Raw genomic sequence first — 115,343 nt, 5'->3', positions numbered from 1 at the left:
ACGAATCGTTTTTTACAAGCAGAGAAATTGAAAGAAAACCATAAAAAACAGGCAAGTTAATCTATGAAAAAAGGAATGACTCACACATGATGAGCGTTCCTTTTTTCATCCCCTCTTTTACTTAATTACTATCATTAAAAATATATTTATATCAATATTTACTCCTTTTTATTCCTCCAAAAGTTTTTCACATAAATGTCATAAATCGTATGGTCTAACTATATAGTTGAAAAGGAATGCGATATTAAAGTGTCGCTGAAAAACTCATCCAAGAAAAGGGAGGAAAAATCTTTTGAAAAACAAATTCATTGTTTTCCTATCTATTTTATCATTTATTATTGGTGGTTTCTTCTTTAACACGAATACTTCAAGTGCTGAAACATCATCTACTGATTACGTTCCTAACCAATTAATCGTTAAGTTCAAGCAAAATGCAGCTTTAAATAATGTGCAATCTTTTCATAAATCTGTCGGAGCTAATGTCTTATCTAAAGATGATAAGTTAGGTTTTGAAGTCGTTCAATTTTCAAAAGGTACTGTAAAAGAAAAAATAAAGAGTTATAAAAATAATCCAGATGTGGAATATGCAGAACCGAATTATTACGTTCATGCCTTTTTGACTCCAAACGACCCATATTTTAAAAATCAATATGGATTACAAAAGATTCAAGCTCCACAAGCTTGGGATAGCCAACGAAGTGATCCTGGTGTAAAAGTAGCTATTATTGATACAGGAGTTCAAGGCTCACACCCTGATTTAGCTTCTAAAGTAATTTACGGGCATGATTATGTTGATAACGACAATACATCTGATGATGGTAATGGTCATGGTACACATTGCGCTGGAATTACTGGAGCACTTACGAATAACAGCGTCGGAATTGCTGGTGTTGCCCCGCAGACTTCAATTTATGCTGTCCGCGTATTAGATAATCAAGGAAGTGGTACTCTTGATGCTGTAGCGCAAGGTATTCGAGAAGCTGCTGATTCGGGTGCAAAAGTAATTAGTTTAAGTTTAGGAGCTCCAAATGGTGGTACTGCATTACAACAAGCCGTTCAATATGCATGGAATAAAGGCTCTGTTATAGTTGCAGCTGCTGGAAATGCTGGAAATACAAAAGCTAATTACCCTGCTTATTACAGCGAAGTAATTGCAGTTGCTTCTACAGATCAATCAGATAGAAAATCTTCATTTTCTACTTATGGTAGCTGGGTAGATGTTGCAGCTCCAGGTTCAAATATATATTCAACATATAAAGGGAGCACGTATCAATCATTAAGTGGTACATCTATGGCAACACCTCATGTTGCAGGAGTCGCTGCTCTTTTAGCAAATCAAGGATATAGCAATACACAAATCCGCCAAATTATTGAGTCAACTTCTGATAAAATTAGTGGTACAGGTACGTACTGGAAAAACGGTAGAGTCAATGCATATAAGGCTGTACAATATGCTAAGCAATTACAAGAAAATAAAGCTTCATAAGAAATACAGTGAAACTTTAATTATTGGGGGCTTTGTACATCCCAAATGATTATTTTCCCACACTAATCGGTACTTTATAGGCAGTTCATGCAGGATAAAATAGAAGGAGAGACTTTTACAATTAAAGTCTCTCCTTCTTACAAACTATATTACTCTCCCTCTTTCTGAATCATATGTAAATATAGTACAAAATCCATCATTGTCGATGAATGACCAAGTTGACGGATCATTGCTGTTATATTTCCTCTATGATATGTACCATGATTTACGACGTGTTGCACTAATTCTAAAATTGAAGTATGTAGTGTCCCTGCATATGGATTCTTAATAACAAATTCAGCATGTACATCTTGTTGTGTACTTAGAAATTCTTTATACTGATTAGCCATATTTAAAAACATTTCTTCTAATTCATTTAGCGATTTTGTATCGATTTGTTTTTTTAACTTTTCACGATCTTGTATTGCTTCACTCATACTTCTGCCATGTAATATGTGTAACCACACTTGATCTGTAATATAAATATGCGCAAAAGTATCCTGAATTGACGGAAATACACTCTGTATCTGTTCATTAAAAATTGTCTCATAGTTTGGTAACTCTTTTAGTCGATTGAATAATCTTGTATTCGCCCAAACATGATAATCAAACTGTTTTAACATATAATCTTTCAATTTAAATCTCCTCCTTATTGTATAAAACGAATGTTTTGCTCCTTCATTTCTGATTCTCTATCAGCTTTTACAATCCCTTTTTCTTCAATTTCATGTTTATTTATAGTTTTATATTTTACATACGTATGAAATTCCGTTTTAAATGGATACGGTGTAATTCGAATCGTTTCTTCATCAACCCATTCAGCTTGAATAAGTTTCTCCTCCTTACTATTAAACATTTCTGTTCCTTCAAAACCATCTTTAAATAAATCAATTTCATCTTTCTTTTTGACACCAGGCTTATTCATACATACGTATAAAGAAAGTTCATCACAAAACTTTAATAATCTATAATGTTTATCGAACATCGCAAACTGTTCCTTTGTTAACGTTTTCAAAATTCTTTTTTGTCGTTCTAATTCATGTTTATAAAATGACATCATCTCTTCATCTTCCTCGTTTAGTGGAAATGATAAAAAATGTTTACTACAAAGCAATGCCCCGTATGGATTAGAATTTTCAATTTCATTCAAACCAATCGTATAAAAAACAAAACGTAATGGGCTTGGACAATCCATAAATGTATACGGAATATTTTTAGCATCATTCAAAATTGGTACTTTATCAAGTTCTATCCATCCTCTATCATGTTCATATATTGCATCAATTGTCTCTTTTAAGTATGTTGTATCTTCAAAAAAACATTCTTTTATATGCCTAGCAATCTCTCCAGCCAAAAAACCATGATCATGTTGACGAATTAATATACTCTCTTTCTCACTCTTTTCACGAAAAATCATACGTATATTCCCCCTCATCCTCATACTATTGCTTTTTGTATGCATCAATTCTTAATTAATCCCCAATTATTAGCAGGGATTCAGTCTCTTGCAACGAAATTAACATAACTATATAGTATTCTTTCCAACCATAAAACTAGCTTTATCTTTACTATCCATTATACTAAAACATTCATTCTAAAAAAATTTTTATGAGGTGAAAACATGAATAAAACAGAATTAATTAAAAATGTGGCACAAACAGCTGATATTTCTCAAAAGGATGCTTCTGCAGCTGTACAATCCGTATTTGACACAATTGCTAACGCATTACAATCTGGCGATAAAGTTCAATTAATCGGTTTTGGAACGTTTGAAGTGCGTGAAAGATCTGCTCGTACAGGGCGTAACCCGCAAACTGGGGAAGAAATTCAAATTGCGGCTGGTAAAGTTCCAGCATTTAAAGCAGGTAAAGAATTAAAAGAAGCTGTTAAATAAACAAGAAACCAGCCATTTTATAGGCTGGTTTCTTGTTTATTTCTTATTTAAGCAATTCCTTTATATTTTCTGCATGATACACTTCACAAATATAAAATAAACATTTGCAGTTACTTACAATTTGATATTTTCTAGTTGGATACACATTCGCCGCAACAGAGCATCCATCAAACAATTCGATAATATTTCCAGATGGCTGATATCCTTCATATAATACGTTTCTTCTTACTTCCATTTTTTCTATCAGGTTTTCAACAGGAATAGTTCCACTTTCTAATTCACTTTTTATTGTATCCGGTAAAAAAGAAGTATCCGCAAAAATTAGATTTTCAGATAACACCTTACCTTTATAACTAACATTAGATACACGATAAAGAAATGTTCCGTTTTTATCAAAGAAATTTTTTGCTTCTTTCGGAATGTACTGTCTATCTATTACCTCTTGTTCTAGAACATCAAATTGAACTGTATCATTCAAAAGCTTTTCTAAAGCAAGAATAGATGATGTATCTCCAGAAAATAAAATATTTTTAATTGCTTGTACATTATAAGTGAATTCATTTGTTCTACTTTCCGCCACTAACATGTGGAACACCTCTTCTATAAAATATTTTATTAAACTTATTTATAATTTAATAGCGCTACCGCGTCTAACTGCGTAATTTCAGTTACTTCTTTACTAAATATTGCAATGGAAGCCATATAATCTAAACTAGGCCTTACATCTTCCATCCTTGTATTTTCTGCTAACTCTTGTCTATCCTTAAAAACCAACAATTTAGGAGGATCATTTGGAGCTGATACAGTAATTTCAACTGGTGGAATCAATAGTCCTTCACCTGTCGCTTTCAGCACAGCTTCTTTTCGAGTCCAATACGTTAAAAATCCTTCTAATCGCTGTTCATTAGGTAATTTCATAACTTGTGCTATTTCAATATCTGTTAATACGCCCTCTGCCATTTTCATCACATCTACATTTGGATTCATTTGTTCAACATCAACACCGACAGATGCAGATTTTGTAAATGCAACGACAACCCACTCACCCGAATGTGAAACTGATAATTGTGGCATACCTTCTGGTAATTGCGGCCTACCATGTTGTAACTTACATACTGGGCACAATCGATCAATCGGCACTTGAACTGGCGACATAGAAAGTATCTTTCCAAGAACTAACCTACTAATTACGCAACCTATTATAAAACGTGCACGATCTGCCGAATGATGATATGAATTTGCTTTCTCTTGCTCTACATCATTTAGTAAATTGTAATGCCATGATTGTAAATCTGAAATTCTTGCCCACCATATTTGACAATCATTCTCATTCAAAGTTGGTATAGAATCTACAACTTTACTTTCTATCATGTAAAATCTCCTTTTTACTACTAATATCAATTTCAATTAAAGTAGCATACATATATTGCTATTCATTGACGAGTTCTTTCTCTTTTTGTGATACTGATAACATTTTTTCTTTCTTCTTTGACATTACCTCTTTATCAGAAATACGTAAAGAAAATAGTAATGCTATAAGTAAAAATAGTGCTGATCCAATTAATGCCGCTTGATATGGCAAGAAATCTGATTGTGCGTTATTCTGTACGTTATTACTTCCAAAACCAGACAGTATACTAGCTAAAACAGCAACTCCTATTCCAGATCCTAATCGGTTTTGCACATTGAATATAGTAGTTGCTCTACCCATAGAATGTGGTGTGATATTGTTAAAAGCAGAAAATTGAACTGCACCGACAGACTGCCCTAAGAAAATACCTATGCCAAACAATAATGCCCGTATTTGCCATGGATTCGTATCATGATTTACAAAACTTAATAATACAAATATAACCGCGGTACTTATTAGTCCAATAGAGATTACCTTTCGAGCACCTAATTTCTTATACGTCCATGGTACAACTTGCGAAGAAATCATTAATCCAATCGCCTCTGGGAATGTCGTAAGACCTGATTCCAGCGCAGAAACTCCGATTACATTTTGATACATAAGCGGAAAAACAAAGAGCATTCCAAGTAAACCAGCAGATGAAAACAAGGATATGAGACTCATTTTTCTAAAAACGGGTTCTTTTAATAAGCGTAAATCTAACATCGGTTGCTTTACTTTCAATTCTACTATTATAAACAGTGAAATGAATACAATCCCAGCTATCCCAGTACTTATTATTTCTGGAGAAATCCATCCTTTTGACGGCCCTTGACTGAGTGCATAGATGAGCATCGCAAAACCTGGTGCTGAAAGAACAAAACCGAGAGAATCAAAACGACCAGCTGATTTTTCAATATGCTCTGCTAAAAATAGAAGTCCAAATAGCATCGCAATAATACCAAACGGCAAATTAATATAAAATGCCCAGCGCCAGGACATTTGATCTACAAAGAAACCACCAATAATCGGTCCAATCGCTGGTGCAACAGCAATTGGCAGTACAATAAATCGAGAAATTTTTGGTCTTTCCTCTGGTGAAAATGTTCGGAATAACATCGCCATCCCGACCGGTGTTAAAAGCCCGCCACCAGCACCTTGAATGATACGAAAAATATTTAATGAAGTAATATCATTCGCAATTCCACATAATGCAGATGCAATTGTAAAAACGAAAAGGGCAGTTAAAAATACTCTTTTCGTACCAAAACGATCGCCTAACCAACCAGAAATCGGAAGAAAAACAGCTAAGCTAACTAAATACCCAACATTTACTGTCCCCATTGCAGATGGGGGTACTTGCAGTTCTTTGCTTATCGTTTGCAATGCTACATTCACAATTGTTGCATCCATCGCAGCCATAAACATCGCTGTTATATAAACGATGCTTACAACTACTTTTGGATTTATTTTTACTTTCATTATTGTTTTCCTACTAATATTTTTTCGCTAATTTGATTTTTTTTCGGCTCTAAATCATTCCAGTTTACTTCAACGTATTCTAAGCAAACTGGTCTGCTAGCTTCTTCATGTACGACATTCCATCCAATTGGTACATCGAGAAAGGCAGGCCAGAGAGAATACTGGCCCTCCTCATTCATTAATACTTTATATGTGTAATTATCATTTTCAAATGGATTCGTCATACTCTATTTACCCCTTTCTTATTCTGTAAATATTTCGCTAGCACTTGCCCAATTTCTGTAAGCGGCCCTGGCTGACATAAATCTTTATGTCTACAATCAATATCATGTTGCACGATATCTCCATCTAAATAATTTAGCCATGTATTTGGAGAAATAGGATCAAACCAGTCTGGTATAACAGTAGACCTAAAGAATAAAATATCCCCGTTATAAACTTTCGGTACATATTTCCCTAACAACCCTACTGAATTTACATATGTTTCTTTCAAGTTCAATATAGTCTCTTCTTCAAGACTTGCTAATGCACTTCCATCTTTACGAAGGATTTCAACTGCACTTTCCATTGTAAGTGGTTTACCATCCATGTTGTCTGGGTCATATCCGCCTAAAGCAAGTAATGCGATTAACGCTTCCTCTTCAGTAGGCGCTTCCGTATTCGGTAAGAAGTGTCCAGGATAAGAATCAAGCATAACGAGTAATTCTACTTCTTCTCCTTCATTTTGTAGTTGCGCCGCCATTGCATGCACAACATTTCCTCCAAGCGACCAACCTAATAAACGATATGGTCCATGAGGCTGTACTTCACGAACATGTTTCAAGTAATCCGCCGCCATCTCCTCTAAACTTTTTGGAAGTTCTTCATTTTCAGCGATACCACGTGCTTGTACACCATAGATTGGATAATCTGTTCCTAAAGATTTCATAAGTCCTGCATAGCACCAACTTAATCCACCTGCTGGATGTACACAAAATAGTGGTAATTGATCCCCGCTTGCTCGTAATGGAAGCAACACATCAAGTGCACTTTGACCATTCCCAATCTCAAGCCTTTCAGCAAGCCCCGCAACAGTAGGTGCTGCAAATAAAGTTCCAATATTCAGTTCAACGCCAAGTGCCTCTTTCATACGACTCATAAGCTGCACTGCAAGAAGTGAATGACCACCAAGATCAAAGAATCCATCATCAATTCCAATTTGAGACACACTTAAAACTTCTGTAAACAAGTCACATAACATTTCTTCTTGCGGTGTTCTCGGTCCGCGGCTAGATGATGATGCAATAAACTCTGGAGCTGGCAATGCCTTTCTATCTAATTTACCGTTTGGAGTTAAAGGTAACTCATTTACTACTACAAAAGCGTATGGAACCATATAATCTGGTAAACTACCACTAGCATGCTGACGCATTTCATTCGTATCAATCGTTTCATTATTTGATGCGACGATATAAGCAACTAATCGTTTATCCCCTGGTTGATCCTCCCGGACAATAACGGCCACTTGTTCAACTTTATCGTGTTTCATTATGACCGCTTCTATTTCCCCTAATTCAATTCGGAATCCACGAATTTTAATTTGATGATCTGCACGTCCTATATAATCTAACGTCCCATCTTGACGCCAGCGCGCTAAGTCTCCTGTGCGATACATTCTTGTACCTGGTTTACCAAATGGATCTGCGATAAAACGTTCAGCCGTTAATCCTGCTCTTCCTAAATATCCACGAGCTAGTCCAGCACCTGCAACATACATTTCTCCAACTACTCCTGGTGGCACTGGTTGTAAATAGTTATCTAATACGTATACTTTAAGATCTGGTATACTGCACCCGATTAAACTATTTGCTCGTAAAGAAACGATACTCTCATCTAACTCAATATAACTAACATGTACCGTCGTCTCCGTTATACCGTACATATTAATAAGTTTCGGTGCGTTATGAGGATGACGACTATACCAATCTTCTAATCGACTTAGTTCAAGTGCTTCTCCACCAAAAACAACATATCGTAAAGATAGTTTTTGACCAACCTCTTCATTTTCACGATCTGCTTGCATCAATTGATAGAACGCTGATGGAGTTTGGTTTAAAACAGTAACCTTTTCCTTAACAAGAAGCTGTAAAAATTCTTTCGGCGAGCGACTTACAGTATGTGGTACTACAACTAAACGCCCTCCATATAATAAAGGTCCCCAAATTTCCCAAACCGAGAAATCAAAAGCGTATGAATGGAACATCGTCCACACATCGTCTGCGTCAAATTGGAACCAATGATCGGTTGCTCCTAAAAGTCTTACTACATTTTGATGAGGTATCATAACTCCTTTCGGTCTACCTGTTGAGCCTGACGTATAAATAACGTAAGCAATATGTGAAGGAGATAACGGCTTCAGGCACTCCATTTCATCAATATTGTCTTCACTATATTTCTCAATTTCTTCCATTACGTTCACATCATCAACTAAAATCTTTAGTGACTCATCACATTCAATTTCTACACTTGAATTTGTTAATACACATGATGGTTTCGCATCGTGTAGCATAAATGAAATACGATCTGACGGATAATCTGGATCTAACGGAAGGTATCCGGCACCTGCTTTAAGAACAGCAAGTAAGCTTACAACCATGTTTAATGATCTTGGCATCGCTAAAGCAACGAGTTGATCAGGACCAACCCCTTTTGCTATTAGGAATCGAGCTATTTTATTTGCTTTTCTATTTAACTTTTCATAAGTTAATTTCTTATCTTCAAAGACAACAGCTATAGAATTTGGATTTATATGAGCCTGCTTTTCAAACAATTGTGGCAATGTCATTTCTGGTGCAATTTGAAAACCACCATTCCACTTTTCTAATACTGTATTTTTCTCTGCTACAGTTAATATTTCTAATCTGCCAATTGATTGATTCGGATTTGTAGCTGCATCATCTAATAACAAAATGAATCGTTCTATTAGTTTTTGAACCGTTTCACGTTTATATAAATCGGTACTAAACTCTAGTAATCCATGTAAACCGTTCGGAGTACCATCAACCTCGTTACTCTCACTAATTTCAAATGTTAAATCAAATTTTGCAGAACCAACGCTTTGAATTTCAAGGCTCGCTTCTAAATCTGGTGCATTAAACGTTGCTTCTGGTGTATTTTGAAAAGCCAACATAACTTGAAACAACGGGTGGCTGTTTCGAGTACGTACTGGATTTAACACTTCAACAAGCCTTTCAAATGGAACATCTTGATTTTCATAAGCTGCAAGATTTACCTGCTTCACTCTATTTAATAATTCTTTAAAACTTGGATCTCCTGACGTATTTGTACGTAACACTAATGTATTTACAAATAAACCAACAATATCTGAAAGTACATCATCATTTCTTCCAGCAATCGGACTTCCAATTGGTATATCAGTGCCTGCACCTAATCTTTTAAATAGTGCACTAAGCCCTGCTTGCAATACCATAAACAAACTAACCCCATTTTTACGACCAAGCTCTACTAACCTACTATGCATACCTTCATCTATATGAAAATGAATTGTTTCCCCGCGATAACTCGTTTCCACCGGACGCTGGTAATCTGTAGGCAACTCCATTTGGTCTGGTAAACCTTTAAGTTCTTCTTTCCAAAAATCTAATTGTGTTGAAATAAGACTTTCTGGTGTCGTTTCATCACCTAGCAATTGCTGTTGCCAAAGTGCATAATCTGCGTATTGAACTGGTAGTGTCTCCAGCTGAACTCTGTCACCTTGACATCGTGCTTTATACGCCGCTGTAAAATCTCTCGTTAACGGCTGTAATGACCAGCCATCACCTACAATATGATGTAATAGAATTAATAATACATGTTCGTTTTCACTCACTGTAAAAAGTTGCAAACGAACTGCCGGCTCAAAATCGAGGTTAAAGCTATATCTTACCGCCTCTGAAAGTACACTTTCTAATTCATCTTTACATGTATTAGTTATAACCATTTCTAGATTTAAGTTTTCCATATCTAAAATTTTCTGATAGGAACTACCTAATACGTTAGGGAAAATTGTTCTAAGTGTTTCATGTTTCTCAACTACATCATAAAAAGCACCTTGTAATGCTTGCCGATTCAATATTCCATTCATACGAATGACTAGCGGAATATTATAAGTAGGACTTGGACCTTCTAAACAATTTAAGAACCATAACCTGCGCTGTGCAAATGAAAGTGGAACTTCATTTGGCCTACTTGCTTTCTGAATAGCTGGTCTTGCACTTTTTGCATGGTTTAATTGTTTCGCCAGTTCGGCAACAGTTGGTGATTCAAATAGTTTACCGATTCCTAATTCCACACTTAACGTTTCACGAATTCTTGCCATTAAACGAGATGCGAGAAGTGAATGTCCACCCATTTCAAAGAAATTATCATCAATGTTAATTCGAGAAACACCAAGTACTTCTGCAAATAAATCACATAATATTTCTTCTTTCGGATTTCTAGCAACTCTCTCATTGTTCATTCCATTAAAATCAGGAGCAGGTAATTTCTTTCTGTCAACCTTACCATTTGGCGTTAATGGTAATTCTTCTAGCACAACAAATGCCGATGGTATCATATAATTCGCTAAACTTTCTGAAACATAAGAACGAATTTCTGAAAGATTAATCGGTTCCTTTTCTTCTGCAACGATATACGCAATGATGCGTTTATCATTTGGACGATCTTCTCGTACCATCACTACCGCTTGTTGAATATTTTCATGTCGTTGTAATACCGTTTCAATTTCAGCTAATTCAATTCGAAAACCACGAATTTTTATTTGATGATCTGCGCGACTCATGTACTCTAGCACACCGTCGTTACGCCATTTCACAAGATCACCTGTGCGGTACATAAGCTTCCCTGGTTCTCCATATGGATTTGCAACAAATCGTTCAGCCGTTAACGCAGGTTTTCCTAAATATCCGCTTGCGATTCCTTCTCCTGCAATATATAATTCACCGATAACTTCAGGTGGAACAGGTTGTAATCCTGCATCCAATACATACACTTCTGTATTGCAAATTGGCTTTCCAATAGGTGGTATACCCTTTTCACTTTCATCAATGTTCATGAAAGTAGACCAAATCGTCGTTTCAGTTGGTCCATATAAATTAGTTATTGAGCAACCTAATTCTTTTAATTTATTTGCTAAATACGCAGGAAGAGCTTCACCACCAACAAGCATGTTTAGCCCTTGTAGCTTCTCTGGGTAATCAGTTACTAACGCCTGCCAAAGCGTCGGTGTAGCCTGCATAACGGTCACTCTTTCTTCATGTAAAAGTGTCGTTAATGCAGAAGGCTCTTGTATGTCTTCTTTTTGGGCAATTGTTAAACTTGCACCACTAATAAGAGGTAAATAAATTTCTAGAGCAGAAATATCAAACGCAAACGTTGTAACTGCTAATAAATGATCATTTTCATTTAATGAAAACTTTTGTTGCATAGCCATTAAAAAGTTACTTAAACCTCTCATAGGAACAATTACACCTTTTGGGTTTCCTGTTGAGCCTGAAGTATATATTGTATAGGCTGGGTTTAAAAGTGATACATCATTCTTACATGCTATATTCATACGAGAATATGTATGTAACGCTAGTTTCGTTTCTTCTTCATCTAATACAACTTTTTTCATATCATTTTCTATAACTAACTTAGATGAAACAGATGAATGTGTTATGATACAAACTGGTTTTGCATCATTTACTATATAATTAACTCTTTCTGCTGGGTATTCTGGATCTATTGGTAAATATGCTGCACCAGCTTTTAAGACTGCTAGCATACTAACTACCATTTCTATTGATCTAGGGAATACTAAAGCTACAAACTGGTTTGGTCGTATGCCTTCTTCTACTAAATAATGTGCTAGTTCATTCGCTCGTTCATTTAGCTCTTTATACGTAAGGTTTACACCGTCACAAGTAATTGCTAGTTTATTTGGATTTTTTTGCACTTGTTTTTCAAATGATATAGGTAGACTGATTAACTCATCATCTTCCTTCGTTTCATTCCATTCCAATAAAACTTTATGGTTTTCTTCAGGCAGAGTAATGTTTATTTTTCCAATAGACTCGTTTTTCTCATAATTATTTATTACTAATTCAAATAGATTCATAAATCTTTCTTTATGCAATGCTAGCTCCGCGCCATTATATACTTCGGGATTCGCATCAAAATGAATCATTAACTCCTTTTGATCAAAACGTTTATATACATTTATCGATAAATCATCGACAGGTCCTGCTGATAAGTTATGCGTAATACCACGCTTCCCAGCAAAATTAAGCCCGTAATCAAATGGCATAACATTCACTAACGGTCCAAACAACCTTTGATTTTCACCTAGTAACTTTAAGTCTCTTCTTAATTCCTCATGACGGTATTTATGATGGCGACGTACATCTCGGATTTCTTTAGAAACTTGTTGCAATAATTCCGCAAGAGTTATATTGGGAGTTACTGTAATACGAAGTGGAACTAAATTCATTACCATACTAGGTGTATGAATAGATACAGAACCTAGACGTCCCATCATTGGTAAACCTAAAACAATATCATTTTCACCTGTTAATTTATGCATATAAATACTTGTTACAGCGACAATGAATTCCGGCCAACTTGTTAACGAAATATTGATTTCTTCTAGTAAAGTTTTCGTGCTAGAACTAGATAAATAAGCTGTTTCTCGTGAAAATCCATTTGATGTTCTCGGTGCTCGTTCTGCCAAACTTACAACTTCTGGTTCATCCGCAAATTTTTCTAACCAAAAAGTACGATCTTCCTGAAATTGTTTAGACTCACGATACTCAATATCTTCTTGCACAACTTTTGCAAGAGAACCAAATGGCTTTTCATTCTTGTTTGTTTCTTCTATAAGTGATGTATACTCATTCGCTACCTTTTGGCTAAGAAGTGAAAATCCATAGCCATCCATCACAATGTGATGGATGCGCTGATACCAAAAGAAACGATTATTTTCAACTTGAATAAGTGCTTCAGTAAATAAAGTATCTTTTTTCAAATCGACTGGCATAGATAAATCATTTTTCATCCATACTTTAGCAGCTTCTTCAGGATTTTCTTCTTTACGAACGTCAATAAAATGCATATGAAACTGGGATTTCTCAATAACTTGCCATGGGCCAATTTCATCCTCTTCGAAGCGAACATGAAGTGCTTCTGCTTCCATTACAACTTTACGTACAGCTAATTCAAAAATGTCTTGATGAATATTCCCGTTTATTTCTACATATTCCCCAGTATTATATATCGGATTAAGCGGATCTAATTGTTGCGCAAACCACATACCAGACTGCGCAGATGATAACGAATGACGAATCTTTTGACTGTTAGGCATTCTTTACTACCCCTTTATTATGTAGTCTATTTGTTACAGCACCTGTGCTGTTTGTGAAGATAGTAAGCTGTACCAACCTGCAACAGTTGGACGTTCTGCTAAATCTGCAAACGTGATTTCTTTCCCTTCACGACGCCACTTCTCTACTAAACTCATAATTCTGACCGAATCAAGCCCTCTATTTAATAAGTCCTCATCAATATCAATACTCTCTACTGGCTCACGAAGTAGTTGTGCAACTAGTTCATGTACTTCCTGTATAGTGATTCCTTCCCTCTCATCACCTTTTACACTTTGTAAATCTTTTAACAATAGGTTTGTTGATGTCGTTACTGCGCATCTATTAGATGCATACTCCAATGCTTGTTTATGATGCTCTAGTGAAAAATCAGCAACTGCATCTGCTACAAAGAACGGCTCTATACCATCCATAAATGCTTCACAAGCTGTTAAAAGGCATCCAATATGCGCATAAATACCGCAAATAATGAGTTGATTTCTTCCTTGTTCATTTAAAATTTCTAATAGATTTGTCTTTTTAAATGCACTATATCTCCATTTTGTTAGGAATATATCATCCTCATCAGGAGTAAGTTCATCAACAATTTTCTTTTTATCTGGTCCAGCAGGAATACCGTCACCCCAAAAGTCTTGTAATAAACCTCTTTGTTCTAACGTTTGTCCACCAGGTTGCGCTGTATAAACAACTGGTATACCAAGTTGTTTACATTTTTCTCTTATCATTTTAATATTTGAAATAAGTTCTACTTTTGGTGATTCTTTATCGCTATATGCATCAAGAAAATATTCTTGCATGTCATGAATTAAAAGTACTGCACGTTTCGGGTCTGGTGTCCAATTCACTTTATTTTTTGGTAGTTCTGATTCAATTGGCATTTTATATACTGAAATAGATGGAATAGCCATCTAATCACTTCCTTCCGGTTTTTATTATTGTTTTACTGTAATAAGTTTTTCAGCAATGACTTTACGTAGTTCTTTTTTGCTGACTTTTCCGACTCCTGTTTGCGGGAATGATTCAATAAATTCAATTCGATCTGGAATTTTATAAGCCGCTATACCACGTTCTCTTAAAAACATTTTTAATTCACTTACAGTTGGAACTTGTCCGCGAGCTATAACAAAAGCACAGGTGCGTTCACCTAAATAATCGTCAGGCATAGATACAATTGCTACATCATGTACTGCATCATGTGCTAATAGATGATTTTCAACCTCTTCCGCAGCAACTTTCTCACCACCACGATTAATTTGATCTTTATCTCTTCCTTCTACAATGATGTAACCTTGTTCATTTACTTTTACAAGATCACCTGTGCGATAAAATCCATCCTTTGTAAATGATCGTGCATTATGCTCTTCCGCTTTATAATAACCACGAATTGTATATGGACCTCGTGTTAATAAACTACCTACTTCACCCGGTTTTACATCGTTATCATTTTCATCAACAACCTTTACTTCATCGGATGTAGACATCGGTCTACCTTGTGTATGAATAATGATTTCTTCCGGATCATTTAATCTTGTGTAATTTACTAGCCCTTCTGCCATACCAAACACTTGCTGTAACGTACATCCAAATGTAGGACGAATACGCTTCGCAACTTCGGCACTAAATTTCGCACCACCTACTTGAATCACTTGCAAGCTCGATAAATCGTTATTACGGGAAGATGCAGCATCAAGCCAAATCATTGCTAATGGTGGAACGAGCGCTGTAATCGTCACTTTTTCTTTTTCTATAAGAGCAAATGCCTCATCTGGACTCCCTCCAGTTGCCAACACTACCTTTCCACCCGCATAGAAAGTTCCAAATGTCCCTGGAGAACTCATTGGGTAATTGTGTGCTACTGGAAGAACTGCCATATAGACGCTTTCTGCATTCAAATTACAAATTTCAGCGCTAACACGTAAACTATAAATATAGTCATCATGTGTTCTAGGAATTAATTTAGAAAGTCCTGTTGTCCCTCCTGATAATTGGAGAAACGCAACATCACTTGGCTGAACTTCTGGTAATGAGACGGGATCCATACACAGATCATTTATGTTCACAAACTCTTCTTCTTCTCCCACTACAATTACATGTTGTAAAGTTGGCACTTTCTCTTTCACTTCTCTTGCTAGTTTTCGATAATCAAAACCGAGAGCCTTATCTGAAATAACGTAAGCGCTCGCCTCACCAAACTCACAAAAATAACTAATTTCACTGCTTCGATGTGAAGGCAGTGCAAAAACAGGAAGCGCTCCAATTCGAAATAGTGCAAAACATACTTCGAAAAACTCGATAATGTTAGGTAACTGGATTACAACTCTGTCCTCTTTCTTTATTCCTAAATTCAGTAAACCTGCTGCTAAACGATCTACCTTTTTATCAAGTTCACTATACGTTATATGCGTCTTACCGCTTACAACCGCGATTTGATCTCCATATTTCTCAGCCCGCTCTCTTAACACTCCGCCAAATGTTTCACCAAGCCAACACCCTTCTTCTCGATAAAGATCGGCAAATTCTTTTGGCCATTCCGTATAACCTGTTAACATTCTTTCTTCCCCCTATTTTTCATTCAACGAATTATCCCTTAACCCTAAAGCCTTCAGCATTGTTTGGAACTTAGCTGATGTTTCTGCTAACTCATCTTCTGGTTTTGACTCAGCAACAACTCCAGCTCCTGCATATAAACGAAGTGTATTTTCTTGTACTTCAGCACAACGAATTGTAACAATCCATTCTCCATCTCCATTTAAATCGCTCCATCCTAGCATTCCTGTAAAGAACTCTCGGTCAAATGGCTCAATATGCTGTATAGCCTCTCTTGCCTTTTCCATCGGAGTTCCGCAAACTGCTGGCGTAGGATGAAGGGCAATTGCTAATTGTAAAGAAGAAGTATTTGGATCCTTAAGTTCACCTTTCACTTCTGTAGACAAATGCCACATCGCTTCACTATGAATAACTGATGGCTTTTCTGGAACATGTAATGTATGACAATACGGACGAAGTGCAGCGGCAACCGCTTCAACTACTACCGCATGTTCATGTAAATCTTTTGGAGAAGAAAGTAATTCCTCTGCTCTTCTTTTATCTTCTACTGGGTCCTCACTACGTGGCCTTGAACCAGCTAACGGGTTAGAAATAACTTGCATACCATTACGTGAAACAAGTAATTCAGGGCTTGCTCCAATTAGCGTCTTACTGTTCTCTTTTTCATCTTTCGGTAAATTCACAGCAAATGTATAACCATGCTTATTATGTTCTGCTAATTCTCGAAGAAGTTTTTGCTTATCAATCTTTTCGGAAGATTTAACATCTAACGATCTGGATAGAACGATTTTCTTTAAATCACCGTCCTGTATTTTTTCAATTCCTTGCTTCACACCATTCATATAAACTTCAGGGTCCGGAACCGGTGTCATTTCAAAAGTCAGTTTCTCATTTCGTTTTATCTCATTTGTTGTCTCCAACTGTAAACGCTCAGTAATTCTGCAATATTCCGGAACAATAAGTTGAACTTCTTTTCTACGATCAAAAGGCAAAGCACCAACAACGATAGGATTCGGATTTCCGGCTTGTTTTGCATTACTTAATACCGCTTGTACAAGTTCTGGAAAACTTTCAATATCATGATGTTTTACTTTAGTAAACTCCCCTTCTGTCAATATCGTTCGAGTTGGTGAAGCGAAAAAGAACGAAGATTCAGTCTTATAATCTTCTAATAATTTTTCTGACAGTTCCTTTACGGCTGTAAGTTCATTCATAGTATGAAAACCTCCTGAATTTTTTATTAAACTCCTAATGTAGCTCCGCCATCGACACATAAATTGTGCATTGTAATATGACTCGCTTTATCAGAAGCTAAAAACAATACTGCTTCAGCAATTTCTGAAGGTTGTGCAATTTTTTGTAATGGTATACCGAGTCTATATGTATTTTGAGAACCAGCAATTATATTTTTAGCTCCATTCTCATCAGCCCATAGTAACCTTTGCATTTCAGTTTCAGTAGAACCAGGAGAAACTAAGTTGCAGCGAATATTGTATGATGCAAGCTCTAATCCTAAACATTTCATGAACATGGTCGTTGCAGCTTTTGATGCAGCATACGCAGCCATTTCCATTCTCGGAGTATTTGCTGCATTTGAGCCAACTGTAACAATTGCCCCTGATTTTCTTACCATCATACGTTTACTTACCGATCGAGATATATAGAAAACTCCTGTAGTATTTACAGAGAATGTTTTATGCCAATCTTCATCACTTAAAGAGTGAATCGCTCCCATTCGTAAAACTCCTGCGACATTTACTAATATATCTATAGGTGCTATGTCATTTTCAATTCGGTTTACTACCTCTTCGACAGCATCGCTATCACTCACATCTAAATGAAATGTCTTCATACGTGTTTCATATGATGCATCATGATTTAATAACACATTTAGCCCTTCTTCATTTTGATCAACCGCAATAACTGTCGCTCCTCTTTCTAAAAACATTTTTGCTACAACACTACCTATACCTTGCGCTGCACCTGTTACGAAAACGGTTTTTCCATCAAATTCCCCTGCGTTCATTTCCTCTATCCTTTCATATAAAAATTAATCTAATGAAACAAATCAAATGATAACGATTTTCATTATCATTCGTGATGTAAAAAATAATACACTTACTAAACTAATTGGTCAAGTGTACTTTTCATCGAAATGAAATTAATTGATAATATTTTTCATTTACTGTTCTTACACCGAAATGATAATGTTTCTCAATAAACTTGTCAATCTTTTTTTATTTTTCAGATAAAATATTTTTTACGTTTCTATGTAATGCTACATCTATAATCATTAAAAAGTACTTTAAATACAGTGAAACTTTATTCATTGGGGGTTTTTACGGGCAGTAATAAGGTATACAAATTTAATCCATAATTCCTTATCATCTTTTTGACATTCAACAAGAGAACTTGTAGATTTCTTCGCCTACAATGCTTTACCAAAAATTCATTTTTTCTTTTCTCAACATTTTTCTGAAAATATTTTATTTTACATCTTTCATTTCTCAATAAATATTCTATGTATATTCTAAGATTTATTTAGATTTTCCTATATTATGCATCCCTTAATAAAATCCTAATATAATCCAAATTGATGTTTTACTCGCGCTTTTATTCGTATCATTACGTCGATTACAAGGACTTGGTAGGGAAAAATAATTTAAAAAAGTTCATATAGAAAAAAGCACCCTATTTCATAGAGTGCTTTTTCTTATCGTAGTGCCATAGAAGGTTTAAATCGTTACGCTACACTGCGATATTCTTCTTCTTTTTCTTTTTTCTTATTAGGTGCTTGAATTAAAATTGCGATAATAAATGACACGACACATAATACGCCGATCACCATGAAAGTTGGTTTAAATCCACCTAGAATTGCACCGATAAAGGAACCTGCAAGCGCTCCAAACCCGAATCCTTGATACACAATTCCGTAGTTTTTACTATGATTTTTCATGCCGAAGAAATCACCAACAATAGCTGGGAAAATAGTGATATTTCCGCCAAAGCAAAACGCTACACTTGCTACACAGACGAAGTAGATACCATAATTTAAATCTACGAAACTTAGGACCAAGACTGAAGTCGCCATAGCAACAAAAGTACCAGTAACGATTTTTAAACGGCCGATTTTATCTGATAACGGTCCTAGAATAATACGACCTAATGTATTGAAGATTGCAACCATAGCCACTGCATTAGCTGCTGTTGTTGCGCTAAGCCCTACAAGTTGAACACCGATGTCTTTTACCATGCCAATTAAGTATAAGCCACTCATGCATGATGTAAATAACATAATAAATAATAAGTATACTTGTTTTGTACCTAGCATTTCTTTCGTTGTATATTCCTGCGTTTTTGTTTCATGAACTGCCCCTTGATCAGCAGCTTGATGGATTAAACAAGCGCCAATCACAATCATAGCTGTAACAATTAAACCCCAGTATATAAACGCTTGTGATACACCAACTGATTCAATCAACTGTGCGTTTATGTATTTAAAGATTAGGCTACCTGAACCATATGCAGAGACAGATATACCAGCAATTAAACCTTTACGCTCTGGAAACCACTTAATTAAATTCGATAGTGAAGTGATATATGCTGTACCATCTGCATACCCTACGACAACTCCTGCTAATACATAAAGCAATATTAATGAGGAAGCTTGTGAACTAAGTATTAATCCTAGTCCTAATGCTAGTCCAGCTATCATAATGAGTTTACGAAGTCCCCATTTTTCTTGCAATTTACTCGCAAACAAAGTTGAAAACGCTAAAGAAAGGCTTGTAATCGAGAAAGTTATAGCAACAGCGTTCAGACTCCAACCAAATTTACTAACTAAAGGCTGATTGAACAAGCTCCAAGTATATATCGTTCCAAGCCCCATTTGTACTATGACTGTACCAAGGACAACAAGCCATGGATTAACAGTTGATTTTTTCATATCATCCCGCCTCCTCTTTCTATTTCAATGCTATTCGCTACATTTGCTTTTTTTATGTTCATTTTGTCCACCTCTTTGATTTGACAACTTCATTGTATAAGATGTTTCCGCTTATGTAAGCACTTACAATACAAAGCGTCAAAAATATGAAATCAGTTACAGAAAACGAAGGGTGAAATACAAAAAACTGCTTATTAAATACGTAGCGGCTGTTCGTATTGTGTTATATAAGTACGACTTACAAGTGTTTTTGAAATCTTTTTCATTTAGTGAAACTTTAATCTGTAGGATTTTATTCACCTCTCATTGATTATTAGGCCACACCAATCAGATGTTTACGGGCAGCCCGACTCCCACCTAATTTCTTTGCTCCAGTCAAATTTTGATTACCTTATGCAAACAAAAGGTTCCCTACTTAATTGGATACGAATATATATAACTTCTTTTCGAAGTTTCTGGTTGTTTGCATGAAAAAAACCATTACATTAAAAGTGTAATGGTCACAATCCTATAGTGTCCTCTTTAATCTCAGAATGACTTCTCATCTATACCTATCTTATTAAAAACTTTACTTTCAAAAATTCGGCCTATATGAATATCTGTTTGACAACCATCTTTGAATTGAACTTTAAATAGTAGAACACACATGAAATCATTGTCAGCCTTTGTTAATACACGTACTATTTGAAATGAGTTGTTGTATTTCGTAAATTAAACTGGGCTGTAATAAAACCTTCTCTTTACTAAATAGTAAAGAGAAGGTTTTATTAGGTCAATTCATAAGGCTGATTTTCTTTATACGTTTATAATTGTTTATTCAAATATAACTATTGGCTCTACAAATTCCATCATAACGAAGGCGTTTTTAATACGTCTTGTTAAAACTTCTTTTAATTCTGCACACTTTTCTTCTGTAAGTGATTTTACAAATACAAAATTGTAATAATAGACCACACTCTTCTCTTTACTTAAAGGATTTAAAAACATCCCCTCTTTTGTAACGAAAGCGTTAGAATGCCCCGATAGAGTTGAAAGAAACGTCTCTAAAATTTTTATTTCTCTATTTGAAAACTGTTCCTCACAAACTACTTTAATATTCATTTCTGTTATCATTTATATATTCCCCCAACCAATTTTTTCACAAGGGGATAACTATAATACTATTAAAATTTCACGAGACTCCCCTTGCCGTTCAAAAAATTCACCAGAAAACTAGTTTGCTTAACTTTCTTTTTCCCTTTACTCATATGAATCTCTCCTTTCATATATATGACTTCTCCATTTCTAATTGAATACCTTTTTATATTTGAGTTTTTCTATATTTTTAGTCAGATTTATACAGATCATAACTCCATTTCTTTTCATTCCTTATACTATATTCACCTGAATACTATTACTTTTGAGAAACGCTTATTTATACTTATTGAAGAAATTACTTCCTGTACTCCGAAAAACAATGCTGCCTTCCCTATAAAACTTTGCTTATCTACTTTACGTTTAGAGCTACATATTATCTCTCTTTTGATTAATTTGTTTAGCTACATAATTTACATAGAAATATTGGTTCGCCAATTCTGAAAAATTTTACTTTGCATATAATAACCTTAAACAAAATATAACTTTTACCATAGGAGCACTCTATACTTTTCTATTAAATAAAAAATTTTTCATTGATAAACAAAACTAAATATTCACTAATATAACTATCCGTGGTTTAATATATGTAATAAACAAATATTTCTGTCTTTTATAAGGAGGTACTATGAAAGCAAACGTAGGGGATACTATACTTTTTCAACGAAATAATTTAAAGATTACAGGGTCTGTACTAAAACTATATACTGAATCGGTCTTAGTTGAAATTACAGATGTAAGCGGTGGTACTTTTGAATTTGATCGAACGATAGTAAATCATAAAAACTATAAAATTTTAAATGCAAATACATAAAGTAAAACTTTAATCAACCCTCACCAATCGGGCATTTACGGGCAGTTTATCTCCCATCCAAATTTCTTTGCTCAAGCTAAATTTTGAGGTGGAAGTTTCATTGCCCGTTAATGCGGGATAAAACAACATAAAATAGCCTCTGCTCACCAGCAGAGGCTATTTTATATCATAATACTTCATTAGTTTATATATCCTAAAACATTAACAATCTTACTCGCTTTTAAATTATTAATGTGATAATAAATTTCTAAACCCTTTCGCTCAGCTCGTAACACTTTACCTTTCATTTTTGATAAATGTTGCGAAACAGTCGATTGTGGAATATTCAGCAATTCTGTTAATTGTGTTACATTACAAGTTTTTCTAGTACTTAATTCATTTACAATTTGTAATCGGATTGGATGCGCCATAATTTTTAAAATATCTACATCCTCTTCTGAAACTACACTTTTTTTCATTTCACTCGTATATGTTGTCATAAGACATTCCCCTTTTATATGAATTCCTTTTTATTAAGATCCATTTCTACAAAATTCAATACTCCCGCTCAAGACCTTTATATAGAAATAATAGGATCTCAAATTTTCAAAAATAGAACTTACAATTATTCACTTTTTTTATTTATTCATTTATTTATTTGGTACATATACATAATACAATGTTAATATGTGCTCTATGTGAAGTTAGCATAAATTTATGATGAAGATTTATTTAATGACTTGCATCCTACTACGTGCTGGATAGTTTTATGCATTTTGTATCTTCCGCATAAAACTATCCAGTAATCTTAACACATTTTAGGCGTTTGTATATACTATTTACAAAACAATTTGGCAAAGGAGGATTTCATATGCCTACAATGTTACAAGAAGAAATTGAAGAGGCACGTGAGACATATGTCAGTCGTATCATTTTAGTTGGTGGATCAACTCTATTTTTAGTAGGTGGTGTTATATCGGCAATCGTAGCTTTTAAAGCTTATAATCGTTTGGAAAATACACCGCCTTCTTCTGATAATTCATAGGTGAGTTATCAAATTTTGAATAACAAACATACAAAGGCCGCCTCTAAAAAAGAGACGGCCTTTGATTTTTCATAGGTTCTACATTTAATAACGATTAGAACCAGCTTACATACTTTTATTTAAATTCAAATGTAAATAAAACATTTTAAAATATAAACCATTACTTACATAATAAAATTATGAAACAATTCGAGAAAAGCGTGATTAAATCTTTTAGTATGAACTAAAATTGAACTTACTTCACCACAAACCGAGTCTGACTACATCCATCCTTCTGCTTCGTTACTTCTAATACAGCCGGCATTGCGTTTTTCAGCTCTTGAACGTGTGAAATGACACCGATAAATCGGCCTGATTTTTGTAAGTCAATTAAAGCGTCTACTGCTTTCGTTAATGATTCCTCATCTAATGAACCGAAACCTTCATCGATAAACATCGTTTCAATGGAAATACCACCTTCATACGCTTGAATGACGTCTGCCATTCCAAGCGCCAAGCAAAGCGATGCGTTAAACTTCTCACCGCCAGATAATGTTTTCACATCACGTGTTTGGCCGGTGTATGCATCGTACACGTCTAAACCTAATCCACTTTGACGGTTTCTTTTTTCAACTCGCTCACTTCTTTTTAAATAAAATTGCCCATTTGATAATTTTCGTAATCGTTCGTTTGCAATTTGAACAATTTGTTCTAAATACTCAATTAAGATGTAACGCTCGAATGATATGCGACTTTCGTTATCGCCTTTCATTACTTCATATAAATCAACTAGTTCTTGGAAAGCTTTTTCTTCCTCATGAATTTGTTCATCAATACGTCTAATATTTTCATGTAAATCAGAAATATATGTTACAGCGTTTTGCGCACGTTGTCGTTTTTCTTTACTTATATCGAGATTGATTTCTAATTCTTTTATATGCTCACCTAACGATGTAATATCCATAAACTTTTTATCTTTTAATTCAGCATGTAACTCTTCAATTTGTTTTGCAAGTACTTCAAGAGATGAATAGTAACTTTGAATTTCTTTTTGTAACATCTCCATCTCAGCATCATTTAACTTAGCTTCTTTATACGTTAGCTGATCTATAAATCCCCTCTGCTCTAGTTCTTTCATAAAGCGCGAGAGAGTCTCTTCTTTCTTCAATTTTGCACTTTCAAATTGATTAGATGCACCTTCATGTTCTGCTTGAATACGTATATTTTCATTTTGCCAATGTTGATATGCTTCTTGCACTTTCTCCCATTCGTCTTCCATTAACCTAAGTTGTTGCATTGCTTGGTCAAACTGTGCTTTCCAAGCTTGTACTGTTTGTAAGTTATCTGGAATATTTTGCTTATCATGTTCATATGACGTACGAAGTTGCATGCACTCCATTTCTGTACGGTGCTGCAATGTTTCTGCTTCACGCTTTTGTTTCTGAAGTTCATCTACTTTTTCTTCTACACTTTTTATATTCACAGCAATTTGCTTACGCGTTTCTTCGCTTTCTTTTAACGTATTAACTTCTGCCGCTAATTGTTTTCCTTTTTGAACGAGTGCACTGTACGTTTCAACTAATTCATCTGAGTGATACCCTCGTTTCATGACTTCTTCGATCACCTGTTCATATTGTAGTCGATAGAAATTCCATTTCTCCTCTACTTGAACATGTAATTTTTCAGCGACATTTTTCTTGTCTCTTAAATCATTTAACTCTTTTTCATCAATCGCATCACTTTGCTCTGTCGCTTTTTTCGGATGATTCGTACTACCACAAACTGGACAAGATTCACCATCATGTAAATGAAGTGCTAATATGCCTGCTTGTTCGCTTAGCCAGCGGCGTTCCATATTTTCATATGCACGAACTGCCTCTTGCATCTTAGTATATGCTGCTTCTTTTTCTTGCTCGAATTTTTGTTCCTCTTGCCAAACGTCATATGCTTGCTTTAAAACTTTTGCATCTTCTCGCATGTTCGTTAGTTCTTCTACTTTCGCTACATACTGCTCAAGTGCTTGTTCCAATTGCTGTAATTCACCAGACATTCTCTGTTTTTGATTTGTATGCTCTTCTAGTAGTTGATCGAGCTTTTGCATACTTTCTTTTAATCTTCCTAGTTGAATTTCAGCGTTTTGTAAATTCAACTTTTTTTCAGCTAATGATGCAATAATTGATTGTAATTCTTCTAATCTTTGAACAAGTTTTTTAGCATCTTCTCGTTCAAGTTCTTTATTTTTTTCTACTTCGTATTTCTGCTGTGCAAGTGTAAAACTGGTTATTATATTCTCTTTTTTTACGATAATCTGCTTTAATAAACTTTCAGCCTTCTGTTCATTTTGCATTACTTCCTCGTGCCACTGCTCAAATGGTAATAAATGCTTTGCTTGTTCCGCACGTCTAAAAGATGTTTCTTTCCTTTCAATGACTGCACGGTTTTCTTGTAAAGTGTTGTATCTCTCATTCTTTTGTTGTAAATCTGTAAATTTCTCATTTACAGATTTTGCTGCATGAAAACGTGTTTCAGCTTCTTTTAATTGCTTTGTTCGAGCATCTTGTTCTAGTTGTAATTGCGCAACCTCTGTCTTATATGCCGTTGTTTCTTGCTCTAACGCCTCTACTACTTGATGCGTATTTACATGTTCTTGTTCCACTAATGTCTCTAATAATGCCCCATCTCGAATTGGTAGTTTAAATACATTGCGGAAATGTAACTCTCGCTCTTTTTGTTTTTCTTGCAGAACGTCTTTCCATTGTTTTCGTTTTTGATCAAGTAATTCACGCATTAATTTATAACGATCTGTTTTAAAAATACGACGTAAAATCTCTTCTTTGTTTTCTGTCTCAGATGTTAATAGTTTTCGGAATTCTCCTTGTGGTAACATAACAATTTGACTAAATTGATGTTTACTTAACCCAATTAAATCTTCCACTTTTTTGTTTACATCTGTTACATGAAAACGATCAACAGCTGGAATTTTTTCTCCATCCATAACGTCATATAATTCTACTGCATGTCCTGTAATCGTCTTATTCCCTTGTTTTTTATGGCCAAGTTGCCGTTTTATTTCATAGCGCTTCCCTTTTAACTGAAAAGTTAGTTCTACACTTGTATAAACATTATCATCAGCAAACTGACTTCGAAGCATGCTCGTATCACTACGTTCTTCCCCACTAGCTTCACCATATAATACGTAACAAATCGCATCAAAAATCGTTGTTTTTCCAGCTCCCGTATTTCCAGAAATGGCGAAGATACGATGCTCTCCAAGATCATCAAAATTGATTACTTCTGTCTGTTTATATGGCCCAAATGCTGTCATAATTAGCTGAATCGGTCTCATCCTCGTTCACCTTCCCGTTCTTGCACTGTTTGTAATACTTCTACAAATAGACGTTCTTTCTCTTCTGATAAATCTAAGCCTTTCATTTCTTTATAAAAAGCTTTTAAAAGAGATACATCATCCGTTTTATGTCTTGAAACAGTTACTTCATTTGACTCTGTGAACTCTCGCCTTTGAATAGACCTTTCAACATGCATTGCATTTGGATATACAGAGCGTATTTTTTCCATTGGCTGCAAAACAGGATTTTCATCTAATAGTTTTACAAACACGTAATCTTCACTTACCGGATGTTGTAATAATTCATCTATTTTCGCTTCTACTGTTCGCATTTTACGACGTGGTGTAAGTAATCTTTTTTCAATTGTTGTTTCACCCTTTTCGTCCAGTTCCACGATATAATATCCTTTTTTATGTTTTTCTTCAGAAATAGAATATGCAAGTGGCGAACCTGAATATCGAATTGTCTCATTACGTACGAAATGCGCTTGATGTAAATGTCCAAGCGCTGTGTAATGAAATTTATCAAAATAATGACTATTTACGTATTCAGCACCACCAATTGAAAGCGGACGTTCTGCATCACTTGTATTCTCCTCCGCTTCTCCCGCAGAAGTTACAAATGCATGACCTACAAATACATGTCTTGCTTCTTTATCCATCGTTTCAGAAAGTTCATTCATAAAAATACGCATCGCATCATCATGAGATCGGACGTCTTCGTTTTTCAATACATGTCTAACTATGCTTGGATCCGCATAGGGAACTAGATGGAAGTGAACCTCGCCATATTCATCATTTAATACAATGGGTTCATATGGAAATTGAAATTGCCCCACAATAAATAATCCTTGTTTCTTCATTAAACTACTACCGAAATGTATACGATCTGGACTATCATGGTTTCCTGCAACTGAGATAACTGGTGTTTGTAAATCAATCACTATTTTTTGTAATACATCATTTAATAAGTCTACTGCTTCCGTAGGTGGAATTGCTCGGTCATATAAGTCCCCTGCAATAATTACGGCATCTGGTTTTTCTTCTTCAATAGCTTGTACAAACTGATCTAATACAATCTTTTGATCTTCAGTCATATACACGCCATGAACAAGCTTGCCTAAATGCCAATCCGCTGTATGAAATAACTTCATAATTTCCTTCTCCTTTTAATTTACTGAGTTTAGTGATACGAGTTGATAGTTTACTGTAGTTTTTCCGTTCTCCCACTCTAACTTTTGTATAATCGCACTACCAATTCTTTCTTCATTTGATTTATATAAAGGTAATATTTCTTGAACTGCAAATAAATGATAACCATTCAAGTTTAATTGAAATATGTTTTCTTCCATATGTAATCTTACTTCTTTTTCATTTGAAACTATTTTTGTGTGCATCTCAAATTTCATAATAGATACAACCCCTTCTTATAATCTCTACATTTTAATAGTATAGTGGCTATGCAAGATTGACAAGTACATACACGGCAAAGTACACACTTTTCTGTTGCTATATGTTTTATGTTTTTATTAAAATTACGGTATGTGAAATTTAATGCTATACAAAAATAAAAATGTCTATTTAGACATTTTTATTTTTGCATATAATCTTTCATTACATAATATAAAATCGTTATTAAAACGCTCGCTACGAAAAATGAAAAAACCACCACAATATACCCATCTTTATTTAATAGAAAACATAAGGAAATAGATACGATAAAAATCGGAAATACGAGACGAACTTTATCCTTTACTTCTTCTGTCGTATCTGTATGATGAAAAAACTGAGTAATCCCTATCATTAATGATGACAAGATAATAACCGACAATAATAAAGGTCCTGGCATTCCGATTTCTCCTTTCTCTATTTCTAATTCCATGTAAACATTCACTATCATTTAAACCATCTGTTTTCAAGAAATTTTTTACATTTTACACATTTATAATAGCGCTTTTGCCATAATAATTTCAAATAATATCACTTACACTAATAATGTATTATTCATCTTCAATATTCAAAATCCTGCAAAGATAACTCGGCAAAATATGCGTTGAATAAAGTGAAGCATGAATTAATAGGTATGAACAAAACTTCCACTGCCTATCGCTCGTACCTATCAAACTTTTAACAGCCATTCTCTTCTACCTAACTTTCTCGTATGCGTCGAATTTCAAGGTGTGGGCCTTCTTATCCACAAATAGCGGAATAAAATAACACTTACCGTCAACTTTAGACAAAATTTATACAGGACATTTCAATACGTATCAAGAATTAAGAATAAGAAGATATATAAGGGAGGATGAATCATGACTGAAAACGTTTTATTTTCTGTTAGTGAAAACGGCGTTGCATCAATTACTTTAAACCGCCCAAAAGCACTTAACTCTTTATCTTATGATATGTTACAACCAATTGGGCAAAAACTTAAAGAATGGGAGAACGATGAGCGCATTGCAATTATCGTATTAAAGGGAGCCGGAACGAAAGGTTTTTGCGCAGGCGGTGACATTAAAACTCTTTACGAAGCACGTTCAAACGAAGTTGCTTTACAGCATGCAGAACGTTTTTTTGAAGAAGAGTATGAAATTGATACATATATTTATCAATATAAAAAACCGATTATCGCTTGTTTAGATGGAATTGTAATGGGTGGTGGTGTCGGACTTACAAATGGTGCGAAGTATCGTATTGTGACGGAGCGCACAAAATGGGCGATGCCTGAGATGAACATCGGCTTCTTTCCAGACGTCGGCGCCGCATATTTCTTAAATAAAGCACCTGGATATACAGGATATTACGTTGCTTTAACAGCATCTATTTTAAAAGCTTCTGACGTATTATTTATTCATGCTGCTGATTACTTTATGACGTCTGATTCATTACCAGCTTTTCTAGCCGAACTTGACAACGTAAATTGGCATACTGAAGATGTACATACTCATTTAAAAGCAGTTCTTCAAACCTTTACATCTACTCCTGACTTAGAAAGCAAACTTGCTGCTTCATTAGAGGAAATTAATACACACTTTGCCTTAGAAACGATTGAAGAAATTATCGACTCATTAGAAAAAGGAGATAGCGAATTCGCTTTACAAACGAAACAAATATTATTATCAAAATCTCCAATTTCATTAAAAGTAACTTTAAAACAACTATTAGATGGCAAAGGAAAATCTGTTGAAGAATGTTTCGCTACAGATCTTATACTTGCTAAAAATTTCATGAGACATGAAGATTTCTTCGAGGGCGTACGCTCCGTTGTCGTTGATAAAGACCAAAATCCGAAATATAAATATAAACAGGTAAGCGATGTTTCAGAAGACGACGTAAATCGTTTCTTTAACTTACTTAATGCCTAACAGTGAGGCTATATTCGTAGTGTATTCACCACTACGAATATAGCCTCTTCTTATTTAATATTTTTTAACAAAATTTAATTTTATTAAATTAAATTTTGTGCTACACTAATTTTAATCAAATATTCTAAAAATAAAGAAGGAGGACGAATATGATAGAAAATTATCTTCTTTTCATCATTATGTCTATTTGTCTAATCATTTTACCTGGACCTGATACAGCGATGGCTACGAAGAACACATTAGTTGCTGGTAAAATGGGCGGTGTTAAAACAGTATTCGGTACATGTGTTGCACTTTTGATTCATACTTTAGCTGCTGTAATTGGTCTTTCCGCACTTATTGTAAAGTCAGCTCTTTTATTTTCTATTTTCAAATATGTTGGGGCCCTTTATTTAATCTATATTGGTATTAAAGCCCTATTAGCAGTGAAAAACAAAGAAGGTGTAAATACAAATGATGTATCTATAAATAATGATAAAGAACATACTTCTTGTTTTCGCCAAGGGTTTCTTACGAATTTATTAAACCCTAAAATTGCAGTCTTCTTTTTAACTTTTTTACCACAATTTTTAAATCCAAGTCATAATACATTTATTCAGCTTCTCGTAATGGGTCTTACTTATCTCGTTTTAACAATCATTTGGTTTGCCTTTTATATATTTTTAATTGATAAAATTAGTGCTTTTATGAAGAAACCGAAGACGCAACGTTATATTCAAGGGCTAACAGGAATCGTTTTAATTGGATTTGGTATTAAACTAGCATTAGAAAAAAATAATTAATAAAGTGAAACTTTAATCAATGGGGTTTTGTTCATCCCCCGCTAATTATTAGCCTTCACCAATCGGGCGTTTACGGACTGCACAGGGCTTCCACTTAACTTTTTTGCTCTAGCCGAATTTGGAGATGGGAGTTTTACTGCTCGCTAATAGCGGGATAAATGCGAAAAACACCACTATTAATAGTGGTGTTTTTCGCATTTAACAACTAATCTAGCAGTCTACTCTTTATTAAAACCAGCGCTCCGTTACAACCTTTTTACGTGTATAGAATTGAACGCCATCTGTACCATTTGTACCTAAATCACCAAAGAAGGAAGCTTTATTTCCTGCAAATGCGAAGAATGCCATTGGTGCAGGAACATTTACGTTTACACCGATCATACCAGCATCGATGTTATCACGGAATGTTTGTGCATGCTTCCCATTTGAAGTGTAAATAACAGCACCATTCGCAAATTTAGATTGATTTGTTAATTTAATACCTTCTTCTAAATCTTTCACTCTCACAATACTTAATACTGGAGCGAAAATTTCATCTTGCCAAATTTTCATTTCTTGGTTTACGCCATCAAAGATTGTTGCTCCAACGAAGTAACCTTCTCCAACTTCTTCATTAATTTTACGACCATCTACTAATAAAGTTGCTCCATCTGCTACACCGCTATTAATATAGCCTAAAACACGCTCTTTATGCGATTCACGGATTAATGGTCCAACGTAATTATCTTCGTTGAAACCGTCACCTACTTTTAGTTTTTTCGTCTCTGCTACTAGTACGTCGATAAATTCATCAGCAATTTCATCTACTACTGCTACTACTGAACATGCCATGCAGCGCTCTCCACTACTTGCAAACGCAGATCCAATTACACCTTGTACCGTTTTTTCAAGATTGCAATCTGGCATTACAATCGCATGATTTTTCGCACCTGCTAACGCTTGTACACGTTTTCCATGTTTCGTACCTGTTTCATATACGTAACGAGCTACCGGCTCAGAACCAACGAACGAAACAGCTTGAATATCTTTATTTTCTAAAATGCTATTTACAACATCTTTTCCGCCTTGTACTAAATTTAATACCCCTTTTGGAAAACCAGCTTCATAGAATAACTCTACAAGTCGCTCTGCTAAAAGTGGCGTTCTCTCAGATGTTTTTAATACGAACGTATTACCGCAAGCAATTGCAAGTGGGAACATCCATAATGGAATCATCATTGGGAAGTTAAACGGTGTAATACCCGCAACAACTCCAATTGGATAGCGCCAGATCGATCCATCAATTCCGCTTGCGATATTAGGAAGAGCTTGTCCCATCATTAAATTTGGAGCTGATGTTGCAAGTTCTACCGCTTCAATACCACGTTGTACTTCACCTGTTGCATCTGTTAGCGTTTTACCATTTTCTAGCGTAATGATTTTTGCAAGCTCATCTTTATTTTCTTGTAATAGCTGTAAATATTTATATAGATTTCTTGAACGATTCGGAACTGGTACTTTAGACCATGTTTCAAATGCCGCTTTTGCCGCTTCAACAGCCTTTTCAACGTCTTCTTTTGGAGAAAGTGGAACGTAAGCAATGATTTTTCCAGTCGCTGGATTCGGAACCGCTTCTACTTCTGTACCAGTAGATTCTACCCACTCGCCATTAATATGATTTTTTACTCGTTTAATTTCAGTTGTAATCATTGTATTCTCTCCTTTTTATGATTTATTTTTGATTAGAAATTAATTGTTCGCTAACTTTCTTATATAAAGCAGCCATATCGTTTTCACCATATCCTGCCTCACTCGCTTCTTCATATACATTTAATAACATTTCACTTACAGGTAAGTGAAGTTCACTTTCCTTAGCTAAATCAACTGCAAAGCCTAAATCTTTTTTTAATAGATTTACAGTAAATCCTGGCTCATAGTTTTCTGCTGCAATGAAACTTTTATAATTGCGCTCATAAATTCTACTTTGACCGTAACTTACATTTAAAATATTAAACATTTTATCTAAATCCATATTACTCTTTTTCGCTAATGTTAAAGCTTCACTCACACCAGCTGTATAGAAACCAATTAATAGATTGTTAATTAATTTAACAGTCGTACCACTATCAATTTGCTCGCTTACGTGGAAAATATTTGCTCCTAACACTTCCATGATAGATTCAGTTTTATCATATACGTCTTTTGATCCACCTACCATAAACGTTAATGTACGATTTTCTGCACCAATTACCCCACCGCTAACTGGTGCGGCTAAAAAGTCTACTTTCTTTTCTTTCGCCGACTCCTCTAACTGTTTGTTTAATTGTGGAGATACAGTACTTGTATCAATAAATACGACATTCGAGTGGCTATTTTCAAATAATCCTTCTTCCCCAAAATATACTGCTTCAACAGCACGAGGTGAAGGTAAACTTGTAAAAATCACATCGCATGTCTCTGCTAATTTTGAGATTGATAAGCCGATAATTCCTCCTTCTTTTTCAAAGGAAGCTTCAGCCTCTTTATTTAAGTCCACACCATATACTGTGTAACTTGATTTAACTAAATTTTTAGACATTGGAAGGCCCATGTTACCTAAACCGATAAAACCAATCTTTTTCATATTGCTTTCCTCCTATTTACACAATATATTTCCCACGATTTATAATAGCTTTCGCAATTTCTCTCTTTTTCGTAAATACGTTCGTGTATAAAGGCACTAATAATTGACGGATTTCAGCTAACATTACGTGTCTATCTTGTTCTTCTGTGACAGCCGCTGAAAGTATAGAAATCGCCGCTTCTTCTACTTTACGATAGCCTTCCTCACAAATAACATCCGTTATCATTTGTTTTGTACGCTCTTTTTCTTCACCATTTTTATTAATTGCTTTACTCGTACGTAAAAATGCTGATTCCATGACGTACACGTCCGTCAACATATTTGATACTACACGTGAATATTCTTGCTCTTGATCAATTTTTAATCCTGGAGTTTTAGAGAGCGTTTTCAAAGATTGTTTCAACAATTTTTTCGCTAATAAAATGTAACGATGGTTTCTTTCTACAGTTGCTATATCAATTTCTACTTCAGTATCTTCTATTTGTTCGATTTGCTTCATTAACATTTTGGCAACTGTTAATCTATTAATTTCATTTGTTCCTTCAAAAATACGACTAATTCTAGCATCACGATATAATCGTTCTACTTCGTATTCTTGCATATAACCGTAACCGCCATGAATTTGTACAGCTTCATCTACGATATAAGCAAGTGTTTCAGAAGCGTTCACTTTATTCAGTGCACATTCAATTGCAAATTGGGACATTTTTTTCATAAGGTCCTCATCACTCTCATGAATTGCGTCATCAATTACACCTGCTGTACGATAAGCTGCACTTTCTGCTCCATATGTTGTAATGATCATATTTGCAATTTTCTCTTGTATCATCGTAAAGTCTACTAATTCCGTTTGGAACTGTTTTCGCTCTTTTCCATATTGAACTGACAAACCAATTGCTTGTTTTGCTGTTCCAATATTTCCAAAAGCAAGTTTTAGTCTAGCGAAGTTAAGAATATTAAGGGCTACGTGATGCCCTTTCCCAACTTCCCCTAACACATTTTCAGCAGGGATAACTACATCTTCTAAAATAAGCGTCGCTGTTGAAGAACCTTTAATCCCCATTTTCTTTTCTTCTAATCCAATAGATACACCTTCATATGTTCTTTCGACAATAAACGCTGTCATTCCTTTATTTGTCTTCGCAAAAACAACGTATACATCTGCCATATGAGCATTTGTAATCCACTGCTTCTCACCATTCAACTTCCAAGCTGTACCCTCTTCATTCAAAACTGCGCTTGTTTTTGCACTTAATGCATCAGAACCAGCATTTGGCTCAGTTAGAGCATAAGCCCCAATCCATTCTCCCGATGCGATTTTTGGTAAATATTTTTCTTTCTGTTCTTTCGTTCCGTAATATATGTAAGGCAATGTACCGACACCAGCGTGTATATTAAAAGAAACGCTAAATGCACCAGCGTAACCCATCTTCTCTGCTACAAGACCTGAGACAGCCTTTCCTAACTCGAACCCGCCATAATCTTCTGGTACCTCAATGCCTAATAATCCAAGTTCCCCAGCTTTCTCAAATAATTGACGAGAAACTTTATAGTTATGTTTTTCAATGTTTTCAATTTGTGGGACAATTTCCTGTTTAACGAATTGTTCTGTCGTTTTTGCGATTAAGTCTTCATCCCCTGAAAAATCTTCTGGTGTAAAGAAAGTATTGTTCACATCTTTATTGATTGAAAAAAATTCATCCCAAGGTAACTTCGTTTTCTCCATCTGAATCCCCCTATCATTTCGACCTTCATTGCTTTTTGCGTATGCTCGTCTACGATGAGTGGAATATCTTATTATTGAAAACAGAAGGCGATGAATTTTCACATCAAGCAGTTCATTTTGCCAAAGATGTATTCTCATCGCCCTAGTTGTTTTATCTATTGATCTTCTGATAATACTGTTTTTGCAATTCCAGTATCTAATTCTTCAAAGTCATGATATGAAATTGTCTCATATAGCTCGCTTCTCGTTTGCATATTTGAAAGTGCATCTTTTTGAGAACCAGTCTCTTTAATTAGCGTGAATACATTCTCATATGCTTTTGCAGCAACTCGAAGCGACGTTACTGGATAAATCACCATTTGGAAGCCCATATTCGCAAATTCCTCAGCACTATAATATGGTGTTTTCCCAAACTCAGTCATATTTGCTAGTAAAGGTGCATTCACTTTGCTAGTAAATAAACGGAATTCTTCTTCCGATTGAAGCGCTTCTGGGAAAATTGCGTCTGCACCTGCTTTAACATATGCATTCGCTCTTTCAATCGCAGCATCTAGTCCTTCTACACCGCGAGCATCTGTGCGTGCAACAATATATAAGCTTGGCGCAACTTCTTTAATCGCTTTAATTTTTTGAACTAATTCTTCTGTCGTAACAAGTTTCTTACCATTTAAATGTCCACATTTCTTCGGTAATTGTTGATCTTCAATTTGAACAGCCGCTACTTTTGCCTCTACCATTTCTACAGCTGTTCTCGCTACGTTTAGTACTCCACCAAATCCTGTATCAATATCAACAAGAACTGGTAAATCTGTAGCTCTAACTAGATTTCTTGCTCTTTCAGCTACTTCAGTAGATGTCACGATACCTAAATCTGGCAGACCTTTACTTGCAGTGTAAGCAGCTCCCGATAAATAAAGAGCTGAAAAACCTGTATTTTTTGCAACAAGAGCGGCCATTGCATCATGAGCACCTGGAATTTGCAAAATTTCATTTGCTTCTACTAAAGCTCGGAAGCCATTCGCAAGCTCCTCTTGTGTTGACTGTTTATTCACAACCCAAGCCATTCTAAATTCCCCCTATTATTAAATTAAGAATAGATCTACAAATTCGTTTACATTCATATTTTCTAGTTTTTCTTCATTTAAACAAACTTCATGAATTTGTTCTTGTTGCTTACTAGAATAATGACCTGCCATATTTGCAGTGAATTTTTGAACAACTTTTGGAATCGCTTCGTCTCTACGGAAACGGTGACCAAGTGGGTATTCACATTCCACGTTTTCTGTTACAGTACCATCTTTAAAATGAACTTGAACAGCGTTGGCGATTGAGCGCTTGTTCGGGTCAAGATAATCTAAACTGTACTGTTTGTTTTCAACAACAACCATCTTATTACGTAATTCATCTACACGTGGATCATTTGCTACTACATCCTCATAATCGTCCGCTACGATATCTCCTTTTAATAAACCAATTGCCGTAATGTATTGTAAACAATGATCACGATCAGCTGGGTTATTTAATGGACCTTCTTTATCGATAATACGAATTGCTGATTCATGAGTTGTAATTGTAATACGATCAATTTCATCTAATCTTTCTTTAATTTCCGGATGTAATTTCACTGCACATTCTGCAGCTGTTTGTGCATGGAATTCTGCTGGATATGATACTTTAAATAATACATTTTCCATTACATAAGACTCTAGTGGTCTAGCTAATTTTAATTCTTGTTTGTTAAATAATACATCTTGGAATCCCCATCCTGGCGCAGATAATGCTGTTGGATAACCCATTTCGCCTTTTAGAGCAGTCATTGCAAGATGAACACCGCGACTCGTCGCATCACCTGCTGCCCATGATTTACGTGATCCAGTATTTGGAGCATGTCGATATGTACGAAGACTAGAGTTATCAATCCACGCATGTGATAATGCATTAAAGATTTCTTCACGTGTTCCACCAAGCATTTTCGCAACTACTGCAGTTGTTGCTACTTTTACATATAATACGTGGTCAAGACCAACGCGGTTTAAGCTGTTTTCTAAAGCAAGTACACCTTGAATTTCATGTGCTTTAATCATCATTTCTAGTACTTCACGTACTTTTAATGGTTCTTTTCCTTCTGAAATACGAACACGGCTAATATAATCTGCAACTGCTAAAATTCCGCCTAAGTTATCAGATGGATGTCCCCATTCTGCTGCAAGCCAAGTATCGTTATAGTCTAACCAACGGATCATACATCCAATATTGAATGCACCTTTTACTGGATCTAGTACATAAGACGTTCCTGGTACACGTGTACCGTTTGGCACAACCGTTCCTGGTACAACTGGACCTAATAATTTCGTACACTCTGGATATTGCAGTGCTAAAATTCCGCATCCAAGTGTATCTAATAATACGTAGCGAGCAGTACTAAATGCTTCTGCACTAGTAACCTCTTTATTTAATACATAATCCGTAATTTCTTCTAATAATGCATCTTTTTGTTTAATTTCATTTGTTTTAATCATGCTATTCTTCCCTTTCTGTCGAAAATTCGTTATTATTAATGATGGGTGTCTGTCAAACACCCATCTGGCGGGCGGCGCTAACAACTCCCCAGTTGTTCTTATTTACTAAGTACATGTCGCTCGCCAACATAATTTACACGTGGACGGAACAAGCGATTATTTGCATGTTGCTCAATAACGTGCGCACATAGTCCTACTGTTCTAGAGCTAAAGAAGATTGGTGTGTACAGTTGAATTGGGATACCAAGCATCCAATATACAGGTGCTGCATAATAATCAAGATTCGGATAAATGCCTTTTTCCTTCTCCATGATTTTCTCTCCAGCTTCACACATTTCATATAGTGTATAATCACCTTTTACATCACATAGCTGTTTTAAAGCTTCCTTCATCATAAGTGCTCTTGGATCCATTTTCTTCATATAAACACGGTGTCCAAAGCCCATAATTTTTTCTTTGTTATATAGTTTTTTCTGTAATAACTCTTCAAACTTCTCAACATTGCCAGCCTCTAAAAGCATGTACATAACAGCTTCATTCGCACCGCCGTGTAAGCTACCTTTTAAAGATGCAACCGCACCTGTTAGAGCACCGTATAAATCTGATTGTGTTGACGCAATTACACGCGCTGTAAATGTAGAGTTTGGCATTTCATGTTCACTATATAAAACAAGGGAACGATCAAAGATCTTCTCCTCAAGTTCAGTCGGTTTCTTACCAGTTAACATATAGAAGAAATTCGCACTATATGACAATTCCTGAAGAGGCTCAATTGGCTCCTCATTATTTAAAATATGATAGCTATTTGCTACAATATTTGGTACTTTACTTAAAAGCTTATAACCTCGATCTTTGTTTACTTCTAACGAGCGATTTTCAATATCATTATCATAACCAGCTAATGCAGACACACCTGTACGCAAGCCATCCATAGGATGCGTTTCTTTAGGCAACGCCTTTAGAACGTTGAATACCCCTTCTGGCACTGCATATTCTTCTTTTAATTTCTTTTCAAGTGTTTCTTTTTCATCCTCATTCGGTAGATGTTCTTCTAATAAAAGGTGCACAATGTCTAAATACTCTTTTGTTTTTGAGAGTTCGATTAAATCATACCCTTGAATTACAATTTCACCTTTTACTGTGTCAAGAAACGAGATTTTCGTCTCCGCTGCTACTACACCATCTAATCCCGGGGAAAATTTTTCTTCAGCTTTCATTATTATTTCCTCCAATCCTAATAGATCTTCGTGCACATAACTGTAAGCCTTTACAATGCTTTAGAACTACATTTCTATTTCAATGTATCAGAGTTTTTAGAAGATTTCAATTTATTTTATAATGATAAGTTTCCTATACTTTTATTGATGTAACAATACAATTTTTTGAAAATAATTTTCATATTTTTCAAAGAAAGGACAGACTTCTTTACACTTCTTTTTAAAACAAAATATAAAGATAATTCATATAATCCCATCAAACATATCTTTTTTCCGAATTTTATTACAAAATAGAAAAAACGAGCTGCACACATGTACAGCTCGTTTCTATATGATATTTATTTCACTATCCTCTAAATATAATTCTTATATAAAACTTATTCATTTTTAATAAAGTTATTATTTTACATAATTAAATTAAATTTCTTCTGTTTCTTTATGATAACTTACAACTAAATCATAGTTTTGAAAGTACCAAAGATCATCAAAATCTACAAAAATAGAATACCATCTTTCTTCACTGACACTATTTCCCCATCTGGTTTCTCAGAAACAATCCCTAAAGAATATCCGGGCTGAATTGAACTGTTTCCACCATATCTTATGACAAATCGAATACATTCATTGCGATTGATTCGTAATTCTTCTTTAAACCATTTTACAGCTTCGTTTTCAACGATAATATTCAATTTTATCCCTCTCGGCTTAATTCTTTTTCACTTAACTTTTGTCTTACAAACATACCAAAAACAAGTAAAGCTATTACAGCTGAAACAGAGCTTGCTGTAAATAAAATACGATAGCCAAACATTTGTGACACAAATCCAAGTAAAATTGCACCTAATCCGATACCTAAATCAAAAGCTGTAAAAAACGAAGCGTTAGCAACTCCTCTTTTACTAGGATCAACAATTGTAAGCATCGCCGCTTGTAAAGCTGGCTGTGCTGAGCCAAATCCCACACCGTATAATGTCGCTGCAATAATGATGCCCGTCAAACCATTTGCCATCGTTAATACAACTATAGCTAAAATAGTAATACATAGTGCTGGAAGTATGATGAATACTTCTCCATATTTATCTAATAATTTACCTGAAATCGGTCTTACAATTGTTAATGCAATTGCATATACAAGAAAGAACGTCCCAGGATTCACATTAATTGAAGAAGCGAATAACGGTAAAAACGTTGTAATGCCACCATATGCAAATGATAAAAAGAAAACAACAACCGTAATTGATAAAACGGATTTTTCAAATAGTTGAATTTTCCCTTTTTCCTTTTGTGGCTTGAATGGCATTTTCGTTATTAACGATAATATAACTGCCATGAAAGATAAAAGAGTTGCTAAAAGGAATAGACCATGAAATGAATAATATTGTACTACCCATAATCCAATCATCGGTCCGATTGCCATTGCAATTGTCATAGCCATCCCGTACCAGCCCATACCTTCTCCACGGCGTGAATCTGGAATAATATCAGTTATCGCAGTTCCAACAGCTGTTGTAGAAACGGCCCATGTCACTCCGTGAATAACGCGTAAAACTGCTAAAAGGACTATAGTCGATGCTAAATTATAGGAATACATCGTTAGCCCAAAAAGGATGAGTCCGAAAATAATAAAAGACCTTCTACCATATTGATCTAACATACCTCCAATAATCGGTCGTATTACAACAGCAGCTATTGTAAACATTCCCATCATCAATCCAACTTGTGATTCATTTCCACCAATCTCTTTAATGAATAGAGGAAGCGTTGGAACAAGTAAATAAAACCCTGTAAATAAAAATAACATCGCGAAAGACATTTGAATAAATGACGTCGTCCATAATCGTTCCATAAAAACACCTCCATAAACACATGAAATTTACGATTAACACTCCCATTGTACATTTTCTCTGTCTCTTTTCCCTCAGCAAAAAGACGTATCTTTTCATATTAAATAGTCCACTCTCAGCATTGATTGGTCGTACGACTTTGTACGTATGCTTTAACCAAAAGTCCTATGTATTTGTACCTTTATACGTGTTAAGAGAATATACTAATTTATTATCTCAACTTAGGAGTGATTATTTTTATGTGGGTATTATCAAGAGTAACTGCCGTGGTTCCTTCAACTCCCGGAATACATGTGCCCGCCGTCCATACAGCTAGCTCTGATGTTGGCATTGAACTTCCCGCAACTTGGCAACAATATCAAGTTCCCGGTCAAGTTACTCCCTCATTTTGGCATCACGGTACACACCCAAGTAGCACTACCTTTTATAACCCCAGTTATGTTCCATTACCCCCGACTCAAGTCTTTTATCATTTTCCATCCATTTATTTTCAAAATTTCTATGGTACGTTTAACATTTAAATAGCATCATTGCATAGCTCCTATATTTACTTCCAATCCCTTTTCAACATAAAAAAGTCGAATTCCTTATGTAAGAAATTCGACTTTTTTAATTGCTTTTTATTAACTTTTCTTATTGACCAGTATTAGCAGGGACTTCTCCTGCATTCCCCCCATTATTCGGTGGAGTTGTCACTGGTGGGGTTGGATTCCCTTGACCTCCCCCGTTATTCGGCGGTGTTGTGTTCCCGCCTCCTCCGTTATTCGGCGGCGTTGTGTTCCCGCCCCCTCCGTTATTCGGCGGCGTTGTGTTCCCGCCTCCTCCGTTGTTCGGCGGCGTTGTGTTCCCGCCTCCTCCGTTGTTTGGAGGCGTTGTATTTCCTTGACCATTTCCATTATTTTGTTCATTTTCTTTCTTCTGTTCTTGTTGCTTCTTAAGGTCATCTTGTTTCTTTTGTTCTTCTTGTTGCTTCTTAAGGTCATCTTGTTTCTTTTGTTCTTCTTGTTTCTTTAATTCTTCCTGTTTCTTTTGTTCTTCTTGCTTTTTCTCTTCTTCAGTTTTTTGCTGCTGATCTTGTTTCGGCTGTTCAGTTGTATTCGGTACGCTCGTATTTGGTGAAGAATCACGTTTCTCACCTTTTATACGTAATTCATTACCTTCTTTCACAACACTACTTGGCATCTTAAATTGTGATTTATCAGTAGCCATCTCGTTCATCATTTCTTTAAAGATCAACTGTGCAATTTTCGTATTTTTACTACTAATATAATCGTCTTTACTATCTTTCATATAACCAGTCCATACTGCCATCGTATACTGCGGTGTATATCCTGCAAACCAGCTATCACGAGTCGCACTGTCTGGTAATTTATATTGCGCTGCTTTTTCCGAAGAATAGTTCGTTGTTCCTGTTTTACCAGCTACATCTAAAGAACTTATATTAGCAGCTGTACCAGTACCAGATGTTACGACGGAACGAAGCATATCTGTAATCATATAAGCTGTATAATCTTCCATCACTCGTTTTGACTTTTGCTCAAAACTTTTCGATTTACCATCTGGATAAACCACTTTTTTAACAAAATGCGGCTTCGTATATTTACCGTCATTACCAAATGCAGCATACGCACCTGCCATTTCAGTTGGCGATACTTCATTTGTACCAATCGCTGTTGATTCTGTCGGTGGTGCATTAAAAGTAATACCTAACTTTTCAGAGAAAGCTTTTGATTTATTTATTCCTACTTCTTTTGCAGTTTTGATAGCTGGAACATTACGTGATAATTTTAATGCTTCACGCATTGTAATTTGTCCTAAATACCCTCTATCTGAGTTTCTGACATCTTGACCACCAGTATACTTAAATGGCGAGTCATCGACTTGATGATAAGTAGCCCATTTTAAATATTCAATTGCAGGAGCATAATCAAAGATTGGTTTCATTGTTGAGCCTGCTGAGCGATCTAATTCAGTTGCCATATTATGCCCTTTAAATACAGCCTTATTTTCACCACGCCCACTACCTATAGCACGTACTTCACCTGTTTTCGTATCCATAAATGTGAAAGCACCTTGGAATTTCTCATTTGGATAATCAATAATATTTGTATTTAAAATATTATCAGCCAATGTTTGTGCCTTTTTGTCTAATGTTGTATAAATTTCTAAACCGTCAGAACCAATATTAGCATCAGGTAATTCTTTTTCAACTTCTTTCACAACTGCATCCATAAATGCAGGATGTGGCATCGCTTGTAATTCAGCTGCCTTTTGAACACCTTTGTCCACTGGTACTTTCGACGCTTCTTCCATTTCTGCTTTTGTAATATAACCATGTCGATTCATTAACTTTAGTACAACATTTCTTCTTTCTGTTGCCTTTTGAATATTTTGTGGTTTCGATGGGTCGTAATTATTTGGTGCTTTCGGTAAACCTGCAAGCATCGCAACTTCTGGTAATGTTAAGTCTTTTAATTCTTTATTATAGTAGTTTTGTGCTGCTGTTGCGATTCCATATGAGCGGTTTCCTAAATTAATTTTGTTTAAGTACATCTCTAATATTTCATGTTTTGAATACTGTTGTTCTAGCTTATAAGCTAAATACACTTCTTGCGCCTTACGCTTTGGTGTTTTATCCATTGATAAGAAGTAGTTTTTAATAACTTGCTGCGTTATTGTACTTCCGCCTTGCGAACCGTAATCTCCTTTTAAACTAACTAAAACTGCACGAGCAGTACCTTTGAAATCCACACCACTATGCTCATAAAAACGTGCATCTTCCGCAGCTAAAAAAGCATTTTCTACTAATTTAGGAATTTGATCATACGTAACGTTGGTTCGCTTTTCTTTTCCGTATTCATATATCAAATTTCCATCTTTATCATAAATTTTTGAGGATAACGGATTAACAAGTTTTGCTTTTTCAAGTTTAGGTGCATCCTTTATCATTACAAAAAAGGTAGCAACCCCCGCCACTAAACCTACAATACCAAGTAATAAACAACTAATTAAAAACTTACGGAAAAATGATGTTTTACCCTTTGGTTTTTGTTTTTTAGAAGCTGGCTGATTTTTCTTTTTAACTTGTCGTCGCTCCTCTCGAGAACGATAATTTTCTGACATGTTACTTTCTCCTGCCTTTCAATTCTCCCGTTGATTTACTAAAAATATTGAGGCCACCTTCCCAAATATCTTTACATTTAGAAAGTGTGTTCATCGGAAGCATTCAATATTTTCCTAATTCACAGATTATAAATTTTAGATACTTTTAAACAAATTATTTTTTTACCTCTATTCCTTCAAATAAAGCTGCCTCATTACGCATAAAATGGAAGAGATAAAATTTTAATACCTCGTATAAATAATATACCTTTTTTTCAAATGGTCAATATTTTCTTATTAATTTCATCAAAGGTGAGATAAAAATAGCATATCGATATGAACTTCGTGTGAACTTCTTTATAAATAGGTATAACAAAGATTTAATATATTGGCTATCCGTATTACTGCTGCTTTACATATTCATATTTCAAGAACCTAATCCTCATTTCTAAAGTAATTTACAAATAAAATTAAGGAGTTGTATGCTTATGAAATTATCTCCTGTTATATCAAAAAATTTGATTGCTGTTGGTTATAATCCCTTTTCTATGATTTTACGAATCCAATTAAAAAATGGCATGTATGATTTCTTTAATGTACCTGAAAGCATTTACAATGGCTTATTAAATGCACAATCTAAAAGTTATTACCATAAAACTTACATTAAAAATTCTTTCCGCTACACTAAAATTTAAACTTAAGCACCAAATAAAAAGAAAGGAGGTTAATCCCCCTTTCTTTTTATACTATTTTCACAGACGAATTATCTTCTATTCCTCTTATTAATTTCATCATATGCTTGAATTTGTTTTCTCACTCGCCGATCCGCCTTTTTATCATGTACGACTAAAATCGCGTGTATGACGCCTGGAACCCAAAATATTAAAGTTAATATGAAATTAATTATTGCTTGAAATGGCTTTCCGCAAAATAATACAGCTACAGGTGGAAGTAGAATTGCCAATAAGTACATCATCTCTTGAAAACTCCTTATTTTGGATTTTTTATAACAATTCTTTTCATATGCAAGCACACTCTTTGATTTTGAAGTTACACAAATTTCAATTAAGCAATTATAACATTTCTTCTATAATATATATTCTATCCATATGCAAAAAAAACCTACTAGACCAAACTCTTCCTACCTATTTAATTACATTTTACATCCGCTCTTTCAATGAGCATTTTAAAATCCTTATTATTTTCAAAACTTTTCTCTTTCTCTACTGCAGTTAATCCAATCGCAGAAATTACCGTTCCTATTGCCTGTATCCAAATACCAATCAGTGCTATTATCCTCTCATCCTTCTTATCAAGAATACGATCTTCGTTTTCTACTTCATCCTTCGATAAATTAATTATGCCTTGATACGCTTGTAGTCCGGCCCCTAAGCTTTGCATAGAATTGCCTAGTACAATGATTCGCTGTATTACTTTCATCTCAATCAAAGCTGCTTCTACTCCTAAAAAAGCACCAATCGATTGTAAACTGTTCCCGACAATGATAAGATAATCATTCTCTGTTAATTGTTCATTTTTATTAAAATATGTTCCTATTACATTTGATATATTCCCTAATGCCAATAACTCAATTCCCATTTTATCCAGTGTTTCACTTTCATTCTGCAAACATATATTTCGATTTTCTACTTCTTCATCTTCGGTATAATTACTCGCTATAATTTGTAAAATATACCCGAAGGCTTGTAATGAGCTTCCTATAATAACAAGGTCCGATTCAATTTTCTCTTCCCCAATAAATCCTCTTGTCGTTCCAATAGCAGCTGTAAGATTTCCTCCTACTTGATACCATGCTCCTGTCACTTTTAAACTGCTTGGATTCATTTTCATCACCTATTTTGATATTTTCTCGTGCTTTCGAAATAACCAAAAGTCACTCTTAATCAAATATTTTATTTTCCATATGTAATTTTGTGCATTCTATAATGTGTTACTAATACAAAAAGTACCTTAAAGGTACTTTTTTAGCCAAAACGTATATCACTGAAATTACATTGAGTAATAGATACTTATTTTTAAACACATGCTGGGCATGTCAATGAATCACCATTTTTATCTATTGTTATATTCAATATATATCGAATCGCATTATGTGACCACATTTCAGGTGTGGGTGATTCATTAACATACTTTGGTGCACATGAATACAGCATTGGAGTGCTAATACCACCGCCAGGATCTAAAGCAACTACAGCCACGCCATCAGGCAATTCCAGTGCCATAGATTTCGTGATACCTTCAATTGCAAACTTCGAGGCACAGTATGGTGCAAGATCTGCCTCACCTTCTCTTCCCCAACTAGAACTCATATTAATAATAATTCCTTCTTTTCTATCTACCATTGCTGGGACAAATGCTCTTATTACATTTACTACACCATTCACGTTTACATTCATTACATTTTCAAATTCCCCAGCGGTAACTTTCCAAATTGGTGCATTTTGATTCACAATTGATGCATTATTTATTAACAAGTCGGGAACCCGATATTTAGTAAGGATATCATTTGCCCAACTACTAACTTGCTGCGAATCTGAAACATCAATTATTTGAAAATCATGTGTATTACCGTATTGTTTTTTTAGTTCTTCAATTTTATCTTTTGAACGTCCACATCCACATATGTTCCATCCCAATTCATGAAATCGATCAACCATCGCGCGTCCTAATCCTTGTGTCACTCCTGTAATAATTACGAGTTTTCTAATGTCATTTCGCTTCAATTCCTCGCCTCCCTTTACCATATTTTACTCCTTTAACCTTCATTTAACTATTTACTAAAGTATTAAAAACACTTCATACTTTAGAAGTATTTTTAATACTTCACACATAAACAAAAGAGTAACCATAGCGGTTACTCCCGTTTACATATTTAAAAATTCGTTGCTTATTTCATTATTACTTTTAAATTTCAACTTCTCTTTCCCACATTTTTCAAAACGATACATATAAACTGTACCTAATTTACCAGCTTGAAAATCCTCATTACCCTGCATTTTAATAAAACTATATTTATGTTTACAGTGCGATTCATCCAAATAATTTCCAAACTACTTTTTCAACATAAAACAGTCCACCTTTGTGAAAAAATCTTCAACTAACCTGATTACATACTTTTATTTAAAAGCTCAATCTCATATTGTAATTTTTTGAATTGCTCAAAATGCATTGTTATAGATTGACTGCTACCAACTTCAGCACTTTGTTTCACCAGTAATACTCCTGTATCATGAAAAAGCGCTTCAAGTTCTTTTCTGATGGACACTTTTGCAATATGAGCTGTTTTAATTGCAGATAAAATTGCAATCTCATTAAACTTTAATTTTATTTCATTTGGACAAAATGCGTTTTCAATCAATATAACTTCATTGCTATAAATAAGCGCAACAAGATTACTTGATTTTGCATCTGATAAATCTACTTTTTTTATAACGTTATTCATAACATTTTGCCTCCTTTGTTTTCGTATATATTAATTATACAAATTCTTTCTTTTTTATTATCCAACTCATATTAAGTTTAACACACTTTTATTGAAAGCCACGCTTGAAACGTTTTACTATTCCACAATTTTTGTTACATGAACCATTTGGACTTTACTCCCATATAGTAATGTTAACAATTCATTATAAAGCAGGTGAAAATTATGCCCTCAGTTGTAGGGAATTTAGTTGTACAAAATAGTAACGGATCATTTAACTTAGGTGATTTCTACAACGTTTCTCCGAAAGAAAATACGAAAGCTTACAATGGATCTGGCGCATCAAACGTTGGTTTTGTTGTTAATACTTTTAACGGTGTTAGTGCGACTAATACGTTTGATTCGGACCTTGCAGATCAAAATCAAGTGGGTACAGCCTAACCCTATTTTTCATCTTTCTGTATAGGAATTTTAGATTTGTCTATACTATAATCAGGCTGTTTCACAGCTATTATTGAATGTTGGAGTACCCTATCTTTTTCTCCCTTTCCCTGGGGCTTAGCAGTTAGCATGAAGCTAGCTGCTATTTCGCATTATTTCTTCCATCTATCAGAAATAATAGAAGCTGGATATTAAAGTTCAGCTTCTATTACATTATTTCAATTACATCTGTAAAACTCATTACGTGAGTTTTATAAAATGCGTCTGTGCACATTATAATCTGCCTTACCGGGTCTATATGAACGACTGTCATATAACTTGTAAGTATGTAGCCATCTTCACAATATGTCACCAATATTTCTTGCTCAGACAATAATGCCGTTAGCAATTTATCAGAAATTCTTTCTTTTTCTTCATTTGTTACTATCGGCCTTTGCACTTTTAATTTCTCACCAATAACCTTTCTCATACTTAACAATTGTTCCGACATTACTGTAAATGGAACCCACTCTCTTTCTTCTTTCTGCCTCTTTACATGATTCATTTCTTTATCTCCTTGATCATTTATCCATTCTATTTCACACATACTGTTACTCCATCATTTTTAGTAATTACTAAGCTCGTATTTATTTCTAGATTGTATAATGTCTGCATCAAAAAAAGAACATTCGTTCTAATTATACACGAACCTACGTTCTTTTGAGAAGGGGCATATTTATATTTTTAAAAATGTAATTTGAATCATTGAACTTTATCTATAGTTTATTTCCCCTTAAAACAAATTTTTCACTCTCTACACATTGAAATACATTTAGCGAATAAAAAACGATTTCACATAAAGTGAAATCGTTTTTTCTAATACGTTATATTTTCAAATTTATTTTTTTATCTTGACTAGCTTTCCTTCTGAATGAAAGTTTTATTTATTATTCGTCAACAAACTACAACATTATATTCGTTTAATCGAATATAAAATCTCTGACTACACTACAAAGCTTTATTTTTTTGCATGAACCATTCTTAAACGCAAACATACATTATAATGAACGAACTCACAAAATTTAAGAAATTTATAATGTAACTCAATTTATTCCTTATAGGTTTTCTGTGAAAAGAGGGCGATTTCCACACTCTCTTTTCGTACATATCATATTACAATATCAAATACTCCTTTGCTTTCATAATAGTTTGATATCGCTACCATTCATTACATATATTTAGGATGTATGGTTATATGTAACTCTCTCTCCGTTTCTCCTCTTTTCGGATGACGAAAATACTCTATTTCATATTTTAACACTTCATACTCAACCATCCCAATTTTAATCCCTTTCGTTTCTTTTAATATAGCTAATAAATCACTTATATTTTCATCATTCGATTCAAAAACTTTCCCTCCGTCTTCTCTTTGAAAAATCACTTTCATTTATTCATCTAGTAAATAATACATTTAGAAATATTCATAACAAAAAGAACATCCTTTTTAATAGAATGCTCAACTTTTCACTTCCTATAATACTGCAAATGTTTATTCAAAAATATTATATGTACTATTCTTCAAATTATGTTGATCCACTATAAAAATTTATATACTTAATTTATATGTAATAAAATAATCAAAACATTACTATATCAACATTTTTTAAAACGATTATTATTTCCTATTTCATTTTCCTACAATTTTCCATTGTAATTCTTAATATTTAAATGTAATATTATATTGTCTTACTATCTTTTTTATAACACACACACTAATTAGAAAAGGGAACTCAATATGAGTTCCCTTTTCTAATTAAAGTTACATAATACTTCTAGAGTTTTACCTTTAAAAATTTCATATGAAGATGCGAAATTTTATTTTATTTTATTTAGTTTTTTGTTTTTTACTTATCCGAATCATTCTAGTATGATTGTGTTTACCGAAGAAGTCTGCATTCTTTTTTCAAAAAAACAAAAAACAGAAGTCTAGCAAAATGCTACATTTCTGTTTTTTCTATCCGTATTATTTCTTTTCTAGAAATTTAAATGTCTCTTTATATTCTTTATCATTCACCTTAATATCAGCATCTTTTAATAAATCATTGACTACTTGCTGTTTCCATTTACCTGTCGTATCTTGTAATCTTTGTTGTTCTAAATCTTTACGGATCTTATCCTTCACTTCTTCAAATGGTTTCAACTCTTTTTTATCGGTCACTTTAATAATATGGTAACCGTAAGACGTTTTAACTGGTTCACTTACTTGTCCTGCATTTAATTTATACGCAGCTTCCTCAAATTCTTTAACAGTTTGCCCAGGTCCAAAACCAGTTATTTCCCCGCCCTGTTCCTTTGAACCAGTATCTTCTGAGTACTGCTTCGCTAAAGCGGCAAAATCTTCACCATTATTCACTTTCTCTTTTACTTCTTTAGCGGTTTTTTCATCTTTTACTAAAATATGACTTACCTTCATTTCTGGTTTATAGTTATCTTTTACATCTTTTTCTGTGACAGTCGCTTTAATCGCTTTTTCAAATGCAATTTCTGGTTTCATTTTTTCTTTTAATTCATCTTCGTTTTTTAACCCAAGTTTTTCTAAAGTCTCTTTAAAATTGTCACCCATTTTATCTTTTGCTTCTTTTACTTGTTTTGTTGCTTCCTCATCTGAAACTTTATATTTATCTAGCAGCGCCTTACTTAATACCATTTGATATAATGTACTTTCTCCATATTTTTGTTTTAATTCTTTACTTAACTCTTTCTCTGTAACATTTCCTACTTTTGATGTTACTACGTTGTCTGAGGAACCACATGCAGATAATGCGAGTACCACGCATGAAATAATTGTTCCCAAAAATAGCTTTTTCTTTTTCAATTCAAATACCTCACTTTTATTATTATGCAACGTAACTATACACCGTTATTGTGAAAACAGTGTGTTTTCCATATGTAATTCATTTCATTTGAATCAAATATGTATCATATTTTTTATACACAAATATGAAAAATCTTCTCACTATTTATTAATGAGAAGACTCTTTACGAATGCCTCAAAAACATTTAACGACTAAGGTTACTTAATGATTAAATGTTTTTCCAGTATCCAACTACTTTGTCCGATATCTACCGCATTTTTTACTCTTCCCCACACACGGTAAGATGTTGATCCATCTATATTTCCTTTATAATTAATACATTCAGGCTCTCCATAATAATTTACTCCGTACCCGACAGGATATTTTGAAGAAGCATAATACCATCTCACATCAAAATGTTTTAAATATACCCACTGCTTATCATTCCCTAAGCAAATCATATCTTTATCGCCGCCTCCCCAATAACTGTTTAAAATTAAATACGGGATTTTCTTAGTGATTGCACCTGTATACTGGGGGTTCACAGGATTTTCATATAAATTTATGCCGTATCCATCAGGATATTTTGAAACTGCAATACCAATACCACTTGATTGCTGCAAATCCACTACATTAGATTGATTTTCTTGATTCGAATCTATAAACCAGGAAAGTGACTTATTTCCTATTAATTGATTCAAATCACATTTCCCGATCCCAGGAACATTCCCCGAATCCGTATATTGCCAAATATCACACGGATACGCCGGCTTATTCCCTCCATAACGAGGAATCCATACAAAATCAGCATCAATATTACGCGCTCCAAACGATACATACGTGTGATGCCCAACATATAAACCTACTTTTTTCGCACCTAAACGACGTAATTCATCTATAAATACTTGTGTCCCGCCTTGCATATCTACCATCGTTTGTACTTCAACATCCGCCACCCAAAACGCAGCAGACTTATCGCCACGATTCCAAAAATCTTGTGCCTCTTTCTTTGCATCTGCAATAGAAATAAAACGACAAAATGCATAATTACCAAACGGAACACTATGCTTCTTCATTGCATTCACATAATTTTGATACATAAAATCCACCGTATTTGAACCATCTTGCACTCTAGCAATAACTAAATCTAGTTGAGGCGCTGCAATTTCCCAATTAATAGTTCCATTCCACTTTGAAATATCAACAATGTAACCCATTACAATTCAACTCCTTTTTATTATCATATTCAAAGCTTGTTTTAGCGTAATCCACATATATCTATTACTATCTATCTATAATATAAATAAGAAGAAATCTTTATTTTTTGAAATATATAATCTTTAAAACTACTTCTTTCAATCTCTCCTCTAACTCATATAATTAGGCGTGAAAATATCAATTTATTTAAAAATGATTTTTCTGTTGATAATATAAAATCTTCTATATGTCCTATGTTTATTTGCCTGTACGTAGAAAACTCCTATATGTGAACTATCTTTTTATAATAGTCTAGCCTAACACTCATTGTTTATTTCATTTCTATCTGTAATCAACAATTCCATACGCTATCCAGCCTATTTAAAATTGAGTAAAACTATAATTTTTTTACATTTTACCACTGATTGCCAGCCAATAAATTTTGGTACAAAATAATATTAATACATAAAAAAAGACATTTCCGGTTTTTGAAAATGTCTTTTTGCATCTTAATAAAACAACTTTGGTTCTAAATCTTTATTTTGTAATTGTGGATTTTCACTGCTCATAACGCAACTTGTGGAAAATAAAATTGGGATATCACAAACATCATCCTGCATTACATCACGAAACACATTTGCAGCAACACCTGTAAACGTTTGACATAGATTTGAAATATCATCATTAAAAAATTGGATCACTTCCGCTTTAAAAACTGGAAATACAACATTCACTCCACCAGGGAACTGAGGTTGTACCACAACTTGTTCAAAATAAGGATTATTCTCTAACGCTACTTGAAATAAATGCGCAATTTCAAATGCATCTAGTGGACAAGGAAATGGATTTACAATTTCATTTTCATTATTCGTTACAATAACCGTTACACTTACATTTCCAAATTGTACAGAAGATTTTAGAAGCGTTGCTAATGCTCTCGCTTTTTCATTACTTAACGCATGCACTAAAATAATATAATTCCCGCCAACCGGAATAAGTGGCCCCACTGTAACTGTTGGATCAGCACCAATTGAATTTCTTAGTTCATTAAAATATGTGATCCACGGTGGTGAAAGCTGTGGCTGAGCTTGTACATTTTCTTGCATTCTTTTATTACCTCCTCATACTATTCTTACTACCATAATATGTATCAGGACATAAAATGCATTAGATAATTAAATCATTTTTCATATTATATTAATTATACATTTCATAGAGTATTCTCCGCTTTTCCCCACATGTTTATGTACTTATACGACAATGAGGTTCTATATTATAATCAACTTAACAATGATTTCATATTATATAAATACACCTTAATAATCATTTAAATCAAAAGGTGAAGCACATATAATGTGGAATATTAGGAGCTGATTTCATGAAAAAAAAACCTATCGTGTTCAAAGTTCCACCGAATTCAAAACTAAAAGTTACATTTTTCGGTCCTTGTAACGAAGTAATTACAAATGTTTCTATAATTAATCAACTACTCACCCCTAAATGCCAAACTATCACGCAATATCCAAACTTTAAGAAATATGTAACTGAAGTACGATCATTATCCCATTGTTAGTCCCCATCATGCACGATTTTCACAACTTTTTCACCTAGATTATTTCGAAAGAAAACAACTACATCCCTAAACTAAAATTACTCATTTCATGATATTCCATTGATAATTTATTGATTCTTTACACGTTTTCATTAAACACGCATATATTATCGTATGGAGATTATCCACTCATAAAACCTATCTTTCTTTTGAGCATACTTTTTATGTATGCTCTTTTTTTATATCCATCGTGTGGATTCGACAATAACCTTCTATATATTATACTCTCACTATTACCATTCATTTCTCTTCTATTATATCTAATTCATAAAACACTCATATAATAAAAGAAATTAAATCTGATTGCTTATATATTTTAGAAAAACAATAAAAAGCCCACACTATTTAGTGAGGGTCTTAACAAACTTTCTATAAAACATCTACTTATCAGCTTCATTCAATTGGAGAAGGAAACCTTGCCGCTTCAAAATGAACAGTATTTAAACCATTAACGTTTTGTACAATAACGCCATCAATACTACTCTCTGCGAAAATTTCAACTACATCCCCTGCTTCTAATTGAAGAATAGAAGTGACTGAAACATCATTATTAAAAAATACCCCTGTCCCAAAGTAATCATTATCTATAGCTATTGCTGCATTTCCATTTACACGAATTTCTACTCTAGCTCTGTAATTCACATTTATATCATTTGGTGAGAATGTTATATTCCCTAATACACTATACACCCCTCTAGTCTTAGGCATAAAAGTGGATGTTACTGGATTATATTCATTTGCTAAATCAAATTGTTCATTTTGAAATAACACTTTAACAGACGTATTTGCCAGAATAGGTTGATTAACTGTATTCACAGCTCTAAATGCCGACGCTCTTACAAGCTCCTCTTTCTTATTACCACAACAATTTACTTTTACATACTTCCCATTACATTGACTACTTTTCCTATAACAATCATGACTCTTCTTTTTGTACTCGTTACAATACTTACAGTAATAATAAGACGTAGTAAATCCCCCTTTAAATTTATTATTACATACTATGCAAAGTTGATTAGGAAAGCTTGGACGAGCTATTACTATTTTTAATAAAAAATGAATCCCCACCTGTTTAGTGAGGATCTATTATTAAACTTCTATTCATTTTTTAATTATCTACTTTATTTAGTAGGAGACGGAAATCTTGCCGCTTCAAAGTGCGAACCATCTTCTAAGGGGCTTAAAACACCATCTATACTACTTTGTGCATAAATTTCAACTGTATCTCCTGCATTCAATTGAATGATTGTTGAAACACTTACAACATTTCCAAAACCTATTGGACCAAAAAAGTCATTATCTATAGCTATTGCTGCATTCCCATTCACACGAATTTCTACACGAGCTCTATAATTTAAATTTGTATCGTTTGGAAAGAAACCAATCGTTCCAATAATAGAATATACGCCTTTCGTCTTCGGCATAAAAATAGACGTTGCTGGATTATACTCATTTGCTAAATCAAATTGTTCATTTTGGAATAACACTTTCACAAAAGTATTAGCAGGAACATTTTGATTTACAGTATTTCTAGCTCTAAATGCTGATGCCCTAGCAAGGTTATCCTTGTTGGCATGACACTTACTAGTGTTATTACGACAATCATGTTGCTTCTTTTTATAATCCTTACAATACTTACAGTAGTAATAACAAGACATACTCGTTCCCCTTTCAAGCTTATTACTACATATTATGCAAGATTGATTAGAGAGGTTTGGACTAGCTATTATTATTTTTAAAAGGGTGCTTTTTACTTGCACCCTTTTGTATTCATTTTATTCCTCTAGATTTATAAATTGAATACTGTTCCATATGGAATTGAAGTAAAAGCAATTCCGTATGGTGTAAAATGTTGCGTTGGGTAAAAATACTCCATAGAGGAATAATACGGTTGTATACCTTGCTGCATTTGCATTTGTTGTTGCATTTGCAATGCTTGTTGAACAGCTTGAACTGTACTTTGTGCCCCGCTATACGTTATAGCCGTACCATACGCTGGTCGTATGCCAACTTGAGAATCCACATATGAATAAAACATTAATTTCAACTCACTTCCGAATAAGTTATTACAAAGTATGTTATGTATAATTATTTTAGTGAGTGCTAAAAGCTAGTCTACTAGCCTTTAGCACGTTATTCATTTTAAACTTTTACATTATCGCAATATTCAATTAATTATTGTATTTTAAATGGACACCCCATAAGAACATCTCTATTTTGTTGACATATACTTAAAAGAAAAAATATTCTTGAATATTTCACATTAAACATATACTCAAAATCACTTTAAATTTAGAAGCAAATAGTAGTTATCAAGACGTACTTAATATTTTTTTAAAAGGAGGTATTTATGAAATATAATCAAAATTCAAACTCAACAAATCCGTGCGAAAAGTTCCAGGTCCCCTGCTTTATTTCTATATCCCCTTGTGATCAAACTAATTGTTGTACACCTGTCTTTTTCTCAAATTCTCAGCAACAAGAATTATTACAATTAATTAACCAATTAAACGAAGCTATCCTTTCTTTCTTTACAACACCAAATCCAATAACTATTCAAATACTCCAATCAGAATTACAAGCATTAAATGATTTATTAATTGCAGTACAACCAAATACTCCAAATAGAAATTTAGTCATTCGAACTATAAATCAATTAATTAATTCTCTACCTACTGCATCCCTCACTCAAATCTCAGCACTGTTCCAATTCCTATTCCAAAACTTATCTTCACTTATTAGTTGTTCAAATATTTCAGACCCATTGTTACAACAAACATTCAACTTAATTTTACAAGGAATCTTGAATAGTTCATTATTAAGTAGTACTGGACCGACTGGGCCTACTGGACCAAAAGGGATTCAAGGACCTAAAGGAGCACAGGGACCTCAAGGTGTGCAAGGGATTCAAGGACCAGAAGGGCCAGAAGGGCCTCAGGGATCTCAAGGTGTGCAAGGAATTCAAGGACCAGAAGGACCAGAAGGATCTCAAGGACCTCAAGGCGTGGAAGGAATTCAAGGGCCCGAAGGACCAGAAGGACCAGAAGGACCTCAAGGTGTGCAAGGGATCCAAGGACCTCAGGGACCACCGGGACCGACTGGTTCTGGGACTGGAATGGGAGTTCCTGGGCCACCGGGACCGACTGGACCTCAGGGGGTGCAAGGGATTCAGGGACCAGAAGGACCGGAAGGACCTACTGGATCTCAAGGTGTGCAAGGGATTCAAGGACTGGAAGGACCGGAAGGGCCTACTGGACCTCAAGGTGTGCAAGGGATTCAAGGACCAGAAGGGGCGGAAGGGCCTACTGGTCCTCAAGGGGTGCAAGGGATTCAGGGACCAGAAGGACCACCGGGACCGACTGGAGATTGTGAATGTCCAACAGGTCCAACAGGTCCGACTGGACCAACTGGACCAACCGGACCTGCATGTAATTTCCTTGTTTATGTTACAAACGCAGGAACCATAGATGATCCTGCAGATGATACAGTATCAGTAATCAACACCGGAACTAATACAGTCGTTGCTACAATTACTGTAGATAATGCACCTCTTGAAGTAACGGTTTCACCAAATGGGACTCGCGCTTATGTTACTAATATTTTTTCTAATACCGTTTCCGTTATTGATACTGCCACTAATACAGTTGTTGCTACCATCCCAGTTGGATCTAATCCGATTGGCGTAGCTGTTTCTCCAAATAACACAACTGTTTATGTTGGAAATCATGGTAATAATACTGTTTCTGTTATTAATGCTGCTACTAACACAGTTATTGATACCATTCCTGTTGGCAACGCTCCGCAAGGAATCACTGTTTCTCCAAATGGAGCCTTTGCATATGTTGCAAACGAATTAAGTAACACAATTTCCGTTATAAATACTGCGACAAATACAGTTAGCGCTACCATCCCTGTTGGTATTCGCCCTAGGATAATCGTCTTCACACTAGATGGCACTCGTGCGTATGTCACAAATCAAAATAGCAATACCGTTTCTGTTATTAACACCGCTACCAATTCCGTTATTGATACAATTAACGTAGGTACCGAACCTGTTGGTATAGCTATTACACCAGATGGCACCCGTATTTATGTTGTAAATAAAGTTAGCGATAATGTATCAGTAATAAACGTGGCGACAAATACTGTAATTGATACAATTCCTGTTGCTCTATCCCCTGATCAAGTAACTATCATACCAGATGGCACTCGTGCCTATGTTACAAATCAAGCTAGTAATACTGTCTCTGTCATAAATACTGCGACAAATACGGTTATTGATACGGTCCCAGTAGGTGTTGCTCCAACTGGTATAGCAACCGGAACTATTTGCGAATAATATAAAGAAAGAACAGCGAGACATTAAACATGTCTCGCTGTTCTTTCTTTATTGAGCTTCTTATACACGTTCACAGTCTATGCTTATCTTCCTTAACTATCCCAATTTACCCATCTCCTGATAATTAATTCCTTTACAAAATAAAAAGTAGCTTTTAGGCTACTTTAAATTGCTTTTATCCCCAAGAGAAATGATATATATATTCTCCGGTTACACTTTCATTAATCCCAGTAATCCTTACAAATCGCATTAAGTCTGCTCCTTGAAGAAAATACATCGTAAGTGTAACTGGTACCTGTGACCACATAAATTGATAAAGCTCGTTCACTCTCTGCTTTGTTGAAACAGTTACATCATATACAGGACCATTATTCCACGCAGAGGTTTGAACTGAAGTGAACGGAAGGTCTTTCCCATTTACCACTATTCTTGCCACACTTTGAGTTATGTCCACAACAATCTCCTCCGCTATTCCAAAATTAGACCTGTTTCCATACTCATATTCTTATAAATATTCGTAGCTTTAATAAATGCTTGAGGAAAACCTCTATTCAAATTAATTTATTTTATAAAATAAAAAAGCAGCCTACTCATCATACGAGTAGGCTGCTTTTTTTCGCTTTACATAGGCTTATTTGTATTTACATAGTATGTTTACTTAACAGTATATGCCCAGCCTTTACGGTCAAGATAATCAGTGAATGCTTTTAATTGAGTATCGCTAGTTGGATCAGTTACAGGATAAACATAGCCATCACTTCTAAGAATTAAGTTACCTGTCATCTTAACTGAGTTTAAAGCACTTACTAATTCAGCCAAGTTTTCTTTACCTATTCCACCAACTTCGACAATATTACGTTTTTGAGGTGGTTGGCTACCTCCACCAGATTGTCCAGTTAAAGCAAAAACGATTGAATTAGCGATTTTATCAACATCCCATTTTGCCATATCGGAATCATTATCAATGAATCCTAATTCGATAAGAATAGCTGGTGCTTTAGTCCCATTCAATACTGCTAAATCTTTACGTTGTTTCGCACCACGATCACGCCATCCAATATCTTTTGCTAGTTGAGCTGAAATTTTAGATGCTAGTTCACTCTGATCATAATACAGCACTTCAACACCCTGCCCAGTCCCATCACTTGCATTAAGGTGAAAAGCAATAGCTAAATCTACAACATGTGAATTACTATTACGAATAATATTATTTAAATTTTGAGCTTGAGTGCTTCCTACTTCGTCCGTATCATCATAGACTGTGTGTCCTAAAGCTTTTAACTTGGCCGCAACCGCATCTTTAACTTGACGATCCAAAACATGCTCTTTCCGATTTCCCCAGTTAGCCCCTTGTACAATACTATTGTGTCCTCCATGTAAACTATAACGCGCCATTACTCAACATCTCCTTTTTTATTAGTATATTCAGAGATTTCCTCATGGTCTGTCCATATACCTAAGTCCATACCAGGTGCAGACAAATAAGGCGCTAATTCATCTAAAATCTTTTCGCATGCCGAATTTAATATAATAAAATTCAAGTAAAGAAAAAACCGCAACCCATTTTTTCAGTTACGGAATCTTTTTTGTATTCTCTTTTGAAAAATTCATTATGAATCACTCTCACTTTCTAATTATCTAGTCCATTTAGTTTTAATGTCACTCTATTAACGATACTTCCCCATAAATATCTAAAGAAATTTCTAATCATGCCATCCCAGCTACTTGCAAAAAATGAAGAAAAAGCTTATAAAGAAAAGTGAGGTTCCTGATATTCGGTTTCATAATCTAAAGCAATCCCTTAACATTAATGTTGCAATAATGTATTTAACTAAAGATCGTAAGCGAATGATTAGGACATGAAAGAGTAGGCAACACATTAGACACCTACTCACAAGTTGTACCAGACCTACAAGAAAAAGCAGTCGAAGATTTTGCAAACAATCTATTTCAAAAATACTAATGTTTGCTATTACGGATTTTGCATAAAAATACTAGCTTATCCGTGTAACATTGAGAGGAGTCAAAAACATGAGAGAAATCAAGTCTGAAAAAGAATTCAAAGACATCATCGCAAGTGAGGAGCCAGTAGTTGTTAAGTTCTTTACTACATGGTGCCCAGATTGTGTACGCATGGACAACTTTATCGGAGAGGTAATGGAAGAGTTCAATAAGTTTGAATGGTATTCTATTAATAAAGATGAGTTCCCAAGTATCGCTGAAGAGTATCAAGTAATGGGTATTCCAAGTTTACTTGTATATCAAAATGGCGAGAAGCTAGGCCACTTACATAGTGCTAATGCAAAAACTGAAGAGCAAGTTACTGAGTTTTTAGAAGCATACTAAGATGAAAATCCTCTGAAAAATATTTTTCAGAGGATTTTCATCTTTTTTCACAATTATTGTCGTAGCTCTTTCTTCATGACCAATGTATATAATTACACTCCTTTCCCCCTTCATCCCCTAAGTATAGATGTATACGTTCGTATCACCACTTTCATATGTAATTAATATATCGTATTGTCGTATTTCGCCACTTTCCTTTTGTTTTTTCATTTCAATCCAAAAATTATGAACCCCATTGATTATTTGTTTGTTTTCTATGTTCATTACATATCTTTCATTTAATCCACCGTATCCTTTACATGTAGATATTGATCATTTAGAAATATAATACTTCTTCACAATTTCATCATTTGATGAATTACATCCAGTCATTATTAGAAAAATACATAGTAAGAAAAGTATTCGTTTCTACATCCACCTACCATCGTATCCCTTTCATTGTGAATGATTCCCAATTATATTCATACCCTCACTTTGTACTTTTCAACATATTTTTCCTTAACGAAACTTTGTTACCCCCTACTTAAAAAGCTATAAAGTGTCAACAATGTTTGTATAGACCCACACGAGTTTCATTTGATACTCTATGTATAGAAAGAAATTCCTTTAAAGAAAGGTGCGTGATTAAAATGGATACTCTTTCTCATAAAGAAGCTGATAAAGGTGCTATTGTCAGCATTATGGCCTACATATTTTTATCCTCTATGAAAATTATCATCAGTTATATTACCCTCTCTAGCGCATTACGTGCTGACGGTTTGAATAACTTAACGGATATTGGTGCCTCTTTAGCAATATTAATCGGTTTAAAAATTTCTCGTAAACCTCGAGATCCAGATCATCCATATGGGCATTCGCGTGCAGAACAAATAGCTTCGCTTGTTGCTTCTTTCATTATGGCAACGGTCGGATTAGAAGTTGTTATTAGTGCCATTCAATCATTTTTAAATCCGAAACAAGCTGCGCCCAATGTACTTGCTGCATGGGTAGCTTTATTTTCTGCTGTCGTTATGTACTGTGTATTTAGGTATACGAAAAAGATTGCAATTCGAACAAAGAGTAAATCATTAGAAGCTGCCGCAAAGGATAATTTATCAGATGCGCTCGTAAGTATTGGTACAGTTGTAGGCATTGTCGGCTCACAGTTCCAAATGCCTATTTTAGATCCTATTGCCGCTCTAATTGTCGGCCTTATTATTTGTAAAACTGCATGGGAAATTTTCGTAGAAGCTTCTCATATGCTAACAGATGGCATTGATCCTAATAAAATGGAAGAATATGCTGATGCTATTGAGCATATTTCTGGTGTGGAAAACATTGTAGATATTCGAGCGCGTATGTACGGGAATCAAACGTACGTTGATATTACAATCGAGGTAGACGCTCGTATGGATGTTGGAGAAAGTCACTGTATTACTGACAACATCGAAGCCATGCTTCGAAAAAAATTCGGAATTTACCATGCCCACATTCATGTTGAACCAATGGAAAAAGAACCTATTATGACATAGGTTCTTTTTTTATAAACGCTTTATGAAATATAACACATAAAACGAGCCAGCTACCGCCAGCTGCCCATCCTGCTAATATGTCAGATGGAAAATGCACGCCAAGATATATTCGGCTAACTGAAATAGATAATACAACAAAGCTTGCTATAAGAATAATCAACAGTTTTTTATGCAATGAAATACGCTCTTCAGTAATTGTGACGTATGCAATAAATCCTAAAAAAGCAGTAGCATTCATCGTATGACCGCTCGGAAAACTATATCCAGTTGCAGTAACAAGCTGCGTTACATCAGGTCTTGCCCGTTCATACCATAGTTTAAGCATACTGTTTAAATAACGAGATCCGTAGTAATTAATTGTTAGAAGTAATGCACTAAGCAACTTTTTTCTAACGAGAAAATACATTACAAGAATAATGAGTAACGGAAAATATATTCTTTTGGAACCGATAAAGGACACCCAAGTAAAATAGGTTGTCAAATAATCGTTTCGAAAACTTTGAATAAAGTGTGCAACTATATTGTCAAATTTCTCAATACAAGCGGTATGATACGAAAGTGATAGTGCGACAAAACAAATGAGTAGAGTAAAGCTTAACAAGTATAAATGTCGATATCGTTTCACATACATAACCTCACTATGCAAAAAAATGGAGCGGTTGTTTTAGTTTTCCTCTCCATTTCTTTTTTATGCATAGTTTATTAAAAAATATAATTGTTAATTTTTTGCTGCATCGTTGGGATATCTTCATTCGTTACTGTAAAGCGAATAACCTTCTCATCCAGATCAAGTGCTTCTGCAAATAAACCTGCCAATCCACGTGATTTTCTATCTACTTCCATAATGATTTCTAACCGTTCGTGGGAACTTGGCAAGATTAATAATTCTAATTCATCTAATTTCCCATAATACTGTCCTGAAACAGGAATAAACTCAAACTCTTGTGCGAATGGTACTTGCTTACGTAATCGATATGGTAATTCTTCGCATTCTATATGACGCGCTTTAAAACCTAATTGATTTACACTCTCTAATACACTGTTCAATAGTGCATTTGGCAACACTTGAATGTAATCACGGTCACTTGGATCAATACTATTTTTAATATCAAGGCCTGTATGAACCCAAACCGTTTTCATTCCAAGTGTTAGTGGTGCTTCAATTGGCATCTTAAATGAAAATGGAATTTCTTTCTTTTCATTTGGCTCTACAGAAAATGGATCTGTTAAACGAACTCGCTCTAAGTCGAACGTTGCTGTTACTTTTTTATCATCCACTTCTCTTACATATGATGTAGATAACGTTAAGTAAATGCTTTCAATTTGTTGGCTAACTGATCCTCCAGTTATACGAACCTTCCCTACTATCGTTTCTCCAACTACATACTCCTCTTTTTCAAGAACAGTATCTACTTTTGCACTACCAATACCAACACTCGCTAAAAACTTTTGAAACATGGAGTCTCCATCCTTTCTAAAGCAAAAGCTATATCTTTTTTTAAATCTTGTACATTCTCATAGTACGGTGTTTTTATTTGTAACATTCGCATCAATATTTCACGATTATCATTTTTTAAAGTTAACTCTTCATACCATGGCTTTTCATGTTTTTCAATAGATTCATATCCTGCATATAATAAAAATAACGAGAAATGGCCAAGCGCATAAAAATCGCTACGAAAGTGAACTTCTCGCATCAAAGCTTGTTCACCTTCATACGTTGTAGCTCGCTCATCACCCTCACCTTTATATTTAGCTAATCCAAAATCAATAATACTAATTTGATTTTCTTTCATTAATATGTTCGGAATACGTAAATCTCGGTGAATAATACCTTTACTATGAAAAACTGAAACAATTCCTAATATTTCATATAAAATTTCAAAAACTTCACGTTCTTTATATACATGCCCATCTGAGAAAATATAATCTTCAAAATTTTCACCAGGCATATATTCCATCACAAAAAAGCTTTTTTTCTCCCATAAGAACTGATCATAGAGACTAGGAATTGCTTGATGATTCAATGTTTGTAAAATCATTTTCTCTTGCTCAAATGATTTTCTACCAGACTCATATCTTTGTTTACTTTGTCTTAATTGTTTTAAGACTTTATATCTATTTATTTGTAAATCATTAACGATATATGTAACCCCATAACTGCCCATTCCAATTACTGATTCAATTTTATAACGTTCTGCTACAATTGTATTTTTTCGCAGTGGTCTATCAAATAAAGCTAGTACACGACGCCATTTCATCAGCTACTTGAAAAGAAGCTGCGGCTTTTACGTTTTCTTTTATAATGTTGGTGCCCATAACCAGATGAACGTCGCTTATAGTCACTACTTGAATAAGAGCGCCCTCTATGGCGATAATCACTACTCGAATACGAACGATGTTTTTTCTTTCCTAATAAAGAATCAATAATTTTTTTGAACATCCCTTCACCTCTTTAGTAAAATTTTCTCTTAATTATACCAATAATTTATACGCACGTTTGTGACAAGTTTGTAAAGAGTAAAAAACGACGAGTTTAGCCCGCCGTTACTTTCAATCTTCCTCTTCATCAAAAACTTCGTCAATCATGCATTTCTCTAATAAATACTCAAATGTAATATCTGCGAGATCTTCAATTTCCTCTCGCTTTGGGACGTATCCCCTTTCAATTAGTTGCTCATAAAAAAACTCCGCAATCTCTTCCGTATCAATTACGACTTCAATTTCCTTCATGAGCATCACTCCTTTATTTCTGTTTTATGAAAAAATCTCAAAATTATGTATATGAGATTAGAAAAATAGTTTTTCTTTTTTTATAGGTCATATCATTTGGACGAGGTGCATACGATGGTAGTACAAGCTATCCAAAAGGGGGAAATAATAATGGAATACCAATACGAAGTAGAACAAACAAAAGAAGAGTTCATGCATGAAGATCAATGGGCAGACTCTCTTATTAAATGGCTTTTTATTTTTTTAATAATTGTAGGCATACCTTATACTGCATATGTTGTTGTTCAATTTATTCTCTCTGTCTAGTTAACTATTTTTTCTCTGTCAATTTAACTAAATAATTATGAACAACATCCATAACAATTTTATATTCTTCATCTTTAAATGTATCAAATAACAATTGATAATCGTTATAAATATCAAGTAACCCATCTATGATTTCTTGACGATTTGTCTTAACACTCACTTTTTTCGAGTTGTTAATTGACTTTAATTTTCCTAAATCCAATTTATTCATGCCGGCTTTATCTTGTTTCATTTTCTTCAAAATTGCATTTGCCGTTTGAGCATTGGCAAGTAAAGTTAAATCTGATTCATCCGCTTCTAACCATTCACCATCCGTAATTCGTGATAACTCATATATCGTATCTTCCCATGCGTCATTTTTGTATCTCCATACCTCTGTACGAAAACCAACAATACGGAAAACATCTTTATCATATCCAGTCACTTGCACGAGATCACCAAAGGTGAAATTATAATTTAATTCAATCCACTCCGTATCGCCCTTTTTCATTTCTTGCTCTGTAACGTGCTGCAATGTTTGTTCTACATAAAATCCATCGTGATTATTGACTTCGTATACATAAACCCCATCTAAAACTTTCATATTTGTGATTTTACCAACGGTTCCATATAGCGTAATCACGACTATGTCCCCTACGTTGTATTTAGGTTGTTTTTTTCTTGCCATCTCTATCTCTCCTTTTTTTGACGTCGTGATTTTGATAACAGTATATGCAACCTACTTAAAAACGCTTATCACAGAAGCTTATATTCATAAATTTTTTCGATAAAAAAATATCACTACATAAAATTTATGTGAAACGCAAAAAAAGCTAGTAAATAGACTAGCTTTAAATCAAGACGTTTCATATAAAAAAACATACAGAATACTTCACTTTCAAAAAGTAATGTATTCTGTATGTTTTCAAATCGTTTTTATCCTTCTTGTATGTATAAATCCCACGCTTCATCAAATATAGACATACTTTCTAGCATTCCACTTAACTCTAAGTATGAACTAATTTCATCATAGTCTTCAGATTGCTTCGGAAAACTTAAATCATCATACATTGCCTCTGCTAAATCTGAAATTTCATTTCTAAATAAAGCTGCGCGATGCTTCATCATATAATGGTAAAATGTCTTTTTCAAAAATATTCCCTGCCTTTCTAACTTGGGTACATTATACAAGGCAAAAAAGAAAAAAACCAGCATAAAAGCTGGTTAAAAGTCGAAATAATTTCTTTTTAATAACCTTGGTCTTCCCATTAACTCTTCATATGTTAGTTGTTTTGGCAAATCTTTCGTATAAATTAAAAACAACTGATCTTCAATTTCTTTTACAGTATGGTCTGCTTGATAGTCCATTCCACATGAGGAACAAGAAATACATGGTGTCTTTTGGATTTCAATGGCTTTCGTACCATCTGGTAGTTCCCAATACACAGTATTCAAGCTTTCTTTCGCTTCTGTACTGTCACACCACATACAATTCATACTGCATCACCCTCAGTTTTTTTGTCGTTTTCTTCTAATTTAGCCATTTGCGATTGATATTTTTTATCTTTTAATTGGTCTCGCTTATCACGTTTATCTTTTAAAGATGCATGCGTATCATTATCTTCATAGTCTTTACGACGGTTCATACGCTGTAAATCATCTGGAACAAGGTTAAATTTCTTATCGCTCATAAGACCTGCAATACCAACATCTGAACGTTTTTCTTCATAGTTCGGATAAATTTCTTTAAAGTAACCTTCAGCTCTTCCTGGAATGTAGCTCTCTGGTTCTGGATACGTCGTAATAACCCCTTCAAAGTTACGAAGTACAACTTTATCCGCACTTTGTGAAATTAAATAGTTTGGCTGAAGCGCAATTTTTCCGCCTCCGCCCGGTGCATCCACAACGAATGTCGGTACTGCATAGCCAGAAGTATGTCCACGTAAGCCTTCAATAATTTCAAGACCTTTAGAAACTGGTGCACGGAAATGTCCAATACCTTCAGATAAGTCACATTGGTAAATGTAATATGGACGTACACGGATTTTTACTAAGTCATGCATTAGCTTTTTCATAATTGGAACGCTATCGTTAATACCTGCTAAAATTACCGCTTGGTTCCCAATTGGAACACCCGCGTTCGCTAGCATTTCACATGCTTTTTTCGATTCCTCTGTAATTTCAATAGAAGTGTTGAAATGTGTATTTAACCATACTGGATGGTACTTTTTAATAATGTTACATAAGTTTTCTGTAATACGTTGCGGGAATACTACTGGTGCTCTCGTTCCGATACGAATAATTTCAACATGCGGAATCTCTCGTAAATTTTTTAATACGTATTCTAAAATTTTATCATTAATTAGAAGACCGTCACCACCAGAGATTAAAACGTCACGTACTTGTGGTGTTTCACTAATATAAGCAATCGCATCGTCTAATTGTTTCTTCGGTACACCCATTCCAATTTGTCCACTAAAACGACGGCGTGTACAGTAACGACAATACATAGAACATTGATTCGTTACTAAGAATAATACGCGGTCAGGATAACGATGTGTTAGCCCTGGAACTGGTGAATCTTCATCTTCATGAAGTGGATCTTCTAAATCATATTTCGTTTTATATAACTCTTCCGAGATCGGTACAGATTGCATCCGAATCGGACAGCGTGGGTCATCAGGATTCATTAGCCAAGCATAATACGGTGTAATATTTAACGGGATCGTTTTCGTTGAAATTTTAACGCCCTCTTCTTCTTCAGGTGTTAAGTTAATCACTTTCCTTAAGTCATCTAACGTTTTGATCGTATTCGTTAATTGCCAAACCCAATCATTCCATTGCTCTTCAGTAACATCTTTCCATAATTCGATATCCTTCCAGTGACGATTTGGTTTGTATACATCATGTAACATTGCTATTCCCCCTTTTTATACGCTCATCCTTTATATAAGCAATTGTTATGCCAACTTCATATTCTTGATAAGTAAATGTGCGAAATACCCTATTATATAGGAGAAAAAATATTTTCAAGTGCAGTAATAACAGAATATTAACTATCATATTCATTACCTTTTATATATGTAAACGTTCTTTTATTGGTGCAAACACACAAAAACCGCCGATTATTCGGCGGTTTTGTCGTACTTGCTCAGTTTATATTGAAGCGTTTGACGCGGAATACCTAACATTTTTGCTGCTTGCAAAATATTTCCTTCCGTTTCAATCAACGCTTGGTCTATTAATTCCTTTTCTGTTTGATGAAGAGCTTCCCGAAGCGGTAATATACTTTTCTTCTTTGGAAGTTTCTCTTTCTTAAATATACGAGGTAAACAATTTGCGGTTAATGCATTTCCTTCCGCAATAATGACAGCATGTTCAATTGTATGTTTTAACTCACGAACATTTCCAGGCCATTGATAAGCTTGTAGTCTTTCTTTCGCTTCCTTATCAATTTGAAGTACACCTTTTTTATAGCTTTTATTATATTCTTTCAAGAAATAAGAAGCTAATAGTAATACATCCTCAGTTCTTTCACGTAGTGGCGGGATATATAATGAAAACACATTTAATCTATAATATAAATCAGTGCGAATTTTATTTTCTCGTAAACATACTTCTGGCGGCTGATTCATCGCGGTAATCACGCGAACATCTACTTTCCTCGTCTTATTATCACCGATTCGTCTAATGACTCCATCCTCTAATACACGTAGCATTTTCGCTTGTAAATCGAGCGGCATTGAATTCAGTTCATCTAAAAATAATGTTCCTCCATCTACAAGTTCAAATAAGCCTGCCCGTTCAATCGCCCCTGTATAGCTACCTTTTGTCGTTCCAAACAGTAAGCTTTCTAATAGTGATTCTGGTAAAGCTGCACAGTTTTGTGCAATAAATGGCTTGTTTTTTCTTTTAGAAGCTTCATGAATTGCTTGCACGAACAGTTCTTTTCCTGTTCCCGTTTCACCATATATTAAAACGTTTGCATCTGTTGGCGCTACTTTTTGCGCTAACTCTTTCGTCTGTTTAAAGCGAGAATCATTTGTCACTATCGTCTCAAATGCAGCATGCTTTTTAATCACTTTTTTTCTAGACGATCGCTTTATTTTCGACTGTAAATCGACAATGGTATCAGTTAGCTTTTGAATTGTAGAGTAGTCTTTCGCAATTTCAACAGCACCAGCAATATTCCCATCTATAAAAATAGGTAACGTCGTATTTACGGTACAAACATCTTCTCCATTTAAATTTTGATAATGTTGCACTTGATGTACAATTGGTTTTTTTGTATCTAAAACTTTCATCAATGTACTCGTTTCCCTAGTTAAAGATGGGAACGCCTCTAACAAATGCTTTCCTAACACTTTTTCAATTTTGGATCCATCGTGTTTCGCAGCAACTGTATTGTAAAAAATTGTAATACCATTTTCATCTACTGCGTGTATAGCCTCATCAATACTGCCCAAAATCGCTTCAATGACTTCTTGTGTCGAAACTGCTAGCAATGTCATCCCCCCTTTTGCCGAAAATTCAGCAAATATTATGCCGAATTTCCGGCATACCTATGTGCGATTATAAGCATGACGATTCCGTTCTAATATTTTGATGAAATTTATTTTTGATTAGATAAAGTAAAACTTTAATTAGTCGGGCTTTTACGAGCAGCCCGATTCCCACCTAACTTTTTTACTTTACAGCCGAATTTTGAGGCGGGAGCCTTCATGCTTTCGAATAGCTAGATAAATCTTTTACCCATATATTCATATCTTCCAACTTATCGAAAATGTAGCAATTGTTCGCCAGTCTTCCTGTATATGTATAGCCTAACTGATGAAAGGCAGCATTCATACCGAAAGATAGCGATCGAGCAATTGTATAGGAACAGAAAATAGATTTTTCTTGAAGCTCTTCTTCTAACTTAATGAGCAAACTTTTCATAAACCCATGTTTACGATATTCAGGTAAAGTAGCACAATTCGTTAATTCTGCATTGCCTTCCTTTACGTTCATTTCTGCAGACGCTGTACTAATGATTTTCCCCTCAAATTCATATACGTAGTAAATTGTATCGTCTTCTTTCATCGTCTGTAATACATAACTCGCTTCATTTAAAGGTGTCGGATACACTTCAAATACTTTTCCAAAGACAGTTGCTAATTCTTCTGCATCTTCTTCAGTCGCTTTTCTTAACAGAAATTTCTCCGGGACTACTTTTTCTTTTACTTCTTTTGCTTTTACACCACTTAAAATAGTATCTTCCTCAGACCAATGAATACTATTTCGTCTTTCATCATTATTATATTTCACAAAGAAGTATGCATCGTGTCCTTGAAAATAATGAGGTATCGTCGCTTCCAATAAGAAACCGAAAGAGAGCCATGTTGAAACATGCTCTCCCTTTCCTTTAATAATACATTTAGTGAAAGAATGTTTCTCTGCTAGTCCGTCAATTGTCTGTATAATACTTTCAACATTTCCTGTATAGTGATCTATTCGAATACGTTTATTAAAATAATCTAAAACTCCTTCTACTGTATGGCAATTTGTCTGCTCTCTAAAAGATTCATAGTATTTCATTTTTTCACCTCACACCAATCTAGTAATGTACATGCAATAATTTTTGCGGCAGCTATCATTTTATCAATTTCTATATATTCGTTTGGATAGTGTGCTACTTTCGTCTCTCCCGGACCAAATACTATCGTTGGTACACCTGAGATTTGTGTAAATAAACCTCCATCAGTCCCCCACGGAGATGCTTCAATCATTGGTTCCTTCCCTTCAATTTCAACAAAGTTATGCTGAAGTGTTGTAATTAACTCATGGTTTTCTTCTAGTTCACCAGGAACCCATCTCGCTCCAAACCATTCTACTTCTACTGGATTTTCAACAAACCAATTGTCCACATCATGTAATTCAGCGATCCAACTCTCAAACTCTTCTTTTGCTGCCTCTATAGTCTCATTCGGCGCAATACCATATCTTCCTTCTAAAATTAACGAATCAGGAACAGAACTTGGCCAGCTACCACCTTCAATTTTTCCAATATTAATTGGAATTGGAATTGGAATTCCTTTAAATAACGGATCAGTAATTCGACCATTTCTCTCCTCTTCTAATTTTCTCAAATGATCTATAACAAACATGCTTTTTTCAATTGCACTTACTCCTTCATAACGTGTACCACCGTGTGCAGCTTTCCCTTTTACATGTAGACGGAACCACATTGACCCCTGTTGCTTCGGGAAAAACTTCAAATTAGTCGGTTCTGGAATAATGACACCATCTGCCTTATATCCTCGTAATATAGTCGCTAATGTCCCTGCCCCGCCACTTTCTTCTTCTATGACACTTTGAAAATAAATATCTCCTTTTAATTCAACACCAGATTCAATAATCGCTTCCATCGCAAGCATAAGTGCGACATTGCCGCCTTTCATATCCGTCGTTCCGCGGCCATATATACGATTCCCTATTTTCTCACCACTATATGGGTGATGGTCCCATTGATTCACATCGCCTTCTGGTACTACATCAATATGCCCATTTAATATCATAGATTTTCCATCGCCGCTTCCTTTTAAAGTTGCCACAATGTTCGGGCTGTCTGAAAAACTTGTACGTGGTGATACAAAATAAGGATGATCTTTCATTTTAGAAAAAGATGGTTCCCAAATATCAAGATCTAAACCTAGCTCACGTAATTTTTCGATCACAATTGCCTGCGCACCACTTTCATCACCAGATACGCTTTTTTCTTGAATTAACCGTGTTAAAAATTTCACACTTTCCTCTTCATGACTCTCAATATAATCACAAACTTGCTTTTTTAATTGCTTCATATATTACATCTCCCCTCATTCAATAACTAGTAAGTTAGAGCCAATTTGAAACTCAGCTTCCGTATGTCGCTTTATATCTTCTACTGTATACGGGCTCATTAATTCTTGTAAAATGAGTCCACTCGAAGTTACTTCCATAACCGCCATATCTGTAATAATTAAATCTACACATTTCTTTGACGTTAATGGCAATGTACACTCTGAAACAATTTTTGCATTTCCGTATTTATCAACATGATTCATCACAACAACGACACGCTTCGCTTTTTGTGCTAAATCCATCGCTCCCCCAATACCGGGCACACGTTTCCCTGGTACAATCCAGTTTGCTAAATCTCCATTCTCACTCACTTGTAATGAACCAAGAATCGTTATATCTAGTAAACCTTTTCGAATCATCCCAAACGCAGTGCAGCTATCAAAATAACTCGCTCCTGTAATAAGAGAAGTCGGTAAACCTGCTGCATTACATAAATTCTCGTCTTCATTCCCTTTACTTGGCGTTGGCCCCATACCGACGATTCCATTTTCTGCATGAAACATTACATTTATATCGTCAGGCAAATGATTCGGTACAAGCGATGGAATGCCAATACCTAAATTTACAATCATGCCATTTTGTATTTCTTTCGCCGCACGCCTAGCAATCTTATCTCTCACTTCTACGCCCATACCCATTTCCAATTCACTCCTTCCGACAGTACGATATAATTTACGAAAACACCTGGAACGACAATTTCCTCAGGATCTAAACTTCCAAGTGGAACAATTTCTTCTGCTTCTACAATCGTTATGTCCCCAGCCATAGCAACATGAGGATTCATATTCCGCGCACTTTTGTCGAATACAAGATTACCAAACGGATCAGCTTTTTTCGCATAAACAATCGCAACTTCAGCAGTTAATGCAGTTTCAACTAAGTATGTCTTGCCATTCATTTCGACTGTTCGTTTTCCATCTTCTACAATCGTATCAACACCAACATCAACTAAAACACCACCAAGCCCTACGCCTCCAGCGCGAATACGCTCTGCTAATGTTCCTTGCGGGGAAAACTCAATTTGTAATCGTCCTTCATTTAACTGTCTTCCTGCATTTGGATTTGAACCAATATGGGAAGTAACTAAAGACTTAACCCGTTCATTTGTAACAAGACGACCGATTCCTACATCAGGAAAGCCCGTGTCATTTCCTATTAAATTTAAATTTGTAACTCCCTTTTCTAAAATAGCCTGTATTAAAGTTGGAGGGGATCCAATCCCCCCAAATCCCCCAAACATTAATGTCATATCATCATGGAACAAAGAAATTACTTCCTCTATCTCTTTTAATTTATTGAATGTATTTGTAATTGTTGTCATACGATACTATGCCCTCCTTTTTGCATCATCTCTTCTACACTTTTTGCAAAAATTGAAAGTAATTCATCTAACTCGGAATATGTAGTTGTCATTGGCGGTGCCACAAGCAGTGCGCTATCTTCTTTTCCTGCTTGCCCTGAAACAGCTTGGTATAAAAGGAGACCATTTTTTGCTGCAACCGAAATAAGCTCCGAAGCTTTTGTAAACGGTTGCAATTCTATTCCGATCAGCAACCCTTTTCCACGCACATCCGCAATAATTGTCGATTGTTGCTGAACTTTCTGTAGTCCCTTAATTAAATACTCTCCCTTTTCCGCTGTTTTTTCAGGTAGATTATGTTTCTCCATGTATTCAATAACAGCTAGAGCCGTTGCTGCAGATAATGGATTTGCACTTAGCGTATGACCACTCATAACAGAACGTGACCCACGTAAAATTGGCTCCATAACTCTGTCACTAACAATCGTCGCAGCCATTGGTGTATATCCCGCTCCTAATCCCTTACCAAGCGTCATAATATCCGGTTCTACACCCCAATGCTCCATCGCAAACCATGCACCAGTACGACCAAGCCCAGTCATTACTTCATCCGCAATGAATAAAATATCGTAATGACTACAAATATCTTTAATCACTTTATAATATTCTTTCGGCGGTACAACCGCACCGCCAGCTGCTCCGATAATCGGTTCAGCAATAAAAGCTGCAATATGCTCCGCACCAATTCTTTCAATTGATCTTTCTAGTTCAGTTGCACAAGCAAGCTGACAAGTTGGATATACCTTTTGTACAGGGCACCTGAAACAATATGGGGCTGGAATAGTTGGATAATCTTCCAAAATAGATACGAAACGTTGTCTGCGCAGCGGATGCCCAGACATTGACAAGGCTCCCATCGTAATACCGTGATAGCTCATCCAGCGTGACAAAATTTTATGTTTCCCTTGAATACCGCGCTCCTGAAAATGCTGAATTGCAATTTTCATAGCTGTTTCATTTGCTTCCGTACCACTATTTACGAAAAAGCTCCAGTTCAAATCTCCTACACTTAAATCACTTAACTTCTTCGCTAGTTTTTCAGCTGGTTCACTCGTAAACTGTGATCTATATACGAAAGCAATCTCCTCTGCTTGCTTTTTAATAACATCTGCAATCTCCTTTACGCCATGTCCAATACCTGCCGTAATTGCTCCTGACGAACCATCAAAATATTTATTTCCGTTCTGGTCATACAAATATACACCTTTTCCATGTGAAATCATTGGATACGGCTGACCAACAAGTGGTTTAATTAAGTAATCGCGCATAGCGCTCCCCCATTTCTTCAATTTGTATATGTATATGAAGAAAATTGACGTTTCTTTCATAAAAAAGAATCCTCTGCACAAGCAGTGAATTTATCAAAATACTATTATAAAATATACAAATGAGTGCTAATAAATGTTTTGAAAACAGAAAATTCAGAACTTAAAACGAAGACCAATCCTTATCTATACGCTCAAATAACCCTCCCTTATATAAAAGTAACGTATTACTAAATGTTTTCCTAACATAATGCCAGCTTCCCTCAAATGCCGACATTGTGTAAACTTCGACGGAACTCCCTTTAAACTCCTTCCTATTATCCTACTTTAAATTGCATATTTCCAAAAAAATTTCGACAATTATCTCGCCGCAATGATAACAATCTTTTTATAGAAACTAATTTTCCACATTTAATATTTTCAGTTTATACATAAAAAAAGAACCGATTAACCACATTAATCAGTTCGGCACGACGCTCTTTTATCAATATTACTGAGACTCGCTAAAATAAATCAAAAAACCATACGTTTTACGAATTCAACAGTCATATAACGATTTTTCACACAAATTCCTTCATAACTTCATTCACAATCATAATCGGGATATCCCCATCCCAAGGTGTCACTCCTTCCACCGAAGTTAAACTACCTTTCCTTTATAAATTATGTAGGACAATTATCCCTTTGTATGTGTGTTTGCCTATAAATTAAAAAATCCCTTTACTAAAAATTTTTTATACATGTATTCGATACGTTGATTGAAATGCCCTTATAATTTAGTCTTTTTATATTTTTATTACTCCTAGTAAATATAAGCTTCTATTCAACTTAACTAACTCCATATACATCTCTTTTAGCACCACTTTACTAGCCAATAATACTCAGACATACTTCTCCCAAAATATGGTTTTAATCTTTTACTTTTCCCATTCAGAAATACAAGTTTTTCGCATAACCTCTTTCTCACTTCGCATATAGTTTTAATGATGACAAAGGAGGAATGTGCATGTCTCAATCTGAAATCGAAAAATATGGACAAGAAGCTGTACGTTACGATCAGCTCGCCCGTTACTATCAATATAGCAATCCCAAAAAATATGTAGAACTATATATGAAGTATTACGATGCACTTACAAAACTTGTACAGGCATATGAAAAAAGAGATTCACAAGAAGCCGCTTTACCGTCACATATAAGAATTTTTCATTCTGCTCCAAACACGCCTGCGGTTGACATTTTAGTAAATGGACAAAAGGTAATCAAAAACATTTCATTTAAGCAATTTAGCCCCTATTTATCATTAGTGCAAGGTAAATATCGCATTGATATCGTCCCTGTCGGGAACGAAACTCCAATTTTTTCAGCTTTAGTACCGATAATGGGAAATCATACGTATACACTTGCCGCAATAAATAGTGATAATCACCTACAATTACAACCTATACTTGATAATACACATATACCATCTGGGCAATCCAAAATTCGATTTATGCATTTTTCTCCAGATACCCCTGTTGTTAACGTAGATTTAAAAGGTGGAGATCATTTATTTGAAAATGTGCTCTTTAAACAAATAACAGATTTTTTACAAGTTAGCCCTGGTACAGCAGATATTGAAGTTTCACTCGCAGATAATAAAAAAATCCTGTTAACTTTACCTAAATTCGATGTTGAACCGAATATAATTTATACCATTTCAATAGTAGGTTATTCAACTAAAGACCCTAAATTAGAAGCCGTTATACTTACAAATTAAAACAGTCTACACCATTTATTTGGTGTAGACTGTTTACTTTTGAAATGCAATTTGAAATTCTGTCCAATCGCTATCTGAACGACACATAATGGACCCGTTATGTTTTTCTACAATTTGTTTACATACAAATAACCCAATACCAGTTCCTAATTTTTTAGTAGTTACAAATGGTTCAAAAATCGTTTCTACATTTTCAGCTGGAATCATCGGTCCATTATTTTTTATCACAATTCGAATAGCTTGCTCTTCTTCAAAAACATCAATGATAATTTTCCGCTCTTCTTTCATTGCTTCCATAGCGTCAATTGAGTTCATTAAAATATTTAAAAATACTTGCCTCACTTCACTCCGATAACCAACAAGTGGTATTGGATACGGCAAATTCTTTTCAATCGAAACATTTGCATTAACCAAACTCGGATATAAGAACTGTATAATATCTTGGAACAAGTCATTAAGCCAAAAACGTTCCGATTCATTCCACATTTCTTTTTTCGAAACGAGTAAAAATTGCGAGATTCGAAAATTTAATTGATCTAATTCATGCGAAATGATATCTAAATACGATAAACTCGGATGGTCTGCCTTTAATAATTTGACAAATCCCATAATTGAAGTAAGCGGATTACGAAATTCATGTACAAAACTAGCTGACATTTGGCCTAAAATCGTCAGCCTTTCTTTATGTGTTTCATTAATATATTGCTGTTTTTCCTCTAAATTCCTCGATATAATTTCCGAGTATTTTAAAACGGTATAATAAATTAATTTGTCAAAACAAGTATGTATTTTGGCCATAATTGGTTTCAATTCACGAGCGCTAACATCTAATTCACACATCGCTTCAAAAAGTTCATTTCTTCCCACATTTGCATTATAAACAAAGTCTCCAATATTCGCATCTGCTCCTGCTCGTTCAATTGCGATTTTCTCGCATAATGGTTGAAGATAATTTATATCTTTATCTTCCATAGTAAGTTCGATTATTAACTCTAATAAATCCTCTCCATTTTGAACTACTTCTAGTTTAAATGGATCTTTTTCGGAAATTATCATTTTGTTTTTCCAGTTCTCTACGAATTGGTGCCTGTTGTTTTTCAAGTGTGAACAAAATACTTCTTTAATATCCTTATCGATTGGAAAAACCTCCATTCACTCCATTTCCATACGACGAATACCCTTTATATTTTGAATATTAACACAAAAAATATGTTTCGTTAATAGATTATTGTCACATTTTGTTAATTTCTGTTGATAAAATTAATTTTTTCTTTCTTATTTAATTATTTATATTCAAATCTCTCTTTTTCCTTCTCATTTTTTTAATTATTTCCGTATTCAAAACGACTTTTTTTGCATCATTTTTAATTCTTGCGTACAATAGGAAGTGAAAGGTGTGAAAAATATGGTAAATAAAAATGTGGAAGACTATCTCCAAGAAGGCATTTATGGCCAAAAGCAAAACAAACCAGAAGAACGTAATATGTATTTAACTACATTACGTGAGCGCGTAGAAATCGCTTTAACTATCGGTCAAGTAATGCAAAGTAATGTATATACTGAAGTAGCAAGTAGCATACGCTCTTCTCAATCATTACAAATTCTCCTAAACGGTGGCATTGCTTACCCACATTTATCAAAATACATTAAATTAGCAAACGAAAAAAATATTCCTTTTACAATTGTTCAAAATAAAGATACAGCAACACCAATCGGTTTAGTATTATCTCATAGCACAGCTGTAGATAAAGAACAAATTTATGTAGAAGATGCTATTTTCAAACAAGAAATGAAGTAAAATAAAAGGTACACTTAATTAAACAAGTGTACCTTTTGCTTTATTTTTTAATACACACTAATTTCATTTCTGTCATTTCTTCAATTGCATATTTAATTCCTTCACGACCCGTGCCACTTTCTTTCACACCACCGTAAGGCATATGATCTACTCTAAACGTTGGAATATCATTAATCATAACCCCACCAACCTCTAACTCATCAATTGCACGCATCGCTTTAAATAAGTTATTTGTAAATACGCCTGCTTGTAAACCGTAACGTGAATGATTTACTTTCTCTATCGCCTCATCAAATTCTTTAAATGTATTTACTGTCATAACTGGACCAAATACTTCTTGGCACTGTACAGATACATGCTCTGGAACATTTGTTAATACAGTTGGTTCGAAAATTCTTTCATCACGCTTCTTACCACCGTATAAAACAGTTGCTCCTTCCTTAATTGCTTCTTGCACCCACATGTCAATTCGCTCTACATCTTTTTTCGAAATTAAAGCTGATACATCCGTTTCCTCATTCATTGGATCACCAACAACAACTGTTTCCATCGCTTTCTTTAGCTTCAAAAGAAATTCATCCATTCTCTTTTCGTGTACAAATACACGTTGTACCGAAATACAAACTTGTCCATTATTAACAAATGCGCCCCATTTCACGCGTTCCATTACCTCATCAGTTAACTCTACATCTTCATCAATAATAACGGCAGCATTGGATCCTAATTCCAACGTAACTCGTTTTAATCCAGCCTTTTCCTTTATTCCGATTCCGACTTTCGGACTTCCGGTAAAAGTAATGGACGCAACATCATCATTTTTAACAATTGCCTCACCAACAGTTGCACCAGGACCAGAAATGATATTCAAAGCTCCCTTTGGCAACCCTGCCTCTTCAAATAATTCAACTAATGCGTAAGAAGATAATGGCGTTTGATCAGCTGGTTTTAACACTACTGTGTTTCCGGCAGCAATTGCAGGGCCCACTTTATGCGCTACTAAATTTAACGGAAAGTTAAATGGCGTAATAGCTCCTATAACCCCAATTGGTTTGCGAATCGTATAGGCAATTCGCCCCTCTGCACCAGGTGCTGCGTCAAGTGGCAATGTTTCACCATATATACGCTTCGCTTCTTCTGCTGCAAATTTATATGTTAGAACAGTACGATCTACTTCTCCCTTTGCAGCACGTATTGGTTTTGCAGCCTCTTTTGCAATAATTTCTGCAAACTCTTCTCTTCTTTCATCCATTATTTGCGCAACCTTCTCTAAAATAGTTGCCCGATCGTATGCAGTTAATGTATTCATTTTTTTCATTGCATTTTTTGCAGAAGTAACAGCCTCTTGAACATCTTCTTCCGTTCCTTGTGCAATTTCCGCTAACGTTTCTTCAGAGTATGGTGCATATAATGGTTTATATGTGTTTACTGACTTCCAATCTCCATTTATATATAAATGCTTTTTCATCTTTCTTCCCCTTCCAAATATATGTATAAAATAATACTTCACCTAGTGAAAGGTCTGACTTATGTAATTGTATCATAGCCCGTATTCCTCCAAAAACATTATGCTCAAAAAAACTCTGCTATATAGCAGAGTTTACGAGCTAATTTGCTCTTGTAAAGAAATTTGTTTTTCATCTTCTAAAACGACAATCGATTCTACTGTTTTTGTAACTTCTAACCTTTTAATATAGCGCCCGTCTAATTCTTTCACACAAAACTTATAATTTTCAATTTCAATGGAATCCTCTTCAGCAATCTCTATATTCTTCGTTAATATCCAACCACCAATTGTATCAACACCATCATCATCAATCTCTAGACCAAATAACGTATTCACTTCACTAACGAGTACTTTTCCCTCTAGTATCGTCTTTGTTTCACTAACTTGTTGAATTTCTGGCTGTTCATCCGTATCAAACTCATCCTGAATATCTCCTACAATTTCCTCTAAAATATCTTCAACAGTAACAAGCCCAGATGTACCACCATATTCATCTATCAATATAGCAATATGTGTTCTTTCTTTTTGCATTTTTAAAAACAAATCATGAATTGGAATAGAATCAATAACTAAAATAATTGGTCTAACATATTGCTCTACTGTCTTTTTATTAACAGCTTTATGCTGTACAAACTCAGTAAAAATATCTTTAAAATTTACAAAACCTATTACGTGGTCTTTGTCGCCATCAACAACTGGATACCTTGTATATTTTTCACGAGACATTTTTTGCAAAGCTTCTTCAGCGGGCATTTCTTTACTTACAATATTCATTTCAGTTCGAGGTACCATTATTTCTTTTGCAATCCGATCATCAAATTCAAAAATTTTATTTACATATTTATATTCAGATTGATTAATCTCACCATTTTTATAACTTTCTGAAACTAATAACCGTAATTCTTCTTCCGAATGAACCTCATCATGCCCTTTCGGCGGTTTCAGCCCTAGCAGCTTCGTAATGATTCGAGCTGAACCATTTAATAGCCAAATGAATGGGAATGCAATACGATAAAAGAAAATTAACGGCTTAGAAACAAGCAAACTCACTTGTTCAGATTTTTGAATTGCAACTGTTTTTGGGGCCAATTCCCCTATTACAACATGTAAAAAAGTAATTAACAAAAATACTAAAATTACAGCAAAAATATCTGCGAGCTGAGTAGATATGTTCCAATTTGCAAAAAGCGTGTCGAACATTTGCTTTAGCGCAGGTTTACCAAACCACCCAATTCCAAGAGCTGTAACTGTTATTCCTAACTGGCAAGCCGATAAATATTCGTCTAAGTTTGTAATGACTGTTTTGACAGAAGTTGCACGATTATTTCCCTCTGCAATTAAATTGTCAATTCGTGAACTCCTCACTTTAACAATTGCAAATTCTGCTGCAACGAAAAATGCCGTTAAGGCAATTAAAACAATCACTATACTTATACTATATATGTCCAAATACTTTTCCTTACTTACATTGTAAGCAAGGAAGCCACCTCCTACTTAATTTTATTCAAGTGAAGTAAGCATTCTAATACTCTAACAAAATTCTACATTAGCAACCACCTTTTTATATATTATATGCATACATAAAAAAGATATTTATCATTATGATAATCTAATTCATTTCCCCTCGTCAAATCAAATTATTCTAAATCTTACGATGAATCATTTTTATATAAACGATATATTCTTCACAACTTAATTTCGTGAAAAAACACTTTCTTTGCCGATTCCACACTTCTTTTGTCATACCGGAAGGGAACTTACTTCATAGATCGAAATCATTCAACAGGATATATATAGGAGGGATTATTTTGGAATATAAAACACCATTTATCGCAAAAAAGTTAGGTGTTAGCCCCAAGGCTGTTGTCCGGATTGCACAACAATTAAATCTTACGATAGAAAAAAATAAATATGGTCACTTTATTTTCAAACAAGATGATGTAGATCAAATGTTAGAATACCATCGTTCTCAAATTGAGCATTCGCAAAACTCTCAACCTACTCAAAAAACATCATCAAATGATGTTGAAGAATTAAAAACTCAAGTAAACACAATTGTTCAAAACACATCATCAAATGATTTTGAACAATTAGCTACTCAATTACACACAATTACAAGAAGGCTAGATCGAATGGAGGAGCAAATGCAAGATAAGGCAAATGATGTCGTTACGTACCAACTTTTGCAACACCGTCGTGAAATGGAGGAAATGTTAGAACGAATCCAAAAGCTAGAAGCTTCCCTCAAAAAAGAAGAGCCCATATATATTACTCCTGATTCAAAACCAACATATGAAAGAGAAAAGAAACCGAAGCGCCGCAAAATGATTTTTAGTATATTTGGATTATGATTTTTAGACCCTTATTAAAACAATAAGGGTCATTTTTTCATGAAGGATACTGCCATATTAATATATCATTCTCTATATTATATATATTCACTTCTAATTATTTTGTTAACATAATATTCTTACTGTATTCCGCGATTAATGCCTGTGCATGAGCATTCCCTTGAATCACATCGCGAAATTCTTTTAAAGAATACAAATGCGTAACTCCTTTTCGAGCATGAATTCGCACTGGTACACCTTGTAAAGTATCATGAAACTGAAATGGATTGTCTATCGGCTCTATAGGAAAACCGAGTGTTAGTAGATACATATACATTCTTTTTGTAACTGCTGCAATATACCATTCCGCTTTCGTTTCTAACGCATGCACAAATAAAATAGCTGTTAGCCTTTTGAAATGCCCTCTCCCACGAGACGTTTTCGCAATACTTAGCTTGCCTATTTCATACACATTTTTTAAATCTTTCACTAAATCATTTTTAGAAAACGGATAGAAAAACTCAGAATTTGATTGTTCGGGTACCGTATACTTAATACACTCCACTGTACCTATATGATGCTCATCTTCTATTAATAAAAATCGTGTTGGATTTAAATTACGTTCTACGAACATTAAGTTTCTTTCTTCACAAAAATCTCCCCATAGTTGCTCGAACCAAAAATGTTCTTCCTTTGTTTGAACACGCTGGAACATATTTCCCCGCCTTTCCCATCGTCGCTCTGTTTTGATAACGCTTTCACTATCTATCATATAAGAACAAATCTTCGTATGCAACTAAAAATATTTATGACTTATTATATTCTGCAAAATGAATTAAATTCCAACTTCGTCGTCTTTTACCTCACATGTACAGTTATTCTAATAACTTATGTGTATCACTTTTCAAATTACATCCTACCTACTTCCATACAGCATATAATTCTTCTTAATCTAAAAAAATCCTTTATGAAAAAGGATTTCTTTTACTTCTTATTATTTTTTAACCACTTCTCAAAGATTTGTACCATCCCATGTTTTCCTGCTAATTTCTCTTCTCCTTGTTTCGTCTTATATGGATATAATTGCAAAAAGACACCGCACCCAGATTCAATTTTTTTACTATGCATATGACTTCCTGGATATACACAAATAACTTCATAAATTGCCCGTCGATGAAAAACACGCTTTCCATTCTGTTCTTCTACATACTTTATAGACCAGTATTTATACATTTGCTCAGTCGCTTTCGTATTTCCAACGTGCTGAAAAATATTGTACATTGGGCTATACTTCACTTCAATAATAATAGAAGATTTATATACGTATTTCCCTTCTTCCTTTACATAACAGTCTAAGCGAATATCTGGTTTTTTTGTATCCTCGCCATTATAAAAGTTACTCCCTTTACTTAATGCAATAAGGGGGTGTGTTTCAATTAAGTCATTAAATGCAACATGGACCTTCATATCATCTTGATGTAAAACTACTGTCGTCCCATCTTGTAACCCATCTACATAAAAATGCTCTTGTATTTGTTCACGAATGGGATTTCTAGCTTTAAAACCAATTTGCTCTAGCATGGAAATAACTATAAAAAAAGCGTAATATTCATACACTAAAAACGTTGGTTTATATACAAATAATAAAGATGGAGATTGATCTGTATATTGTGGAAGTAAGTTTAAATGCTGTAGTAATTGTTGATGTGGAATTGGTAAATCGTATGAGTTCATATTACCCGTTTCAGAAACTTCTCTCCAAAAGGGGGAATATATTAAAGTTTTAAAGTATTGTACACTTTCACGTACAATATGAGCTAATATTTTATATTCTTGTATTTTCACAGAGCTTTTACGTAAATCGGCTTCTTTTAGTAAATGTATATTTTTATATTTTTGCTTCTCTCTATCAGTCACAGATCCATTACGCTCAATTGTTTGCATAATCGTTTTTACAGCTTGAAACTCTTCTAATTTTTTCTTTTTTTCTCTTTCTAATATTTCAATTGTTTGACGTAAAAAACTTTCGGCTTCAAGTAAATAATGATAAAATTGCATCGCTTTAAATTTAAGAAATGCATTTTCCCTACTATTTTTTTGTTCAATAAACTTACGATTATAATATTTCGTATAGGACTTTCTTTCCGCCATTATTGTTCCTTTTCTCGTTGCCTTCCGTTCCTTTACTTCCCATTTATATTCATGTATAAATTTTGAACTTGATTCAATCTTTTTAAAAACTTGTTTTATCTTTTTCATTTTTTGCGGCAGCTTTCTTAGTAACACTAAATAAGAAGAATCCTCAATATCACTAAGGGCAGAGAAAGTCTTTTTATAATAACCTCTATCTAAAATCAACTCATTTAAAATTGACTTTACATAGTTTTGAATCATTTCAAATTGGTCATCAAAAAAATTTTTTGGAACGATTTGAAAAGCACCATAATACGTTGTGTCTTCTATACGAACTTCAAAATGATATAAACCACATCGCCATGGATAAAAGAATTCCGTTTTTCCATGTTCATAAATTAGTACCTTTTGTTTTTTTTCATTTATTTCGTATTGTGACTCTTTTATATTTTTCTGGCCCTCATACACTTTATTCCATATGAAAGTAATATTCATTGGACTTTCGTAATGGTAATGCAATCTTATCGGTTTTAATTCTTGTACTTTGTAAATACATTGAACTAATGCTGTAGTAGATATGCAAAGACGATTTAATAAAATATACTCCCCTTTTGCCTCTGTTCCTATGATTAACTTTAATACAAAAGGGAGCGTTTCATTCGTATCAACGATTTCTGTTTCATACCGCTCTTCATTTCGCATATCCATACAACTCCAGTTCTCTACGTTTTTCTCTTATATATGCTAAAGAGTGTTCAAATGTAGAGACTCTGTTTGCAAGTGGCGATTGTAAAAGAGGTACTAAAGTCGCTCCCCTTTTTACTTCTTCAGAAAGTAATGACCCAACCATCATTTCAGTACCTCTTAATTTCGTCAGTACACGTTGCTTTATTTGTAAATCAAAACCTTCTTCTCTGCTAATCATATAAGAATGATTATTTTGAAACGGTATATTTTGCAAATACATAGCAATTGCATTTGCACATCGAAAAGAAATTCCCTTTGACGCATCATGCGATGACAATACAACATGCAACTTATCTAAAAGCTCTAACTCTTCTTCAGAAAACACTTCAATCATAGATTTCTTTCTGATCCAATTTATCCGAAATTCTCCCGCTGTTACTTTCAGAGGTGGTTGTAATACACCTTTCTCTTGTACCATGCACATTTCACAAAACGGAATTTTTTGTAACGTAATTAAATTGGTTCGGTCTAATAATCGATCAGAGAGTTCTTTCGTTGTTTCATCAAAATTCACAGTACCTACAAAGATAATATTTTCTCCAATTTCAATTGTTGATGGAATTTGGTTTTCTAATTTCTGCGCACCCTCATACAAATTCAAAATCCGATTTTCCTTTTCAAGTTGAAGAACAGATATAAATGGAGTAAACCAATGTTCAATATGTGACATGTTCATTTCATCAAAAACGATTATATACAATTGATTTTGATTTTCTTTTGCCTTCATTAACGCTCTAACTAACTTTGTTTCACTTTCAATAAAAGTACCATTTGGGTGAAGATATCCAAGTAAATCATGTGGTTCTTGATACGATGGAGAAATCGGAATCCAAACCAATTCTTCTCCATACTGTAATCCAAGTGCCTCTGCATAAGCTTGCACAAAGCGTGATTTTCCAACTCCCGGTATACCACCAAGAATCGTTAACATATTTGTTTTTACACTTATATGAAAATTATAAATATCTGTTTCGTCCAAATACATCCCTTTATTACGCACCGTACTTTGTACATACTGTAAAAAGGATGATTCACGCTCATCCCATTCCCATACTTCCTTGTGTACTTTTATATCCTCTACTTCAACTAGCTTCCCTTCTTCCGTTATTCGTTTTTTTAATTGCTCATACACTTGATCACTTACGAAATACAATTGCTCTTCTACCGCAATTTCTACATGCTTCATCCAGTCACTTAAGTCTATATATTTACATTCTCGATTTTGTTCAAAATACGCGATTGAACTAATTGATGACTTTAACAATATATTTCCATATAACCTTCCATCATGCCACAGTAATTCAGGAGACTCAAAGTCTTTTGGATATTTCGGCATAAGAAATGATAAATAACCATTACTAAGCTTTCGTTCTAAAGACTCTCTTTTTTTATTATCTGCAACTTTAGGTGCTGGAATCATTTTATAGCCAGTTGCTATTTCTCTAGGTTCTTCTGTACATATTAACTCCACGTACACATTTCCTCTTTCATAATAAAGACGAAACATAACCAATTGCTTTTCTAATTTCTTCTTCTTTAATTCTGAAAAAATCTTTTCATTCTTTTTATTGCTACATAACCCTTCAAAGATATAATGTTCATTTGTAAATTGCTCTTGTAAATTAGATGGTATTGGCGATAGACATTGTACAAAAAAATTCTCTCCATTCTTCTCTCTCTCCGCTTTTATAAATTTCCCGATAAACCTCATATAGTACATTCGTTTTATAAAACTTGGCTGAAGAGCTTTATGTAATTTCATCTTAATCACCTTCTTTTTTCATACTATTCTTAGTGTATGAAAGAAAAAAAAAACTAGAAATAAAAAACCTGACGTTATCCGCCAGGTTCAAAATTAAAACGTATATTAATGAGATGGAAATGCTTTTTTCTCTTGTAAAATAGCATTGTGAGCAATTTTCATTTTAGCCAGTACATATCGTAATCGATCCTCAGCGTTTTCATCTTTATTTTGCTGCAACTCCGCTAAATTCTCAACAGAACTCGCTAAATTTTCAATTACTCCCCTTAGTTCAGGATGATGATTAAAAAAAGATTCTTGTACTAATACTTTCCTTAACTCACTAGCTAAATCAATTATTCTAGACAACTGTTCTTTTTCTTCCATTTTCATCCCTCCTGAATATCTTATGTATTAAATATTCTCTACACAAAGAAAAAAGCCCTTTAAATGAAAAGGACTTTTACATTTTTATCGTTCCAGTTATCAACAGATAAAGTGATGTGATAGCTGCGACAACAATTGCCCACATCACATATCTCTCTATACCTACAAAACAACGATTCCCTTTTTCTTTTCGTGCAAACATGTAAACGATAATCCCAATTCCATATACGATTGAAACGAGTAATAAATTCTTTAAACCCGCTGCATAAATAAGCCATACAGAATAAATAGAGGCAATTAAAGCTAACGAGCCATTTTTTACTTTTGCATCTTTTAGTTCATTTGTAATTACTAATTTGAATTGGTATAGCGCTGATAATAAATATGGTAATAATATTGATGTTGACGCAATAAAATACATAATTTGATATGTCGATTCTGAAAACAGAACAATTATAAATATAATTTGAGCAACGATATTTGAAATCCATAATGCCATGTGTGGCGTTTGCTTTTTATTTGTTTTCGTAAAGACCTTCGGAAACACGCCATCTTTTCCTGCTACGTGAGAAATTTCCGAAACAAGTAAAAACCAGCCAATTAATGTACCTACAAGTGACGCAACTAATCCAATATTAATTGCCATTGCACCCCATGGCCCAACAACATGTTCTAATACATGTCCCATTGAAGGAGTTTCTAAAACGGAAAGTTCTCCTCGCGTCATTGCTCCCATTGACAGAACAGAAATTAAAATATAAATAGACATAACTAAAATTAATCCAAGTACTGTCGCTTTTCCAACGTCCCTACTATTTTTTGCTCTTCCTGATAATACAACTGCTCCTTCAACCCCAATGAACACCCATAGCGTTACAAGCATTGTATTTTTCACTTGACCAAGAATAGCGGAAAGTGAGATTGTTCCTTCTCCCCAAAAATCATGTGTAAATGTATCCCAGCGAAACGCTGTTACCATTACGACAATAAATAATAAGATCGGAACTAATTTCCCTACTGTTGCAATAACATTCATAATGGAAGCTTCACGAATTCCAAATAAAATTAGAAAATGAAGTGTCCATAGTAAAAGTGATGCACCTACGATTGACGCAACATTATTTCCACCTTTAAAAATTGGGAAGAAGTAACCTAATGTACTAAACAGTAGCATAATTGTTGCAACATTTCCTAAAATCCCTGCCAGCCAGTATCCCCAAGCACTGTTAAAACCAATATATTCACCGAATCCAGCTCGTGCATAACTATAAATTCCGCCCTCAAGCTCCGGTTTTTGTCTTGCTAACGTTTGATATACGAGCGCAAGTGGAATCATTCCCATTGCTGTAATACACCAACCAATTATCGTTGCACCACTATTTGCTCCTACTGCTAAATCATGCGGTAAACTAAAAACACCGCCACCAACCATCGTTCCAACTACTAATGCGATTAACGGAAAAAATCCTAACTTCTTTTCTATTTGTACCACCCCATCTGTCATTCTAGGTGTTATGTTCGTTCAACTATTAAAGTCACCTTTTTCTCTAATAGACGTTTCTCTTATATTTTTTCAGGAAAACATTACTTATTCTAAAAGAAAATGAAGAAAAATGGAATACTTTTTTGAAAAAATGTATAAGTATGCACAAAAAAACCGCTCATTTTGTAATGAGCGGTCATTTTAAACATATAAAATTGTATATTTCTTGTAAAATTAACGAAGTAAATTCTCTTTTTGTAAAAATTGTTTCGCTACTTCTTCACTACTTTTACCATTCACATTTACTTCATAATTCATTTTTCGCATTTCTTCATCTGTAATCTTTCCAGCTAATTTATTTAATACTTTTTCAAGTTCAGGATATTTTTGTAATGTCTCTTTTCTTAATAACGGCGCACCTTGATAAGGTGGGAATAATCCTTTATCATCTTTTAGCACTTTAAGTCCGTATTGCTCCAATTCACTATCCGTTGAATATGCATCGATTACGTTCACATCACCAGATTGAATTGCACTATAGCGCAGTTTCGGTTCCATCGTTTTAACATTTAAAAACTTATAGTTATATAACTTTTGCATTCCTTTATAACCATCTTCACGATCTGCAAATTCTAATGTAAATCCTACTTTAGCTTCCTGTGCAATATTTCCTAAATCAGAAATTGTATTTATATTCTTTTGATCTGCTATTTTTTTCGGCATCGCTAGTGCATATGTATTGTTATACTCCATTGGATTTAACATAACCATATTATATTTTTTTTCCATTCCAACGCGAGCTTGTTCATATACTTCCTCACGATTTGTGCTTTTCGGTTCTTCTTTCACGAAAGTAGATAAGGCTGTTCCTGAAAATTCTGGGTATATATCTACTTCACCTGATTTTAACGCTTCAAATACAAATGCTGTTTTCCCAAGACCCGGCTTTAATTCTACTTGTAAATCTGTATCCTGTTCAATAAGTTGTTTGTACATTTGAATTAAAATTTCTGGCTCCGATCCAAGTTTTCCAGCAATAACTATATCTTTCTTTTGTGTATTCCATAGAAATGGAGTAGCAATCATAACTACAACTATACATATCGTCAATATAACGCGCTTAGAAGAGCGTTTTGGACTCTCAAGTATGCGAAGTACTATATCAAAGAATAAAGCGAGTAACGCAGCTGGTACGGCCCCTAAAATGATAAGCGCATGGTCATTTCGATCGATCCCGAGTAGTATGAGCTTACCGAGCCCACCAGCACCTATTAAAGCAGCTAATGTAGCCGTTCCAACAATTAATACCATCGCTGTACGAATACCAGCCATAATAATTGGCAACGCGAGCGGAAGCTCTACCTTCCATAACCTTTTCCAGCTATTCATTCCCATAGCTCTCGCCGCTTCTATAAGTGATTCATCTAATTCCCGTATTCCTGTATATGTATTTCGTAAAATAGGTAATAGTGCATACACAACTAATGCGATTATAGCTGGCAGTTTTCCAATTCCTACTAACGGAATTAATAGTCCAAGTAAAGCAAGTGAGGGCACTGTCTGCATAACAGCAGAAGTCCCTATTATAAATTCAGCCATTCGTTCTTTTCTCGTTAATATAATGCCAAGTGGCACTGCAATAATTACTGCAAAAAATAGTGAAATAAGCGATATTTGTAAATGCTCACTTAATGCACTTAGCAATTCTATTTTTCTTTCTTGGAACGTTTGAATAAAATCAGTCACTGTTTAGCCTCTTTCCTTCATTTGTTCAACAATATAATTGACAATATGACGACTTGTTAACATACCAACATATTGACCATCTTTTTCAACCGGCACTGATTCTTCAGTTTGTAAACGGACTAGTGCTTCTTGTAAAGGAGCATGTAAAGATAAAGCAGCCCCTTCTACTCGTGTATGATCGTCTAGTGGCATTACATCTTCTATAATTATTCCCTCATACCATTGTCGTCCACGATTTCCAATGAACTCCTCAACAAACTCATTTTTCGGATTATGTATAATACCTTCAGGTGTATCTAATTGAACAACTTTTCCTGCTCTCATTACACAAATGCGATCACCAAGTGATAATGCCTCTTGCATATCGTGCGTTACAAACACGATCGTTTTTTGAATCTTTTTTTGCAGTTGTACGATATCCTTCTGAAGTTGCTCCCTGCTTAACGGATCTAACGCACTAAATGGTTCGTCCATAAGAACAATTTTCGGATTTGCGGCTAATGCCCGTACGACACCGACACGTTGTTTTTGCCCTCCTGACAATTCATCAGGCATACGATCACGATATACATCTGGATCGAGCCCAACCATCTGTAGCAAGTCATCGACACGTGCTTTTATTTCTTTTTTGCTCCATTTTCTCATTTCAGGAACAACTGCAATATTTTCAGCGATTGTCATATGTGGAAATAAAGCAATTTGCTGCAACACGTATCCTATATTCCAACGTAATTCATTTATATTATATTGTTGAATATCTTTTCCATCGATTAAAATTGAACCTTCTGTCGTTTCAATCAAACGATTAATCATCTTCATTGTCGTTGTTTTCCCGCAACCACTCGGACCAATGAGAACAAAAAATTCTCCTTTTTTAATTTCTAAATGCAATGAATCCACTGCTTTTGTGCCATCTTCATACGCTTTTGACACATGATTAAATTGAATCACAAATACAACTCCTTTATTGTTGTTTCCTTTATTTTGATGGAATATGGAATTCATTTCAAATGATACGCATTATTTCTATATAAAAAAGAGCTCACATTTGAGCTCTAACGGTCGAACAATATTGTTTTCATAATAGCAGCATATTCACGCACATACATTTTTCTCTTAGAACGCATTGGCGTTTCTGCAGCTAATGCCTCCATCTTTATTCCTAAACGCCTTGCAATTATTTTTGTTCGATATAAATGATACGTATTACTGACAACTACCGCATGTTTTACATCAAATAAATCCATACTAAACTTCAAATTTTCATACGTATTTGTCGAACGGTCTTCCATTAAAATACGACTCTCATCTATACCGTGTACCATTAAATAGTTTCTCATACTGTGAGCTTCCGGTATATCTTCATCTTCTCCTTGACCACCTGAAACAATTACTTTCACCTCAGGGTGAGAATATAAATATTCCAACGCTACATCCAAACGGTTTTGAAGTGATAAAGACGGTCTATCTCCAAATAACTTTGCACCTAATATAAGAACGTATGGAGAGTGATTACTCAATTTCTCACGAGCAACTTTATTCATTCGAAACGTCATATAAATAATGTATAGTGGCGGTAGTAATAAGATTATAAGTAATATCCATTTGTTCATAAATAAGTTAACACTCCCTTTCATTTTATTATATAGAAAAAGAAAGGGAGGCAGAAGTAATTTTTAAACGAGTGATTTATTCGGAACATCCGCTCTGATTTTACGTTGTGATATCACATAGTAAAGGGCGATTCCTAATGATAGGATCAATATACAGCTTAATAGGTAAAATGGGAGCATTACCCCAACTTTAGATACACCTGCTGTAAACACCATTAATAATACTATTCGTATTCCTGTACCAATTAAGCGAAATAAGCTGTCCACTCGTCCCATTACTTCGTTTGGGATTTCCTCCATCATCAATACATTTCTCGCCACTCTTGTTCCAGCGTTTCCAATCGCATGAAAAATCGCTAGTCCATATAACAGCATTACGGACGGTTCAATGATCATTATGGTAATTGAAATTACATAAATGTTCATCGTCAAAACGATTGAAACTTCTGTTTTGACATACTTCATTATGAGTGGAATACTGATTCCCGCAATAACCGCTCCGACACCGTACATCATACCTTCTACTGCGTATACAGAAGCATTGGCTTTAAGTATATCTGAAATATAAACTGGTATTAAATAATTTGCCATCATAACACCGATAAACGGCATATAAGTGGCAAGTAAAAACCAAAAAAGCTTAGGACACTTTTTCATAAAGTGAATTCCTTCGAACAATTGCTTCTTAAACGGTACTTTCCGTTTCACTTCTTTTTTCTTTACGTACGGTATACATAAGAAAAGAAAAAATGCTCCTGCAAAAGTTAACATATCTACTAACAAGATCCATTTCAAAGAAACAATTTCAATTAAAAAACTCGCAGCTGCTCCTGAAATAACTTGTGTTAACTGTCCTTGTATCTCCATCGTTCCACTTAAACTTTTATAATGTTCTGCTTGAAATATTTCTTGGTTAAATGCAAAAATTGTAGGATAGAATAATAGATAATAGAATGATCCTGCTATATAAATAATAATGTAATGAATAGAATGATAAGATTGCCCGGCAAATCCCCATATAGTCATCATTCCTATAACGGCTATCCCGATACCTTCGTTACATAACAATAAAGATTTTCTTGAAAAACGATCAATGCTTTGCCCAATGAATGGTGTTAATAAAAACATAATGAGGGTTGCAACGATCGAAACATAACCAAACGTTGTCTCTCCCCCACCTTCTTTAATTAACAACCATGGGATCGTAATCATAACAATCCCGGAACCAATAGCTGATAAACTATTGGCTCCTAGAATGTAATACAAGCGAGAATCATGATAAAGCGAGGACATATCACTCCACTCCTAGTTGTTTTTTCACCTCTTTATATACGCTCATATATGCTTTTAATTCTTTAACTACATCATGAATTAATGGTTTTGCATCTTCTCCAAGTTCACCATCTTGTACGTGAAGTCCATCAAGCACTACTTGTTTTGGGATTGCATTTGCGTAAACACCTCTAGCAACAGTTCGCATACTATTTAATGCGTTAATTCCTCCTTTACCGCCCCCCGCAACAGCTAGTAATGCGACAGGTTTATGGATAAACTCACTACTACTTAAGTAATCTAACGAGTTTTTCAGCGCTCCGCTCATCGCATTATGATATTCTGGTGTACATAGTACTACACCGTCTGCTGCTTTCACTAACGCTTTTAATTTTTTTACTGCCTCTAAATCACGTTGCGATTCTTCGCCGTTATATAAAGGCAATTCCTCTATTGCTAAATCGTATAACTCCCCTTCAAATTGATCTGCAATATATTTTGCCACAACGCGAGTTCTACCTAATTTTCTTGGTGTACCGTTAATAACGACTAGTTTCATAAACAATTCTCCCCTTTGTTTTCAAATTCCACTTATATATTATCAGAAATTTCTATACAAAACACAATATAAAGAGGGAACTTCCTTAATCAAATAGTATGATACACGAAAAAAGAACTCATACTTTCGTATGAGTTTCGCGCTATTACTTTGTTTCACCATTCTGACTTATTGTGCCTATGCTTTTATTTGCTTCAAAATGGTAATATGCTTTTTCCGCTAATTCTTTTCGTTCTTCTGGTAATTCTATATATTTCATTACGTTTTCAATTATTTTTTCGTACGGAGTAAATACAATTCCTGGCCACTCTATCTCGTCTTCTGGATTACTATTTTCCGAAATAATAAATTTCTTATTCGCGACCGCATAAGAAACACGTGGTGTTTCAAGAATTCCCGATAAGTAAAAGTGAATATTTAATATAATTTTAGACCTAGCAATTAACTCATTTCTAGCAATTCCCCACGCATTATTTTTAAAAACTATATTTAAATTCGGTGCAATGGCTTTTAGGTGATTAAAAATAGCTTGCCGCCTCGGATTAAGAGCACCTATAAACAAAATATCAATATCTTCAGTAATCTCACCTTCAAATATATCTTTTTTTATTTCCAAAGTTGGAGCATAGTTCATTCCTATATGTTTTATTTCTTTTCCTACCCCTTTTTGTTTTAACCATTCTATATTTTGTTTACTATAATCCCAAATCACTCTATCTTTTAATAATATTAAATAAAGCGGGTGCGCATATGGACTTCCTTCGTATAGCTGTTCTAAATTATAAATAATTGCATCTTGCGGAAGGAGATTCGGGTTATAAGCGTATGTATGCGCTCCAAAAACAACTGTATTCTTTACATTTCCCAGTATTGTTTCTGATATAATTACTGTATTTCCCTCCTGCTCCAACCTCCATTTCAAAGCTCGCGCAACATCTATGAAACTACCGTACGTCTTCGGGCATATAAAAAGACAATAATCATATTCTTTATTCAAATAAACTTCCATTAATTTCAAATTATTTTTATATAAATCTACATCCGGATGTTTAAGTACCAACTCATTTGCATGTTTTCTTGCCACTTTATATAATCCAGCATAATAAGCAGCGATGCATCTTCTTAATTCGATTCTTTCCCGATCTTCATCTAATACATCCATGTTTAAAAGAAGATTTGCGATACAATACGCTTTTAAATGATCACGATCATAATAATAGTCAAGTAGTGGCATCAATTCTTCATACGTATTTCCATGCACCGATTCCCCTAGTTCAATCGCCCATCGTATTAATTCCATGATTATTCCACTACTCCTTTAACCGGAAATGTATTTAATAAAATTTCGCATTATTTTCTACCACATTTGCTATATGAAATGGAATCTCTTCTTTTATCGATTCCAAATACTTTTGCGACACCGCCCCTAAATGTTTTTTATGAGGTATATAGAAAGCACTAATAGAAATTTCATAGTCAAATAAGTAATCATACACATGATAATCTACAAATAGAAGGTCATCCTTTGGAAAAGGAATTTCCTTCCCTTGCAGAGCATACATCAAAGCAATATTGTTTTGAGATCTTAATCGATACAACCTTGCAAGTTGGTATAATGGTTCAGCCCGAGTTGGTCTATATTCCCACGCTTTTTGAAAATAAAAAACAGCTAATGCTAAATATTGCTCTTCTTGCCCTTTAACATTTTCTTTTTCATCAGCATCTGTCACTTCATTTTGTTTATTCGCTGAACGATTTGCTAACTGCTCATAACAAAATCCTATTCGCAATAACGAATAGAATACCTCTTCAACCCATCCGCCTGCTTCCACTCGTTTTTTATACCATTTAATCGAATCTTCAAATTGACTTAAATGAAAATAAGTCTGAGCTAAATAAAATAAATATCTTATATGCAAATCTGGCGTTGTTTCTGGGTCGTTTATTCCTTGTAACAACAACCTCTCATCTCTTTCAAATTTATCAGCTTTACTCCCGCCATCTCCGGGATCATTCACGACAAGAGTCTCTAACCGATCTACCCTCGTATTGTAATTCGCTCCAACTTTTGAGCGATCTATATCCCAATACTCATGAGTAACACCGACAGATTTCCATGGTAAAGAAGCTTTCAAAAGACGTGTAAGCCAATATTTAATATGAACATCATATTGCAATGTAAGATAATGATCTTCCGTTAAGCTCGTTTTATCGAAATTCGGATCAACCTCTAAAATCATATCCGCATCTAATATTAATAAATAATCTGCTTCTGGATATGTTTTTTGTGCTAATGAAACAGCTAAACTTCTGTTATAACCAAAGTTTTTAAACGGCTCATGATGAACCGTCCCAGGTATCTCATTTTCCTTACACCAATTTTCAATAATTTCAGGCGTATTATCCGTCGATCCAGTATCACAAATAGAAACAAAATCTACAATTGATTTCGTTGCATTTAAACATCTTTCCATAATTCTAGACTCATTTTTGACGATCATACAAAGACATAACTTTTTTTCTTCCTTTACAGACTTCACTTGCTCATTTCCCATTTAACCACCTCATATTTTATTAACACGCTCTCCTCATATGTAACAACATTTCTTAGCTATACTGATGACATAAGCACCCTTTTACTATTTATGAAAACTTCATTTTATTTATTCTTACTTTTATGTTGGGACATATTTCATGCTTCGCTTTATATTTGATACAATCAATACAAAAAAACATAATACGGGAATCCGTACATTTCAAAGTCTAAGAGGAGGTTATATTTTGTTGGATTACATTTGGCTAGATGACAAATCACCAATTTTAGAACAACTACCAAGTAATTTTAAATCTGCAGCTATATTGCTACATCCATTTGTCCAAATGCCTTTAGGATGGGAAAAGTCTGTGAGAAAAAGACCATATGAGCACATCTATCCTAGCGCTGAAGAAATCATTCACAATGGGAAATCCGTTTCTTGGAAGGAAATGATGTCTTGTAGTGGATTACATTCATACGCAGACCTAGCAATGGCCATGTTGACTTCCATTAGTGCCTTTTCAGAAGAATATAAAAGAGAGGATTTAGCTGAAAAGCTACATTCAAACTTAAAAAAAGATCTTTATTATCCAACAGAAGATTATACGTCTATATTTTTATTACACAAATTACTTAAACTCCTCGGTTCTAAAGGTGCAAAAAATCTATATTTCTCTGAACCAATTCTTGATACAAACGGATTATTACAGGTAAATAATACTACTCCATTAGATATTTGGGACATTAGCAATAATGAGTTAATTATTACTGGAGAAGACAATGAGTATGCGTTTATGAGTATATACGATTCCTTTACAACCTTATTATTAGCTAAAGAAGAAAATATAGAATATATTGTTCAATCAATGAATGTTGAAGCTGTCATTTGTGACAAAAAAACGATGATTGATTGGTATTTTTAAATTAGCAATTTCTTAAACTATAAAAAAGAAACCTGCGCTTATGCACAAGTTTCTTTTCAAAAGCATTACTTATTTTTTTACAACTTTATGTCCACCGAACTGATTACGTAGCGCTGAAACTACTTTTCCGTGGAATGTATCATCTTCTTGAGAACGATAGCGCATAAATAATGACATTGCGATTACTGGTGCCGCTGCTTGTAACTCAAGCGCAGTTTCAACAGTCCATTTTCCTTCTCCTGAAGAGTTCATTACACCTTTAATACCATCCAGTTTTGGATCTTCTGCAAATGCTTTTTCAGTTAAGTCCATTAACCAGCCGCGGATAACTGATCCGTTCGCCCATACTTTTGCAACATCTTCATAATTGAAATCAAAATCACTTTTATCTAGCACTTCAAATCCCTCAGCGATTGCCTGCATCATTCCGTACTCAATTCCGTTATGAACCATTTTCAAGAAATGTCCACTACCATCAACACAACACTTCATTAAGGCACATTATTCTAAATTTATTGATGTAGTTGAGATGGACTCACTTTTTGAATTTGAACAAGTATATCAAACGCTTTACCTAATGATATATCAACAGTTTTTGGTATATCAGGCCCTTCGGTAGTTATTCCAGCGAAAATTGGATGTTGTTCATTTAACCAAGTTTTTGTCACGCCGTTTGCCTTGCGTAAATCAATAAAAAATTGATCTTTTTTAACTTGTCCAAAGATGTAGTTATAACTGTTTGGATCATCCGATTTTAATATTCCATATGGGCCAAATTCACCATCGCTATTCTTGACATTGTATTGTCCTTCATAAACTGACGTTCCAATAGATACGTACCGTTTTCCGTAATATTCTGCTAAATGTTGCCCAGTTACTTTAGGGTATATAAAAGGAAGCATATTTGTTTTCGAAACGTGTCCATTATGTCCCCATACAATGGTTTTTCCTAAATGTTCTTCCGTCCACTTCGCATTTTCATACATTGCAATATCATGTTTCAAATAAAAATCCGATGGTTTATCAGGAGGTGACGCTAACATTGTAGTAAACTGTTCAATAATACGAGCATTTTGTTTTATCCATGCGAACTCTTTAGATTTCCCATTTAAATATCTTTTATTTTCTTCTAATAAAGCACTGATTTGTTTAGCATCTGAAATATACTTTTCTTTTTCTTCTTTCGTAAGACTCTCAAAAGTATTCATATCCTTTGTTACAGGAATAAGCCCTCTTATCTTCTCTTCTACTCTAGGCAGAAGTTTTGAATTGTTTCTTTTAATATATTCTGTTATATTATTATAAACATTCTCGTTTACTGATTGAATGTCCATCCCGATGATACGTATTTTAGATTTATGTTTTGGATTAGCATTATATTGCCGGATCCAATCAAGTAAATCTAACATTTCTTTCGTCTTAAATACAGGTGTTAGATGTTGGCTTGGGTTTCCCTTACCAGTAAGAACATATCGATCAAGTTCTAAAGCTCGGTCCCACCCCTCTTCTAAAACTAAGTTGATAAATCCCTTTTCAGACACTAAATACTTAACAATACGTTGTTTCATTGTAAAAACTTCATGAGCCCCATGCGTAGCTTCACCTAAACCTACAATTGAAGCTGAACCTACCATATTCTTAAGTGGTTTTAAATCATTAAAAGATGCATTTGGATTAGTAGTTTTTAAAGGCTTTGCATGCATTTCTAACCATTCCGCTATTTGATTTGTATTGTAGGAAGCTGTAACAGAAACTCCTGTTTTCGAGTCTGCATAAGTACTTCCTACAAAATTAGTCAATATTATAGCAGAAACACCAAGTGCAGTAATCATTTTCTTTTTCATAAAACCCTCCTGAAATACTTACTTAAAAAGATAACGTTTTTTTGTACTTAATTACGAATATTAAAATTTCTTAAGCCGATAGTAATGTGGTGCTCTCAACACTCATCAATTTAAGAAAAAAAGTACAAATGAACTGCCATCTCAAATTAACTACCTGTAGAGAAACAAAATTCTATTTAGGGGATACTCCAAAACCCTAGTTTGATGACGAAGTGTCAGGACCTCATGCCTATCGACTTAAGAACTTGCTTTATTCAATATTTTTTAGAGTAAGTTGTTTTTTGAACCAAAACGGCATATTTTAAACTATAAAAACTATGACAAAATTTATCCATTTTTCCTTTTTGCCTACTTGCTAAATTCAGCAAGTAAAATATTTTTAAAAAATTCCGGATTATTAATATTTAAACTGTTCGAATTGATAGCGAATGTATGTTTGCCTCCAAGTGTTCCACCAGCAAAAGTTGAAAACCCTGGAACGGCACCCCTGTGCCCCCATACCGAGACACCGTTCGGAAGCTTAATTTCAAGGATTCCAAGACCATATCCAGTTCCTTCTCTTTCTGTAGGAACTGTAGTAAGCATTTCTTTTAGTTGCTGTTCCTTCAGTAATTTGCCACTGAGTAAGTAAGAGAAGAATTTGTTTAAGTCATCAGCAGTGGAAATCATATCTCCATCCGAGCTACCTGGGTTAATATAAGTAACGTCTTTTAGCTCACTCGCTCCGTCTAGTTGCAAATAGCCACGGGCATGCTTGGTGCCTGGAATCACGCTTGAATTGCCAGGTAGGAATGTATTTGACAAATCAAGCGGTTCAATAATCCGATTTTCAACCTCTTCTGCATAGCTGTTTCCTGTTACTTTTTCAATAAGGATTCCTAGTATTACGTACCCTGTATTTGAATAAGACCACCCCTTCCCTGGAGCAAAGTCTGGGGGAAGAGAAATCCCCATCTTTACAAATTCTTCAGCCGTATACGATTTTTTTATATCCGTAATATCAAAGTCTTTTGAATTTATATAGTCAGCAATACCACTTGTATGATTCAATATTTGCCGGATCGTAATCTGGTTACCATCATATCCGTTTCCTTGAATGACACCAGGCAACCATTTTTCAATGGAGTCATCTAGATTCAAACGGTTCTCTCCAGATAATTGAAGTAGAACTGTTGCAATGAACGTTTTCGTCACACTGCCAATACGAAAGCGAAAATCTGCTTTCATTGGTTTCTTAGTTCTCAGATCCGCTACCCCAGCGGTATAACTCCACGTTTTACCACCCTTAGAAATTTGAGCGAGTATTCCCGGGTATCCAAGTTGCAGTTCATCCCGTATTGCTTTCTTAACGGAAGTACGATCGCGTTGCGTACTTGTTTGTAACGAACTAGATACATTTTGCGTAGATTCTGCTTTTACAATTGATGTTGGTGTTATGTATAACAGGGAACTTCCAGCTATTAAAAGTGCTAGACTTGCACATGTAATTTTACTGCGTGTTTTCATAAAGAATTCCTCTCTTCTATTAAAATTGTATTGATGGTTGATAGCTATGTCATATACTAACCACACAGCTATCAACTCTCCCAATGATAAAAGTCAACACTGAATTTGCAATCATCTATACACCAATTATTTCTACAAACAACTCTCTGATCTAATAAATGATTACCCCCCCTTCTTCAGTTGTCTGTTCACTTTTATAATTTCTTCTTTTCTTCCATAGAGTTTCATTAATTAATTTTTTTATATAAATATACAGTAACTATTCCCCCTCTCGTTCTTCTCTATATTTTGATCATACACATTGAAAATCTCTTTTTTCTTACTCCTTCCTTACAAATTCCTTACGTTCAAAATCACTTCTATATTTCGGTGGTTTTTATTTTAAGAAAACTTAGTTCTATTAACTTGATCGCAATGGAATAGCACCAAATGCCCATCAACTGAAGAAAAGTATATGCCTCGAAAATGAAAATACTGCACATTTTGCTTGATGGACATAGGGACCGGCTCCTTAGTATAACCTTTTTACCATATAAATATATATTACGTATTATAATTATAAAACCCAAAAAATTTCTTATTTTTCAGAAAAATAAAACAATAAATTAGGATTTATTGTATAATGTTGTAAAAAGATGTCGGAGGGATTTAATGTTACATACAATAACTCAATTCACAATTAAGCTTTCATCAATTCTTTTATCACTCTTACTATTATTAAATTTACCTTATTTATTTATCACTCAACAAGGATTTACCTTTCAACCAATATATTTTTTTAATCAGATCGTTACTATGTTAAAAGAGGTTTTCTCCCCTGAATCATTAGTGGTTATCGGCTCAGACCCGAAATTTGGTAGTTTCAAAAAAACACCATTATTCCCAACTGTTTTAGAACCTTACCTATATTCATTTACTGTATTATTTTTAGCCTTTTTACTTGCGCTCTTTCTATCTTCTAGCATGGCATTTTTTTATTTTTTAGCAAAAGATTATATAAAAAAATGGATAAACCGAATTGTGTTCATATTAGAAGCTGTCCCTGATATGATGATGATGATTTGTTTGCAAATATTTTTCATATGGGTACTTCAGAAATTCGGGGAATCTCCTGTCACCATTATTTCTTTTAATGAAAATCGAGCTTATTTACTCCCTATTTTATCTTTAGCTGTCTTACCTACATTACAAATGTTTCGGATGATGGTGTTATACATAAAAGAAGAACATGGAAAACATTACGTAGAGGTTGCATATGGAAAAGGCCTTTCATCAAGTTATATACTATGCATTCATTTATTCAAAAATATATCTATCCACTTCTTCCATCATTTAAAAACGATTTTTGTTTTCTTACTGTCTAACTTATTCATTTTAGAATTTGTTTTTAATATGCAAGGTATTATTCAATTTTTATTTAATAAGGCGTTTATTTCACCACCAGCTGCATTTATCATACTTGTTATGATTATTTTACCGTTTTATGCCATTTTTCAAATAATCTCATTCATGATGAATAGATGGCAAAATCAATTGAAAGGAGCAAAATTATGAAATCTATTTGGAAATCAAAACGCTTTTTAATCGGCTTTACTTATTTATTCATACTTATTTCAGCTAGTTTTATTTATAGTTGGTTCTTTAAAGATAACATCCCAAAACCTCCTCAGTTACTTTACAATGACAATAACGAATTACTTGGAAAGGCCCCCTTTCCACCATCGTTAATACCGCCTTTTGGATCTGATCGTTTTGGAGAGTCTGTTTTCTTACAAATTGTAGAAGGAGCAAAATTCACTATTTTATTAGCCGTGGCAATTAGCTTCTTTCGAATTTTATGCGGAACATGTATAGGAATCCTCTTAAGTTTATACGCTCCAAAACTCAAGAGATTTTTCCAGGCATGCTCAGAAGTTTTTTATTATATTCCAACTCTATTTATCGCATTCATACTCATCACGCCCGTTAATATTGTAATCACATCAAATGCCGATGGGTTAGATCCAAATATTTCATTTACGTTTTATCAAGTACTCGTACTTATTTTCGTCGCTCTGCCTACACTTTCTTTATATATATCCTCAGAGGTGGATGAATTTATGAAACGAGATTACATCTTAAGTTCACAATTACTGGGTGCTAGCCGTTTTCATATTATCAAAAAACACTTACGAGTCTTATTACTTGACCGCTTATTTGTGTTATTCATGGAACATATCGTCCAAACACTCATACTCGTTATCCATTTAGCGTTGCTTAACATTGTAATTGGCGGGATACAAATGCGTGAACTCTATGACGGAGTGCTCAGACCTGTTTCTATATCTAATGATTGGGCAGGCCTTATTGGATTAAATCGTAATGAAATGAATCTTTCATGGTGGATTATTTTTTATACTCTCGCTTCATTCTTTATTACGATTCTATTTATTAAGCTTATGACAATCGGGATTCAAGATGCACTGAAAGCAAGAGATTCGCAAGTTGTAGCAACTCAAAACGTTCCAGATCATAAAAAATTTGTTAAAAATAAAGATTCTTTTTCGTTTGCAAATAAAGTGAACTTTTAATCATATCTCATCAATCAAGTATGAATTGGCATTGATATTAGTAGAATATAAAGAAGATGATCCCTATTGAATACAGGAATCATCTTTTTTATGCCGTCTAACTTTTTTACATGACCTTTGCTAGACTCATGCTTTTTATATTTAAAATGAATTATTTACAATCACAACTATTCTGTTTAAAATCGATTACCATACGCCCTTGAATTTTACCTTGTTCCATTTCTTCGAATACATTTTGTACTTTATCTAGAGAACACGTTTGAACAACCGGTACTACTTTTCCTTCTGCACCGAACATAAATGCCTCTTCGAGATCCTTACGAGTACCTACTAGAGAGCCAACTACTTCAATTCCGTCTAGTACAAGTCGTGGAATGTTTAAATCCATAGTTTCTACTGGTAACCCTACCGCAACTACTTTACCACAGGCACGTACTGCATCAACCGCTGAGTTGAATGCTACTTTAGAAACGGCTGTTACTACAGCAGCATAAGCACCACCAAACTCATCTTGCACAATCTTATCAGCAGGACCTTGAGAAATTGGATTGATAGTCATATCAGCACCAACCTCTTTTGCTAAGGCTAATTTATCGTCATTAATATCTACTGCAATTACCTTTGCACCAAATACGTTTTTAGCATATTGGATAGCTAAGTTACCTAATCCACCACAACCATAGATGACGATAGGTTGACCAGGTTTAATATCTGATACTTTAATAGCTTTATATGTAGTTACGCCTGCACATGTAATTGATGATGCTTGAGCAGGATCTAATCCTTCTGGTACTTTCACTGCATAATCAGCTGTAACGATACATTGTTCAGCCATACCACCATCTACTGAATAACCAGCATTTTTAACTTCACGACAGAATGTCTCTCTACCAGTTACGCAATATTCACAACGTCCACAAGATTGGAACATCCATGCAATACTTACACGGTCACCAACCTTAAGTGAAGTTACATCATCAGCAAGTTTAGTAACAATACCTACACCTTCATGACCAAGGATGCGGCCATCCGTGTTACCAAAATCATGATTCGCAACGTGTAAATCAGTGTGGCAAACCCCACAATACTCTACATCTACTAACGCTTCACCTGAATGTAACGGACGTAATTCTTTTTCGATAACCTCGATGTTCGCTTTGCTGTTTTTATTAACCACTACTGCTTTCATATGTGATCTCCCCTTTAGTGTTTTAGAGTTTTAATGAGTTCATCTCACAACTACTGTCCTCACTATTTTGGCTAATTATTGCGCCAAATTTAAATGTTCAATCATCATTACACGTTCATCATAACATGACATTTCATAAGTAAATTGTGAAATTATGAACAATGTTTGAATTATTGCATAAATCGATTTCTTAACTGAATTAAAGATGAGAGTTTATGAATATAAGTAGGTCGCATTTTTCTACAGGAAAATAAATCAACTACATTTAGAGATTATATAATCAAACGATCCACCAATAAAAAAAGCTCTTCATTTGAAGAGCTTTTTATATTCGCTTCATCGAAATTGTTTCACGTATACTTTGTAAATTTTGTAGTGTTTCCTCTTGTCGTTGCAACGACAATCCTACATACAAAGTATCTAATAAACTTAGCTGCGCTAAGCGTGATGAACTTGCTTCCGTACGAAATTCTGTTTCACGTGTTGAAGTATAAAGTGTTATATCAGCAAGTTGACTTAGTGCTGATTTCTGATAGCTCGTAATTGCAATAATGCAAGCTCTTCTTGCTTTTGCTACTTCTAACGCTTCCAATAATCCTTTATTACTACCAGAATGAGAAATTGCAATGACTACTGCTTCTTTTGTAAGTAAACCAGCACCCATAATTTGAAAATGAGAATCTGTATGAGCAATACAAGAAATACCCGTTCTCATAAATTTATGATATGCATCCATCGCAATAATTCCAGAGCCACCATTTCCATAAAACTCAATTCGATTCGCTTCTTGCAAAGCTCGTACAGCTTTCTCAAGTGCGGTGTCATTTAACAAATGTAATGTATCTTGCAGTCCTGTAATATGCGAATGAAAAACTTTTTTAGCAACTGTTACCATACTATCTTCTGCTGATACTTCTTCATGAATATTTTGCATCGGTGTATGTACAATTTCACGAGCTAATGTAATTTTCAAATCTTGAAACCCTTGCAAACCAAGGTGTTTACATAAGCGGAATATCGTAGCTTCGGAACTATTCGTAACTTCTGCTAATTCAGTAATAGATTTATGTACAACATCTTGTGGATGTTTCAAAATATGTTCGGCAATACTTCGCAATTTCGGTGACAAACCGTTTAACGAAGCCTGAATCTTTCCAATCCCACTTCTTGTTCCAGGCATAGCATATCTTCCCCTTCCATTGTAGCTATATTGTACCTAATTATTGAAAGAAGAAAAACCTTTATTCGGTATCATACTATTATTTATTTGTTCCTATAAGTGTTACCTTAACATATGACACACTTATAACTAGTTTCCCCCATACTTCACCGCATATAATGCAGCTTGTGTACGATCATCTACTTCCAATTTAGCTAAAACGTTTGAAACGTGCGTTTTCACAGTTTGTTCTGTAATGTGAAGCTCTGCTGCAATTTCCTTGTTGCTTCTTCCTTTCGCAATTTCGCGAAGTACCTCTTGCTCTCTTTTCGTTAACATTGAAAAAGGATTTTCTATTTCCTTCTTTACTGCGGAACGCCCCATTAATGCAGGTGTTACTTTCGGGTGAAAATTCGCATTTCCTTGATGTACTGCAATAATAGAAGCGACAAGTTGCTCAGGTTGTACTTCTTTTAATTGATAACCGTCTGCTCCAGCTTCAAGTGCTGGTATAACATAATCTTGCTCTGAAAAACTACTTAATATAAGTACCTTTATCGTCTCATCGTATTGCTTTATACGTTTTGTTGCCTCAATTCCATCCATTTTCGGCATCGATACATCCATTAGCACGACATCCGGTTTTTCTTTTTGCACGAAATGTAATGCCTTTTCGCCATTTTCCGCTTCCCCAATAATTTCAAATTCTTCTCTCGTTTTCAAGAAGAATACAAGTCCTCTTCGAACGATATGATGATCCTCAACTAGTAGCAGTTTAATCTTCAACCTTATTCTCCCCTTCAAATCGGCAATTGAATTTCTATTTTTGTACCCTTTTTTAGCTCTGTTGTAATTTGAAACGATCCCTTCATTAACTGAATACGTTCCTTCATACTTTTCAGACCAAGTGCTGATCCCCTTACTTGTTCTTGTATAAATCCTATTCCATTGTCTTCTATGTAAAAATGTAACTGGTTATTTTCTATTTTTAAAAGAACATGTACCTTTTCACACGAAGCATGCTTTTTACAATTATGTAGCGCCTCTTGGCTAATACGCCATAAAACTTCTTCTATTTCATCCCCAATTGAAACCATCCCATCAATTCGAACTTCCACTTGAACTCCTAATAACTTCCCGTAATTTTGAATTGCTTCTGCTAATCCCTTCTCTAATCCTTCAGGTCTTAATTGCCAAATTAATAGCGTCATCTCTTGTAATGCTTCTTGTGATAATTCTCCAATATAACTTAACATCTCTTGCAGACCTCTATCTTGCGTCATATTCAGAGTGCCTTTCGCTGTTAGCATAATAGAAAATAACAATTGTTTTACTGAATCATGTAAATCACGAGCCAATCGATTTCTTTCCGCTACCACTACATATTTACGTTCTTTCTCCACTAATTGAATACGTTGTATTGTCGTTCCAATTTGAAATGCAATCGCTTCTAATAACGCTAACTCTTCCTCAGAAAAATGAGTCTTATGAGGTGCAGCCACATTTAATAGACCAAATTTCTCTGATCCGGACCTAAGCGGAATTGTCGCATGATGTGTAACATCTTCTGTTTCACCCCAATTACATTCAATCGCATCTTCTATTCGCTTACATTCAATAATATTTGTCGCTTTTTCTAATCTGCCATTCACAAAACGCTCTACACACCAACAGTCTCCTTCACACATCGGCTTCTTCTCTTGCCACGTAAGAGCTGGTGGTAAGTTTTCGTCTACAAGCATACGGTGCTTTCCACTTTCATCAATAAAAAATATCCACCCTGTTTGTAAATTCATAACTTGTAACAATGTATGTAAAACTTTTTCTAACATGTCCTGTAAATTCGTTGCTTCATTTAACAATTCCGCAATTTCTTTTAATGCTTCTAAACGATGTATCTCTTTTTCTTCAAAGTTCATTCTCATCACCAACTATCATTATAACATTAAGAAATTTCTAAATTCTACAAATAAAAAGAGCTGAATTCCTTCAGCTCTTTTTATTTATCAATCATTTTTTTATTTTCCCTTTAAATTTTGACCGCGTAATTCTTAAACTGAACAACGCCAAGTAATGAAGTTACTTTTAAACCCTCTAAGACTCATCTACATCTATAAATCAGAATTCTAAATGTAAAGCTTTATTTAATTGTCTGACAAAAATTGTTCTCCACGGATATGCTGCAAACTTTCAGTAGTAACGAACATATTCGCTGCTGGCATTTGCACTTGATGTTTATGGAACATAGCCATTAATGCAAACCTTACTTGTCTAGAAGTTTCAAAATAATCTTCTGGTTTAATTAAACCTGTAATACAAAATTCATATCCAACATATTTAAGGTTAGGATTTAAGTCTGTAACACCAACATATTTAAATGGTTCAACAGCCTCATCCTCTACTCTATACAAACTTTGTTCCAAATTTTCATTGCATATCACACATACGTCTTCTAACAATTCCTTAACTCTTGTAGGGTCTTCCTGATAACTTACCGTGATGCGTTCAATTACTCGCATCCACCCTTTATTAAAATTTTGTATCGTTCTAATCTCTCCATGTGGTATGGTAAGTAGTTTTCCTGACCATTCACGTATTTGCATAAAACGAATACTAATTTCCTCAATAGTTCCTGAATTTGTTCCATTAAAAGTAACAAAATCGCCAACGCGAAACTCTTTGTCCGCTAATCTCGCAAAGCCTAATATGACATCTTTTAGCATCTGTTGCGCAGCAAAACCAATGACAACTCCCGCTATCCCTGCACCTGCAATGATACTTTTTATATCTACAAACTGACTAATTAAATAAATGATTAGACTGATGATAATGATATATCTAAAAATAGATCGAATGACACTTTGAATCGTCTGCTCTACCTCTTCATCAAAAAAGCTGGACTTTCTAAAAAACCAATCAATAATGCGATTAATAACAAACGAAATAATGATAAGAACTAAAGCAAATAGTAAAAATCTTAATAGTAAAAACTCCCTTACATAATTAAAAAACTCCTCCGTATACGCTAATATACTCATCTATCCACTTCCTTATTTTTTAAATTTTCATGTAGAGCTAATCTATTATAATTCCTTATTAATTATCTCAAAATTTTCTTTCGTAACTTTTCCCCTGACCTTTCATTTTACTTTCTTAACTATGTATTTGTATCCCTAGTACATCTTCAACAATATAACCCTTTCATTAATCTTTCAACTTCTGATGCCCTTTTCTATTTACTATAAATATACCCTTTTTAATAATCTAAAGGGAGATTACAATAGAAATTTTTATAAACAACTTTGTAATACTTACCTCATTTAAAGGAATACATTCACATAACACCGAATCATTCATTTGATACTTTTTTCACGGAGGTTACAATTAATGGGGTATATCGAAGAACTAAGAGAAATTGTTGGATCAAGACCACTCAATTTAGCAGGAGTTGCTGTAGCTGTTTTAAATGACCAAGGACAAATATTACTACAACAAAGACGAAATGGCATGTGGGGTGTTCCTGGAGGTTTTGTGGAACTTGGTGAATCCACAGAAGAAGCCGGAAGACGAGAAGTACTTGAAGAAACAGGTATTGAAATTGGTATACTTCAGTTAGTAAGTGTATTTTCAGGTAAAGAGTTTTTTGTGAAATTAGCGAACGGAGATGCATTTTATCCTATAACAATCGCTTACCTTTGCAAAGACATTAAAGGTGGCTTGCTAAAAGCTGACGGAGTTGAATCATTACATGTACAATTTTTTGATTTAAATGGGCTACCAGAAAACATTAGCCCGTTCATAAAAAAACTAATTGAGCAAAATGTCGTCTCAATTTAAACGTAAAAAGAGGCCTTTTCAAAGGCCTCTTTTTCACTTCACTTCTGCATGTAAACAAGATTTAAAATGTCCAAGTGCATATTCATGTCCTTGCGCATTAAAAGATGCAACTGCCTTTTCATATACAACAATTTTAAATCCTTTATTATAAGCATCTACTGCTGTATGAAGAACACAAATATCAGTGCACACCCCTACAAGATGAACTTCTTCTATTCCTCGTTCTCTCAACTTCATCTCTAGATCTGTTCCAGCAAATGCACTGTATCGCGTTTTATCCATATAATATACATTCGCATCATTTTTATATTTTTCGTATACATCTTGTAATTCACCGAATAAGTCTCTTCCATTTGTACCTGCTATATTATGAGGAGGGAACAACTTTACTTCTGGATGATATTCATCATTTTCTTCATGTTTGTCGATTGCAAACACTACATAATCTCCATTTTCAATATATTGCTTCGTTATATGTACAAGTTCCTTCTCAATTTCTTGACCTGGTTTCCCGCAAGTTAAAGCACCTTTTTCAGCTACAAAATCATATGTATAATCGATATTAATAAGAGCTCGTTTCATAACTACTATCTCTCCTTCTCCTGTTTCACAATAAACAATAGAAAATTTGTTATTACGACATCGTATGTACTATTCGACATTTCAAATGAAATACCTACATTTTTCTTGCAAAACTTAACTTAATCTAAGTTTATCATAAAACAGATATACTATGACAAAACATACTGTTCCTATTAGCATGTCATGGATTTGATAATTGAGTGTAACTTCAACCACCTCGTGTAAAGTAAACCAGATTATCGAAATTATCATACTAAGCAAGATAATACGAACAAATCGCTGCACACCTTCAACCTCTTACTCTTTCTTAGTAATAAAGAGTAATTTCTTACTATTCATACGTACTAGAAAGTGAAACAAATTATTCTCAACAACCCATTTATATCCAAATTAAAAAGTACACTACTACTTTAAGTAATGTACTTTTTATCCATAATTAAGATGCTGGCTTCGTTTCAAACGTCGCTTGATTAAAGCTAATGACTTTTCCTTTTGGGTCATTATTTTCAAACTGAGCTGCAGTAATCGTATGACTACCTGTCTCAAGTGTCTTTTCTTTTAATTGTACTGTTGTCTGTGTTGTACTAGTTACTTGATGTTTATCAGCAAATATTTGATCTACATATACGAATGTTTCTTTATCGTTTTGAAAATTAGAAAGTTCTAATTCAACTTGCTGAATTAAAGTATCTTTTTTGATAAATACAGTCGGTGTGTTGCCGTTTTCAGAAGTACCATCTGGTGTAATGACTTTTACTATCCCTTCTCCAATTGGTACTGCCCCTTCAGGAAATACAACCATACTCTCCTCACTCGCATTTACAACTTGTTCTTCCTGATTTGACTGTGCATCCTCTTTTTCCTTTGGAGCACCACAGCCTACTAATAACAATACAGACAATCCAGCGATTATGAATTTCTTCAAAATTCATCCCCCCTGTAATTTCATTATAATTTATTATACAAAAATAACTTTGTAATTTTAAAACTATTTTTAACACTTTCATGAACAAATACTAGTAGCTTGCTCACGATTACTGTACCATACTTTCCTTAATAGAACATTAATTTTTTTAATGAAATAAATAGTAATTTTATCTTATTTATCATTTTAGCCCAACAAATTAATAACATACCTATCCAAAATAAAAAGACATTGTTATTTCAATGTCTTTTCTATATGGTGATTAAAAAATAAACGTTGTAATCTCATCTACTTCTTTTCTTAGAAGTTTCTTCGGTTTATCTTTCGGATAACCGAGTGAAATAACCATATTTATTTGTTTTTCGGTCTCAATTTGGAAATATTGTCTTAGTTCTTTTTGAGCTAACAATACAGGCCCTGTCATTGGACACGTACCAAGACCCTTCGCATGTGCAGCCAGCATTAAGTTTTGTGCCGCTAAACAGCTACTCTTAATTCCTTCCTCTTCCCACACTGCATCCGGAACGAAGGCAATTGGATCAAATATCTTTTCACGAAACTTTGATTCATAAGGTGTTGCCAAACATACGATTAATACTGGTGCCTCAGAGAAAGCTGTTGCATATGGCCCGAAAGAACGTGTAAGTAATTTCCCTGCTTTTTCTTCTCCATTTTCTGCTGCTTTTGCCGCAAGTTTATGTAATGCATCCCAAGTCATTTGTTCAATTTCTTTAATTTTCTCTCGATTCATAATGACTAAGAACTCCCACGTTTGCGAGTTCGTATCACTCGGTGCATAACGAGCGCAATCAATAATTTCTTTTATATCACTAGTAGATACTTCTTGTTCTGTAAATTTTCTAACACTTCTTCTTCCGTGGATTACCTCTTTAAAAGCTTCATAATTCATACATTAAATCCCCTTTTACAGCGTTTTCAAAACCTGTCCTATGTTTGAATTATATCACGAAAAAAAGCTGGGGGAATACCAGCTTTTTTCTTCATTATTAATTTGTCACTTTAAACAAACTAATACTTTCTTCATATGCAGATTGTAGTTTTTTCGTAATTGGTCCTCTTTCGCCGCTAGCAAACTGTTCATCGCCAATTTGAACAACCGGGAATATTTCGAGTGGTGTCGCTGTAAAAAAGCACTCATCCGCCTCATATACCTCTTGTAATGAAAATTCTCGTTCTTCTACTTCGATATGTAACTCTTTCGCTAATGTTATAACATAATGGCGAGTAATACCATGCAAAATAAAGTGATCAGCTGGATGTGTAATCAGTTTATCATTTTTTACTATAAAAAAATTAGAATGACATCCCTCTGTTACAACTCCATCTCGCACTAAAATCGCTTCTTGATATCCTTGTTCATTTATTTTATTTTTAATCATGATATTAGGAAGTAGATTTAATGATTTTATATGACAAAATTTCCATCTTATATCCTCCTCTACCGTTACTTTTATACCGACTTCCATCGTAGCGACTGGTCTTGGGAACGAAACAATATTTGCAAAATACGTTGGTTGAAGGTCTTTTTCATATACATGGTTTCTTGCTTGAGCACCTCTTGATATTTGTAAATATACATTACCATCTTCTTGAAATTGATTTTTTTCAATCATTTGATGTAGCTCTTCTACTAACTCTTCCTTTGTAAATGGTGCAATGAGTTTAATTTCTTCCATTGATTTAAAAAAACGCTCCAAATGTAAATCTAATAAATGTGGCTTCCCATCGTATAGTCTGAATACCTCATATATACCATCACCAAATTGGAAACCTCGCTCTTCTAATGCAACCATCGGCTGTTCTTCCTTCGTATTTACAATTCTCCCATTAAACAAAATCCAATCTTTATGAGTAGCTTTCATTCCTTCCCACTCCTTTATTACGTGATTGATTTTATTGTACAACTTAAAACGACTGAAAAAAAGGAATTTTCTGTATTTATATAAATAAAAAATGCATCACTATTTAAAGTGATGCACTCAGCCATTCATTTATCCCGCTATTGACGGGCAGTAAAACTCCCACCTCAAGGTTAGGTGGGAGATAACGGCCCGTAATTGCCTGATTGGTTCAACTTTATTTCAGAAAATATTTTTCAATATCATCTAGCATTAGGTTTGCTGCTTTAATACCGCCTGCTGTATTCCAAATTACTTCATCTACTTGGAATACTTTATTATTTTTAGAGGCTTGTAGCTGCTTAAAGAGTGGGTCTTCTGTCCATTCTTTTGCTAACGTGTTTCCTTCATTCTTCTTATCGCCATCTTTATCAGATGTGAAATAGAATAAGTAGTCCCCGTCCATATTTGGAATTTGTTCTTTTGTAATTCCTTTTATCGCAAATTCATCTTTATCTTGTAATGGTGGTCGTTTAAATCCAATATCGTTTAAAACAACACCTGAGAATGAGTTCTTTTGATATATACGAACATCACCTGGAACGAAGCGAATAATAGAAACTTTAGAGCTTAATTTATCTCCTAGCTTCTCTTTCATTCCTTCAATACGCTTTTTATAATCTTCAATTGCCTTTTGACCTTCTTTTTCTTTATTTACAGCCTTTGTATAGAGCGTAAAGTTTTCCTTCCAATCTCCACGCAATGTTTCAGCGTATACAGTTGGCGCGATTTCTTTCAATTGTTCATATATTTTTTCATGACGCATTTTATTCCCGATAATTAAATCCGGCTTAAGCTTCATTACTGCCTCTAAATTAATATCACGCTCAGTTCCTACAACCTTCGTATCTTTTAACTCTTTCGCTAAATGAGGGTACCATTCATCACCCGCACGCGGTTTCGTAGTTCCAACTGGCGTTACTCCCACAGCTAGAAGAGCCTCTGCACCTTCATTTGTTAAAACAACAACTTTTTTAGGTGTACCATTTACTGTTGTTTCCCCCATTGCATGCTTTACAGTATAAGAATCTTTCGCTTTAGCTGATGGATCATTTTCTTTTTTTTCTTCTTTACTACACCCTGCGATTATAACCATAAGTATCATAATGCAGAACATAAACATTTTTTTAGTATGTACCATATGTCCTCCCTAAATGAAATCGATTATCATTAACAATTAAAGGTTAATGTATATTACATACATTGTCAATGTATATCAGAGAACTTTTTTAATATATACTATTTAGATTCTATCCGTTATTCAAATGTTTCTTTTTGAAACTATCTGTATAAGTATGTAAATAATGGCCGTTCTTAAAATGCGTATCTATGTTATATATAGATACGCATTCATATTACATTATAAATTTATTTCCTAATATTGATTATATTTAATATATGATGGATCATTATACACCCACTGATTTCCACCAAGGTTCAACCAACTGTTTTGATTAATAAATACTAAATAAGATTCTGGTTTATTTAATTTACGAATTACTGAAGAAGATGTTGACGGACCACTTCTTAAATTCACATTCGTTCCTTGTATATATGCGACACCGATTGCGCTACCATCACTATTGCTCGTCTTTACAAAATTAATGTAAGACGGGTCATAATACACCCACTGTCCGTTACCTAAGTCTAACCATCCGTTACTTTCTTGATATACGACATACGATTCTGGAGAGTTTAATTGGCGAATTACTGAAGAAGATGTTGATGGGCCACTTCTTAAATTTACATTTTTCCCAAGTATATAAGCAACTCCCTTCGTTTGTGGTGTTGGCTGAGGGTTTGGAGGTTGTGGATTTGGAGGATTTGGAGGATTCGGATTCGGAGCTACTCCAAAAATAGCTGCTATTCCGTTTGCATATGCTTGACATAGATCTTCAATAAATTGTGGGTTTTTCAATAAATTCGCATCAAACGTTGTATCAATAAAAGCAGTCTCAGTTAAAATTGCATCCATTACAGTCTCTCTTAGTACTGCATAATTTGCTTTTTTTGCCCCTCGGTCACGAAGGCCGTATTTTGTTAATACAGGATTGACTGCTGCATGAATTTTTTGTTGCTTTGCATATGCGGAGCTACTGTTAGATAACCCATTATAAATATAACTTTCAAATCCAGTTCCACCGCCACTATTTATATGAAATGAGATAAAGTAATCTGCTCCAAAAGAATTAGCGATATTAGCACGTTCTGATAAAGAGATAAATACATCACTATCACGTGTCATTTTAATAGTAATTGGGTAGTTTGCAGATAGAATGTCTCGCACACGTCTCGCTATTTGAAGTGTTAAGTTTTTTTCTACTAAACCATTACCAACAGCACCAGAATCATATCCACCGTGACCTGCGTCTATTACAAGTTTCATATCACTGTCTCGTTCCTTTCTTTCGTGTAATAGGTTTACATTGCTACTCGTCCTATTTTATGTAAAATGTACAAGTTCCGTTACAATTACAAATAAAAAACCACCTTATGTAAGGCGGTTTCTATCATCTTGCTTTAACCAATTTAAAATAAATATATACGATTGATAGTGAATATAACGTATGCAAAATAAAATAAATAAAAGACCCATTCCAACACCGCTGTATAACAAACCGAACTTTAAAAAAATGTTCAAAAGTGGCGGGAAATTAGTAATATTTTGTACTGTAACAAGCATGCAAAACAAAATAAAAAACACAGGTACATATTGTAATTCGTAAGGCTTTCTTTTCTTACTAGCTCTTTTCCGAATGAACTTATGGCTTAGTTCTGCCAAAATAAAACATCCTCCAATTAATACAAGACCAGAAGTCATTATCATGTATCCACCTGCCTTATATTTATTTTAGCACATTACTAATCATCGTTATATTGTCTTCACGTATGTTCCATCTTCTTCATTAAAGCCAAAGCTCTCTATGAAAGTTTTTGCTTGTTCTGTTAATTCCTTTTGTAACACTTTTATCTCTTTCACACCTCTTTGTTTCATCATCTCTTCAAATGTAAAATACGTATTTGTTCCATATCCGTAACTTTGATAATCAAAATGAATTATTAACTGAGATAAAACTACACTCTCTTCTTGAACACTGTAATCTATTACACCAATATATGTATCATCAACTTTTACGCAATACTGCACCTGTTTCTCACTTACATTATGCGAGCGGAACATTTCTTTAACAACGCTTTCATTTTCTACTGTTACTTTTTCAAACGCAATCATATGTTGTCCATCCTTTTACTATTATTGTATCAATAATACGTTCTATTTATGAAAAAAACCTTAAGACCATATGCGGTCTTAAGGTTTTTCTTATTAAACTAAGCTATACGCACGTTTTGTTTCTTCGTGGAACTTATTCGTATCGTATTTATGCTCAACATAAATTTGGTGCC

The 115,343-nt window shown here is 34.4% G+C and carries 108 protein-coding genes and 2 pseudogenes (2 of these 110 only partly in view); 22 read left to right on the top strand and 88 right to left on the bottom strand.

Going from position 1 to position 115,343, the window contains the following annotated elements; all coding sequences use genetic code 11:
- Positions 1–60, top strand: the 3' end of a protein-coding gene (locus tag ACS2MN_RS02280) for an alanine/glycine:cation symporter family protein (RefSeq protein WP_000451042.1). The gene continues 1,308 nt to the left of window position 1, outside the view; 60 of the gene's 1,368 nt are visible here — the last part of the coding sequence; its start codon lies beyond the left edge, outside the window; its stop codon occupies positions 58–60.
- A 232-nt stretch (positions 61–292) separates the two neighbouring features.
- Positions 293–1,486 carry a S8 family peptidase gene (locus tag ACS2MN_RS02275; protein WP_000790783.1) on the top strand — a complete coding sequence of 398 codons (1,194 nt, stop codon included), beginning with the start codon at positions 293–295 and terminating at the stop codon, positions 1,484–1,486.
- 149 nt (positions 1,487–1,635) lie between these two features.
- Here the strand turns inward: ACS2MN_RS02275 and ACS2MN_RS02270 are convergent, their stop codons facing one another.
- Complete coding sequence (locus ACS2MN_RS02270) at positions 1,636–2,160, bottom strand: DinB family protein (protein WP_000656396.1); 525 nt, start codon at positions 2,158–2,160, stop codon at positions 1,636–1,638.
- Positions 2,161–2,174: 14 nt separating this feature from the next.
- Entirely contained in the window at positions 2,175–2,942 is a 768-nt protein-coding gene (locus ACS2MN_RS02265) for a DUF3891 family protein (protein ID WP_000577311.1), read from the bottom strand.
- A 204-nt stretch (positions 2,943–3,146) separates the two neighbouring features.
- Between ACS2MN_RS02265 and ACS2MN_RS02260 the strand changes: the two genes are divergently transcribed.
- Positions 3,147–3,419 carry an HU family DNA-binding protein gene (locus ACS2MN_RS02260; RefSeq protein ID WP_001043908.1) on the top strand — a complete coding sequence of 91 codons (273 nt, stop codon included), beginning with the start codon at positions 3,147–3,149 and terminating at the stop codon, positions 3,417–3,419.
- A gap of 43 nt (positions 3,420–3,462) precedes the next feature.
- On the opposite strand, the gene ACS2MN_RS02255 is transcribed toward ACS2MN_RS02260, so the two are convergent.
- The 11 genes from ACS2MN_RS02255 to ACS2MN_RS02205 form a co-directional block, all read right to left on the bottom strand.
- The gene (locus ACS2MN_RS02255; RefSeq protein WP_064460041.1) at positions 3,463–4,005 is read right to left on the bottom strand and encodes a hypothetical protein; all 543 of its coding nucleotides are present in this window, start codon (positions 4,003–4,005) and stop codon (positions 3,463–3,465) included.
- Between the two features lie 35 nt (positions 4,006–4,040).
- Complete coding sequence (gene sfp / locus ACS2MN_RS02250; protein ID WP_000573007.1) at positions 4,041–4,790, bottom strand: 4'-phosphopantetheinyl transferase Sfp; 750 nt, start codon at positions 4,788–4,790, stop codon at positions 4,041–4,043.
- A 58-nt stretch (positions 4,791–4,848) separates the two neighbouring features.
- Entirely contained in the window at positions 4,849–6,291 is a 1,443-nt protein-coding gene (locus tag ACS2MN_RS02245) for an MDR family MFS transporter (RefSeq protein ID WP_346994223.1), read from the bottom strand.
- Positions 6,291–6,515 carry an MbtH family protein gene (locus ACS2MN_RS02240; protein ID WP_346994225.1) on the bottom strand — a complete coding sequence of 75 codons (225 nt, stop codon included), beginning with the start codon at positions 6,513–6,515 and terminating at the stop codon, positions 6,291–6,293. The genes ACS2MN_RS02245 and ACS2MN_RS02240 overlap by 1 nt, the downstream gene beginning before the upstream one ends.
- Positions 6,512–13,669 (bottom strand): amino acid adenylation domain-containing protein, encoded by a 7,158-nt coding sequence (locus tag ACS2MN_RS02235; protein ID WP_346994226.1) that lies wholly within the window; start codon positions 13,667–13,669, stop codon positions 6,512–6,514. Before ACS2MN_RS02235 ends, ACS2MN_RS02240 begins: the two co-directional genes overlap by 4 nt.
- A 33-nt stretch (positions 13,670–13,702) precedes the next feature.
- Positions 13,703–14,596, bottom strand: a complete 894-nt coding sequence (locus tag ACS2MN_RS02230) for an isochorismatase family protein (protein WP_001007269.1) — start codon at positions 14,594–14,596, stop codon at positions 13,703–13,705.
- A gap of 24 nt (positions 14,597–14,620) precedes the next feature.
- Positions 14,621–16,237, bottom strand: coding sequence for a (2,3-dihydroxybenzoyl)adenylate synthase (locus tag ACS2MN_RS02225; protein ID WP_346994227.1), 1,617 nt, complete (start codon positions 16,235–16,237; stop codon positions 14,621–14,623).
- A 12-nt stretch (positions 16,238–16,249) separates the two neighbouring features.
- Entirely contained in the window at positions 16,250–17,449 is a 1,200-nt protein-coding gene (dhbC, locus tag ACS2MN_RS02220; protein WP_001004380.1) for an isochorismate synthase DhbC, read from the bottom strand.
- A gap of 26 nt (positions 17,450–17,475) precedes the next feature.
- A complete protein-coding gene (gene dhbA / locus ACS2MN_RS02215) occupies positions 17,476–18,261 on the bottom strand; it encodes a 2,3-dihydro-2,3-dihydroxybenzoate dehydrogenase (protein WP_088055996.1) in 786 nt (261 codons plus the stop codon).
- Positions 18,262–18,978: 717 nt separating this feature from the next.
- The gene (locus ACS2MN_RS02210; RefSeq protein ID WP_000750116.1) at positions 18,979–20,181 is read right to left on the bottom strand and encodes an L-lactate MFS transporter; all 1,203 of its coding nucleotides are present in this window, start codon (positions 20,179–20,181) and stop codon (positions 18,979–18,981) included.
- An 813-nt stretch (positions 20,182–20,994) separates the two neighbouring features.
- Entirely contained in the window at positions 20,995–21,294 is a 300-nt protein-coding gene (locus ACS2MN_RS02205) for a hypothetical protein (RefSeq protein WP_098709679.1), read from the bottom strand.
- Positions 21,295–21,943: 649 nt separating this feature from the next.
- On the opposite strand from ACS2MN_RS02205, the gene ACS2MN_RS02200 reads away from it, so the two are divergent.
- Positions 21,944–22,129, top strand: coding sequence for a YkvS family protein (locus ACS2MN_RS02200; RefSeq protein ID WP_000646787.1), 186 nt, complete (start codon positions 21,944–21,946; stop codon positions 22,127–22,129).
- 179 nt (positions 22,130–22,308) lie between these two features.
- Here the strand turns inward: ACS2MN_RS02200 and ACS2MN_RS02195 are convergent, their stop codons facing one another.
- On the bottom strand, positions 22,309–22,608 hold the full coding sequence (locus ACS2MN_RS02195; protein ID WP_000214792.1) for an ArsR/SmtB family transcription factor: 300 nt from the start codon (positions 22,606–22,608) through the stop codon (positions 22,309–22,311).
- 371 nt (positions 22,609–22,979) lie between these two features.
- Here ACS2MN_RS02195 and ACS2MN_RS02190 point away from each other — a divergent pair, with 371 nt between their 5' ends.
- Positions 22,980–23,153 carry a hypothetical protein gene (locus ACS2MN_RS02190; protein WP_001142745.1) on the top strand — a complete coding sequence of 58 codons (174 nt, stop codon included), beginning with the start codon at positions 22,980–22,982 and terminating at the stop codon, positions 23,151–23,153.
- Between the two features lie 235 nt (positions 23,154–23,388).
- On the opposite strand, the gene ACS2MN_RS02185 is transcribed toward ACS2MN_RS02190, so the two are convergent.
- The 4 genes from ACS2MN_RS02185 to ACS2MN_RS02170 all read right to left on the bottom strand — a co-directional run bounded on the left by ACS2MN_RS02185 (position 23,389) and on the right by ACS2MN_RS02170 (position 28,327).
- Entirely contained in the window at positions 23,389–26,478 is a 3,090-nt protein-coding gene (locus ACS2MN_RS02185) for an SMC family ATPase (protein ID WP_346994228.1), read from the bottom strand.
- Entirely contained in the window at positions 26,475–27,632 is a 1,158-nt protein-coding gene (locus ACS2MN_RS02180; RefSeq protein ID WP_346994229.1) for an exonuclease SbcCD subunit D, read from the bottom strand. The genes ACS2MN_RS02185 and ACS2MN_RS02180 overlap by 4 nt, the downstream gene beginning before the upstream one ends.
- Before the next feature lie 15 nt (positions 27,633–27,647).
- Positions 27,648–27,887, bottom strand: a complete 240-nt coding sequence (locus ACS2MN_RS02175) for a DUF2584 domain-containing protein (protein WP_000667358.1) — start codon at positions 27,885–27,887, stop codon at positions 27,648–27,650.
- Positions 27,888–28,069: 182 nt separating this feature from the next.
- Positions 28,070–28,327 (bottom strand): hypothetical protein, encoded by a 258-nt coding sequence (locus ACS2MN_RS02170; RefSeq protein WP_002093761.1) that lies wholly within the window; start codon positions 28,325–28,327, stop codon positions 28,070–28,072.
- A 460-nt stretch (positions 28,328–28,787) separates the two neighbouring features.
- Here ACS2MN_RS02170 and ACS2MN_RS02165 point away from each other — a divergent pair, with 460 nt between their 5' ends.
- Both ACS2MN_RS02165 and ACS2MN_RS02160 read left to right on the top strand, forming a co-directional pair.
- Positions 28,788–29,840: an enoyl-CoA hydratase/isomerase family protein gene (locus ACS2MN_RS02165; RefSeq protein ID WP_097861117.1), complete on the top strand. Its 1,053-nt coding sequence runs from the start codon at positions 28,788–28,790 to the stop codon at positions 29,838–29,840.
- A gap of 149 nt (positions 29,841–29,989) precedes the next feature.
- Positions 29,990–30,622: a LysE family translocator gene (locus ACS2MN_RS02160; protein ID WP_000572351.1), complete on the top strand. Its 633-nt coding sequence runs from the start codon at positions 29,990–29,992 to the stop codon at positions 30,620–30,622.
- A 228-nt stretch (positions 30,623–30,850) separates the two neighbouring features.
- On the opposite strand, the gene ACS2MN_RS02155 is transcribed toward ACS2MN_RS02160, so the two are convergent.
- The 8 genes and pseudogenes from ACS2MN_RS02155 to ACS2MN_RS02120 all read right to left on the bottom strand — a co-directional run bounded on the left by ACS2MN_RS02155 (position 30,851) and on the right by ACS2MN_RS02120 (position 40,532).
- Complete coding sequence (locus ACS2MN_RS02155; RefSeq protein WP_000633339.1) at positions 30,851–32,311, bottom strand: CoA-acylating methylmalonate-semialdehyde dehydrogenase; 1,461 nt, start codon at positions 32,309–32,311, stop codon at positions 30,851–30,853.
- Positions 32,312–32,333: 22 nt separating this feature from the next.
- A complete protein-coding gene (locus ACS2MN_RS02150; RefSeq protein ID WP_346994231.1) occupies positions 32,334–33,224 on the bottom strand; it encodes an NAD(P)-dependent oxidoreductase in 891 nt (296 codons plus the stop codon).
- A 16-nt stretch (positions 33,225–33,240) separates the two neighbouring features.
- Entirely contained in the window at positions 33,241–34,950 is a 1,710-nt protein-coding gene (locus tag ACS2MN_RS02145; RefSeq protein WP_346994232.1) for an acyl-CoA dehydrogenase family protein, read from the bottom strand.
- Between the two features lie 155 nt (positions 34,951–35,105).
- Entirely contained in the window at positions 35,106–36,014 is a 909-nt protein-coding gene (gene prpB / locus ACS2MN_RS02140) for a methylisocitrate lyase (protein ID WP_346994233.1), read from the bottom strand.
- 18 nt (positions 36,015–36,032) lie between these two features.
- A complete protein-coding gene (gene prpD, locus ACS2MN_RS02135) occupies positions 36,033–37,469 on the bottom strand; it encodes a 2-methylcitrate dehydratase (protein WP_000598143.1) in 1,437 nt (478 codons plus the stop codon).
- A gap of 98 nt (positions 37,470–37,567) precedes the next feature.
- Complete coding sequence (gene mmgD / locus ACS2MN_RS02130) at positions 37,568–38,686, bottom strand: citrate synthase (protein ID WP_000642649.1); 1,119 nt, start codon at positions 38,684–38,686, stop codon at positions 37,568–37,570.
- A gap of 417 nt (positions 38,687–39,103) precedes the next feature.
- A pseudogene (locus ACS2MN_RS02125) lies at positions 39,104–39,375 on the bottom strand (HesB/YadR/YfhF family protein).
- Between the two features lie 2 nt (positions 39,376–39,377).
- Positions 39,378–40,532 carry an MFS transporter gene (locus ACS2MN_RS02120; RefSeq protein WP_346994234.1) on the bottom strand — a complete coding sequence of 385 codons (1,155 nt, stop codon included), beginning with the start codon at positions 40,530–40,532 and terminating at the stop codon, positions 39,378–39,380.
- A 237-nt stretch (positions 40,533–40,769) separates the two neighbouring features.
- Between ACS2MN_RS02120 and ACS2MN_RS02115 the strand changes: the two genes are divergently transcribed.
- The gene (locus ACS2MN_RS02115) at positions 40,770–41,051 is read left to right on the top strand and encodes a hypothetical protein (RefSeq protein ID WP_000270098.1); all 282 of its coding nucleotides are present in this window, start codon (positions 40,770–40,772) and stop codon (positions 41,049–41,051) included.
- A 112-nt stretch (positions 41,052–41,163) separates the two neighbouring features.
- On the opposite strand, the gene ACS2MN_RS02110 is transcribed toward ACS2MN_RS02115, so the two are convergent.
- Complete coding sequence (locus tag ACS2MN_RS02110) at positions 41,164–43,653, bottom strand: transglycosylase domain-containing protein (protein ID WP_346994235.1); 2,490 nt, start codon at positions 43,651–43,653, stop codon at positions 41,164–41,166.
- A gap of 467 nt (positions 43,654–44,120) precedes the next feature.
- Here ACS2MN_RS02110 and ACS2MN_RS02105 point away from each other — a divergent pair, with 467 nt between their 5' ends.
- Positions 44,121–44,327 (top strand): KTSC domain-containing protein, encoded by a 207-nt coding sequence (locus ACS2MN_RS02105; protein ID WP_000777817.1) that lies wholly within the window; start codon positions 44,121–44,123, stop codon positions 44,325–44,327.
- Between the two features lie 68 nt (positions 44,328–44,395).
- On the opposite strand, the gene ACS2MN_RS02100 is transcribed toward ACS2MN_RS02105, so the two are convergent.
- The 4 genes from ACS2MN_RS02100 to ACS2MN_RS02085 form a co-directional block, all read right to left on the bottom strand.
- Positions 44,396–44,608, bottom strand: coding sequence for a YqaE/Pmp3 family membrane protein (locus tag ACS2MN_RS02100; RefSeq protein ID WP_000990226.1), 213 nt, complete (start codon positions 44,606–44,608; stop codon positions 44,396–44,398).
- 173 nt (positions 44,609–44,781) lie between these two features.
- Complete coding sequence (locus tag ACS2MN_RS02095) at positions 44,782–45,477, bottom strand: DUF6944 family repetitive protein (protein WP_087950036.1); 696 nt, start codon at positions 45,475–45,477, stop codon at positions 44,782–44,784.
- Positions 45,478–45,668: 191 nt separating this feature from the next.
- Positions 45,669–46,397, bottom strand: coding sequence for an SDR family oxidoreductase (locus tag ACS2MN_RS02090; RefSeq protein ID WP_000238411.1), 729 nt, complete (start codon positions 46,395–46,397; stop codon positions 45,669–45,671).
- 362 nt (positions 46,398–46,759) lie between these two features.
- Positions 46,760–47,095, bottom strand: coding sequence for a hypothetical protein (locus ACS2MN_RS02085; protein ID WP_001066863.1), 336 nt, complete (start codon positions 47,093–47,095; stop codon positions 46,760–46,762).
- Positions 47,096–47,299: 204 nt separating this feature from the next.
- Between ACS2MN_RS02085 and gerPF the strand changes: the two genes are divergently transcribed.
- Positions 47,300–47,515, top strand: a complete 216-nt coding sequence (gene gerPF, locus ACS2MN_RS02080; protein ID WP_001141565.1) for a spore germination protein GerPF — start codon at positions 47,300–47,302, stop codon at positions 47,513–47,515.
- A gap of 208 nt (positions 47,516–47,723) precedes the next feature.
- Here gerPF and ACS2MN_RS02075 read toward each other — a convergent pair whose 3' ends face one another.
- From ACS2MN_RS02075 to ACS2MN_RS02055, 5 genes are all read right to left on the bottom strand, one after another.
- A complete protein-coding gene (locus ACS2MN_RS02075) occupies positions 47,724–48,059 on the bottom strand; it encodes a YolD-like family protein (protein WP_346994236.1) in 336 nt (111 codons plus the stop codon).
- Between the two features lie 663 nt (positions 48,060–48,722).
- Positions 48,723–48,941: a hypothetical protein gene (locus ACS2MN_RS02070; RefSeq protein WP_000864289.1), complete on the bottom strand. Its 219-nt coding sequence runs from the start codon at positions 48,939–48,941 to the stop codon at positions 48,723–48,725.
- A gap of 576 nt (positions 48,942–49,517) precedes the next feature.
- On the bottom strand, positions 49,518–50,369 hold the full coding sequence (locus ACS2MN_RS02065; protein WP_000727479.1) for a peptidylprolyl isomerase PrsA: 852 nt from the start codon (positions 50,367–50,369) through the stop codon (positions 49,518–49,520).
- Between the two features lie 198 nt (positions 50,370–50,567).
- The gene (locus tag ACS2MN_RS02060; RefSeq protein ID WP_087950037.1) at positions 50,568–51,566 is read right to left on the bottom strand and encodes a glycoside hydrolase family 25 protein; all 999 of its coding nucleotides are present in this window, start codon (positions 51,564–51,566) and stop codon (positions 50,568–50,570) included.
- Between the two features lie 489 nt (positions 51,567–52,055).
- Entirely contained in the window at positions 52,056–52,652 is a 597-nt protein-coding gene (locus tag ACS2MN_RS02055; RefSeq protein WP_087950038.1) for a hypothetical protein, read from the bottom strand.
- 272 nt (positions 52,653–52,924) lie between these two features.
- On the opposite strand from ACS2MN_RS02055, the gene ACS2MN_RS02050 reads away from it, so the two are divergent.
- Positions 52,925–53,119 (top strand): hypothetical protein, encoded by a 195-nt coding sequence (locus tag ACS2MN_RS02050; RefSeq protein ID WP_000729005.1) that lies wholly within the window; start codon positions 52,925–52,927, stop codon positions 53,117–53,119.
- 432 nt (positions 53,120–53,551) lie between these two features.
- On the opposite strand, the gene ACS2MN_RS02045 is transcribed toward ACS2MN_RS02050, so the two are convergent.
- The 3 genes from ACS2MN_RS02045 to ACS2MN_RS02035 form a co-directional block, all read right to left on the bottom strand.
- Complete coding sequence (locus tag ACS2MN_RS02045) at positions 53,552–54,163, bottom strand: hypothetical protein (RefSeq protein WP_080595677.1); 612 nt, start codon at positions 54,161–54,163, stop codon at positions 53,552–53,554.
- A gap of 116 nt (positions 54,164–54,279) precedes the next feature.
- Positions 54,280–54,816 carry a C1q-like domain-containing protein gene (locus ACS2MN_RS02040; protein WP_346994237.1) on the bottom strand — a complete coding sequence of 179 codons (537 nt, stop codon included), beginning with the start codon at positions 54,814–54,816 and terminating at the stop codon, positions 54,280–54,282.
- Positions 54,817–54,947: 131 nt separating this feature from the next.
- Entirely contained in the window at positions 54,948–55,196 is a 249-nt protein-coding gene (locus ACS2MN_RS02035; RefSeq protein ID WP_000500114.1) for a DUF3947 family protein, read from the bottom strand.
- A gap of 312 nt (positions 55,197–55,508) precedes the next feature.
- On the opposite strand from ACS2MN_RS02035, the gene ACS2MN_RS02030 reads away from it, so the two are divergent.
- Entirely contained in the window at positions 55,509–57,497 is a 1,989-nt protein-coding gene (locus ACS2MN_RS02030) for a beta-propeller fold lactonase family protein (RefSeq protein ID WP_346994239.1), read from the top strand.
- 175 nt (positions 57,498–57,672) lie between these two features.
- On the opposite strand, the gene ACS2MN_RS02025 is transcribed toward ACS2MN_RS02030, so the two are convergent.
- Together ACS2MN_RS02025 and ACS2MN_RS02020 are read right to left on the bottom strand one after the other, a co-directional pair.
- On the bottom strand, positions 57,673–57,951 hold the full coding sequence (locus ACS2MN_RS02025) for a hypothetical protein (protein WP_033663004.1): 279 nt from the start codon (positions 57,949–57,951) through the stop codon (positions 57,673–57,675).
- Positions 57,952–58,151: 200 nt separating this feature from the next.
- Positions 58,152–58,892, bottom strand: coding sequence for an N-acetylmuramoyl-L-alanine amidase (locus ACS2MN_RS02020; protein ID WP_000135304.1), 741 nt, complete (start codon positions 58,890–58,892; stop codon positions 58,152–58,154).
- Between the two features lie 636 nt (positions 58,893–59,528).
- Here ACS2MN_RS02020 and ACS2MN_RS02015 point away from each other — a divergent pair.
- Together ACS2MN_RS02015 and ACS2MN_RS02010 are read left to right on the top strand one after the other, a co-directional pair.
- Positions 59,529–59,843: a thioredoxin family protein gene (locus tag ACS2MN_RS02015; RefSeq protein WP_001206937.1), complete on the top strand. Its 315-nt coding sequence runs from the start codon at positions 59,529–59,531 to the stop codon at positions 59,841–59,843.
- A 629-nt stretch (positions 59,844–60,472) separates the two neighbouring features.
- Positions 60,473–61,354: a cation diffusion facilitator family transporter gene (locus ACS2MN_RS02010; RefSeq protein ID WP_000380382.1), complete on the top strand. Its 882-nt coding sequence runs from the start codon at positions 60,473–60,475 to the stop codon at positions 61,352–61,354.
- Here the strand turns inward: ACS2MN_RS02010 and ACS2MN_RS02005 are convergent.
- The 5 genes from ACS2MN_RS02005 to ACS2MN_RS01985 all read right to left on the bottom strand — a co-directional run bounded on the left by ACS2MN_RS02005 (position 61,344) and on the right by ACS2MN_RS01985 (position 64,087).
- The gene (locus tag ACS2MN_RS02005; RefSeq protein WP_002093763.1) at positions 61,344–61,979 is read right to left on the bottom strand and encodes a phosphatase PAP2 family protein; all 636 of its coding nucleotides are present in this window, start codon (positions 61,977–61,979) and stop codon (positions 61,344–61,346) included. The genes ACS2MN_RS02010 and ACS2MN_RS02005 overlap by 11 nt on opposite strands.
- A gap of 77 nt (positions 61,980–62,056) precedes the next feature.
- Complete coding sequence (locus tag ACS2MN_RS02000) at positions 62,057–62,812, bottom strand: sporulation protein (protein WP_000486640.1); 756 nt, start codon at positions 62,810–62,812, stop codon at positions 62,057–62,059.
- The gene (locus ACS2MN_RS01995; RefSeq protein WP_000872053.1) at positions 62,794–63,615 is read right to left on the bottom strand and encodes a serine/threonine protein kinase; all 822 of its coding nucleotides are present in this window, start codon (positions 63,613–63,615) and stop codon (positions 62,794–62,796) included. The genes ACS2MN_RS02000 and ACS2MN_RS01995 overlap by 19 nt, the downstream gene beginning before the upstream one ends.
- Complete coding sequence (locus ACS2MN_RS01990) at positions 63,615–63,797, bottom strand: hypothetical protein (protein ID WP_000473368.1); 183 nt, start codon at positions 63,795–63,797, stop codon at positions 63,615–63,617. The genes ACS2MN_RS01995 and ACS2MN_RS01990 overlap by 1 nt, the downstream gene beginning before the upstream one ends.
- A gap of 110 nt (positions 63,798–63,907) precedes the next feature.
- Positions 63,908–64,087: a YozD family protein gene (locus tag ACS2MN_RS01985; RefSeq protein WP_000658452.1), complete on the bottom strand. Its 180-nt coding sequence runs from the start codon at positions 64,085–64,087 to the stop codon at positions 63,908–63,910.
- A gap of 150 nt (positions 64,088–64,237) precedes the next feature.
- Here ACS2MN_RS01985 and ACS2MN_RS01980 point away from each other — a divergent pair, with 150 nt between their 5' ends.
- The gene (locus ACS2MN_RS01980; protein WP_000456536.1) at positions 64,238–64,393 is read left to right on the top strand and encodes a DUF3930 family protein; all 156 of its coding nucleotides are present in this window, start codon (positions 64,238–64,240) and stop codon (positions 64,391–64,393) included.
- A gap of 4 nt (positions 64,394–64,397) precedes the next feature.
- On the opposite strand, the gene ACS2MN_RS01975 is transcribed toward ACS2MN_RS01980, so the two are convergent.
- From ACS2MN_RS01975 to ACS2MN_RS01930, 10 genes are all read right to left on the bottom strand, one after another.
- Positions 64,398–65,060 carry a hypothetical protein gene (locus tag ACS2MN_RS01975; protein ID WP_000101503.1) on the bottom strand — a complete coding sequence of 221 codons (663 nt, stop codon included), beginning with the start codon at positions 65,058–65,060 and terminating at the stop codon, positions 64,398–64,400.
- A gap of 248 nt (positions 65,061–65,308) precedes the next feature.
- A complete protein-coding gene (locus ACS2MN_RS01970; protein ID WP_000750718.1) occupies positions 65,309–65,524 on the bottom strand; it encodes a YozE family protein in 216 nt (71 codons plus the stop codon).
- Positions 65,525–65,596: 72 nt separating this feature from the next.
- Positions 65,597–65,869 (bottom strand): YokU family protein, encoded by a 273-nt coding sequence (locus tag ACS2MN_RS01965; protein ID WP_000995765.1) that lies wholly within the window; start codon positions 65,867–65,869, stop codon positions 65,597–65,599.
- Entirely contained in the window at positions 65,866–67,287 is a 1,422-nt protein-coding gene (ablA, locus tag ACS2MN_RS01960; RefSeq protein WP_000902144.1) for a lysine 2,3-aminomutase, read from the bottom strand. The genes ACS2MN_RS01965 and ablA overlap by 4 nt, the downstream gene beginning before the upstream one ends.
- 210 nt (positions 67,288–67,497) lie before the next feature.
- Positions 67,498–68,883: an arginine utilization transcriptional regulator RocR gene (rocR, locus tag ACS2MN_RS01955; protein WP_002038616.1), complete on the bottom strand. Its 1,386-nt coding sequence runs from the start codon at positions 68,881–68,883 to the stop codon at positions 67,498–67,500.
- 208 nt (positions 68,884–69,091) lie between these two features.
- Positions 69,092–69,949 (bottom strand): putative beta-lysine N-acetyltransferase, encoded by an 858-nt coding sequence (gene ablB / locus ACS2MN_RS01950; protein ID WP_000878583.1) that lies wholly within the window; start codon positions 69,947–69,949, stop codon positions 69,092–69,094.
- Positions 69,946–71,214, bottom strand: coding sequence for a peptidase (locus ACS2MN_RS01945; RefSeq protein ID WP_098709957.1), 1,269 nt, complete (start codon positions 71,212–71,214; stop codon positions 69,946–69,948). Before ACS2MN_RS01945 ends, ablB begins: the two co-directional genes overlap by 4 nt.
- A gap of 15 nt (positions 71,215–71,229) precedes the next feature.
- Positions 71,230–71,892, bottom strand: a complete 663-nt coding sequence (locus ACS2MN_RS01940) for a CoA transferase subunit B (RefSeq protein WP_000525286.1) — start codon at positions 71,890–71,892, stop codon at positions 71,230–71,232.
- Positions 71,877–72,575 (bottom strand): acetate CoA-transferase subunit alpha, encoded by a 699-nt coding sequence (gene atoD / locus ACS2MN_RS01935; RefSeq protein WP_098709956.1) that lies wholly within the window; start codon positions 72,573–72,575, stop codon positions 71,877–71,879. Before atoD ends, ACS2MN_RS01940 begins: the two co-directional genes overlap by 16 nt.
- Positions 72,572–73,882 carry an aspartate aminotransferase family protein gene (locus tag ACS2MN_RS01930; RefSeq protein ID WP_001205888.1) on the bottom strand — a complete coding sequence of 437 codons (1,311 nt, stop codon included), beginning with the start codon at positions 73,880–73,882 and terminating at the stop codon, positions 72,572–72,574. Before ACS2MN_RS01930 ends, atoD begins: the two co-directional genes overlap by 4 nt.
- Before the next feature lie 1,003 nt (positions 73,883–74,885).
- On the opposite strand from ACS2MN_RS01930, the gene ACS2MN_RS01925 reads away from it, so the two are divergent.
- Positions 74,886–75,635: a DUF4397 domain-containing protein gene (locus ACS2MN_RS01925; protein WP_087950043.1), complete on the top strand. Its 750-nt coding sequence runs from the start codon at positions 74,886–74,888 to the stop codon at positions 75,633–75,635.
- Between the two features lie 33 nt (positions 75,636–75,668).
- On the opposite strand, the gene ACS2MN_RS01920 is transcribed toward ACS2MN_RS01925, so the two are convergent.
- On the bottom strand, positions 75,669–76,787 hold the full coding sequence (locus ACS2MN_RS01920) for a BA2291 family sporulation histidine kinase (RefSeq protein WP_000451750.1): 1,119 nt from the start codon (positions 76,785–76,787) through the stop codon (positions 75,669–75,671).
- Between the two features lie 253 nt (positions 76,788–77,040).
- Here ACS2MN_RS01920 and ACS2MN_RS01915 point away from each other — a divergent pair, with 253 nt between their 5' ends.
- Entirely contained in the window at positions 77,041–77,433 is a 393-nt protein-coding gene (locus tag ACS2MN_RS01915; RefSeq protein ID WP_000247575.1) for a YueI family protein, read from the top strand.
- Between the two features lie 40 nt (positions 77,434–77,473).
- Here ACS2MN_RS01915 and ACS2MN_RS01910 read toward each other — a convergent pair whose 3' ends face one another.
- Both ACS2MN_RS01910 and ACS2MN_RS01905 read right to left on the bottom strand, forming a co-directional pair.
- The gene (locus ACS2MN_RS01910) at positions 77,474–78,898 is read right to left on the bottom strand and encodes an aldehyde dehydrogenase family protein (protein WP_098805539.1); all 1,425 of its coding nucleotides are present in this window, start codon (positions 78,896–78,898) and stop codon (positions 77,474–77,476) included.
- Positions 78,899–79,030: 132 nt separating this feature from the next.
- Positions 79,031–80,386 carry a hemolysin family protein gene (locus tag ACS2MN_RS01905; protein ID WP_087950045.1) on the bottom strand — a complete coding sequence of 452 codons (1,356 nt, stop codon included), beginning with the start codon at positions 80,384–80,386 and terminating at the stop codon, positions 79,031–79,033.
- Between the two features lie 359 nt (positions 80,387–80,745).
- Here ACS2MN_RS01905 and racA point away from each other — a divergent pair, with 359 nt between their 5' ends.
- The gene (racA, locus tag ACS2MN_RS01900; protein ID WP_000456001.1) at positions 80,746–81,288 is read left to right on the top strand and encodes a chromosome-anchoring protein RacA; all 543 of its coding nucleotides are present in this window, start codon (positions 80,746–80,748) and stop codon (positions 81,286–81,288) included.
- Between the two features lie 97 nt (positions 81,289–81,385).
- Here racA and ACS2MN_RS01895 read toward each other — a convergent pair whose 3' ends face one another.
- From ACS2MN_RS01895 to ACS2MN_RS01840, 12 genes are all read right to left on the bottom strand, one after another.
- Positions 81,386–81,982: a hypothetical protein gene (locus ACS2MN_RS01895; RefSeq protein WP_000487809.1), complete on the bottom strand. Its 597-nt coding sequence runs from the start codon at positions 81,980–81,982 to the stop codon at positions 81,386–81,388.
- A gap of 269 nt (positions 81,983–82,251) precedes the next feature.
- Entirely contained in the window at positions 82,252–84,102 is a 1,851-nt protein-coding gene (locus ACS2MN_RS01890) for a hypothetical protein (protein WP_098709951.1), read from the bottom strand.
- Entirely contained in the window at positions 84,092–85,909 is a 1,818-nt protein-coding gene (locus ACS2MN_RS01885; RefSeq protein WP_098709950.1) for an AAA family ATPase, read from the bottom strand. Before ACS2MN_RS01885 ends, ACS2MN_RS01890 begins: the two co-directional genes overlap by 11 nt.
- A 105-nt stretch (positions 85,910–86,014) precedes the next feature.
- Positions 86,015–86,275, bottom strand: a complete 261-nt coding sequence (locus tag ACS2MN_RS01880; RefSeq protein WP_000391448.1) for a hypothetical protein — start codon at positions 86,273–86,275, stop codon at positions 86,015–86,017.
- Between the two features lie 76 nt (positions 86,276–86,351).
- Positions 86,352–87,779 (bottom strand): basic amino acid/polyamine antiporter, encoded by a 1,428-nt coding sequence (locus tag ACS2MN_RS01875; RefSeq protein ID WP_000129458.1) that lies wholly within the window; start codon positions 87,777–87,779, stop codon positions 86,352–86,354.
- Between the two features lie 213 nt (positions 87,780–87,992).
- On the bottom strand, positions 87,993–89,504 hold the full coding sequence (locus tag ACS2MN_RS01870) for an ABC transporter permease/substrate-binding protein (protein ID WP_000129124.1): 1,512 nt from the start codon (positions 89,502–89,504) through the stop codon (positions 87,993–87,995).
- A gap of 3 nt (positions 89,505–89,507) precedes the next feature.
- On the bottom strand, positions 89,508–90,455 hold the full coding sequence (locus tag ACS2MN_RS01865; RefSeq protein ID WP_000614063.1) for an ABC transporter ATP-binding protein: 948 nt from the start codon (positions 90,453–90,455) through the stop codon (positions 89,508–89,510).
- A gap of 104 nt (positions 90,456–90,559) precedes the next feature.
- Positions 90,560–91,117: a YdcF family protein gene (locus ACS2MN_RS01860; RefSeq protein WP_001045784.1), complete on the bottom strand. Its 558-nt coding sequence runs from the start codon at positions 91,115–91,117 to the stop codon at positions 90,560–90,562.
- A gap of 63 nt (positions 91,118–91,180) precedes the next feature.
- The gene (locus tag ACS2MN_RS01855; RefSeq protein ID WP_098709949.1) at positions 91,181–92,410 is read right to left on the bottom strand and encodes an MFS transporter; all 1,230 of its coding nucleotides are present in this window, start codon (positions 92,408–92,410) and stop codon (positions 91,181–91,183) included.
- Between the two features lies 1 nt (position 92,411).
- Positions 92,412–92,948 (bottom strand): NADPH-dependent FMN reductase, encoded by a 537-nt coding sequence (locus ACS2MN_RS01850; protein ID WP_000780368.1) that lies wholly within the window; start codon positions 92,946–92,948, stop codon positions 92,412–92,414.
- Positions 92,949–93,093: 145 nt separating this feature from the next.
- Entirely contained in the window at positions 93,094–94,248 is a 1,155-nt protein-coding gene (locus ACS2MN_RS01845; protein WP_087950054.1) for a DNA-binding protein, read from the bottom strand.
- A 34-nt stretch (positions 94,249–94,282) separates the two neighbouring features.
- Positions 94,283–95,503, bottom strand: coding sequence for a glycosyltransferase (locus ACS2MN_RS01840; RefSeq protein WP_098056365.1), 1,221 nt, complete (start codon positions 95,501–95,503; stop codon positions 94,283–94,285).
- A gap of 139 nt (positions 95,504–95,642) precedes the next feature.
- On the opposite strand from ACS2MN_RS01840, the gene ACS2MN_RS01835 reads away from it, so the two are divergent.
- Positions 95,643–96,407: a DUF2711 domain-containing protein gene (locus ACS2MN_RS01835; RefSeq protein WP_016108314.1), complete on the top strand. Its 765-nt coding sequence runs from the start codon at positions 95,643–95,645 to the stop codon at positions 96,405–96,407.
- 69 nt (positions 96,408–96,476) lie between these two features.
- On the opposite strand, the pseudogene ACS2MN_RS01830 reads toward ACS2MN_RS01835, so the two are convergent.
- From ACS2MN_RS01830 to ACS2MN_RS01820, 3 genes and pseudogenes are all read right to left on the bottom strand, one after another.
- Positions 96,477–96,881 (bottom strand): annotated as a pseudogene (locus ACS2MN_RS01830) (hypothetical protein); the annotation flags it as partial.
- Positions 96,882–96,919: 38 nt separating this feature from the next.
- Positions 96,920–98,251 carry an erythromycin esterase family protein gene (locus ACS2MN_RS01825; protein ID WP_346994244.1) on the bottom strand — a complete coding sequence of 444 codons (1,332 nt, stop codon included), beginning with the start codon at positions 98,249–98,251 and terminating at the stop codon, positions 96,920–96,922.
- A gap of 348 nt (positions 98,252–98,599) precedes the next feature.
- On the bottom strand, positions 98,600–99,757 hold the full coding sequence (locus ACS2MN_RS01820; protein WP_000857789.1) for a serine hydrolase domain-containing protein: 1,158 nt from the start codon (positions 99,755–99,757) through the stop codon (positions 98,600–98,602).
- Positions 99,758–100,408: 651 nt separating this feature from the next.
- Here ACS2MN_RS01820 and ACS2MN_RS01815 point away from each other — a divergent pair.
- Positions 100,409–101,311, top strand: coding sequence for an ABC transporter permease subunit (locus ACS2MN_RS01815; RefSeq protein WP_224992667.1), 903 nt, complete (start codon positions 100,409–100,411; stop codon positions 101,309–101,311).
- Complete coding sequence (locus tag ACS2MN_RS01810; RefSeq protein WP_000836570.1) at positions 101,308–102,327, top strand: ABC transporter permease; 1,020 nt, start codon at positions 101,308–101,310, stop codon at positions 102,325–102,327. Before ACS2MN_RS01815 ends, ACS2MN_RS01810 begins: the two co-directional genes overlap by 4 nt.
- Positions 102,328–102,478: 151 nt before the next feature.
- Here ACS2MN_RS01810 and adhP read toward each other — a convergent pair whose 3' ends face one another.
- The 5 genes from adhP to ACS2MN_RS01785 form a co-directional block, all read right to left on the bottom strand.
- Positions 102,479–103,516, bottom strand: coding sequence for an alcohol dehydrogenase AdhP (gene adhP, locus ACS2MN_RS01805; protein ID WP_000649126.1), 1,038 nt, complete (start codon positions 103,514–103,516; stop codon positions 102,479–102,481).
- 325 nt (positions 103,517–103,841) lie between these two features.
- Positions 103,842–104,696 carry a MurR/RpiR family transcriptional regulator gene (locus ACS2MN_RS01800; protein ID WP_001119638.1) on the bottom strand — a complete coding sequence of 285 codons (855 nt, stop codon included), beginning with the start codon at positions 104,694–104,696 and terminating at the stop codon, positions 103,842–103,844.
- Positions 104,697–104,825: 129 nt separating this feature from the next.
- The gene (gene casR / locus ACS2MN_RS01795; protein ID WP_000694638.1) at positions 104,826–105,461 is read right to left on the bottom strand and encodes a two-component system response regulator CasR; all 636 of its coding nucleotides are present in this window, start codon (positions 105,459–105,461) and stop codon (positions 104,826–104,828) included.
- Between the two features lie 14 nt (positions 105,462–105,475).
- A complete protein-coding gene (gene casK, locus ACS2MN_RS01790) occupies positions 105,476–106,573 on the bottom strand; it encodes a GAF domain-containing sensor histidine kinase (RefSeq protein WP_220388544.1) in 1,098 nt (365 codons plus the stop codon).
- 246 nt (positions 106,574–106,819) lie between these two features.
- Positions 106,820–107,713, bottom strand: coding sequence for a mechanosensitive ion channel family protein (locus tag ACS2MN_RS01785; RefSeq protein ID WP_000025244.1), 894 nt, complete (start codon positions 107,711–107,713; stop codon positions 106,820–106,822).
- Positions 107,714–108,062: 349 nt separating this feature from the next.
- On the opposite strand from ACS2MN_RS01785, the gene ACS2MN_RS01780 reads away from it, so the two are divergent.
- Complete coding sequence (locus ACS2MN_RS01780; RefSeq protein ID WP_346994245.1) at positions 108,063–108,512, top strand: NUDIX hydrolase; 450 nt, start codon at positions 108,063–108,065, stop codon at positions 108,510–108,512.
- A gap of 33 nt (positions 108,513–108,545) precedes the next feature.
- Here ACS2MN_RS01780 and ACS2MN_RS01775 read toward each other — a convergent pair whose 3' ends face one another.
- The 9 genes from ACS2MN_RS01775 to asnB all read right to left on the bottom strand — a co-directional run.
- Positions 108,546–109,094: a cysteine hydrolase family protein gene (locus ACS2MN_RS01775; RefSeq protein WP_000816780.1), complete on the bottom strand. Its 549-nt coding sequence runs from the start codon at positions 109,092–109,094 to the stop codon at positions 108,546–108,548.
- Between the two features lie 436 nt (positions 109,095–109,530).
- Positions 109,531–110,019 carry a hypothetical protein gene (locus ACS2MN_RS01770; RefSeq protein WP_346994246.1) on the bottom strand — a complete coding sequence of 163 codons (489 nt, stop codon included), beginning with the start codon at positions 110,017–110,019 and terminating at the stop codon, positions 109,531–109,533.
- Between the two features lie 262 nt (positions 110,020–110,281).
- Positions 110,282–110,929 carry a nitroreductase family protein gene (locus ACS2MN_RS01765; protein WP_346994247.1) on the bottom strand — a complete coding sequence of 216 codons (648 nt, stop codon included), beginning with the start codon at positions 110,927–110,929 and terminating at the stop codon, positions 110,282–110,284.
- A gap of 97 nt (positions 110,930–111,026) precedes the next feature.
- Positions 111,027–111,902 carry a D-amino-acid transaminase gene (dat, locus tag ACS2MN_RS01760; protein WP_000648376.1) on the bottom strand — a complete coding sequence of 292 codons (876 nt, stop codon included), beginning with the start codon at positions 111,900–111,902 and terminating at the stop codon, positions 111,027–111,029.
- 214 nt (positions 111,903–112,116) lie between these two features.
- Positions 112,117–113,079, bottom strand: coding sequence for an ABC transporter substrate-binding protein (locus tag ACS2MN_RS01755; protein ID WP_000233725.1), 963 nt, complete (start codon positions 113,077–113,079; stop codon positions 112,117–112,119).
- Positions 113,080–113,313: 234 nt separating this feature from the next.
- On the bottom strand, positions 113,314–114,324 hold the full coding sequence (locus tag ACS2MN_RS01750; RefSeq protein ID WP_098064025.1) for an N-acetylmuramoyl-L-alanine amidase: 1,011 nt from the start codon (positions 114,322–114,324) through the stop codon (positions 113,314–113,316).
- Between the two features lie 105 nt (positions 114,325–114,429).
- Positions 114,430–114,759 carry a hypothetical protein gene (locus ACS2MN_RS01745; protein WP_000200454.1) on the bottom strand — a complete coding sequence of 110 codons (330 nt, stop codon included), beginning with the start codon at positions 114,757–114,759 and terminating at the stop codon, positions 114,430–114,432.
- Positions 114,760–114,810: 51 nt separating this feature from the next.
- Positions 114,811–115,170 carry a GNAT family N-acetyltransferase gene (locus ACS2MN_RS01740; protein WP_000559961.1) on the bottom strand — a complete coding sequence of 120 codons (360 nt, stop codon included), beginning with the start codon at positions 115,168–115,170 and terminating at the stop codon, positions 114,811–114,813.
- Positions 115,171–115,263: 93 nt separating this feature from the next.
- A protein-coding gene (gene asnB / locus ACS2MN_RS01735) for an asparagine synthase (glutamine-hydrolyzing) (RefSeq protein ID WP_000333815.1) crosses the window boundary here: on the bottom strand, positions 115,264–115,343 show its 3' end. The gene runs 1,822 nt beyond the window's last position; 80 of the gene's 1,902 nt are visible here — the last part of the coding sequence; the start codon falls outside the window, past its right edge — the gene reads right to left on this strand; it ends in the stop codon at positions 115,264–115,266.

The sequence above is a fragment of the Bacillus cereus group sp. BceL062 genome, from assembly GCF_051780025.1.
Lineage (GTDB): Bacteria > Bacillota > Bacilli > Bacillales > Bacillaceae_G > Bacillus_A > Bacillus_A toyonensis.
The sequence above is the reverse complement of the archived record's forward strand: the minus strand, read 5'-3'. Positions and strand labels throughout refer to the sequence as shown.

What these genes read in the sequence shown, in the direction of transcription:
- ACS2MN_RS02265 (WP_000577311.1), bottom strand. Translation starts at nt 2,942, where the DNA reads ATGATTTTTCGTGAAAAGAGTGAGAAAGAGAGTATATTAATTCGTCAA.
- ACS2MN_RS02260 (WP_001043908.1), top strand. Translation starts at nt 3,147, where the DNA reads ATGAATAAAACAGAATTAATTAAAAATGTGGCACAAACAGCTGATATT.
- ACS2MN_RS02255 (WP_064460041.1), bottom strand. Translation starts at nt 4,005, where the DNA reads ATGTTAGTGGCGGAAAGTAGAACAAATGAATTCACTTATAATGTACAA.
- sfp (WP_000573007.1), bottom strand. Translation starts at nt 4,790, where the DNA reads ATGATAGAAAGTAAAGTTGTAGATTCTATACCAACTTTGAATGAGAAT.
- ACS2MN_RS02245 (WP_346994223.1), bottom strand. Translation starts at nt 6,291, where the DNA reads ATGAAAGTAAAAATAAATCCAAAAGTAGTTGTAAGCATCGTTTATATA.
- ACS2MN_RS02240 (WP_346994225.1), bottom strand. Translation starts at nt 6,515, where the DNA reads ATGACGAATCCATTTGAAAATGATAATTACACATATAAAGTATTAATG.
- ACS2MN_RS02235 (WP_346994226.1), bottom strand. Translation starts at nt 13,669, where the DNA reads ATGCCTAACAGTCAAAAGATTCGTCATTCGTTATCATCTGCGCAGTCT.
- ACS2MN_RS02230 (WP_001007269.1), bottom strand. Translation starts at nt 14,596, where the DNA reads ATGGCTATTCCATCTATTTCAGTATATAAAATGCCAATTGAATCAGAA.
- ACS2MN_RS02225 (WP_346994227.1), bottom strand. Translation starts at nt 16,237, where the DNA reads ATGTTAACAGGTTATACGGAATGGCCAAAAGAATTTGCCGATCTTTAT.
- dhbC (WP_001004380.1), bottom strand. Translation starts at nt 17,449, where the DNA reads ATGAATGAACTTACAGCCGTAAAGGAACTGTCAGAAAAATTATTAGAA.
- dhbA (WP_088055996.1), bottom strand. Translation starts at nt 18,261, where the DNA reads ATGAACGCAGGGGAATTTGATGGAAAAACCGTTTTCGTAACAGGTGCA.
- ACS2MN_RS02210 (WP_000750116.1), bottom strand. Translation starts at nt 20,181, where the DNA reads ATGAAAAAATCAACTGTTAATCCATGGCTTGTTGTCCTTGGTACAGTC.
- ACS2MN_RS02205 (WP_098709679.1), bottom strand. Translation starts at nt 21,294, where the DNA reads ATGATAACAGAAATGAATATTAAAGTAGTTTGTGAGGAACAGTTTTCA.
- ACS2MN_RS02200 (WP_000646787.1), top strand. Translation starts at nt 21,944, where the DNA reads ATGAAAGCAAACGTAGGGGATACTATACTTTTTCAACGAAATAATTTA.
- ACS2MN_RS02195 (WP_000214792.1), bottom strand. Translation starts at nt 22,608, where the DNA reads ATGACAACATATACGAGTGAAATGAAAAAAAGTGTAGTTTCAGAAGAG.
- ACS2MN_RS02190 (WP_001142745.1), top strand. Translation starts at nt 22,980, where the DNA reads ATGCCTACAATGTTACAAGAAGAAATTGAAGAGGCACGTGAGACATAT.
- ACS2MN_RS02185 (WP_346994228.1), bottom strand. Translation starts at nt 26,478, where the DNA reads ATGAGACCGATTCAGCTAATTATGACAGCATTTGGGCCATATAAACAG.
- ACS2MN_RS02180 (WP_346994229.1), bottom strand. Translation starts at nt 27,632, where the DNA reads ATGAAGTTATTTCATACAGCGGATTGGCATTTAGGCAAGCTTGTTCAT.
- ACS2MN_RS02175 (WP_000667358.1), bottom strand. Translation starts at nt 27,887, where the DNA reads ATGAAATTTGAGATGCACACAAAAATAGTTTCAAATGAAAAAGAAGTA.
- ACS2MN_RS02170 (WP_002093761.1), bottom strand. Translation starts at nt 28,327, where the DNA reads ATGCCAGGACCTTTATTATTGTCGGTTATTATCTTGTCATCATTAATG.
- ACS2MN_RS02165 (WP_097861117.1), top strand. Translation starts at nt 28,788, where the DNA reads ATGACTGAAAACGTTTTATTTTCTGTTAGTGAAAACGGCGTTGCATCA.
- ACS2MN_RS02160 (WP_000572351.1), top strand. Translation starts at nt 29,990, where the DNA reads ATGATAGAAAATTATCTTCTTTTCATCATTATGTCTATTTGTCTAATC.
- ACS2MN_RS02155 (WP_000633339.1), bottom strand. Translation starts at nt 32,311, where the DNA reads ATGATTACAACTGAAATTAAACGAGTAAAAAATCATATTAATGGCGAG.
- ACS2MN_RS02150 (WP_346994231.1), bottom strand. Translation starts at nt 33,224, where the DNA reads ATGAAAAAGATTGGTTTTATCGGTTTAGGTAACATGGGCCTTCCAATG.
- ACS2MN_RS02145 (WP_346994232.1), bottom strand. Translation starts at nt 34,950, where the DNA reads ATGGAGAAAACGAAGTTACCTTGGGATGAATTTTTTTCAATCAATAAA.
- prpB (WP_346994233.1), bottom strand. Translation starts at nt 36,014, where the DNA reads ATGGCTTGGGTTGTGAATAAACAGTCAACACAAGAGGAGCTTGCGAAT.
- prpD (WP_000598143.1), bottom strand. Translation starts at nt 37,469, where the DNA reads ATGATTAAAACAAATGAAATTAAACAAAAAGATGCATTATTAGAAGAA.
- mmgD (WP_000642649.1), bottom strand. Translation starts at nt 38,686, where the DNA reads ATGAAAGCTGAAGAAAAATTTTCCCCGGGATTAGATGGTGTAGTAGCA.
- ACS2MN_RS02120 (WP_346994234.1), bottom strand. Translation starts at nt 40,532, where the DNA reads ATGGAACGATTATGGACGACGTCATTTATTCAAATGTCTTTCGCGATG.
- ACS2MN_RS02115 (WP_000270098.1), top strand. Translation starts at nt 40,770, where the DNA reads ATGTGGGTATTATCAAGAGTAACTGCCGTGGTTCCTTCAACTCCCGGA.
- ACS2MN_RS02110 (WP_346994235.1), bottom strand. Translation starts at nt 43,653, where the DNA reads ATGTCAGAAAATTATCGTTCTCGAGAGGAGCGACGACAAGTTAAAAAG.
- ACS2MN_RS02105 (WP_000777817.1), top strand. Translation starts at nt 44,121, where the DNA reads ATGAAATTATCTCCTGTTATATCAAAAAATTTGATTGCTGTTGGTTAT.
- ACS2MN_RS02100 (WP_000990226.1), bottom strand. Translation starts at nt 44,608, where the DNA reads ATGATGTACTTATTGGCAATTCTACTTCCACCTGTAGCTGTATTATTT.
- ACS2MN_RS02095 (WP_087950036.1), bottom strand. Translation starts at nt 45,477, where the DNA reads ATGAATCCAAGCAGTTTAAAAGTGACAGGAGCATGGTATCAAGTAGGA.
- ACS2MN_RS02090 (WP_000238411.1), bottom strand. Translation starts at nt 46,397, where the DNA reads ATGGTAAAGGGAGGCGAGGAATTGAAGCGAAATGACATTAGAAAACTC.
- ACS2MN_RS02085 (WP_001066863.1), bottom strand. Translation starts at nt 47,095, where the DNA reads ATGAATAACGTTATAAAAAAAGTAGATTTATCAGATGCAAAATCAAGT.
- gerPF (WP_001141565.1), top strand. Translation starts at nt 47,300, where the DNA reads ATGCCCTCAGTTGTAGGGAATTTAGTTGTACAAAATAGTAACGGATCA.
- ACS2MN_RS02075 (WP_346994236.1), bottom strand. Translation starts at nt 48,059, where the DNA reads ATGAATCATGTAAAGAGGCAGAAAGAAGAAAGAGAGTGGGTTCCATTT.
- ACS2MN_RS02070 (WP_000864289.1), bottom strand. Translation starts at nt 48,941, where the DNA reads ATGAAAGTGATTTTTCAAAGAGAAGACGGAGGGAAAGTTTTTGAATCG.
- ACS2MN_RS02060 (WP_087950037.1), bottom strand. Translation starts at nt 51,566, where the DNA reads ATGGGTTACATTGTTGATATTTCAAAGTGGAATGGAACTATTAATTGG.
- ACS2MN_RS02055 (WP_087950038.1), bottom strand. Translation starts at nt 52,652, where the DNA reads ATGCAAGAAAATGTACAAGCTCAGCCACAGCTTTCACCACCGTGGATC.
- ACS2MN_RS02050 (WP_000729005.1), top strand. Translation starts at nt 52,925, where the DNA reads ATGAAAAAAAAACCTATCGTGTTCAAAGTTCCACCGAATTCAAAACTA.
- ACS2MN_RS02040 (WP_346994237.1), bottom strand. Translation starts at nt 54,816, where the DNA reads ATGTCTTGTTATTACTACTGTAAGTATTGTAAGGATTATAAAAAGAAG.
- ACS2MN_RS02035 (WP_000500114.1), bottom strand. Translation starts at nt 55,196, where the DNA reads ATGTTTTATTCATATGTGGATTCTCAAGTTGGCATACGACCAGCGTAT.
- ACS2MN_RS02030 (WP_346994239.1), top strand. Translation starts at nt 55,509, where the DNA reads ATGAAATATAATCAAAATTCAAACTCAACAAATCCGTGCGAAAAGTTC.
- ACS2MN_RS02020 (WP_000135304.1), bottom strand. Translation starts at nt 58,892, where the DNA reads ATGGCGCGTTATAGTTTACATGGAGGACACAATAGTATTGTACAAGGG.
- ACS2MN_RS02015 (WP_001206937.1), top strand. Translation starts at nt 59,529, where the DNA reads ATGAGAGAAATCAAGTCTGAAAAAGAATTCAAAGACATCATCGCAAGT.
- ACS2MN_RS02010 (WP_000380382.1), top strand. Translation starts at nt 60,473, where the DNA reads ATGGATACTCTTTCTCATAAAGAAGCTGATAAAGGTGCTATTGTCAGC.
- ACS2MN_RS02000 (WP_000486640.1), bottom strand. Translation starts at nt 62,812, where the DNA reads ATGTTTCAAAAGTTTTTAGCGAGTGTTGGTATTGGTAGTGCAAAAGTA.
- ACS2MN_RS01995 (WP_000872053.1), bottom strand. Translation starts at nt 63,615, where the DNA reads ATGAAATGGCGTCGTGTACTAGCTTTATTTGATAGACCACTGCGAAAA.
- ACS2MN_RS01990 (WP_000473368.1), bottom strand. Translation starts at nt 63,797, where the DNA reads ATGTTCAAAAAAATTATTGATTCTTTATTAGGAAAGAAAAAACATCGT.
- ACS2MN_RS01985 (WP_000658452.1), bottom strand. Translation starts at nt 64,087, where the DNA reads ATGAAGGAAATTGAAGTCGTAATTGATACGGAAGAGATTGCGGAGTTT.
- ACS2MN_RS01980 (WP_000456536.1), top strand. Translation starts at nt 64,238, where the DNA reads ATGGAATACCAATACGAAGTAGAACAAACAAAAGAAGAGTTCATGCAT.
- ACS2MN_RS01975 (WP_000101503.1), bottom strand. Translation starts at nt 65,060, where the DNA reads ATGGCAAGAAAAAAACAACCTAAATACAACGTAGGGGACATAGTCGTG.
- ACS2MN_RS01965 (WP_000995765.1), bottom strand. Translation starts at nt 65,869, where the DNA reads ATGAATTGTATGTGGTGTGACAGTACAGAAGCGAAAGAAAGCTTGAAT.
- ablA (WP_000902144.1), bottom strand. Translation starts at nt 67,287, where the DNA reads ATGTTACATGATGTATACAAACCAAATCGTCACTGGAAGGATATCGAA.
- rocR (WP_002038616.1), bottom strand. Translation starts at nt 68,883, where the DNA reads ATGACATTGCTAGCAGTTTCGACACAAGAAGTCATTGAAGCGATTTTG.
- ablB (WP_000878583.1), bottom strand. Translation starts at nt 69,949, where the DNA reads ATGAAATACTATGAATCTTTTAGAGAGCAGACAAATTGCCATACAGTA.
- ACS2MN_RS01945 (WP_098709957.1), bottom strand. Translation starts at nt 71,214, where the DNA reads ATGAAGCAATTAAAAAAGCAAGTTTGTGATTATATTGAGAGTCATGAA.
- ACS2MN_RS01940 (WP_000525286.1), bottom strand. Translation starts at nt 71,892, where the DNA reads ATGGGTATGGGCGTAGAAGTGAGAGATAAGATTGCTAGGCGTGCGGCG.
- atoD (WP_098709956.1), bottom strand. Translation starts at nt 72,575, where the DNA reads ATGACAACAATTACAAATACATTCAATAAATTAAAAGAGATAGAGGAA.
- ACS2MN_RS01930 (WP_001205888.1), bottom strand. Translation starts at nt 73,882, where the DNA reads ATGCGCGATTACTTAATTAAACCACTTGTTGGTCAGCCGTATCCAATG.
- ACS2MN_RS01925 (WP_087950043.1), top strand. Translation starts at nt 74,886, where the DNA reads ATGTCTCAATCTGAAATCGAAAAATATGGACAAGAAGCTGTACGTTAC.
- ACS2MN_RS01920 (WP_000451750.1), bottom strand. Translation starts at nt 76,787, where the DNA reads ATGGAGGTTTTTCCAATCGATAAGGATATTAAAGAAGTATTTTGTTCA.
- ACS2MN_RS01915 (WP_000247575.1), top strand. Translation starts at nt 77,041, where the DNA reads ATGGTAAATAAAAATGTGGAAGACTATCTCCAAGAAGGCATTTATGGC.
- ACS2MN_RS01910 (WP_098805539.1), bottom strand. Translation starts at nt 78,898, where the DNA reads ATGAAAAAGCATTTATATATAAATGGAGATTGGAAGTCAGTAAACACA.
- ACS2MN_RS01895 (WP_000487809.1), bottom strand. Translation starts at nt 81,982, where the DNA reads ATGTTCCAGCGTGTTCAAACAAAGGAAGAACATTTTTGGTTCGAGCAA.
- ACS2MN_RS01890 (WP_098709951.1), bottom strand. Translation starts at nt 84,102, where the DNA reads ATGCGAAATGAAGAGCGGTATGAAACAGAAATCGTTGATACGAATGAA.
- ACS2MN_RS01885 (WP_098709950.1), bottom strand. Translation starts at nt 85,909, where the DNA reads ATGAAATTACATAAAGCTCTTCAGCCAAGTTTTATAAAACGAATGTAC.
- ACS2MN_RS01880 (WP_000391448.1), bottom strand. Translation starts at nt 86,275, where the DNA reads ATGGAAGAAAAAGAACAGTTGTCTAGAATAATTGATTTAGCTAGTGAG.
- ACS2MN_RS01875 (WP_000129458.1), bottom strand. Translation starts at nt 87,779, where the DNA reads ATGACAGATGGGGTGGTACAAATAGAAAAGAAGTTAGGATTTTTTCCG.
- ACS2MN_RS01860 (WP_001045784.1), bottom strand. Translation starts at nt 91,117, where the DNA reads ATGAACAAATGGATATTACTTATAATCTTATTACTACCGCCACTATAC.
- ACS2MN_RS01855 (WP_098709949.1), bottom strand. Translation starts at nt 92,410, where the DNA reads ATGTCCTCGCTTTATCATGATTCTCGCTTGTATTACATTCTAGGAGCC.
- ACS2MN_RS01850 (WP_000780368.1), bottom strand. Translation starts at nt 92,948, where the DNA reads ATGAAACTAGTCGTTATTAACGGTACACCAAGAAAATTAGGTAGAACT.
- ACS2MN_RS01845 (WP_087950054.1), bottom strand. Translation starts at nt 94,248, where the DNA reads ATGGAATTAATACGATGGGCGATTGAACTAGGGGAATCGGTGCATGGA.
- ACS2MN_RS01840 (WP_098056365.1), bottom strand. Translation starts at nt 95,503, where the DNA reads ATGGGAAATGAGCAAGTGAAGTCTGTAAAGGAAGAAAAAAAGTTATGT.
- ACS2MN_RS01835 (WP_016108314.1), top strand. Translation starts at nt 95,643, where the DNA reads ATGCTTCGCTTTATATTTGATACAATCAATACAAAAAAACATAATACG.
- ACS2MN_RS01825 (WP_346994244.1), bottom strand. Translation starts at nt 98,251, where the DNA reads ATGAAAAAGAAAATGATTACTGCACTTGGTGTTTCTGCTATAATATTG.
- ACS2MN_RS01820 (WP_000857789.1), bottom strand. Translation starts at nt 99,757, where the DNA reads ATGAAAACACGCAGTAAAATTACATGTGCAAGTCTAGCACTTTTAATA.
- ACS2MN_RS01815 (WP_224992667.1), top strand. Translation starts at nt 100,409, where the DNA reads ATGTTACATACAATAACTCAATTCACAATTAAGCTTTCATCAATTCTT.
- ACS2MN_RS01810 (WP_000836570.1), top strand. Translation starts at nt 101,308, where the DNA reads ATGAAATCTATTTGGAAATCAAAACGCTTTTTAATCGGCTTTACTTAT.
- adhP (WP_000649126.1), bottom strand. Translation starts at nt 103,516, where the DNA reads ATGAAAGCAGTAGTGGTTAATAAAAACAGCAAAGCGAACATCGAGGTT.
- ACS2MN_RS01800 (WP_001119638.1), bottom strand. Translation starts at nt 104,696, where the DNA reads ATGCCTGGAACAAGAAGTGGGATTGGAAAGATTCAGGCTTCGTTAAAC.
- ACS2MN_RS01785 (WP_000025244.1), bottom strand. Translation starts at nt 107,713, where the DNA reads ATGAGTATATTAGCGTATACGGAGGAGTTTTTTAATTATGTAAGGGAG.
- ACS2MN_RS01780 (WP_346994245.1), top strand. Translation starts at nt 108,063, where the DNA reads ATGGGGTATATCGAAGAACTAAGAGAAATTGTTGGATCAAGACCACTC.
- ACS2MN_RS01775 (WP_000816780.1), bottom strand. Translation starts at nt 109,094, where the DNA reads ATGAAACGAGCTCTTATTAATATCGATTATACATATGATTTTGTAGCT.
- ACS2MN_RS01765 (WP_346994247.1), bottom strand. Translation starts at nt 110,929, where the DNA reads ATGAATTATGAAGCTTTTAAAGAGGTAATCCACGGAAGAAGAAGTGTT.
- dat (WP_000648376.1), bottom strand. Translation starts at nt 111,902, where the DNA reads ATGAAAGCTACTCATAAAGATTGGATTTTGTTTAATGGGAGAATTGTA.
- ACS2MN_RS01755 (WP_000233725.1), bottom strand. Translation starts at nt 113,079, where the DNA reads ATGGTACATACTAAAAAAATGTTTATGTTCTGCATTATGATACTTATG.
- ACS2MN_RS01750 (WP_098064025.1), bottom strand. Translation starts at nt 114,324, where the DNA reads ATGAAACTTGTAATAGACGCAGGTCACGGTGGATATGATTCTGGTGCT.
- ACS2MN_RS01745 (WP_000200454.1), bottom strand. Translation starts at nt 114,759, where the DNA reads ATGACTTCTGGTCTTGTATTAATTGGAGGATGTTTTATTTTGGCAGAA.
- ACS2MN_RS01740 (WP_000559961.1), bottom strand. Translation starts at nt 115,170, where the DNA reads ATGATTGCGTTTGAAAAAGTAACAGTAGAAAATGAAAGCGTTGTTAAA.